Origin of the sequence: Ectobacillus sp. JY-23 (assembly GCF_023022965.1) — a bacterium.
Taxonomy (GTDB): domain Bacteria; phylum Bacillota; class Bacilli; order Bacillales; family Bacillaceae_G; genus Ectobacillus.
The window spans coordinates 1,323,272-1,437,063 of record NZ_CP095462.1 but is presented as its reverse complement, the minus strand read 5'-3'; the positions used below and the strand labels follow the sequence as shown (position 1 = coordinate 1,437,063).

Genomic DNA, 113,792 nt, shown 5'->3' with positions numbered 1-113,792 from the left:
TTAATTGTTCCAATGGTACATTTAATGCTTTTGCTAGCTTAACTGCAGTTTCAGGTGATAATTGCAATGGTCGCATAGCATGGATCCCTCCTTTTTCTAAGTAAAATGTTTAACGTTTGAAGCGAGCCTGCACTTTGTTTCTTTTGCGGTCGCGGTGAAGAATAAAGCCTCCGAATATGTAAATACCAATCGCGAAGCTTGCGGCGCCCGCAAGAAATTGTAAAGGCAGTGAAGGTATGGGAGATAACAAAATGCCAAATACCGTATCCCGCATTAATTTGATGCCAACAATTGCCATAACAACGGGAATAAGAGCGAGTAGTAGTGCGATATAGCGATGCAAGATAAATCCCCCTTTCATTCGTTCCCTGTGTTGCCTGATATAGTGAATTACACTTCTCTTTAACAGCATCTTATATCTATTGTGAATTTGTCAAGTGTATATCAGTAAGGTAAGATAAGAGTATGAAAAAAATTGCATATGTGAGAGGTGTCATGATGAAACGAAAAGTCATGATTGTAGGAGCTGGCGTTGGTGGTACGGCTATTTTAAGGCTTATACATCGTTCGAACGTCGCTGAGGTGATAGCGGTGGTTGATATTAATGCAAATGCAGAGGGAATCCGGTTGGCGAAAGATATAGGGGTTACTACGCATGTGCATTGGTCTGACGTGCCTCAAGCTGATATTGTGTTTGATGCGACAGGTAATCGCAATGTATATGAAGAGCTTGTACAAAGATACGGAGAAGAAGCGTTTGTGGTATCGGGAGCTATGTCTGATATTATTGTGCGTCTCCTCACTGAAAAGAATGACCTTATCAAGCGTTTAGAAGAACAAACTCATCAGCGAGATCTTATTTTCAATTCTGCGCACGATGGCATGATTGTTGTAGACCCAAAAGGAAAAATTCTTCTCTTTAATCATAGTGCAGAGAAGATGATTGGATACAATAAAGCTGAAGTAATCGGCAAGTATATCTTGGAAATTGTGCCAAAGAGCCAGTTGCCGCGTGTTTTGGAAACAAAACAAATTGAAGTGCATCAAGAAGTAGAACTCGAAAATGGCAGACGCATTATTTCAACAAGAATTCCAATCATTGGTGAGAGAGGAGAGCTGCAAGGTGCTTTTTCAGTGTTTACAGACATTACAGAAATTGTGAACTTAGCGGAAGAAGTTACTGACCTTAAAGAAGTCCATACACTGTTGCAAGCGATTATTCAATCGTCGGAAGAAGCGATTTCAGTAGTGGATGAACAAGGTCGTGGTCTCCTTATTAATCCAGCATATACAAGGATGACTGGATTATCGCAGGAGGAAGTTATTGGAAAACCAGCGACGGCGGATATTGCAGAAGGGGAAAGTATGCATATGCGCGTATTAAAGACACGTCGTCCTGTAAGAGGCATTCAGATGAAGGTAGGTCCTAAAAAAAGAGACGTGGTGGTCAATGTTGCGCCTGTTATTGTAGATGGTGTACTTAAGGGAAGTGTGGGAGTGATTCGTGATGTATCTGAAATTCAGAAATTGACCGATGAATTAAGTCGTGCACGGCAGATTATCCGAACTTTGGAGGCGAAGTATTCTTTTGAAGATATTATTGGTGTATCTGAGGGAATCGCTTCGGCTATAGAGCAAGCAAAAATGGGGGCTGATACACCGGCGACTGTACTTTTGCGCGGGGAGTCTGGAACTGGAAAAGAATTGTTCGCTCATGCGATCCATAATGAAAGCAGCCGTAAATATAACAAGTTTATTCGAGTAAATTGTGCTTCTATCTCTGAATCTTTATTGGAAAGTGAATTGTTTGGATATGAAGAGGGTGCTTTCTCAGGAGCAAAGCGCGGAGGCAAACGAGGTTTTTTTGAAGAAGCAAATAATGGAAGTATTTTTCTGGATGAAATTGGGGAGCTTTCTGCCGGTACGCAGGCAAAATTACTACGTGTGTTGCAAGAAAAAGAGATTGTTCGGGTGGGAGGAACAAAAGCGATTCCAATCAATGTACGTGTCATTGCTGCGACAAATGTCAATTTAGAAAAGGCAATTGCAGAAGGGCGTTTTCGTGAAGATTTGTATTATCGCTTGAATAAGATTCCGATTTATATCCCTCCTTTACGGCAGCGCAAAGAAGATATAGAGAGTATAGCGGCGAGGTTAATTCAAAAAATTAATCAAGATTATGGGCGGAATGTAGAAGGATTAACCGCTGATGCAATACGTATACTGCAGAATCATGAATGGCCAGGAAATGTAAGGGAGCTCGAAAATATTTTAGGGAGAGCCATCATATTTATGGCGTCAGGCGAGCAGTATATTGACGTAGTCCACTTACCAACACTCGGAAAAGCTTTACCTGTACCACGTGTTCATGTTGGTTCGGTTTCGGAAGGGTCTTTAGAAGATATGGTAGTGCAGTTTGAGGGAGAAAGAATTGTCGAATGTTTAAAGCGTTGTGGGGGAAACAAAACGAAAACGGCCAAAATGCTCGGTATTTCTGTACGAAATTTATATTACAAGCTTGAAAAATACGATCGCGCAAAAAATAGCATGCAATAAATTGCGTTATACGCAATTTATTGCATGATCATTTTGTCTGACTTTTAAGATACTGAAAATTGTGCTTGTAAGCGTTATCCCTTGCTGTTATGGGGATAATATGAGGATTTTGTAAAAATAATGCGTGTTTTTAAAAGTTGGCACGATATTTGCTTTGTAAAGAGTGACGGCGATGAGAAAGGATTGAATGCATATGAAGTTAGAAACGCTTATCGACCGCGCCGCATTGCAGCCCAAAGTGATAGCTGTAGCGGCGGCTGAAGATAATGAAGTAATAGAAGCTGTAGCGAAATCTATACAGGCAGGGTTAGCTCGCTTTATATTGTTTGGAGATGAAACAAAGATTAAAGAATTGTTAAACTCTTATACTCTCTCCGATTCCTCTGCAGTTACAGTACGTCATTGTGCACAGCCTGCGGAAATGGCTGTACGCGCTGTCAAAGAAGGGGAAGCAGATATTTTGATGAAGGGCAATATTGCAACAGCAACGCTTTTAAAGGCAGTGCTTAATAAAGAGTATGGTCTTCGTAAAGGTAAAGTGCTATCGCATGTTGCGGTGTTTGAAGTGCCTAGCTATGATCGCTTGATTTTTTTGACAGATGTTGCGATGAATATTGCGCCTGATTTAGAACAAAAGGTGGCTATTATACAAAATGCTGTACAGGTAGCGCATTCTATTGGTGTCAAAATGCCAAAGGTCGCACCTCTTGCAGCGGTAGAGGTAGTAAATCCCGCAATGCAGGCAACTGTAGATGCGGCACTGTTAGCGCAGATGAATCGTCGTGGGCAGATTACAAATTGTATAGTAGATGGGCCGTTGGCACTGGATAACGCGGTTTCAAAGCTAGCAGCTGAACATAAAGGCATCACAGGAGATGTTGCCGGTCAGGCAGATATTTTACTTGTTCCAAATATTGAGAGTGGAAATGTACTTTATAAATCGCTTGTATACTTTGCTAATTCGAAAGTAGGAGCAATAATCGCGGGTGCAAAGGCACCGATTGTATTAACATCAAGAGCGGATTCAGCGGAAGCCAAGTTGTATTCTATTGCACTTGCCGTTGCAACTGCTTCACTATAAACAAGGGGGATTTTACAATGGAAATTTTTAAATATATGGAGAAATATGATTATGAGCAATTGGTATTTTGTCAAGATAAAGAGTCAGGATTAAAAGCGATTATCGCAATTCATGATACAACGTTAGGCCCAGCCTTAGGTGGAACGAGAATGTGGCAATATGCGTCTGAAGAAGCAGCTATCGAAGATGCACTTCGTCTTGCGCGTGGCATGACATACAAAAACGCGGCGGCGGGTTTGAATTTGGGTGGTGGTAAAACAGTTATTATTGGTGATGCAAGAAAAGACAAAAGCGAAGCGATGTTCCGTGCTTTTGGTCGTTTTATCCAAGGATTAAACGGACGTTACATCACAGCTGAAGATGTTGGTACAACTGTGGATGATATGGATATCATTCATGAGGAAACGGATTTTGTCACAGGTATTTCTCCTTCTTTCGGCTCTTCCGGTAATCCATCTCCTGTAACAGCTTTTGGTGTGTACCGCGGTATGAAGGCAGCAGCAAAAGAAGCATTCGGAACGGATAGCTTAGAAGGAAAAATAATTGCCATTCAAGGGGTAGGAAACGTAGCGTACAACTTATGTAAATATCTACATGCTGAAGGTGCGCAGCTAATTGTTACAGACATTCATAAAGAGTCTGTACAGCGTGCTGTAGAAGAATTTGGTGCGAAAGCAGTTAATCCAGAAGAGATTTACAGCGTAGAATGTGATATTTATGCACCTTGCGCATTAGGTGCAACTGTAAACGATGAAACAATTAAGCAATTAAAAGCGAAAGTAATTGCTGGTGCGGCAAATAATCAATTAAAAGAAGCTCGTCATGGTGACATCATTCATGAAATGGGAATTGTATATGCGCCTGATTATGTAATTAATGCAGGTGGTGTAATCAATGTTGCAGATGAACTTTACGGTTATAATAGAGAACGTGCGCTCAAGAAAGTAGAAGGTATCTACGATAATATTGCGAAGGTTATCGAGATTTCGAAACGTGACGGAATCCCAACGTACTTAGCAGCAGATCGTCTTGCAGAAGAGCGCATTGAGCGTATGAAAAATTCTAGAAGTACATTTCTTAAAAACGGCCATCACATTTTAAGCCGCCGTTAATGACCAAGAAGATGAGGAAACTCATCTTCCTGTAAGTTTATGGAGGGAAAAACATTGTCTAGTTTTCGCATTCTTGTAATTAATCCTGGAAGTACATCAACTAAAATAGGTGTGTTTGATGATGAACGTCCGATTTTTGAAGAAACCATTCGTCACGATGAAGAAGAAATCGCAAAATATAAACGAATTATTGATCAATATGAATTCAGAAAAAGAACCATCTTAGAGGTGTTACATGCGCAAGGAATCAATATATCAAAGCTAAGTGCAGTTTGCGGCAGAGGTGGATTACTTCGTCCGATTGAGGGCGGAACGTATGCAGTAAACGAGGCGATGCTTGCTGATTTACGTGCTGGATACAGCGGACATCATGCTTCAAACTTAGGTGGGATTTTAGCGCATGAGATTGCAACGGGATTAAATATTCCTGCGTTTATCGTAGACCCGGTTGTGGTCGATGAAATGGAAAAAGTCGCTAAGGTAAGCGGTGTGGCTGGAATTGAGCGCAAAAGTATTTTTCACGCGTTAAACCAAAAGGCAGTAGCACGTGGTGTTGCCAAAGGGTTGAAGCAAAGATATGAAACGTTGAATTTAATTGTGACGCACATGGGTGGAGGTATTACAATTGGTGCTCATAAGCAAGGCCGTGTCATTGATGTGAATAATGGACTACATGGAGACGGTCCATTTAGCCCTGAGCGTGCAGGTACTGTACCTGCTGGTCAGCTTGTTGAAATGTGCTTTTCCGGTGAATATTACCGTGATGAAATTATGAAGAAGCTTGTTGGTCAAGGGGGGCTTGTTGGTCTTCTTGGCACAAATGATGCAAGGAAAGTAGAAGAGCGGATTGAAGCAGGAGATGAAGAAGCCGCTCTTGTATATAAAGCAATGGCTTATCAAATTGCGAAGGAGATTGGAGCGGCTGGCGCTGTACTTCGCGGTAAGGTGGACGCCATTATCTTAACAGGTGGACTTGCTTACAGCAAAAGGCTGGTCGAAGATATTAAATCCCATATTGATTGGATTGCAGATGTAATTGTACATCCAGGCGAAAATGAATTGCAGGCTTTAACAGAAGGTGCCTTGCGCGTACTTCGCGAAGAAGAAGAGGCAAAAGAATATATGGCAGGGGAAAAGGTGAGGGATTCCTATGGCAACAGAGTATGATTTGGTCATCATCGGAGGCGGAACAGGCGGCTATGTAGCGGCTATCCGTGCTTCGCAATTAGGATTAAAGACGGCCTTGGTGGAAAGTGGTAAGCTTGGTGGAACGTGTTTGCATGCTGGATGTATCCCGAGTAAAGCGTTGCTTCGCAGTGCGGAAGTATTTGCAACGACTAAAAAAAGTGCTGAATTTGGTGTTATGACGAGCGATGTAACATTGGATTTTACGAAGGTACAAGAGAGAAAAAATAAAATAGTCGATCAATTGCATAAAGGTGTGCAACATTTAATGAAGCAAGGAAAAATTGATATCTACGAGGGGTATGGTCGGATTCTAGGACCATCTATTTTTTCACCCATGCCTGGTACAGTTTCCGTAGAAATGAACAATGGTTCTGAAAATGAAATGCTAATCCCTAAAAATGTAATTGTGGCAACAGGGTCTCGTCCGAAATCACTTCCAGGGTTAGAATTGGACGGAGAGTATGTATTATCTTCCGATCATGCCTTGCAGCTGCAAACGTTACCTACCTCTATCATTATCGTAGGAGGCGGCGTAATAGGTATTGAGTGGGCATCTATGCTGTCTGATTTCGGTGTTGATGTAACGGTGATTGAATATGCAGATCGTATTTTACCTTTGGAAGACCAAGATATTTCTAAAGAGATGCAGCGTTTGTTTAAGAAAAAGGGGATAAAGGTTGTAACAAACGCCAAAGTATTGCCTGACACGCTTGTAAGGGGAGAAGGTGTTTCTATTAAAGCAGAGCATAATGGGGTAGAGAAAGAGTTCTCTGCTGAAAAAATGCTTGTATCCGTAGGACGTCAAGCCAATATTGAAAATATTGGCCTTGAGAATACTGACATTGTCATTGAGAAGGGCTACATTAAAACCAATAGTTACTATCAAACGAAGGAATCACATATATACGCAATCGGTGATGTGATTGGTGGCTTACAGCTTGCGCACGTTGCTTCAAATGAAGGTATTGTCGCGGTAGAGCATATCGCGGGTCAAAAGCCGGATGTACTAGATGCATCACTTATTTCAAAATGTGTGTACAGTAGCCCTGAAGTTGCATCAGTTGGTTATACAGAGCAAGAAGCAAAGGAAAAAGGGTTTACGGTAAAAACAGGGAAGTTTTCATTCCGTGCCATTGGCAAAGCACTTGTATACGGAGAAGCTGATGGTTTTGTAAAGCTTGTTGTAGACGAAAAAACGGATGATTTACTTGGTGTGCATATGATTGGTCCTCATGTGACAGATATGATTTCAGAAGCGGGACTTGCACGTGTATTGGACGCAACACCTTGGGAGATTTCTAAAACAATTCACCCACATCCTTCTTTGTCGGAGGCAATTGGTGAGGCGGCGCTTGCAGTGTACGGAAAAGCATTGCATTCTTAATTTCGGGAGGATATGAACATGACTGAAAATGTAAAAGCGAAACGTCATGAAGAGCTGGGCTTGAGTGATGAAACAGTATTAGAAATGTATCGTACGATGCTGATGGCACGTAAGATTGATGAACGCATGTGGCTGTTAAACCGTGCCGGTAAAATTCCATTCGTGATTTCTTGTCAAGGTCAGGAGGCAGCGCAAGTAGGAGCGGCATTTGCACTCGATCGTGATAAAGATTATGTATTGCCTTATTATCGTGATATGGGCGTTGTATTAACATTTGGTATGACAGCAAAAGATTTAATGCTTTCGGCTTTTGCGAAAGCAGAAGATCCAAACTCAGGTGGACGTCAAATGCCTGGACACTTTGGTCAAAAGAAAAATCGTATTGTAACAGGGTCTTCGCCGGTTACGACACAAGTACCTCATGCGGTAGGTGTAGCACTTGCAGGACGTATGGAAGGCAAGGATTTAGTAACGTTCGTTACGTTTGGTGAAGGTTCTTCTAACCAAGGAGATTTCCATGAAGGGGCTAACTTTGCGGGTGTGCATAAATTGCCTGTTATTTTCATGTGTGAAAACAATAAATATGCGATTTCAGTGCCGATTGAGAAGCAGCTTGCTTGCGAAAAGGTTTCTGATCGTGCCATCGGTTATGGTATGCCAGGATTCACAGTAGACGGCAATGATCCTTTAGAAGTATATAAAGCAGTAAAAGAAGCGGCAGACCGCGGTCGACGCGGCGAAGGTCCAACGCTGATTGAAACAGTTTCCTACCGTTTAACGGCACACTCTAGTGATGATGATGATCGTGCATATCGCTCTAGAGAAGAAGTAGAAGAAGCGAAACAAAAAGATCCGATTCACACATTTGGATTGTATTTAAAAGAAATCGGTTTGTTAACAGATGAGTTGGAAAAACAAATCACAAATGAAATTATGCAAGTTGTAAACGAAGCAACAGATTATGCGGAAAAAGCGCCATACGCGGATCCGGAATCTGCATTAAAGCACGTATACGCGGAATAAGGGGGAAGTATCAATGGCTGTAATGTCTTATATTGACGCGATTACTTTGGCAATGCGCGAAGAAATGGAACGTGACAAGCGCGTATTTGTATTAGGAGAAGATGTTGGTTTAAAGGGCGGTGTATTCAAAGCAACGCAAGGACTGTATGATCAATTTGGTGAAGACCGTGTGATGGATACGCCACTTGCTGAATCTGCCATTGCTGGTGTAGCAATTGGTGCTGCAATGTATGGTATGCGTCCTATTGCCGAAATGCAATTTGCGGATTTTATTATGCCAGCTGTCAATCAAATTATTTCTGAAGCGGCACGTATTCGTTACCGCTCAAATAATGATTGGACTTGTCCTATTACGGTTCGCGCTCCATTCGGTGGCGGTGTGCATGGTGCGTTATATCACTCTCAATCTGTCGAAGCGGTATTTGCGAATCAACCTGGTTTGAAAATTGTTATTCCTTCCACGCCTTATGATGCGAAAGGATTGTTAAAAGCAGCAATTCGTGACGAAGATCCGGTATTGTTCTTCGAGCACAAGCGTGCATACCGCTTGATTAAAGGTGAAGTGCCGGAAGAAGATTATGTATTACCGATTGGCAAGGCTGATGTGAAACGTGAAGGTGATGATATTACGGTTATCACATATGGCCTTTGCGTACACTTTGCTCTGCAAGCAGCAGAGCGCCTGGCGCAAGATGGTATTTCTGCGCATGTATTAGATTTGCGCACGATTTACCCACTTGATAAAGAAGCGATTATTGAAGCAGCATCTAAAACAGGTAAAGTACTTCTTGTTACGGAAGACAACAAAGAAGGTAGCGTCATGAGTGAAGTAGCTGCTATTATTGCCGAAAATTGCTTGTTTGATTTAGACGCACCGATTGCTCGTTTGGCTGGTCCGGATGTACCAGCTATGCCATATGCACCAACAATGGAAAAATTCTTCATGGTTAATCCGGATAAAGTAGAAAAAGCAATGCGCGATTTGGCTGAATTCTGATCAAGGAGGAAATTGGAATGGCTGTAGAGAAAATTACGATGCCTCAGCTCGGTGAGAGTGTAACGGAAGGCACAATTAGTAAATGGCTTGTAGCTGTAGGCGATCGCGTGAATAAGTACGACCCGCTTGCAGAAGTAATGACTGATAAAGTGAATGCGGAGATTCCATCTTCTTTTGCCGGTATTATTAAAGAATTAATTGCTGGTGAAGGGGATACATTAGCAGTGGGAGAAGTTATCTGTCTGATAGAATTAGAAGGTACTGAGGGTTCAGCCCCTGCAGCTGCAGTAGAGGCAGAAACTGAAACGAAAGCTGAAGCAGCGCCGGTAAAAAGTGATGTACCGAAAGCGCGTTACTCTCCGGCTGTCTTAAAACTTGCGGGTGAGCATAATATTGATTTGAATCAAGTACAAGGAACAGGTATGAATGGTCGTATTACCAGAAAAGACTTGTTGAAAGTGATTGAGACTGGAAACATTCCAGCACCTGTTGCAGTGGCACAACCAGTGGCTCAAGCACCAGTTATAGAAGGTACTAGAACAGAGCAACCGAAAGTAGCAGCTCCAGCAGTTGAAGCTGCAAAACCGGTTTCTGTACCTACGATGCCAGGGGATATTGAGATTCCTGTTTCCGGTGTACGCAAAGCAATTGCGGCAAATATGTTACGCAGTAAGCATGAAGCACCTCATGCATGGATGATGGTGGAAGTAGATGTAACCAATTTAGTAACGTATCGCAATAGTTTAAAAGATGAGTTTAAAAAGCGTGAAGGTTTCAATTTGACGTTCTTTGCTTTCTTTGTAAAAGCGGTGGCACAAGCGCTTAAAGAATACCCGCAAATCAACTCCATGTGGGCAGGCGACAAGATTATTCAAAAGAAAGATATTAACCTGTCCATTGCTGTAGCAACTGAAACAGAATTGTTTGTACCAGTGATTAAACAGGCGGATGAAAAATCCATTAAAGGTATTGCACGGGAAATCACGGAATTGGCTCATAAAGTAAGAACAAAAACATTAAAGAGTGAAGATATGCAGGGTGGAACGTTTACTGTTAACAATACTGGCTCTTTTGGATCGGTACAATCTATGGGTATCATCAACTATCCACAAGCTGCTATTTTACAAATTGAATCCATCGTAAAACGCCCGGTCATTATGGAAGGTGGTATGTTTGCAGCACGCGACATGGTAAACCTTTGTTTATCTCTTGATCACCGCGTTCTTGATGGTCTCATTTGCGGCAAGTTTTTAGCCCGTGTAAAAGAAATTTTGGAGAATGTATCAAAAGAAAATACATCTGTTTATTAAATGAAAGCTCACCTACTCGGTGAGCTTTTTCTTGTTTTCTACATGGGTACGATACAAATTTGCTAAAACATGAGTACGATACAACTCTAATTTCCGTTGTTCATGCTTGGAGATACCAACTGATTTTAACTGCTGGATATACCAGCCTTTTGAATAAATGTGTGCCATATACGCCCTCCTCATAAATGACTATTATTGTATATATGCAAAAATAGTCTAAGAAGAACAAAATACATATATCGCTGAGGAATTGGTTCAAACTATGACAAAGGAGGGAAGCTATGCATTTGTTTTCACATGCCGAGCATTTGACAGCTATAGAATGGATTCTTCGTGCCGGTATTGCTTACGTGTTTTTATTGCTGGCTGCCAAGTTAATGGGGCAGAGATCCATTGCGCAGCTGCGATTTGCGGATGTGGTGCTAGCTTTGTTGTTAGGAGGAAATCTATCTAATCCGTTGACCGATGAAAGGTTAGATTTGGGGGAGCTATGATTACAACCTTTGTTTTAATCGTATTACATGCATCAAGCTCTGCCTTAAGTTTGAAGTGGGAACGATGGAGAAATTTTTTAGAACCGTCTCCCCTTTTATTGATTCGGAACGGAGAGCTGCAATTAAAGAATTTACAGCGTGCGCGAATTAGTATTGATTATCTTTTTTCAGAATTACGACTGCAAAATATTAATACGTTTGATAAGGTTGGAATTGCATTTTGGGAACCTGGGGGAAATATTTCTGCTTTTCTAAAACCTGAATATGAGCCTCTTGCTCGAAAAGACGTAAATATAAAAGGGGAAGTAATGGAATTGCCTCTTATCGTAATTAAACAAGGGAAAATTCGTAAAGAAGCATTGGCATCTCTCGGAAACAGTGAAGCTTGGGTGCATGAACAGTTACAGGACATAGTCATTAATAATGTTTTATTAGCAACAGCTAATAGCAAAGGAATTGTCCATCTCATTTTAGAAAAATAGTTGCTGCTTTAGATGCAATATATCAGAATAAGGTATATAGAGTATGAGATGGAGGTTTTTATGGGATACGTGGAGAACCTAAGAGCTCTTGTTGGGCATAGGGCTCTTATTCTGGTAGGAGCAGTAGTATTAATTTTACGTAACGAACAAGTTTTGTTACAGCAACGCAATGAACCGCAGCAAAGGTGGGGGCTGCCGGGTGGGTTGATGGAGCTTGGTGAATCGCCCGAAGAAACAGCAAAAAGAGAAGTAGAAGAAGAAACTGGTTTACTTGTGGATGAATTGCAGCTCATTGAAGTATTCTCAGGTAAGAATTACTTAGTGAAGCTCGCAAACGGTGATGAATTTCAAACTGTGACCGTTGCTTACCATACAAAAATGTTCAAGGGAGATCTGAAGCAAAACGAAGAAACGTTGGAGTTGCAGTTCTTCTCGCTGAATGCCTTACCTGATTGCATGGTAGGTTCACATCGAATCATTATAGAAACATATAAATCGTTGATTTAAAAGCGCGCTTGAACAGCGCGCTTTTGTCATGTTGTTTCAAATTTGCCCTTTGCGCCATATGAAAAATTATAATAAGATTTACATGAGTGATAATTTAGAAAATTTTATATTTTCATCACTTTAATTGCGGTAAAGGGGGACTCGGATATGAACAAATATACCTTTCGTGAATTTGAAGATGTATCGTATGACGAGTGGAAGCGGTTGGCTGAAAAAGCACTAAAGGGGAAACAAGTAGAGAGTCTAGAACGAAAAACATATGAAGATATTGTAATAAAGCCTTTGTATACGAAGCACAATCAGGTCTTTGTAAGACCTAAACTATTGCATGAAAATAAGGACGGTATTGCGCAAGAGTTGTTCGCGCTAACTCCTGAAGAAGCCAATGCGGCTGTAAAACGTGCGATTGCGCATGGACAATCTATTCTTCACCTAGTGGTAGATGAAGCAACGAAGCGAGGAGAAGATTCAAGTGAAGATGTGGGGAAACAGGGAATTCCACTAAGTTGTAAACAAGATGTTGAAAGCGTTTTACATGGTGTGGATATAGAAAACCATTCTATCTTTGTATATGCTGGGTATCATGCAATTCCTTTAATAGGAATGATTGGTTCCGTCTATCGTAACACCAATGAGATGAAAGGTATAATAGGTGCCGATCCACTCGGATATATCGCAGAAACAGGTTATATGCCGTTATCATTGCGGTCTTGCTACGATGCAATGAAGGAGACAGTATCTTGGAGCAGGGAGAAGGCTCCGGGTTTACGTACCATATTTATCAGAACAGATGCATATCATCATGCTGGTGCAAATAGTGTGCAGGAGCTGTCCGTAGCTTTAGCAACGGGAGCAGAGTATATGCGTGAAGGAATCAAACGTGGTTTAAATCCAGCGCATATAGCGCAGCAAATGATGTTCAGCTTGTGCGTAGACACGCAATTGTTCACTGAAATCGCCAAGCTTCGTGCTGGACGTATCCTGTGGAAGAAAATTGCGGAAATGTTTGGAGCTCAAGGGAATATGCACATTCATGTCCGTACATCTGGGCGTACGAAAACAAAGTACGATCCACATGTAAACTTATTACGAACGACAACAGAAGCTTTTTCAGCCATTACAGGGGGAGCGGATACGCTTCATGTAAGTGTATATAATGAAGCGCTTGGCAACAATGATGAAAATGGTGAACGCTGGGCTCGAAACATTCAGCATATCCTACGCGGCGAGTCGCATTTGACAAAAGTATTAGATCCGGCCGGAGGTTCCTATTATATAGAAGCTTTAACAAAGGAAATTGCGAAGCGAGCATGGCGGCTGTTTTGCCGGATTGAAAAAGCCGGTGGGATGAGTATAGTTTTAAAAGATGGCTGGCTACATGAAGAGATTGCAAAAGTAGCTGAACAACGAAAGACAGATGTTTTACTTTCATACAAAAAAGTAATAGGTACAAACGTGTATATAAACCATAATGAAACTTCTAAACTCTTACAAGAAAACGTGCGGGTAAACCGGTTGACGGCATTAAAAGCGTATAAAGAAGGGCGGCATGCTGCTTTGTTTTTGCCAACGTGTGATGTAGAAGCTTGTATTACTGCTTTTAAGAACGGTACAACAATTGGTGAAGCAACAGCATCATGGGCAACACAGGGTGAGAAGATTAAAGCTTTACCTGTTATGCGAGATGCGGAGGAGATTGAGAGATTGCGAGAAGCAACGGAACGATATAAAGTAGTACACGGTTCTTTGCCCATTGCAGCTCTTGTAAGGATGGGAGAGGGAGAACTTCCTTTCTATATTGTCCCGTTATTAACTGCATGTGGTTTCTCTGTGGAAAATCAAGAAGTACAAGCAGATATCATGCTAGTATATGGAAGTGAAGCAGCACATAAAGAAACAGTAATTGCATATACAGCACTTGTGGGTGTAAAAGCGAACGAATATGAACGCTCCATTCAACACCCAGCAGACTTACTGACATTTTTGGAGGACTTTCATCAAATGCAGGAGGTGGCGCTATGAAATTACCTGATTTTACAAAGATAGAATTTGACTCACTATTTGAACAAGAAAGCAGTCTACAGCAAGAGGCATCTTTGGCATATAAAGCGAACGAAAAGATCGATATTAAAACGATATACACAGAACAAGATATTGCGACCTTGGATTATTTAGACGGTAAACCAGGGGTAGCACCCTATCACCGGGGGCCGTATGCGCTTATGTATACGAACAGACCTTGGACAGTTCGTCAGTATGCTGGTTTTTCGACTGCGGAAGAGAGCAATGCCTTTTATAAGCGCAATTTGGCAGCCGGACAAAAAGGACTGTCTGTAGCGTTTGATTTGGCCACGCATCGCGGTTATGATTCCAATCATCCGCGCGTTGTTGGTGACGTTGGGAAAGCGGGGGTAGCGATTGACTCTGTTTTGGATATGAAGATATTGTTTGAAGGTATCCCTCTTGATCAAATGTCCGTTTCTATGACGATGAATGGTGCTGTTTTACCTATTATGGCTTTTTATATTGTTGCGGCAGAGGAACAAGGCGTACAGCCTTTGCAATTATCTGGTACTATTCAAAATGATATTTTAAAAGAATATATGGTAAGAAATACTTACATTTATCCACCAGAAATGTCCATGCGAATTATCTCTGACATATTCGCTTATACCTCAAAACACATGCCAAAATTTAATAGTATCAGTATTTCAGGCTATCATTTGCAGGAAGCGGGCGCACCAGCTGATCTTGAGCTGGCTTACACGTTATTAAATGGTGTAGAGTATGTGCGCACCGGTATACAAGCTGGTCTAGATGTGGATGTATTTGCTCCTCGCCTTTCATTTTTCTGGGCGATTGGCATGAATTATTTTATGGAAGTTGCTAAAATGCGGGCTGGTCGCTTGCTATGGGCAAAGCTAATGAAGCAATTCCATCCTAAGAATGAGAAGTCGCTTGCTTTGCGGACGCATTCTCAAACATCGGGCTGGAGCTTGACTGAGCAAGATCCATTCAACAATGTAGCGCGTACATGCGTAGAAGCATTGGCTGCTGCACTCGGTCATACGCAGTCCCTACATACGAATGCTCTTGATGAAGCAATCGCACTTCCAACAGATTTTTCTGCGCGTATCGCGCGAAATACGCAATTATATTTACAGGAAGAAACGGGAATCTGCTCGGTTATTGATCCGTGGGGAGGGTCTTATTATGTAGAGTCATTGACAAATGCTCTTGTAGAAAGAGCTTGGACGCATATCGAAGAAATAGAAGCATTAGGTGGTATGACAAAAGCGATTGAAAAGGGTATCCCCAAACTGCGTATTGAAGAAGCTGCAGCCCGAAGACAAGCACATATTGATTCTGGAAAAGAACCAATTATCGGTGTAAATCAATATCGGTTAGAGCAAGAGGAACCGCTTGATATTTTAAATATAGACAATACCGCTGTGCTTAAAAACCAGCTAGCACGTCTTGAAGCTTTGAAGCAAGCAAGAGATGAGGAACAAGTACAAATAGCGCTTAGAGCTTTAACGGAGGCTGCAAAAGGAAACAATAATCTTTTGGAGCTGGCAGTGCAGGCAGCGCGTGTCCGTGCAACGCTTGGAGAGATTTCAGATGCAATTGAACAGGTGGCAGGTCGGCACAAGGCGGTTATTCAATCTGTAAGTGGTGTATATGGTTCGGAATATGACAACCGGCAGGAAATTGAACGAGTGCGTGATAAAATCGATGCATTTGCGGCAGAAGAAGGTCGTCGTCCGCGCATCTTAATTGTTAAGCTTGGACAAGATGGGCATGATCGCGGCGCAAAAGTTGTGGCAACCGCTTATGCGGATCTTGGTTTTGACGTTGATATCGGGCCGCTATTTCAAACACCAGAAGAAGCGGCACGGCAAGCGGTAGAGAACGATGTACACTGCATTGGGATGAGTTCGTTAGCAGGAGGACATAAAACCTTGCTTCCACAATTAGTAGAAGAACTTAAAAAATTCGGGAGAGAAGACATTGTTGTCATTGTAGGGGGTGTAATCCCTGTGCAAGATTACGAGTTTTTATATAAAGAAGGGGCAGCTGCGATTTTTGGACCTGGTACTGTGATCCCGCAGGCGGCAGAAAAGATTCTTGAAGAAATTCAAAGTCGTCTTGTCGGAGAAACGGAGTAAATTATGAAAGAAGAGAAGCGACCGGAATGGGTTCCTATAGAACAATCAGAAGCCTTTGCATCCACGATTATGGACGGGACAAAGCCCCCGTTTCCTGAAAATCCCCCCATTAAGAAAAGAAATATTTCTGTGGAGGAGCTAGCACAAGGTGTGAAGTGTAACGATCGGGCATTTTTAGCACAAGCGATTACATTGATTGAAAGCAATGCGCAAAAACATAAAGACAAAGCGCAGCAACTTCTCAAGTTGCTACTTCCTTACGCGGGAAGGTCCATTCGAATAGGAATTACAGGTGTACCTGGTGCTGGTAAGAGTACATTTATTGAAGCGTTTGGTACGATGCTGTGCGAACAGGGATATAAAGTTGCGGTGCTTGCTGTTGATCCCAGTAGCACGTTGACCCGAGGCAGTATTTTAGGAGATAAGACGAGAATGGAACGTCTTATTCAGCAGAAAAATGCGTTTGTACGTCCCTCCCCTTCAGGGGGAGCACTTGGCGGCGTGAATCGTCGTACACGAGAAACAATGCTTCTATGCGAAGCTGCGGGTTACAACGTTATTATTGTAGAAACAGTTGGTGTCGGCCAAAGTGAAGGTATGGTTCGAGACATGGTTGACTTTTTCCTTCTTCTTACATTGACTGGGGCAGGAGATGAATTACAGGGCATAAAGCGTGGTATTTTGGAGTTAGCCGATGCTATATTAATTAATAAAGCAGACGGAGAGAATAAAGCCCAAGCAGTGCAGACAGCTTCCTTATATACACGTATGGCCCATGTGTTTCATCCTATCACAGACGGATGGACTGTTAAAATTTCTACATGCTCAGCTCTTTTAGGTGAAGGGATAACGAGCTTTTGGCAGACAGTACGCACGTTTGAAACAGAAACGAAGTCATCTGGAGTATTTGAGCAGCGGCGCTTACAGCAACAAAAGAAATGGCTGTACACTTCAATCCGGGAGGAATTAGAGCAACGCTTTTTTTCACATCCTGAAATGAAGGCGCATATTTTTGCTTGTGAGCGTGATATTTTGCAAGGCAAAAAAACAGTAACCACAGCTGTAGCGGAACTATTAGCATATTATGAAGCGTTGTAAATGGCAATCCTTCTAGGGAATTGATAAAATGATGATAGCTACAGCAAAGGAGGATTTATGATGGTTAACTTTAACTTTTTTATGAATGATGTTGTACAACAAGCGCGTCAAGAAATTGCGGCAGCCGGTTATACGCAGTTAACAACGCCTGAGGAAGTAGACGATGCATTCAAACGCCCGGGTGTTACGCTTGTAATGATTAACTCCGTGTGCGGGTGTGCAGGCGGTGTGGCCCGTCCTGCAGCAGCGCATTCTGTACATTACGATAAGCGTCCTGACCATTTTGTAACGGTATTTGCAGGGCAAGACAAAGAAGCAACGCAGCATGCACGCGAGTATTTTGAAGGATATCCCCCTTCTTCCCCTTCATTTGCGCTATTGAAGGATGGGAAAATTTTAACGATGGTTGAGCGTCACGAAATTGAAGGGCACTCTCCAATGCAGGTTGTTGAAAAATTGCAAGGATATTTCGATCAATATTGTGAAGAGGTGTAAAAATAAAAGCTGACAACTGTCAGCTTTTTTATTTCCTCATTAAAGCAAGGGGTTTATGATTAGCTCTAAGTTTTAGGCTGTGCTAAAGCCCACTATTGATGGTGGGCACTTGTTGATTGGAGTGGAGGAGACTCTTGCAGAAAGCGAATCCCTGTAGCTGAAATTAATAATGAACTGTACCAGAGCTAAACTTTAAAAAATTAAAAAAGTTTTTATACGACCCCCCTAAAAATGAACAAGCCTCCGAATATATATAATGACCAAAGCAAATGGGGGAAGGTAATATGAAAAACGTATTCGTAAAAGGCACTATGACAACAATGTTGCTGTGCAGTCCGTTTTTGGCGGGAACGGCCTATGCAGACACAGACACGGAGAAAACAACAGAAGAAGCACCAACACTTGTGCAAGGCGATTTCTTTTACTTCATTAAAACGATGATGGAAGATATTCGTTTGGCACTAGCGACAAATGATTTAGACAAAGCGAAGTTGTTGTCTGAACAAGCTGCAGAGCGCATTGCGGAAGCGCGCGTATTAATCCAAGAGGGGAAAGACAATTACACACAAGATACATTAAAAGAAGCTGCTGATAAACTAGAAAAAGCAGATGAACTTGCGGGAGAAGATACAGAGAAATCTCCTTCTGAAACAGATAAATTGATAGTAGTAGAAGATGACGCTTCTGATAAAACGGAGGAAGAAGCGACAGAGACAGAAAAACCTGCTACAGAAAAAGAAAAAGTAAAAATCCATATCGGACACAATATTGAGGCTTTAGCAAAAGTGCTCGATAAAGTAAAGAATCCGAAGGCAAAAGCCGCCATTGCTAAAAATATAGAGAAAAGCTTTGTGAAACTTGCTGATAAAATAGAAAAAAAGCAAGCAAAGCAAGAACTTGTTATTATAGGGGAAAGCAAGCAGGAACAAATAGAGACAAAGCCTGAGGAGTCTGTGGATGTACAGGTGATGCAGTCGGAGCAAGAACAAGAAACGGTTACAACACCAGCACAACCAGCACCGGCAGTACCTGCAACACCAGCACAACCAGCACAACGTCCGGTAAAACAGGTGGTGCAAAAGCCTGAGCATGCACAAGGCTCAAAAGAAAAGAAAGAGCACCATGATAACGGTCAAAAACATGGTCATGAAAAGAAAGAGCAAGGAAAACAAGGTCACGAAAAGCATCAAGACAAGCAGTAAGACCCTGTGGTATAATGGTCACTTCTTAAAGAAGTGACCATTCTGCTATTGACAGAAGAGGGGAGAATTACTTGTGTTAAGTTTGTTGTTTAAAGTGAAAAGACCAGGAGCTGAAGAAATTGTTATGCAGCTCCAAGCCGGCAAAGGGGATTTAGATGAATTTCTTACAAAGTACCGCCCTTTTGTAAGAAAAACAGTTTCAACAGTTTGTCGTCGCTATATTACGGAGCAGGATGACGAATACAGCATCGGATTGTTTGCTTTTCATCAAGCAATTCAGCAGTATTCATATAAGAAGGGAAAGTCATTTTTTGCATTTGCTGAGCTTCTTATAAAAAGAGATATTATTGATCATATGCGTAAAGAATGTAAACATAATCTTGTCTTTTTACAAGAAGACCAGCAAGAAGAAGTCATTGAAACGAAAATGGCTTTGTCTGAATATATGAAAGAACTTGAAATATCAAATCGAAAAGACGAAATATTGCACTTTCAGACAGTATTAGGAGAATTCAAAATCTCTTTTTCCGATTTGGTAAAAGATTCTCCAAAGCATCGAGACACACGGCAAAAGCTCATGTATATCGCACAGCAATTGTCCCATGAAGAAGAATTGTTACGAGAATTATTTCAAAAGAAAAAGCTACCTTTAAGAAGAATAGAGAGTTCATTTCAGGTAAGTAGAAAGGTCTTAGAAAGTCATCGTCGCTATATTATCGCCATTTGCATTGTGTTTGTGAACCAATATACTCATATTTTGGAGTATATACAAGGAGGAAAGAGCGATGAATAAAGGGATTATTATGGAAATGAAGCGAAGTACTGTGGTCGTTCTGACCCCAAGCGGAGAATTTGTCACATGCAAGCGGGAGCGAACCTATGCGATTGGACAAGAAGTTTCAATCAGACCTATCCAGTATTGGAACTTTTCTGTTATAAAGCCAGCAGTTGCTATTTTGTGTTGTGTATTTCTGATGATGCTATATAGTAACCGGCCAGATCGGGTGTTAGCGTATGTTGCTGTTGATATTAACCCAAGCTTAGAGGTTGGAGTAACAGATCAGCTGCGTGTGGTTGAGTTGTATGCGTATAATAAAGATGGAGAGCGTGTGATTCAGCATTTATCTGATTGGAAACATCGATCACTACAAGATGTTATTAAGAATATCGTAGCAGAAAGTAGAGAAGAAGGTTACTTAAAGGGGCAGAACATTACATTTACGGCTGTTACAAAGGAAAAGGAAATGTCTAAGAGATTGAATGAAAATTTAAAAGACTTGAAGGCTACTTATGAAGAGCAAAACGTTCACGTTGTGTATCAGCAAAGTACACTAGAACAACGAGCTACGGCTAAGAAGCAAGGAATTAGTACAGGAAAGTACCTGCAAAAGCAAAACGAACAATTCAACCACCCAAAGCAAGAAGACACAAACCAACAAGGTGTAGTTCATCCAGATAAGCCAGAGACACAGGTAACAGTGCCCCAGCAGGACATTCCTCCTGTTGCACCTGTTGAACCAAAACAGAAGCAGAGACAAGGACAGGAACATCCAGTGAATCAGTCTCACTCGAAAGAAAAGAAGGATAAGCTTGAACCCAAAAATGAACGTGTGCATCCGCAACAATCGCAGCAGAAATCGGGGCAAGGCAATCATTCAAATGATAAAAATCAGCCAGAACACAAAGAAAAGCCTGAGAAAAAACAGGAAAAAGACCCGAGATAGAATGTATATATTTGTTAAAAAAGCAGAGCCTAAGGCTCTGCTTTTTGCTTTAAAAATAAATAATATTACTATATTAACTGTATGAAATCGCATAAAAATTCATTTGTAAAACTTAGAGATATTTATTTTCTTAAGATAATTCATGATTTTTTTGTAATGGAAGCTTATTTTATAAGTGTTAACTTGAAATCTATTGATAATGTAAGAAAAATACAGATGGAAAATTTAAAAAAGAATATTGTATAAATATAAAAGTGTGTTAAAATACATTTTGTAGAATAAAAATAACAAAAAATCTTCTTGCATATGTGGCTTGTTTATCACATAATAAGTAAGTAAATTCAGAAAATTTAAAACAGGGGGAGTTATAATGAAAAAGCTATTATCCATCTTATTGACCAGCTTACTTGTTGTAGGTGTGCTGGGTGCTTGTTCTAAACAAGAAGCTTCAGACAAAAAGAAAGTGCTTGTGATGGGAACATCGGCAGATTATAAGCCGTATGAATACATCGATTCAGCGAAAAGCGATGAAATTATTGGTTTTGACGTAGATGTGGCAAAATATATTGCTAAAGAGCTAGGATACGAGATTAAAATTAAGGATATGGACTTCACAGGTCTATTGGCTGCAATGGAAGCCAAAAAAGTTGATTTTGTTATGGCTGGTATGACACCAACAGAAGAGCGCAAGAAAAATGCTGACTTTACAGATGTTTACTTTACAGCTAAAAACCTTGTAATTTCCAAGGATGGCGTAGTGCAAAAAGTAGAAGATTTAAAAGGTAAAACAGTGGGTGTACAAACAGGATCTATTCAAGAAGGAAAAGCAAAGGACATTCAAAAAACAACAGAAATTAAAATTACAGACCGCAACCGTATTCCTGAGTTGTTTGAAGAACTAAAAGCAGGTCGTGTTGATGCAATTATCATTGAAGATACAGTTGCTAAAGGTTACCTGAAAAAAATGTCTGAACTAAAAAGCATTGAAATTCCGGAAGCTTCCGATGAAGCTGGTTCTGCAATTGCATTTCCAAAAGGAAGCAAGCAAACAGAGGAATTTAATAAAGTAATTGAAAAGATGCAAAAGAACGGAGAAATGGAAAAGTTAGTTAAAAAATGGTTCGGCGGTGAGTAATAATGCATAAATAAAAGGAATCTCCTGAAAGAATACAGGAGATTCCTTATTGCCTTTATAAAGGAGTAGTAATAATATCCTAAAAAGGTTTATTTAGGAAATATATGAAGGTATAGGATTGAGATAGTTGATTTGAAAGGAAAGGACGGCATACAGATGAATCTTGATTTTGCACAAATTGCGCCATCGTTACCGTATATACTAAAAGGTTTACAAGTAACACTCCAAATCGTAGCTGTTTCCGCACTATTCGGCTTTACTCTCGGTACTCTTTTGGCATTATGCAAGATTGCCAGAATTAAAGCTTTAGGCTGGTTCGCAGATGCATATACGTCCGTGTTTCGCGGGACACCACTTGTATTGCAACTCATGATTATTTATTACGGCTTACCGCAGCTTACCGGTTACGATATCACGGCATTTTTAGCAGCGGTTCTTGCATTCGGATTAAACTCCGGCGCATATATGTCAGAGGTTATCCGAGCTGGTATTCAAGCAGTTGATAAGGGGCAGACAGAAGCGGCAATGGCTCTTGGCATTCCGTATCGCAAAATGATGTCAAACATTATCTTACCCCAGGCACTTAAAAATATTTTACCGGCACTGATGAACGAATTTATCACTCTTACAAAAGAATCAGCTGTTGTAACAGTTATTGGTGCAGCGGACTTGATGCGCCGTGCTTACATTGTAGGCGGCGAGACATATTCTTACTTTGAACCGCTTCTGTTCGTAGGCGCTATTTACTATTTACTTATTATGCTGCTGACGCTTCTCGGAAAAGCGATTGAAAGGAGAATGAAAAAAGGTGATTAAGATTGAAGGACTTCATAAATCATTCGGCAAACTAGAAGTTTTAAAAAATATCAGCACAGTGATTGAGCAAGGACAAGTTGTCGCTATTATAGGTCCTTCTGGATCCGGGAAATCTACATTTTTACGCTGTATGAACCTGTTAGAGCAGCCTACTTCTGGCCGTGTTTGGATTAATGATAAAGAGGTTACAGATGCAAAAACAGATATTATGAAAGTACGTCAAAATGTGGGGATGGTGTTTCAGCACTTTCATTTGTTCCCGCATATGACTGTCTTAGAAAACTTAACGTATGCACCAGTTACAGTAAAGGGAGTATCTAAAGCTGTTGCAGAGCAAAAAGCAAAAGAGTTACTTGGGAAAGTGGGATTGCTGGAGAAAGCCAACGAATTTCCAGGACGTTTGTCAGGTGGTCAAAAGCAACGTGTAGCAATTGCACGTGCTCTCGCAATGGAGCCTGAGGTCATGTTGTTTGATGAACCAACATCAGCCCTTGATCCTGAGATGGTAAAAGAAGTGCTTGAAGTTATGAAATCACTAGCGCATACAGGTATGACAATGGCGATTGTGACACATGAAATGGGCTTTGCGAAAGAAGTAGCAGATCGGGTGTTGTTTTTAGATGGCGGTCATCTTGTTGAAGATGCGCCTCCGTACGAATTTTTCACCGCACCAAAGAGTGCACGTGCACAGGAATTTTTACAAAAAATGCTGTAGAGGCCAAAGTGCCTCTTTTTTTGTTTTTTAGTACATCACAAAAGGAAGAAACATATGTAGGTAAACCCAGATCCATACAATATCAGACGTCCAAATAACAGAGGTAATCAGAAAAGCGAATGTATAGCGCCAATGTTTAAGATAGGCAGGGGAAACAGAGAATGAAAACAGCATGTACAAAATAAAACCCGCCCCTTGCAACAATGCTTCATATGGAAGGGTAATGCGCAGTTCTAAATGTAAAAATAAAAATAATCCTTTATAAAGACCGTATAATAAGGAAATACCGAGATAAAAGCGAATTGCGCGCATATATCCTCCTTTAAAGTTAGATTGGTGCGTCCAATATATTCGCAAAAGTATACTTTTATGCAATATGTAGTACATTTTCACCTGCTTTCCTTTAAAATAAACATGAGAGGTGAAATAATGTTTAGAATTGGATATCGAACCTTAAAAACAGCTGTTGGCGCGGCATTTGCTATTTTTATTGCACAATTATTTGAATTGCAGTTTTACAGTTCGGCAGGTATTTTAGTTATCCTATGTGTGCAAAACACAAAGAAAAAATCACTTGAGGCATCATTGCAAAGGTTTGGTGCTTGTTTATTGGCGATGCTATTTTCGTTTGTGATATTTGAAATTCTTGGCTACAATCCATTAGCTGTTGGCATTTTATTACTTTTATACATACCTACTGCAGTCATGCTTCGGGTGCCAGAAGGAATTGTAACGAGTTCGGTTATTGTAATGCATTTATACTCATTGGAAAGTATTACATGGCATGCTATCGAAAACGAAATTTCTATTTTGACAATTGGCATTGGTATTGCACTGTTAATTAATTTATATATGCCGAGTGCGGAACGAGAGTTGGAACGGATGCGGGATGAGGTAGAAGCACATTTTAAGGTGATTTTAACTGAGATGGCAGCGTATTTACGAGATCGGGAACGTCAATGGAATGGCCAAGAGTTGATTACAACGGCATCTGTTTTAAAGGAGGCGCGAGATCTGGCTTTTAAAAAGCTGGAAAATCATTTTGTCAGAGAAGACAGCTATTATTATCGTTACTTTAATATGCGTTTCCGGCAATTTGAGATTTTAGAGCGTGTTATGCCGCTTGTTGCCTCTTTATCATGGACATACGAACAAGCTGAAATGATAGCGGATTTTATTGAAAATGTTGCACATGCTATCAGACCTGAAAGCACAGGTTTGATATCGCTACATTTGCTTCATGAAATGCGAGAGCAATTTCGAGAAATGCCTTTGCCGCAAACGAGAGAAGAGTTTGAAACGCGCGCAATGCTGCATCAGCTCGTCAATGAAATGGAACAATATTTGCTCATTAAAAGTGAGTTCCAAGGGAAGAATATGCAGTATCAAACTGCCCAAACAAGTGCATAGTTCTTAATTTTTACTACCAGGAGGCGTTCAATGCTGCAGCTGCTTTCTTTACTATTATTTGTTTCATTGTCCCCTATATGGCCAATTGGCGATAACCCACGTGTGGGAGACCCTTATATTATTGTGAATAAGCAAAATAATAAGCTGGCTTTCATTGATGACGGTATGATTCAAAAGGTGTATCCAGTGGCGACCGGGAAAACGAATGATTTAACACCTGAAGGCGAGTTTGATGTGGTTATGAAAGTGAAAAATCCATATTATATAAAAGGCAACATCCCCGGTGGATCTCCTAAAAATCCGTTAGGGTCTCGCTGGATAGGGTTTAATGCAAAAGGTACAGAAGGAAACAAGTACGGCATTCATGGTACAAATCAGCCCAGTTCAATCGGCAAGTATATTTCACAAGGATGTATTCGGATGTATCCGAAAGATGTGGAAGCTTTATATGAAAAAGTTCCCGTTGGTACGAAGGTATTAATTGTTCGAACAAAAAAATCATTTGAGCAGCTTGCGAAAGAAAAAGGGGCAATGAGTAGAGGAGAATAAAAGAGGCTGATATGAAAACCGGATTAAAACGGTTTTCATATCAGTCTTTTCTGATTGTCAGTCTCCGTAGTTTAAGAACCTCAGCCCTAGGGAGCTAAACAAGCCGCTTCTGCTTTTCTTCTGTCCAGCTACAGCGGCTAGCTCCTCCGGTCTGAGAACCTCGTCCCATTAAGGCAAAAAGCGCCTTTATGCGCCGAGAACCTCAGCCCTAGGGAGCTAAACAAGCCGCTTCTGCTTTTTTATCTACCAAAACATGCTTAAGCCTGTAAGTAAGGTTGTAATCAGCATCGAAAACAGCATAACGTAAACGACAACTTTTTGAGATTTTTTGCCCATAATATAACCTCCTTGTCTGTTACTTGTATTGTAGCTGGAACGCTTTTAAGGGGCAATAAAGATTTTGTTGTTCGAAATTCTCTGAAAACAAGGAGAAGTGACATGAAACAGCGAATTAAGAAAATATATGTCTAATTTTGCAATTCATGTACAACAAGGGGTGGAAGTCATGATTCAAAGAATTGATCATATTGGAATTGCAGTTCAATCTTTAGAGGAAGCGCTACCATTTTATACGAATGTGTTGAAGCTTCGATTGCTGGGAGTTGAAGAGGTAGTCTCGCAGCAAGTTAAGGTAGCTTTTCTAGAGTTGGGAGAAAGCAAATTAGAGCTGCTCGAACCTTTAAGCAAAGAAAGTCCGATTGCGACGTTTATTCATAAGCGTGGAGAGGGCATTCATCATGTGGCGCTAGGTGTGAACACAATTGCAGATAGAATTCAAGAGATGGAGCAAAATGGCATTCAAATGATTGATTCTTCTCCACGCATCGGTGCGGCGGGAGCGAGTATCGCCTTTATGCATCCAAAGTCTGCACATGGCGTTTTATATGAACTTTGCGAGAAAAAGGGGGGCGAAACACATGGTTGATATTTATGAAAAAATTAATGATTTATATGATAGAAAGCGAGAGATTGAGTTAGGCGGAGGAGACGCAAAGATTGAAAAGCAGCACGAAAAGGGCAAGCTGACAGCTCGTGAGCGCATTGATCTACTTGTAGATCCTGGTACGTTTATGGAATTAAATCCATTTATGGAGCATCGCTGCAGTGATTTTGGTCTGGGAGATAAGGCTGGTCCAGGAGATGGAGTAGTAACCGGATACGGTAAGATTAATGGGCGTCCTATATATGTGTTTTCACAGGATTTTACCGTGTTTGGAGGAGCACTTGGTGAAATGCATGCCAAAAAAATAGCGAATGTTATGGATTTGGCGGCGCAAAACGGGGCACCAATTATCGGGCTAAATGATTCTGGTGGTGCAAGAATTCAAGAAGGTGTATTATCCTTGGATGGTTATGGTCATATCTTTTACCGAAATGCTATCTATTCAGGTGTGGTCCCACAAATTTCAGTGATATTAGGACCTTGTGCTGGCGGTGCAGTGTATTCACCAGCTATCACTGATTTTGTAATTATGGTAGAAAAAACTAGCCAAATGTTTATTACTGGACCAAAAGTAATTGAGACAGTGACAGGAGAAAGTATTTCAGCCGAGGACCTTGGTGGTGCGAAGGTACATAACACAATTAGTGGAAATGCACATTTTGCAGCTACGGATGAGGAAAATGCTTTAGAGATTGTGCGAATGCTACTGAGTTACTTGCCGCAAAATTGCGAAGAACGTCCATTTATGTATGGTACACCTGATGAAGATGATTATCGCCCTGATTTAACGGATGTAATTCCATTTGATGCGGTTCGACCATATGATGTACGTCATGTCATTGATGGGGTTGTTGATGAAGGTTCTTTTTTTGAAATTCAAAAAAACTTTGCGAAAAATATTGTGACTGGCTTTGCAAGAGTAAAAGGAGAAGTGGTCGGTCTTGTTTGTAATCAGCCAAAGGTTATGGCTGGCAGCCTTGACATTGATTCGTCTGATAAGGCGGCGCGTTTTATTCGTTTATGCGACTCCTTTAACATCCCGCTAATTACGTTTGAGGATGTAACAGGATTTTTTCCAGGAGTCAAGCAAGAGCATGGTGGCATTATTCGTCACGGTGCAAAAATTCTATATGCCTATTCCGAGGCAACAGTTCCAAAAATTACCGTCATTTTACGTAAAGCGTATGGCGGGGCTTATGTGGCGTTAAACAGCAAGGCAATTGGTGCTGATGTGGTGTTTTCATGGCCGAATGCGGAAATTGCCGTAATGGGGCCACAAGGAGCAGTAAATGTCATTTTCGCCAAAGAGATTGAGAGCAGCGATAATCCGGAAGAAACAAGGGCGCGGCTCATTGAGGAATATCGTGAGAAATTTGCTAATCCGTATGTCGCAGCAAAGCATGGCATTGTTGATGATGTAATTGACCCTCGTGATACAAGAATCAAATTGATACAAGCACTCGACATGCTGCGCAATAAGAAGGAAGAGCGTCCGAAAAAAAAGCACGGCAATATCCCATTGTAATAAGGCGAGCGTCTATGCGCTCGCCTTTCGTAACTTTGATATAGTTCTGTTATAATGAAACTTGTACATAACAAGAAATAGAGGAGGCACATACATGATAAATCAAGAACGTTTAGTAAACGAATTTTTAGAGCTTGTTCAAGTTGATTCAGAAACAAAGCATGAAGCAGAAATTTGTAAAGTATTGAAGGAGAAATTTTCTGCGCTTGGCGTAGAGGTGTTTGAAGACGATACAACGGCACAAACTGGACATGGCGCAGGTAACTTAATTTGTACACTACCAGCCAAAGTAGAGGCGGATACCATCTACTTTACAGCTCACATGGATACGGTTGTGCCAGGGAAAGGAATTAAGCCGTCTATGCAAGAGGGCTATATTGTAACGGATGGTACAACGATTTTAGGAGCGGATGATAAAGCTGGCTTGGCAGCAATGCTAGAGGCAATTCGTGTACTAAAGGAAACCGATGCACCACATGGTAAAGTCGAGTTCATTATTACGGTTGGAGAAGAATCCGGTCTTGTTGGTGCAAAAGCACTCGATCGTTCTTTAATCACAGCCAAATATGGTTATGCGCTTGATAGCGATGGTAAAGTAGGGGACATTATCGTTGCGGCTCCAACACAAGCAAAACTAAAAACGATTATTCGGGGGAAGACTGCCCACGCTGGTGTAGCGCCCGAAAAAGGTGTCTCCGCAATCACAATTGCAGCAAAGGCGATTGCTAAAATGCCGCTTGGCCGTATTGATGAAGAAACAACTGCCAATATCGGGCGCTTTGAAGGCGGCACACAAACAAATATTGTATGCGATCATGTATTTATTTTGGCAGAAGCTCGTTCTTTAGTGGAAGAAAAAATGCTCGCACAGGTTGAAAAAATGAAAGCAGCATTTATCTCCACGGCAGAAGAGATGGGCGGGCAAGCTGAAGTCGATGTGGATGTTATGTATCCTGGTTTTAAATTTGCAGATGGAGATCATGTTGTAGAATTGGCGAAGCGTGCAATTACAGCTATCGGACGCACACCATCACTGCATCAAAGCGGGGGCGGAAGCGATGCGAATGTAATCGCAGGTCACGGTATTCCGACTGTTAACCTTGCAGTAGGGTATGAAGAAATTCATACAACAAACGAAAAAATGCCAGTTGAAGAGCTTGTAAAAACGGCAGAGCTTGTGGTGGCAATTATTCGTGAAACAGTGAAGTAATAGATAAAAAGGGGGTTCTAAAAGGTGGCGAAAACGGCTAATCTTTTAGGGCGCCCTTTTTAGTTACCTAATGACTAAAGCTGTAAAATGTTATTGCTTTTCGCGTATATATTGTAGCAAAACGGACCATACTGTATAATGGGAATGTATGTTCGTTTTGGAGGGATGGTATGGAAGCAAAAGAAATGTATCCGAAAAAAGGTCGCGTGATTTTGCATGTGGATATGAACTGCTTTTATGCGTCTGTTGAGGCAGTTAATGATTCTTCATTAAAAGGAAAGCCTCTTGCGATAGCTGGAAATGAAAAAGAGCGTAAGGGAATTATTGTGACATGTAGTTATGAAGCGCGTGCGCAAGGCGTTCGCGCTACTATGCCGCTTTGGGAAGCACGTCGGCTTTGTCCGGAGTTAATTGTAAAAAGACCAAATTTTGAATTGTACCGGTCTGCTTCTGCTGCATTTTTTACGCTCCTTTTACAGTTTACAGACAAAGTACAGCCCATTTCCATAGACGAAGGGTACTTAGACATTACAGAGTGCCATGAGCTTGGTACACCTCTTCAAATTGCGAAGACGATTCAGCAGGAAGTCATGCAACAATTGGGACTGCCGTGCAGTATTGGAGTTGCGCCTAATAAATTTCTTGCTAAAATGGCATCTGATATGAAAAAGCCACTTGGTATTACGGTGTTACGAAAGCGGGATATATCAGACATATTGTGGCCCAAACATGTGCTTCATATGCATGGCGTTGGGGAGAAAACGGCCGAAAAACTAAAGAGTGTTGGCATTGAATCGATCGGTGATCTTGCTCATGCACAAGATTATCTCCTTCGTCATATTTTGGGGGTCAATGGTCCTATATTAAAGCAAAAGGCAAATGGAATAGATAAACGACCTGTTGAAACACGCATACAAGCGAAAACAATTGGAAGTTCCAGGACATTGCCTATTGATACCGGCGAAGAAGCTGTGGTGTATAGCCTGCTAGAGGAGCTCGCAAGTATGGTGAATATCCGTTTACGAAAAAGAAACTTGATTACATATAATCTGCAGCTGACGATTAAATATCATAATCGGCGCATCACACATAAAAGTAGACAATTGTTAGAGCCTATTGAAACAACCTCTGATTTGTTTGCAGCCGCCTGTCGTTTATGGAGAGCGCATTGGAATGGTGAAGCTGTACGCCTTTTAGGAATAACCGCAACAGAGCTAGCTGATAAGGATAAAGAAGGAAAGCAATTGGATTTGTTTTCCTTTGAAGCAGATGCCAAAGAGGAGCCGCTTATGAATATAATCGCGACATTGCGTAATAAATATGGAGAAGGTGCAGTGCAACGAGGAATTCATACGTATAAAACGGGTGTAAAATAAATATAAATGCTTTTTCTATGAATACAACATTATAGATAATGAGGAAGTCTATACCAAACGTTATAAGACTAATGCAAGTCAGTTTGATACTTTACAACTTATAATATAAAGAAAATGGTTCTGGCGTTTTGTATTGCTAATAGGGCCCGCTTTCCGTAAGATAGTGGATAGATGTCGGAAAAGAGGTAAGAATTATGGATTTGGTTTTTTTAGGAACAGGAGCCGGTGTGCCGGCTAAGGGACGAAATGTTTCTGCAATCGCACTTCAGTTATTGGAAGAGCGCGGTGTGACGTGGTTGTTTGATTGTGGTGAGGCAACACAGCACCAAATTTTGTATACATCAGTAAAGCCGCGCCGCATTGAAAAAATATTTATTACACATTTACACGGTGATCATATTTTTGGGTTACCGGGTTTACTAGGAAGCCGTTCTTTTCAAGGTGGCGAAACACCGCTTACTGTATACGGTCCAAAAGGAATTCAGGAATTTATTGAAGTAGCGATGCGAGTGAGCACAACGCATGTAAAATATCCGATTCATGTGGTAGAGATTGAAGAAGAGGGTATTATATTTGAAGATGAACAATTCATTATTGAAGCAGGTAGATTGTCACATGGTATCGAATGCTTTGGGTATCGCATTATAGAAAAAGATATTGCGGGTCCGCTTCTTGTTGACAAATTGTTGGCTCTTGGCATCAAGCCTGGCCCAGCATTTAAATTATTGAAAGCTGGTCATAGTATTACACTAGAAGATGGTACACAATTACATGGAAAAGATTATGTCGGTGCACCGCAAAAAGGGCGCATTGTTACAATATTAGGAGATACGCGTTATTGCGAGACAAGTATCAGACTTGCGAAGAATGCGGATGTATTAGTTCATGAAGCAACCTTTGCGGCAGCGGAAGGGGAACAAGCATATAACTATTTTCATTCCACAACAGCACAGGCTGCTGAGGTAGCTAAAAAAGCGAGTGCGAGATGTTTAATTCTGACGCATATTAGTTCGCGTTATCAAGGAGAAGATAGTGAGAAGCTGCTGCAAGAAGCTCGTGATATTTTTCCATATACAGAGTTAGCAGAGGACCTCAAGCAATTTCTGATGACCAGATAAAAGACGATGCCATTGCATCGTCTTTTATTTTTTATTTAATAATTGTGTTAAGCCTTCACCAAGTTCCTGAGATCTCATGGTAGCACGAGTAATACAGCGAACGAGGATATTTTGAAAATCATGGTGTTCGAGCACACCAATACCAGCTTCTGTTGTCCCGCCTGGAGAAGTAATCTCTTTTCGTAGCACCGATGGATGCTTGGGTGTTTCCATTAACATCTCAGCTGCACCAATCATGGTTTGTAAAATCAAAGGCTTGGCAACGTTCTCACATAATCCAATTTGGGAAGCCGCTTTTTCCATAGCTTCTACTACATAATAAATATAGGCAGGACCACTACCTGATAATGCGGTGACAGCATGCATTTGCTCTTCTGTTACAACAGAAACTAGACCAATTTTTTCAAATATCGAAGTTGCAATTTCTATATGTACCCCGGTTGCATGAATGGACGGTGAGAGGACTGTTGCCGATTTTAAAATGGCTGCCGACGTATTTGGCATTGCTCGTATAATGGGATTGTTTTGTTCTAGCAGGTTTGTAAGAGACTCGGTAGATACGCCTGCCATTAAAGATATAATCAATTGCTCTTGATGAACATAATCTTTTATAGATTTTATCGCTTCTGCAGCATCCTTCGGTTTGACAGCTAAAATAACGATGTCTGCATCATTCATTAGCTCCTCTGTATCTTGTGTAAATGTGACACCATACATGGTTTGTAAATCTGCTAGTCTCCTACTATTATTTCGGTTGCTTACCATAATACTGCCGCCGTTCATGCTTTGAGTCAATCCGGCGATAATAGCCTCTGTAATAGAACCAGCCCCCACAAACGAAATTTTCTTCATAACATACGCCTCCTTTTTTACATAACAATTCGACCCCTACGGATATATACCTGTTATTTGTTTGAAAATAATGACAAAGCAAGGTGTGAGGTGTAAAATGAATGTACATTCATTTTTTGATGTGTATTGTGGATGATGAAGATGTATATGGAGGATTATTATGCAAATTCACTGCTTACCCCTACCGGTGCCGTTTGCAACGGAGACAGTTAATACCTACTTAATCAAAGGAGACACGCTCACGTTAATTGATACAGGTACAAAAACAGAAGCAACGCGACAAGCTCTCGTTCATCAACTAGCGCAATTCGGTTATGAGATCAAGGATATTGAAACAGTGGTGTTAACCCATCATCATGCCGACCATAGCGGATTACTCGGCGATTTCGGCGATCGAACAAATGTAGTGGGACATCCGCTGAATGAGCCGTGGATTACGCAGAATGCCGCATTTATTCAAAAATATGAACGTTTTTCGGCTTCACTTGCACGTGAGCTTGGTGTTCCGAAAGCATTTATTGAAAAAGGCCTTTCATTAACCAACACATTGAAGCTTGCATGCAAGCGTTCTTTAACTAGATCTGTATGCGAAGGAGATGAAATAGCAGAGTTACCTGGCTTTCGAGTCATTGAGACACCAGGGCATGCTTCTACTCATATCGCCCTATACAGAGAGCGAGACGGCATTATGATTGGGGGAGATGTTTTGCTGGCGCGCATTTCATCAAATCCTTTATTAGAACCTCCCTATGAGGACGGAGAACGAGAAAAGCCGTTACTGGCATATAATCAATCATTGCGTCGCTTAGCGGAGATGCCAATTTCACGCATTATGACAGGGCATGGTGAAGATGTAATTGAGGTGGGAAAGCTTGTGAGAGAGCGTTTGCAAAAACAACAAAAGCGTGCTGAGCAGGTGTTACAAATGTTAAAGGAAAGACCGATGACAGCTTTTGAAGTATGTCAGGCATTATTCCCTGGGATTTATCAAAAGCAATTGGCACTTACTATCTCTGAAACAGTTGGTCAATTGGATTTTTTAGAATATAATCAAAAAGTGAAAGTTGATTCAGTGTCCGGTGTATTGATTTATCAAAGTAGGTGATGTGAATGGAATTGAAAGGGAAAATAGCTGCTATTACCGGTGCATCCGGCGGTATTGGCGAACAATTGGCACGTTTGCTGGTGACAGAGGGCGCTACTGTTGTACTGTTAGCAAGACGTGAAGAAGAGTTGATGCGGGTTCGTCAGGAAATTGGTTCAGCATGCTATGTTTACAGATTGGATGTTAGTGACGAGAAGATGGTAGCAGATGTATTCACACGCATCTCACAAGAAGTCGGAGACGTTGATATTCTTGTGAATAATGCAGGCTTTGGTATATTTAAAACATTTGAAGAAGCCTCCTTGCAAGAAGTAAAAGCGATGTTTGATGTGAATGTATTTGGTTTGGTGGCTTGTACAAAAGCAGTGCTACCAGCGATGAAAAAAAGAAGTAGTGGACATATTGTAAATATTGCCTCGCTTGCAGGTAAAATTGCCACCCCTAAATCAAGTGCTTATTCGGCTACAAAGCATGCTGTTCTTGCTTTCTCCAACAGCCTGCGTATGGAACTGGCTACATCGGGCGTTTCGGTGACATCTGTTAATCCAGGACCAATTCGTACAGACTTCTTTAATATAGCTGATGAATCCGGTACCTATGTGAAAAGTGTAGAACGATATATGTTACGACCGGAATACGTAGCTGCTTGTATTGTAAAGGCAATCAAAATGAATAAACGGGAAATCAATTTACCCCGCTGGATGAGTGCGGGACCCCTTATGTTTGCGTTATTGCCGCGCGTGTTTGAAAAGTGGGCAGGAACGGCTTTAAACAAGAAATAATTATACAAAAGACTGAGACACTTTTTGTCGCAGTCTTTTTATTTTGTTAAAAATTCATATACAGCATCTTCAATCAGCTCGTGTAGATCATCACCAGTCCGCTGATATTCCTTCCAAATCTGATTTGCCAAGGTAGTACATTCTTCCTCCGATAAAGGCAAAGCATCTTTCTCACAATCATACTGATAAAAGCGAGCTTTTATCATCTTATGTAGCAGCAATCTATTCATACGTAAGCTCCTTGTATACTCCATAAAGCTAAGTGTCTGGTTATATCAATTAGGTATAGGCATACATATAGATTATGTACAACCTGTATAAATCCAGATATGACTAACTATCGTAGGTGATTGTAACATACATGTAAAGAGATAACAATGCATGAATCATGTGAAATTTTTTAGATTAAAAATTTATAAATATTTAATTGACTTAATAAATATACAATAATATAATCAGAATTAAATTTCGTTTGAAGCGGAGGTATATGATGAAAACAGCTATTATTGGAGCAACCGGATACGGGGGATTAGAGCTTATACGCCTGCTACAAAATCATCCTTACTTGGAGGGAGTATCATTACATGCATCTTCTGCAAACAGTGAACCACTGTTTCGTCAATATCCGCATTTGCAGCACATTATAGATAAAAACATAGAAGATATTCATATAGACCGCATTGCTTCCAAAGCAGAGCTTGTCTTTTTAGCGACGCCTCCAGGAGTAGCCAGATCTATTGTACCGCGCCTGCTCGCACATGGAATGAGAGTAATAGATTTATCAGGTGACTTTCGTCTTCGCGATCGACATACGTATGAAACGTGGTACAAACGCGAAGGAGGAGATGAATTGCACGGCGCGGTGTATGGATTATCAGAATGGCAACGAGATGCGATTACTAAGGCACAATTCATCTCAAATCCCGGTTGCTATGCAACAGCAGCTTTGTTACCAGCAGCTCCATTGATGAAGCAAGGGTTGGTTGATTCGTTAATTATAGATGCCAAATCAGGTGTTTCCGGTGCCGGTAAATCACCGACCACCATGACACATTTTCCAGAGATACAGGACAATATGAAAATATATAAAGTCAATGAGCATCAGCATATTCCAGAAATTGAACAGATGCTTGTGGAGTGGAACGAGGAAGCAAAGCCAATTACATTTAGTACACATCTTATCCCTATTACCAGGGGGATTATGGTGACGATGTATGCGCAAGCTAAGCGAGAAGTGACAACGCACTTTTTACAAGATTTATATAAGCAAAGTTATGAAGAGTCGCCTTTTGTTAGAATTCGAGAAATAGGAATGTATCCATCTCCTAAAGAAGTGTGTGGTTCTAATTATTGTGATATTGGTGTGGCATACGATGAACGAACCGGACGTATTACAGTGGTATCTGTTATTGATAATTTAATGAAGGGTGCTGCCGGGCAGGCGGTACAAAATGCAAATTTATCACTGGGGCTAGATGAGCAAACAGGTATTGGATTTGTTCCAATGTATCCATAAAGGAGGAAAAGAGATGATTGGTTTAACGGTAAACCCAGTAACAGGGGGGTCGGTTATAACACCGAAGGGATTTCAAGCAACCGGTGTACATGCAGGTATTCGAAAGGTACGTAAAGATTTGGGGATGATTTATTGTGAGGTGCCGGCTAGTTGTGCAGCCGTTTATACACAAAGTCGTTTTCAAGCAGCTCCTCTTAGGGTGACTCAGCAAAGCATTGCGGTTGCACATAAGCTACAGGCTATTGTTATAAATAGTGGTAACGCCAATGCTTGTACAGGTGTGCAAGGGGAAGAGGATGCTTATGAGATGCGATCATTGACTGCTAAACATTGTGGTATTGAGGACCATTTAGTAGCAGTAGCGTCAACTGGTGTAATCGGTGAAGTACTACCTATGGAAAAAATTAGAATGGGGATTACACAGTTAATGCCAGCGAGGTCTGTAGAGAAAGTTGATTCCTTTTATGAAGCAATTTTGACGACTGATCTTGTCACAAAGCGCGCGTGTTATCAAACAGTGATAGATGGTAAGACAGTTACAGTAGGAGGAGCGGCAAAAGGATCGGGTATGATTCATCCCAACATGGCTACGATGCTAGCGTTTGTTACAACAGATGCGGTCATTGAAAGCGATGTATTACAAAAAGCATTGTCAAGCATCACAAATCATACCTTTAATCAAATTACGGTAGATGGAGAAACATCTACAAATGACATGGTAATTGTTATGGCAAGCGGCTTAGCCGGTAATGAGTCCTTACACGAAGCGCATGCGGATTGGCCGCATTTTTATGAAGCGTTAAGAGAAGTATGCGAATCGCTTGCAAAGCAAATTGCAAAAGATGGTGAAGGAGCTACGAAACTAATTGAAGTGAATGTAGAGGGAGCGGTGTCTCCAAAAGATGCTCAAATTGCCGCAAAAAAGGTTGTTGGTTCAGCCTTAGTAAAAACAGCTGTGTACGGCGAAGATGCGAATTGGGGACGAATTATTGGTGCGCTCGGTCATAGTGATATTGTATTAAATCCCGCTACTATTGACATATATATAGGAGAATTTTGCGTGTTAAAGCAAAGTGAACCGCAAGTATTTTCTGAAGAAGCGGCAGCAAGGTATTTAGCAGGAGATACTATCGTTATTTATGTTGATTTGCATACGGGGACAGCCAAAGGTACGGCTTGGGGCTGTGACTTAAGTTACGATTATGTAAAGATCAATGCCAGCTATCGTACATAAGGAGGAGAGAGTTTGAAGGATATTATCGTAGTAAAGTGCGGCGGCAGTATACTTTCCCGTTTATCAGAAACGTTTTTTAGGAGTATAAAAGAATTACAGAAAACATGTGATGTTGTTATTGTACACGGAGGAGGACCAGAAATAGATGTGATGCTGAAAAGGCTGGGCATTGCTGTACATAAAAAATCCGGTTTACGCGTAACAACTGCCGAAGTTTTAGAAGTTGTACAAATGCAGCTTTGCGGTACTGTAAATAAAAACCTAGTAGCAACTTGCTCTGCATACGGTTTGCAAGCAGTGGGGTTATCCGGATGTGATGGAAATCTTCTGATTGCTGAGCCAATCGAAGAACTTGGTTTTGTTGGAGAAGTAGAGAGTGTGAATCGAGAGCTGATTCATCAGCTCTTGCAACAAGGATTTGTGCCAATCATTGCGCCAATCGGCATGAAAGATGGGCAGTTATACAACATTAACGGGGATACCGCTGCAGCTGCAGTAGCAGCTTCTTTACAGGCACGGCAGTTAGTATTCGTGACTGATGTGCCTGGAATTTTGTATCAAAACAATCTTGTGCAAGAAGCGGGAGAAACGTATGTACTGGAATTGATTGAAGCGGGTATTATTACAGGCGGCATGATTCCGAAAGTGCAGGCTGCACTTGCAGCTTTGGGGCGTGTGGATGAAGCGATGATTATTAATGGTTTACAAGATTTTATAAATGAAGCCGGTTATATAACTGGGACAAAAATTACGAAAAAAGTAGGTATAAAGTAATGACTCTATTTCCAACATATACACGGCGAAATCTTGAGATTATAGAAGCAAACGGTACGATTGTTCGTGATGCTACAGGTAAGACATATTTAGATTTTGTATCTGGAATTGCAGTATGCAATTTAGGTCATTGCCACCCAGTTGTGAAAGGTGCAATACAAGAGCAACTTCAGAAGGTGTGGCATGTGTCCAATCTGTTTCAAAATACGCTGCAAGAAGAAGTGGCTGAGCTTCTTGTTTCTAAAAGCGTTGGTGCATATGCTTTTTTTTGCAATAGCGGTGCGGAAGCAAATGAAGCTGCAATTAAACTGGCACGTAAATATACAGGGCGAACAAAAATTGTGACATTTCGCCAATCATTTCATGGCCGTACGTTTGCAACTATGAGTGCAACGGGTCAAGAGAAGATTCAAGAAGGATACGGTCCTATGTTAGAAACATTCGTATATGCACCTTTTAATGATATAGATGCTCTCCGGAATGTTGTAGATAATGATACCGCAGCTGTACTTGTCGAAGCTGTGCAGGGTGAGGGAGGGGTAATGGCTGCTGATATCGATTTTTTACGAGCGATAGAAACACTTTGCGAAAAGCACAATGCGCTGTTTATTGTAGATGAAGTGCAGACTGGAATAGGACGTACAGGCAAAGCCTTTGCTTATGAGCATGCCGCTGTTTCGCCGGATATCATTACGGTTGCTAAAGCATTGGGTAATGGAATACCTGTAGGTGCGATGATTGGAAAAGAAAAGCTCGCGACAGCATTTGGACCTGGCTCTCATGGTTCTACGTTTGGAGGGAATATGATTGCAATGGCAGCGGCAAAGGCTGTAATGCAAGTGGTGTTTCAAGAGGAATTTTTAGAAGGGGTAGCAAACAAAGGACTGTATTTTTCGTCCTTGTTACAGCAGAAATTAGAAAATATCCCTGGCGTTGTGGAAGTGCGCGGACAGGGGTTAATGATTGGTATTGTATGCGGAAAAGCAGTCAATAACATTATTGAGCAAGTACAGGAGAAAGGTTTATTGGTGTTGCAGGCAGGACCGAATGTACTGCGTTTACTACCGCCTCTAACCGTTACCATAGAAGAATTAGAAAAAGCCGCTGTCATTCTAGAGCATGTGCTACAAGCAGCACTATGTACAAAATAAGGAGGGTATAATATGTTGCAATCTCTTTCAAATATACAGAAAAAAGATGTACTGTCGTTAGAAGAAATGAGTTCTTCAGAAGTAAAGGAGTTAATTCAATATGCAATAACCTTAAAAACGCAACATCAACGAGGGCAGAATATTCCTCTTTTAGCAGGTAAAATCCTTGGTATGATTTTTGATAAACATTCAACGCGTACGCGTGTATCGTTTGAAGCTGGTATGGTTCAGCTTGGTGGCCATGGTATGTTTTTAAATGGAAAAGAGTTGCAACTTGGCCGCGGTGAAAGTATTGAAGACACTGCCAAAGTATTATCACAGTATGTAGATGCCATCATGATTCGTACATTTAGTCATGATACAGTGGTGACATTAGCTAAGCATGCGACTGTGCCTGTTATTAACGGTTTGACAGATTACCATCACCCATGCCAGGCTTTGGCTGATTTAATGACAATCTATGAAGTGAAAGGGACATTTGAAGATGTGAAACTAGCATATGTGGGCGATGGCAATAATGTGTGTCATTCATTGATGCTTGCTTGTGCAAAGGTTGGAATGCATATTGCGATAGCTTGTCCGGCGGGGCATTTACCGAAGCACGAAATTCTCCAATCTGCTCAAAGTATTGCAGCTTCGGTAGGGGGGAGAATAGAAGTATATCATGATCCTTGTTTGGCTGTTCAAGATGCCGATTTTATTTATACAGATGTCTGGACCAGTATGGGGCAAGAGGAAGAAATATCTGAGCGTTTGGCTACGTTTCAACCGTATCAAGTCAATGAAGAATTGATACAATATGCAAGTGAGACGTATCATTTTTTACACTGCTTGCCTGCACATCGCGGAGAAGAAGTAACCGCCTCTATCATTGACGGAACGCACTCACTGGTATTCGAACAAGCTGGAAATCGTCTACATGCACAAAAGGCGTTGCTTGTTAGTTTACTACAATAATAAGAAGTAAAGATTCTACTCAAATAGCATAAAAGGATAGCTAGAATGTTTATCTTAAATAAACATAAGAAGTACAATCCAACATTTTCTTGCGATAGACATAAGATAGCAGAAGAATATGTTGAGGAGGATGTTTATGATAAGGTATTGGCAACCGTGCTATCCAATCTTACTTCCAGGGGCTTTGTATAATACGCAAAGCTACTACAGGATGCGACAAGTCATTGGACCAAGAGAACCATATTTACGAACGTGGCCGTATTCTAATGTATATTATGGTAATTATTTTGAGGCGTAGATAGAGCAAAACCTTATTGTCAACAATAAGGTTTTTTGTTGTGTAAGGAAACACCATGCATTTCATTAAGTATGTTTGTTAAAGTAGTTACTAAAGAAAATACATATATTTTACAGAAAATTTATATAATTACAGAAAATTAAATTGACCCTAATAGACAAAATTCGATAAAATGTATGTCGTAGTACCAGTTTATTTGTAAAATCGGTTTAATACAAAATTGCGATAATAATGTATACATACATTATTAAGGGGGAGCACATGTTGAAGAAAGTAATGAGCAAAAAGATGGCAAGCGCAGCACTGGCTATGGGCGTTATCATTCCGCAAATGATGCCGACTATTTCTTATGCTGTGGAAGATACAAATGTGGTAAAGCTTCGCATTCTTGAAACGTCCGATATTCACGTTCACCTTGCTGACTATGATTATTATCAGACAAAGCAAGATCCTAAAGTAGGGCTTGCAAGAACAGCAAGTTTAATTAAGCAAGCACGCACAGAAGTAGATAACACGCTTTTATTTGACAACGGTGATGCAATACAGGGAAATCCGCTTGGTGATTATATTTATAAAGAAAAGAAAGTCGACAATCCAAATTATGTACATCCCGTGTACCGTGTGATGAATCTTTTGAAATATGATGCGGCAACTGTAGGTAACCATGAATTTAACTATGGTTTGGACTTTTTTGATAAAGCCCGTGATAACGCAGAGTTCCCAATACTGAACGCAAATGTATATATCAATGATAAAGACAATAACCCTGAAAACGATAAGAATTATTTTACTCCATACAAAATCATGGAAAAGAAAGTGAAAGACAGCAACGGGCAAGAACAAACAATTAAGGTCGGTGTAATCGGATTTGTTCCTCCGCAAGTTATGCAATGGGACAAGGCGAATTTACAAGATAAAGTAATTGCAAAAGATATTGTAGAATCTGCAAAGAAATTTGTACCGCAAATGAAGCAGGAAGGTGCGGATGTAATCGTCGTACTTTCACACTCCGGCATGGGAGATCCAAAGACTTATAAAGTAGGCGAAGAAAATGTATCTGCTTACTTAGCACAAAATGTACCTGGAATCGATGCTGTTTTAACGGGACATTCGCATGATAGAAAAGCAGAAATTATCAACGGAGTAGCCGTGACAATGCCAAGTAGTTTTGGATCTGCTTTAGGTGTAATTGATCTGGAGTTAAAGCAAGTAGAAGGTAAATGGACAGTCGACAAAACTGCTTCTAAAGCAGCACTTCGCGATATCACAGCGCCTACAGCACCACAAACAGCAGATCAGGACGTATTAAATACTATTAAAGAGGAGCATGAAGGCACAATTGCTTATGTAAATGAAAAAGTCGGCGAAACAACTACGCCAATCAATAGTTATTTTGCCCTTGTACAAGATGACCCATCTGTACAGCTCGTTACCAATGCGCAAAAAGAATATGTGGAAAAATGGTTGAAGCAGCCGGAGAATGCCAAGTATCAAAACATTCCAGTATTATCAGCAGGAGCACCATTTAAAGCGGGCGGGCGGAATGGCGCAGCTTACTACACAGATATCGCTGCCGGAACGCTTGCTATTAAAAATATGGCTGATTTATATGTATATCCGAATACAGTGAATGCTGTATTGTTGACGGGTGCAGATGTTAAGGAATGGCTGGAAATGTCTGCAGGGCAATTTAATCAGTTGGATGTAACAAAGGCAGAGGCACAAAACCTGATTAATAATGAATTCCGTACGTATAACTTTGATATATTAGACGGTGTACAATATGAAATTGATGTAACGCAACCGGCTAAGTATGATACAAAAGGTAAGACAGTTAATCCGAATGCAAGTCGTATTAAGAATCTTACATTTAACGGCAAGCCTGTTACGGCTGATCAAAAGTTTATTGTTGCGACCAATAACTATCGCGGGGCAAATGCCGGAAACTCTGGAAACGAAGATAAGTTCCCTGGTGTAAGAAATGCAGAGCTGATTTTACAAGCGCCAGATGAAAATAGACAAATTATTGTTGATTATATTAAGAAAAAAGGTAAAATTGATCCGGCAGCGGATGGAAACTGGTCTTTTGCTCCAATTGATACGGATTTGAAAGTCACCTTCCAATCGTCTCCGAACGCACAAAAGTATTTGGGTGCTGCAAAAGGTGTTACGTATATTGGTGAAGATGTGGACGGATTTGCAAAGTATGCCCTGACTTTAACAAAAGACACATCTAAACCAAGTGAGCCACCAACTACACCTCCGACAACAGAAACCCCGGCAGACGGGAATGGAGCAGCGCCGGTAGTAACAAACCCTGCAAACCCAGTCTCAGCACCTGTTACAGGACCAAAATCGACAGGTACTTTGCCTGATACAGCTACAAATATGTTTGGTATGCTTGCTGCGGGTGTAGCTGCAGTTGGAGCAGGAGCGTTTGGCTTGCTCAGAAGACGTAAAAAGTAATATAAAAGGTGCAGAGAGAGTTCTGCACCTTTTCCGGATTGTTAGGGGGAGTGTGAAGGAAAAATGAGAACTATCATTGCAGGTTTGTTATTGTTAGTGGGTCTTGTATTGGTAGGGTTTAGTGTATGGGAGATTACAGATGTTGCAAAAGAACAAGACAGGGCAATGGAAGAAGCTACAAAAACAATAACGGAAACAAAAGAAAAGGTATCAAGAGATACATTTCAGCCGCTGGAAAATCAAACAATCGGTATTTTACGTATTCCTAAAATTGATGCCCAGTTACCAATTGTAGAAGGTACCAGCCCTGAAGACTTAAAAAAAGGCGTGGGGCATTACAAAACGACAGCGTTTCCAGGTGATGGTAAACAGATTTTGTTATCAGGTCATCGAGACACCGTATTTCGAAAATTTGGTGAGCTGAAGAAGGGTGATGAGTTTATTGTGGAGCTTCCATATGGAACATTTCATTACAAGATGGATACTGCACGCATTGTACCTGCTGATGACACAAGTGTGATTGGCAGTGTACAGGACGAGGTACTCAATCTATCGACTTGTTATCCATTCGGATTTATTGGATCAGCCCCTGACCGATACATTATATATGCTTATCCTTTTGAAAAGCAGTCCTGAAAAGGACTGCTTTTATACATAGTTATCCCTTAAAATGTACAAAATGGTAAATAAACAAAGGTAAAGAAGGGGCATGTGATGAAACAATCAGGAGCGATTCCAGCAGCTAAAACATTTGAAGCGTACTTGGTGATTTTTGCTGTTATTGGTGCCCAAACAGGAATTGGTCTTGCCGTGTTCCAAAGGTTTGTTTATTTACACGCTAAGCAAGATGCGATTTTTGCGGTGGTATTAGCAGGCTTATACGCACATTTTACTATGTTTGTCATCATTCGTACCCTTCAGCGCTTTAAGGATAAAGATATATACGATATTCATCGGCTGGTATTCGGTAAATGGTTGGGTAGCTTTTTGAATCTCGCAGCTATGTTATATTGTTGTTATTCAGTGCTTATGGTGACAGTCACATACTTTGAAATTTTAACGACATATATGTTTCCCGAGATTCCAAACTGGTTTGTTAGCGGTATACTTATGATTTTGTCTATATATACAATTCTAGGAGGAATACGTGTTGTTATGGGATTATGCTTTTATAGTGTAATCCTCTCTTCCACAGTGTTATTTGTTCTGTATCAGCTTTTTCCGTATTGTGAGCTGGAAAACTTTTTGCCGTTATTTGAAGTACCGCTGTCTAAAATGCTCCGAGCGGTGTATGAGATGTCTCTTTCTTTAGCTGGGTTTGAAGGAATTTACTTTTACTATCCCTATATTCAAAATAGGGAAAAAGTTCAAAAATACGGTCAAATTGGTGTGTTTTTAACAAATATGGCATTTCTCTTTTTGATTATTTTAGCAATTGGCTTTTTCGGAGGACAAGAAATTATTAAATCTGCTTGGCCTACGCTCAGTATGTATAAAGTAGTCAAGTTTCCTTTTTTTGAGCAATATCAAGTTATAGTGCTGTGCGTGTTTATGTTAGCAATTCTACCCATTATTGCAATATACTTGTGGGGGTTAACAAAGGGCATAAAGAAACATATGCCTATCTCACAAAAAACAGCTCTATATGTCGTTGCGGTTATATTATTTCTGTGCGCGCTATGGTTTCAAACTAGAAGTCAAGTTTATACTGCGGGACTATACTTTAATAAAACAGCTTTCTATATTGTGTTTGTCTATCCTTATATTTTATTTGTATCTACATGGATTGCTGCAAAAAGAAAGCAAAAAAAAGAGCGCGCTACATCGTAGCATGCTCTCTTTTTGTAATCCGTGTAATACCAATGTTAGCAAAACCAGTTATGATTGTAATGACTGGACATAGTAAGCAGAAGAACGCAAAAGGTGCATATTGCACAGTTGGTACTTGGAGAATCCCAGATAAAAACACGCCGCTGACTCCCCACGGCACAAGCGGATTAACTACAGTACCGGCATCTTCTAAAACGCGTGATAGATTCTTACGCTCTAAACCAAGTTTATCAAAGTGACCTGCAAATGTTTGACCAGGTAATATAATAGATAAGTATTGCTCACCGATTAAGAAGTTTACACCAATTGCGGTAAGAGCGGTTGATGCAATCAGTTTACCTGTCGTTTGAACAAATTGAGCCAATGCTCCCATAAGCTGTTCAATTATTCCAAGTGCTTGAAGTAATCCTCCCATACCAAGCGCAAGAAAGATAAGTGCAGCAGATGAAAGCATGCTTTCCAAACCACCTCTTGTTAATAAGCGGTCAATGTTTTCTACACCGGTTTCAGATTTAAAGCCTGACTGCATGATTTGGATGAGATCAGCAGGTGATGTATGGGGTGCTGAAGCAAAAAGGATAATAATACCTGCTACAATACCTGCTAGCAACGATGGAATTGCCGGAACCTTTTTAAAACCCACTAAGAATAAAACTAAGACTGGAAGTAAAGTCAACCATGAGATATGAGCATGTGCATGTAATGTACTTATAAAAGAAGTAGTGTTAGCTGCTTTTGTTGGTTCCGTTTCTAAAGCTAGAAATAATATCACAGTAACCACAAAGGCTGGTATCGTCGTCCACATCATATTGCGAATATGTGCAAACATATCGACCGCAGATATGGCGGGTGCCAAGTTTGTTGTATCAGATAAAGGTGACATTTTATCACCGAAGAATGCGCCTGAAACGATTGCGCCTGCAACTAAAGCTGGATTATATCCCAGTGCTTCCCCAATCCCTAAAAATGCAAGGCCGACAGTCGCTGCTGTTGTAAAGGCGCTACCGATACTTGTGCCCACAATCGCACAAACAACAAAAACGGTTACTAAGAAGAAGCGTGTACTGAATAATTCAAAACCAAACACCATCAAGGTTGGTATTGTGCCTGACGCAATCCATACCGCAATTAAAATACCGACAAGTAAAAAGATAAAAATAGACGGAATGCCAGCCGATATACCTTGGCGCATTCCTTGCTCCATTGTACTCCAAGAGATGCGCTTGAAAAAACCAAAAGCAAGTAAAATCATAATTCCTGCTAAAATCGGGATATGAGGAGCAGCTTTAAGAGCAATCACACCTACCCCAATCAATATAAATAATCCAAATGTAAGCCAAATGGCTTGTAGTCTTGTTATCATCATCATTCTCCTCTTTTTGTATGGTTAACGTATCATAAGTATGTCGATAGGGAGAGAGCGTCGATATCGGACAATCCCTCCTGTATGACCGTGTAGCATATAAACCTCTCTCCTTTCATAAAAAAACGCCCCTGCTCTAAAAGCAGGGGCGAAAGTATCGCGGTACCACCCTAACGTTATGATTTCAAATGAAAATCATCTTAACATGATAACGGAAAAAAATCCGTTCTTCGCTACTCACGAAGAAAGCTCAAGGAGTGTAATTCGTCTCTCATCTTGCACTGATTCGCACCAACCATCAGCTCTCTGTCGTCATAAATGAAAAACTACTGAATTCCTGTCATAGCCGTGTTATAAAAATGGTTCTGTTAAAGTTCGTTGTTGATTTCCGTTATGGGGGTTCGCTTTCTGCGGGTGGCCAGGGAGCCTCTTCGGCGCTATGCGCCTACGGGTTCTCCCTTTGACTCGCTTTTTCTGCAGGAGTCTCACCCCCTGCACTCCCATCAACAAGTACAAATGCTTAACATTAGGCTTTAGCACAGCCACAAAATAAAAAACGCCCCTGCTCTAAAAGCAGGGGCGAAAGTAATCGCGGTACCACCCTAACGTTATGATTTCAAATAAAAATCACCTTAATGGGATAACGGAAAGAATCCGTTCTTCGCTACTCACGAAGAAAGCTCAAGGAGTGTAATTCATGTTTCATCTTGCACTGATTTGCACCAACCATCAGCTCTCTGTTGTCATAGATGAGTCACTACTGAATTCCTGTCTACGCTCGTTCATTCATTTGTTATTTAAAGTTTTATCACAAAAGCTTTTAAGCTGTCAATCTTTTATTTTGTATTGAAAATTTTGTTAAAAACCAATATGATATGAAAATATTGAGAAAAGGGGATGTAAAATGTGGTGTTGCTCGGAACATTAGTAAACGGAGTTGCAATTATTATCGGCAGTTTGTTCGGATTGGTATTACGTAATATTTCAGAGCGGATGAAGGCAACTGTTATGCAAGGAATTGGATTGGCTGTTCTCATTTTAGGTGTCGGAATGGGCTTGAAAAGTGAGCAATTTCTTATCGTTATTAGCAGTATTGCTATTGGCTCTGCCATTGGAGAATGGTGGAATTTAGAAGAGAAATTGAATAGTTTAGGTCTATGGATTGAGAAGCGTGTGGGTGCGAAAGAAAAAGGAAATATTGCCCGGGGATTCGTTACAGCAACGCTTGTATATGTAGTGGGAGCCATGGCAATTGTCGGCGCATTGGATAGCGGTTTACGTCATGATCATACTGTATTATTTACAAAAGCCATGCTTGATGGCATTTCGGCCATTATCTTTACATCTGCGCTCGGGATTGGTGTCATGCTATCAGCAGTTCCTGTTATCTTGTATCAAGGCTTTATTGCCTTGTTTGCCACGCAAATTCAAGCATTTGTACCAGAGGTGTTAATGGATGCAATCATTTTGGAGATTACAGCTGTTGGAGGAATTATGATTGTGGCAATCGGCTTGAATATTTTGGAGGTTGTTAAGATTCGTGTGGCAAATATGCTACCAAGTTTGCTGATTGCAATTTTATTAGTAACAATCGTTAGCTTATTTTAGAAAGAGGGTGTCCCGTAGTACGGGGCACCTTTTTTGCTAACGCGTCAACAAAAATAAAACGTAATATTCTTGTGATAGGAGAGAAAAAGAAAGAATGTACAGCTATGTTTACGGCTCAAAAGACACTTGTTTTGAGTCTGAACACATACATCTTACGAGTCGTTCTAATCTTTTTGTTCGTTCTGCTACTTATGTGGAAAACGACATGGAATTAACCATTACCTTATGTAAATTATAGTCTGAAAGTTAACATTATATGGATTGACATAGTTTCAGTAATAATGTTAACCTTTTTTTATAAACAGTTAACAAAGGGGCTGAAATTTTGTCAGTTTTAACATCTTTATCCTATGAACAATTGGTGCAAAAAAACAAAGAGTACGTATGGCATCCGTTTACTCAAATGAAAGGTTATATGGAAGATGAACCGCTCATTATTGCACGGGGAGAAGGGCGAAAATTATATGATGTTCAAGGAAATGGCTATTGGGACGGTGTATCCTCTATTTGGCTGAATGTCCACGGTCACCGTGTTAAGGAGCTTGATGATGCAATTCGGGCCCAATTAGATCAAGTAGCGCATTCTACATTGCTGGGTATGGCAAACGTACCTGCTATTTTACTAGCTGAAAAATTGATAGAGATGATGCCACCAGGCTTAAAAAAAGTATTTTATTCTGATTCAGGGGCCACGGCTGTTGAGATTGCGCTTAAAATGGCGGTTCAGTACTGGCAACATAAAGGTAAGCCGCAAAAATATAAATTTATTACGATGAAGGACGCTTATCACGGCGATACAATTGGTGCTGTATCCGTTGGTGCAATTGATTTATATCATGAAACCTTTAGGTCGCTTTTGTTTCCATCCATCAAAACACCTTATCCATATTCGTACCGCTCGCCCTACAAGCAAGAAGAAATTGTAGAAAAGCACTTGAACGAGATGGAAACTGTATTACAGAACCATGGTGATGAGATTGCAGGTGTAATTGTAGAGCCGATTGTACAGGGGGCAAGCGGTATCATTGTGATGCCACCAGGGTATTTAAGTGGTTTACGAAAGCTGTGCACACACTATGGTGTATTGCTGATTGCAGATGAAGTGGCCACTGGGTTCGGTCGAACAGGAAAGATGTTTGCTTGTGAGCATGAAAGGGTGACGCCTGATTTATTGACGGCAGGGAAAGGACTAACAGGGGGCTATTTGCCTGTTGCAGTAACAGTTGCAACTGATGAAATTTATGATGCGTTTTTGGGAGAGTATGAAGAGCAAAAAACATTCTTTCATGGCCACAGCTACACAGGAAATCCACTAGGCTGCGCGGTTGCTTTGGCCAATCTAGAGCTATTTGAAAAAGAAAGGCTTCTTAACGCTGTAGAGCAAAAATCTATACATATTGCACAAAAGCTACAAGTTTTTTCGGAGCTAAAACATGTGGGAAATATACGTCAAAAAGGTTTTATGATAGGGATTGAACTGGTTAAGGATAAAGTAACAGCAGAGCCTTACAGCTGGCAGGAACGAGTTGGTGTAAAAACATGCCGCCGCGCCAAGGAATTAGGAATGCTGCTTCGTCCCCTTGGGAATGTAATTGTATTTATGCCGCCGTTAGCATCAACGGTAAGTGAACTCGACGAAATGTTAGAGATTCTATGGGAATCTATTATTGATGTGACGGAGCGAGGCTTATGAGTGGCATGTTTGTAACGGCAACAGATACAGAGGTAGGAAAAACGGTAGTGGCAGGTGCACTAGCGGGTGTACTTAGAAAAAAAGGAAAAAACATCGGTGTTTCCAAGCCGCTTCAAAGCGGCCATCTTGCCTCTGACCCAGAGGGAGACGCAAAGCGATTGCAATGCCTCTCAGGTGTAACAACAGAGGCTGAAGAAATTTGTCCCTTTTCTTTTACTACGCCTGTAGCGCCGCGTTTAGCAATGAAGTATGAGGGGGAAGAGATTACACTAAAGCAAGTGCAGGCTGCTTACGAGCATATAAGAGCATCTTTTGAGGGTGTTATTGTAGAAGGAGCGGGCGGGCTGTTGGTTCCGTACACCAAAGACGCGCTGGTAGTGGATTTTGCGAAAGCACTCGCGCTGCCGGTTCTTATTGTGGCTCGTCCTACTCTTGGAACTGTTAATCATACCGCTCTTACTATTCAATGTGCCAAAGCACATGGTCTTAGGATAGCGGGCGTTATTTTTTCAGGTCATCATAAAGAAGAGAGAAATAGTGCTGAAGAAAATCGAAGCATGATTGAAGAATTAAGTGGTGTACCGGTATTGGGGATGTTGCCATGGTTGTCTTCGCCGGAAAGAGAAATTATATTGCAAGAATTTGAAGGCGCTGTGGATGTTGATCAGCTAGGAGTGTGGTTTTCATGAGCTGGTCGCAGTACTTGCAGGATAAGCTCATTAAACTTGATAAGCAAACACAGCTCCGAGCATTGCAGACAACTGAAAACGGCTGTGACACTTGGATCAACAAGCATGGAAAAAGGCTATTGAATCTAGCGTCCAACAATTATCTTGGACTTGCCGGTGATTACAGGTTAATAGAAGCGGCGCAGGAGTCTGCCATATATGGAGCTGGCGCAACGGCCTCCAGGCTCATTGTTGGCAATCACCCTCTATATGAGGAAGCCGAACATGCAATTGCGACTTGGAAAGAAACTGAAGGCGCTTTACTGGTGGGCAGTGGATATATGGCAAATGTAGGAGCATTAGCAGCGCTTTTAAGTAAAGACGACGTAGTGTATAGTGACCGCTTGAATCACGCGAGTATTACAGACGGAATTATGTTAAGTCGAGCCCGGCATCGACGTTATCGTCATAATGACATGAATCATTTAGAACAGTTGCTGCAGCAAGACACTGAAAATAAACGCAAGCTGATTGTAACGGATACAGTATTCAGCATGGATGGAGATACGGCTTATTTACATGATTTAGTTTATCTGAAGGAGAAATACGGTGCTTTTTTAATGGTTGATGAAGCGCATGCGAGTGGTATATACGGAACTGAAGGGGCTGGTCTTGGGCATGCGTTTCGAGATGGCATAGATTTGCACATGGGAACGTGCAGTAAGGCGCTTGGTTGTAGCGGTGCATATTTAGCTGGCAGTAAAGGGGTTATCGACTATTTATTGAATACAATGCGACCGTTTATTTTTACTACCGGGATGATGCCAAGTGCAGTTGGAACGGTTATACGAGCAATTGAGATTGTAAGAACCGACACAGTTCGTAGAGAAGCACTTCTTGCTAATAGCGAATTGCTTCGAAAAGAATTAAACGAAGCTGGTGTTTGTATTGGGACTAGTACAACACAGATTGTGCCTATTATTGCAGGAAGCAATGAAGCGGCTGTGCGATGGGCATGCATGTTGCAAGAAGCTGGTATTGCCGCAGTTGCTATTCGCCCACCAACAGTGCCGGAGCATACATCCCGAGTACGCCTAACAGTAACAGCTGAACATACTGTTACAGAAATAAAGTGGGCTGTTCAACAAATAAAAGCTGTGCTTTGGCAAGATGGTGTGCTTATATGAGACCGACCTTTCTGATGCTGTCTGGCTGGGGAATGGATACGCCTGTTTGGGGGGAACTATGTTCCTATCTAACATCTTATCGAATTCGCTTCATCAATTGGCATCATATGGATGAGGTACATGAGTTTGAGCAAAGAGTGATAAAAGCAATCGCAGAGGAAGAGAATGTTATTTTAATTGGATGGTCTCTAGGAGCATTGGTTGCACTTCAAGTGGCGCAGCAAGAACAAGTGCTAGGTATTGTTCTCCTAAGTGGTACAGCACGGTTTACCAAAGCAGTCGATTATCCAGGTTGGCCAGTGTCGTTTGTCACTCGTATGAAGCGCGGTATATTGACTGACAAAATGAAGACACTGGCAAGGTTTGATACAAGCATGTTTACCGAGCAAGAGAGTATCTATTACCAAACGTTTTCGACCCTGCGTGCTAGATTTCAAGACTATGATGTCCATTCTTTATTGGTGGGTCTTTCTTACCTATTGGAAAGAGACATGAGGAACACCTTAGAAGCAATACAAACGCCGTTACTTTTATTGCATGGTGAAGCAGACAATGTATGTCCAGTTGCAGGGGCGTATTATATACAGCAAAAAACAGGTGCACGGCTGTATGTGTGGCCTGAAGTAGGGCATGCACCTCATATAACACAAGCGAGGGAGTGTGCTGATCTAATTAAACAATTTGCAGCGGAGGTTACATAATGATTGATAAAAGCCTTCTCAAAAAGCGCTTCAATAAAGCTGCCGCAACGTATGATGAATATGCGAATGTACAGAAGAAAATGGGAGATGCACTTATTAATCTGCTTCAGGTCAACAGTAAGCCGATTTCAATTTTAGAAATCGGTTGTGGAACAGGTTATGTTACAGAAAAATTGCTGAGGTTGTTTCCGCAATCTACCATAACTGCCGTAGACCTAGCCCCTGAAATGATTGCTATGGCACGTGCACGTTTAAACAGCAACCGCGTTACATTTATATGTGAGGATGTGGAGCAGCTTCGCTTGAATACTACATATAACCTCATTATTTCCAATGCTACCTTTCAATGGCTAAATGATGTATCTCAAACACTGCTACGTCTTCATGAAGTACTCCGTCCAGGTGGGAACTTACTGTTTACAATATTCGGTGAAAAAACGTTTTATGAGTTACACACGGTGTATGAGCAAGCTTGTCAAGGCATTACAAATAAAAGGATGGGACAGCGTTTTTTTACCAAAAGTGCACTCAAAGAATTATGTGATGCATACGACCATTTATGTATATCTGAAGCGTACTATGTAGAACACTTTCCAACTGTATATGAATTTTTTCACTCCGTTCGAAAAGTAGGTGCGACAAACAGTAATACGGGCTCGTATATGCAAAGTCCAAGTCTGTTCCGTCAAGTAATAGCGCTGTATGAAAAACAATTTGGGGATTATGGATACATTCCAGCTACATACCATACATTTATTTGTTCTATGAAAAAGGGGGAGAAAAAGAATGGAAACAGAAACAAAAACAAATTGGAAGCAACTCGCGCATGATGTAATTGAAGGAAAAGGAATTACGAAAGCAGACGCGCTGCACATTCTACAAACGCCGGATGAAGAAGTGTTGGAAATTATGAATGCCGCTTACATTATTCGTCATCATTACTACGGAAAAAAAGTAAAGCTGAACATGATTATTAATACAAAGTCTGGTTTATGTCCGGAGGATTGCGGTTATTGTTCTCAATCGATTGTATCCGAGGCCCCCATTGATAAATACGCATGGCTGACGAAAGAAAAAATCGTGGAGGGCGCGCAGGAAGCTATTCGCCGTAAAGCTGGTACATACTGCATCGTTGCCTCTGGACGTCGTCCAACGAATAAAGAAGTAGAGCATGTAATCAGTGCTGTACAAGAAATTAGAGACACCACAGATCTCAAGATTTGTTGTTGCCTAGGGTTTTTAAACGAAGATCATGCAAAACGGCTAGCTGAGGCGGGCGTACATCGCTACAATCATAATCTGAATACGCATGTCAACAATTATGAAAGTATTTGTTCTACACATACGTATGATGATCGTGTAGATACGGTAGAGAAAGCGAAAGGAGCAGGTATTTCTCCTTGTTCCGGCGCAATTTTTGGCATGGGAGAAACAGAGGAACAGCGTGTTGATATTGCATTTGAGTTGCAACGACTCGATGCCGACTCAATTCCTTGCAACTTTTTAGTGGCGGTCAATGGTACGCCTCTAGAAGGAAAAAAAGAATTGACGCCAATGATGTGCTTGAAAATATTAGCAATGATGCGCTTTGTTAACCCATCTAAGGAAATTCGTATTTCAGGTGGGCGTGAAGTGAATCTTCGCTTTGTGCAGCCACTAGGCTTATTTGCGGCCAATTCTATCTTTGTAGGAGACTACTTAACAACCGCAGGACAAGAACCTACAGATGATTGGAATATGATTGCTGACCTAGGATTTGAAATTGAAGAATGTGCCTTATAAATAAAAAAACTTGCGCTTTTAGAAGCGCAAATTTTTTTATTTATATTGTTACAGCAATTGCTTTAAGTTCTCTGTTTAAGTTAGCCATTTCAATAGCGGCAACAGCTGATTCCCACCCTTTGTTGCCGGCTTTTGTGCCTGCGCGTTCAATCGCTTGTTCAATTGTCTCCGTTGTGACTACCCCGAAAATAATTGGTATATCCGTTTGCATAGACACGGCGGCAACGCCTTTTGCAACTTCATTACATACGTAATCATAATGCGTCGTAGCGCCGCGAATAACAGTTCCGAGTGTAATAACCGCATCATATTTGCCGCTCGTCGCTAATTTTTTCGCGATAAGCGGAATTTCAAATGCCCCAGGTACCCAAGCAATATCAATATCCGTTTCTTCAACGCCGTGACGCTTTAAAGCGTCTGTGGCGCCGCCAAGTAGCTTGCTAGTAATAAATTCATTAAAGCGAGATACAACAATCGCAACTTTTAAACCTGTTCCAACTAAATGACCTTCAAATATCATCATATTCTCTCCTTTTATAATTGTAGTAGATGACCAAGCTTTTCGTATTTGGTATGTAAATACGCCTCATTTTCCTTTTTGGCAGGAAATTGAAGTGGAACGCGTTCTACAACTTCCAAATCATATCCTTGCAAGCCTGCAATTTTGCGTGGATTGTTGGTGAGCAGGCGAATTTTACGAACACCTAAATCTTTTAAAATTTGAGCACCAATGCCGTAGTCACGTAAATCAGCAGGGAAGCCAAGTTTATGATTGGCCTCTACCGTGTCATAGCCTTCCTCCTGTAACTTATAGGCACGCATTTTATTTAAAAGACCAATGCCACGCCCTTCTTGCCTCATGTACAGAAGTACGCCGCCTTCTTGCTGAACTCGCTCCAACGCAGCATGTAGCTGCGGTCCGCAATCGCAGCGGAACGAATGAAATACATCGCCGGTTAAGCATTCTGAATGAACCCGAACCAGGACAGGGGTTTCAGAGGTAATCTCGCCTTTAATAATAGCAATATGCTCTTTATCATCGAGTGAATTAGAATAACCAATGGCACGAAAGTCACCAAATTGTGTTGGTAGATGAATTTCTACTTCACGTGATACGAATGTTTCGTGTCGTCTACGATAGGCAATTAAATCTTGTATGGTAATCATTTTCAAGTTAAACGTCTTAGCGATGACTTGCAAGTCAGGAACACGAGCCATCGAGCCATCTTCGTTTATAATTTCGCATATGACCCCAGCTGGCGATGTACCTGCTAGCACAGCGAGGTCAACGGCAGCTTCGGTATGACCGGCCCGACGCAGAACGCCACCTGCTTTTGCGATGAGCGGAAAAATATGCCCCGGACGTTTAAAATCTGCTGGTTTGCTGTCTTGTAGCATGGCGCGAATTGTCACGGCACGCTCAAAAGCGCTGATGCCCGTTGTTGTAGAGATATGATCAATACTAACAGTAAAGGCTGTACCGTGTGAATCTGTATTATGAGCGACCATGGGTTCAAGCTGCAGTGCTGCCGCATGCTCCTCAGTAATTGGCACACATACGAGACCGCGTCCATGCGTAATCATGAAGTTAACGGTTTCCGGTGTAATATGTTCTGCCAAGGCAATAAAATCCCCTTCATTTTCACGATCTTCATCATCGCAAACAATTACCGCTTTACCGGCGCGTAAATCCTCCAACGCTTCTTCAATGCTGTGAAACATACGCTATCCCTCCTAGTAAAATCCGTTTTCCCGCAAAAAGCTTTCCGTAAGAGAAGATTGAGCGGGAGATATTATAAACTTTTCAATATATTTGCCGACAAGATCACACTCTATATTGACGATATCACCAATTCCTTTACTCCCAAGAACGGATTTATCCAAGGTGTGTGGAATTAAAGAAACGGTAATAGATGATTCATCAACCTTAAACAGCGTTAAACTAGTCCCATCTAGCGCGATAGATCCTTTTGTAATACAATACCGCAATAAATGAACAGGCAGAGAAATGCGATAGTATACAGCGTTTGCCAAAGTGCGTTTTTCAAGAATTGTTCCGATGCCGTCTACATGTCCTGATACAAAATGTCCACCAAAGCGTCCGTTCGCTACCATTGCACGTTCTAAATTTACGGAAGAACCTACTTGCAAGGTGCGTAGAGAAGTTGCCTTAACTGTTTCAGGCATCATATCTGCAGTGAAATATTGATCCGTAAATGAAGTAACGGTTAAACAAACGCCGTTTACAGCGATACTGTCCCCAAGTTGTACATCGTTAAGGACACGCTCGGCTTGTATGGTGACTTGAACGGCTAACGCATCTTTTTGAATACGTACTACCGTTCCGATTTCTTCAATAATTCCTGTGAACATAAGTTTCCTCCTTTCGACGTGCAATAAGCTTTATATCATCTCCCATTTGCTCAACAGAGGCAATATACAATTTAGGTGCATCCTGCAAGGAAAACCCGGTTCCGCCAAAAAATGTCGGTGCTTGCTGCCCACCTATTAAATGTCCGCTCATATAAATGACTAACTGATTATACATATGAGATTCTATAAAACTAGTGTGTATTTGTGATCCACCTTCAACAAATAGAGAAGAAATGCCCTGTTCATACAGCACTTGTAATAAGTTTGGAACAGAAATTCTCTCTGTGGGCATTGATAGAATTGAAGCGTAGCTTTCATATTGTCTTATTTGTTCTTCAGAGACGCGAGCCCCGGTTACAAGCCAAGTAGGTGCCGCGTTGTCATGCAGAACTTTAGCCGAAAGGGGCGTCCGTAAATGGGTATCCAGGATAATCCGAATTGGATTTTTACCACCATTTGGAAGGCGAGTAGTCAAACTAGGATTGTCTGCAATAATCGTATTTACTCCAACTAATATGGCATCATGTTGGTGACGGTATTGATGAACATCCATACGTGCTTGTGAACCTGTAATCCATTTACTTTCCCCGGTAGTAGAAGCAATTTTTCCATCTAGGCTCATTGCTGTTTTTAAAGTAACGTAAGGTTTTTTATGTTGTATGGTATGAAAAAAAATGTTATTTAGCTGTTTGGCCTCTTCGGCTAATAGTCCGGTTTCTACCATAATGCTGGCTTCCTGTAGCTTCTTTATACCAGAGCCTGCAACAAGAGGGTTATTATCTTGCGTAGCTATAACAACACGTGCAATGCCACTTTGTATAATTTGTTCTGTGCATGGCGGTGTTTTACCAAAGTGATTGCATGGTTCAAGTGTCACATATAATGTGGCTCCCTGCGCTTTTTCACCTGCCATTTGTAGTGCATGAACCTCGGCGTGCGCCTCACCTGCCCGTAAATGGGCTCCCACTCCAACAATTTCACCATTTTTGACTACGACTGCCCCCACCATAGGATTGGGATTCGTTTGTCCATTTGTCGCGGATGCGAGCTGTAGTGCCAATTTCATGTAAGTTGTATCTGTCATAAGACCACCTTCCCGTTAAAATAAAAAGCCCCTAAGGAATGTCCTTAGGGGCTTGAGAAGTGTGTTTTCAGAAATAGGAGAAAAGCGTACGACAAATAAGCCGATTATATCTGCGTTTTTTGCAGACAATCAGTGCTGTGTCTCTCTATAAATACAAGTACGATGTTCATATAGCAGTCATGACCACGCAAAAAGAAACACTGTACAAACATACCCTACTAAAGATAGAAATGTTTAGCTTGTATTTATGTAAAAAGGCAGACTTCTCCTATAAAATTGAAAACAGAATCCTTCTCCCATCCAGACTATACTGTCGGTCCCGGATTTGCACCAGGTCCACCGCCGAAGCGGGTCACGGACTAAGAAGCAAAAGCTTCATCACCGCCGGTTGGGAATTTCACCCGACCCCGAAGGATATTGTTTGCTTGTTATTATATCACAAAAAAATAGAATGAACAGAAAAAAGGTATAATAATCTGAAAGTTTTATATGAGATAAAAAGTATATGCATATAAATTGAACAACTAACTTTTTTGGGGGATAGGAGAGAAAAATTGGTGATATGTAGTTGCTGTTATGTAAACAACTTATAGTACGAATTGACAAATAATAGATACTTAGGTCATAGTGAATAGCAGAAAAGTGTGAGAGAAGAGGTTGATTTGTGAAATATATTGTAGTTGGTATAGCTGGTGCCGTTGGAGCACTGCTGCGATATGCACTAAGTTTGTATGTACATATACCTTGGCTGTTCGGTTTTCCTGTCGCAACATGGGTTGCGAATATGAGCGGCAGCTTTCTGTTGGCGTGGCTTACAGCACGAATATTTGAGCGACCTGGTATGCACCCATATGTTGCACCTGCTGTTGGAACAGGTTTAGTAGGATCGTTTACAACGTTTTCGACGTTTAGTATGGAAGTGGTCACTTTATGGCAACATCAAGCGTATTTACTAATGGTGGTATATATGACAATGAGCGCATGGGGCGGATTTTATATGGCTTGGCTTGGTTTGTATGTCGCAAAAAAAGCGATGGTTGTGTCATGAATATACTGTTAGTGGCACTTGGGGGGAGTCTTGGAGCTGTTTTGCGATTTCTCATTGGTAACATAATCCGCACGAGGTCTCGTTCTCATTTTCCATACGGAACTTTAATTGTGAATTTCGTTGGTTCATTTCTATTGGGGGTATTATTGTCTTATGGGATACAAGAAAAGGAGCGCTTGTTATTGGCTGTAGGGTTTATGGGAGCATTTACAACGTTTTCAACGTTTCAAGTTGAATGTGTGAGGCTATATCAAAAGAAACAATATAGAATTGTGTCATGGTATATTTTCAGTAGTTATATACTATGCATCGGTGCAGCATATTTCGGTTTTTATGTCGCTCATTAAAAAAAGATCTTGCAAGCAAGACCTTTTTTTCAATGAAATGCAGCTTAGTCAGCTGGCTGCTCTGGTGCGCGAACTGCAGATTGGAATTTGCCTTTATGAGCTCCGTCACAAAATGGCATGTTACCGGAAAGACCACAGCGACACAAAGAAAAAGCAGGCTTTGCAGGAAATGGATTACCTGCGCCGTCTAATAATTCTACATCACCGGTAATGCGAATAGAGCCGTTGTCGTTTACTTTTATTTGTACCTTTGTCATGTTTTCGCTCCTTATCCATTATACGTTATTATTTCATTGCTACGATGTACGTGTTTGCAAGCTTATTTCTATAGTATCATAATCCTGCTTATAGATGTGTTGTAATTTGATATATGTTTGGAATATAAGCTTATCATGTTACAATGTATACTATAACGATTTATACTATTATTGCTGTTGCACATGAGCATGCAATTTTATTGAACAAGGTGATAAATCATGAATGAAACGATGCATACACTCAAAAACGTTGCCACTGAGCGAACATGGGTGTCTTTTTTACACAATGATCATCCGTACAGTTTGCTGCACTGGTCAATTGCCGGTACGCAAACCGAGCAAAAGGACATATGGTTATTACAAGATGAAGTATCGTTCGAAGCAAAAGAATTTCAGAACTTGGATGAAGCAATTTTTTGGATTGGCGAACATATGAATGTAATGAGGGACGAGCTCGCATAAGCTGTCCCTCATTTTTCTATATATGTGGCTAAAAATCTGTCAATGGCTTCTTCATATGCTTCTGTGTTTTCTTCATATGATAATGCATGCGCACCATTTTCAGCTAAAAAAAGTTGCTTAGGACCTTGTTTGTGGTGATACAATTCTTCTGTCATAGCCGCTAAAATGTAGTCGTCAGGCTTGCTGTGAATAAAAAGCACCGGATTTTTAATACGGTCTACACAGCGAATAGGGGAAACCTCATCAATATGATAGCCATCTCTTATTTTTAACAGTGAACCAGCTAAAGGTAGCAAAGGCCAAGATGGAAGCTTAAATTCTACGTGTAAACGATAAGACAGCTGTGCCCGAAAATCAGAGAAAGGACAGTCAGCAATATAAAAATCAGCCCCATCTTCGATATCACCAGCGTATTGAAGCAGTGTGGCAGCTCCCATGGACTCACCATGAATGCCGATAAGTTTATCGGCCCCGAACTTCATTTTTACCCAATCCACTACGGCTTTTAAATCATGTTTTTCATAGTAGCCGTAACTGGTAGTCTTACCACCGGAACTCCCGTGTCTGCGATGATCATAGATAATTACATTGAACCCGCGCTTTAAAAACAAATTGCTGTATTTAATTGAATTTATCTTATTTACTGTCACCCCATGGCAAAAAATCATATATTTATCAGCTTGCTTGGCTGGTATATAGTAGGCGTGTATGCCGTATCCGAATGGGGAGCTAATTAAAACTTCTTCTTTGGGCAGGCTTTCAAAATCCTCTAATGTAAAATGTTTATTTGTTTCGCGTATTAAAATTTCTTTGTTAGTTTTTTTCTTGATATACATAATCTTATTAGTGAAAAAATAGATTAATCCAAGCATTCCTCCAGTTAGAACTGCTAAAATGCGTGCGATATTTCTCATGTATCATCCCTCCGCCCTTATTTTACCAAAAAATACGTATAGAAGCGAATCAGAGCATATTAATATTGTTTAATATGTTGCATATATTTTATATGAAGCAGATATATGTTTTGGAATATATAAAATGTTCTAAAAGGGAAAACTTGCTGTAGGAAACGGGTAACTCATATGAAAAGAGGGACCTTAATAGATGGGGTGTGTTAAAACCGGATATGAATTCAACAGGAACCTAATAGTATTATGTGAACGCAGGTAAAGAGGTGAGGCTGTGCGGATAGGAGAGATTATTGAAAGGCTAAATAGAAAAGAATCGTTGGCCGTTATTGCTAAACAAGTGGGACTCACACCTTACACATTGTCTAGAAGATTAAGGTTGCTTGGCTACGAATATGATCGTACGAAGAAGAAGAGAGTGTTTGTGGGAGAGGGAAAAGAGCCTCTGGAACAACACTTGTCCAATCTGCTTTCTTACCCGCATACACAAGTCGATTACCAACGCCTTATGTATGAAGAACTACAACAGATTCGCCTATTACTTACAAAGCCGTTGTCTCCGCCTCCTATATATCAAGATGTTATAAAGCGAAGAAGAACCTTTTCTATTAGCGAAGAGGTACTTGCTCATTTAGATGAAAGAGCCAAAATGACTGGCAAAACGAAATCTCAGATTGTGGAAGAAGCGCTTAAAGAATGGTTGTAAGTATAACTATATAAAAACAAATTGCTTGTTCAACACGGCAGAAAAACAAAGTGTAAGAACTGCTCATCTATGCATATGATTTTACGCGGCAGTCCTTAACCGCAACTACACATCGCTCGTTCGTCTCTGCCATTTGAAAAGAATGTCTGTTTTTCTAGTTGTACTTATATAAAAAACCGCGATATATACTCGCGGTTTTTTCCTTAGTTTTTCAATTGAATACGTCCTTCAATTTGAGCGGAGATAGGTTCTTTGGATACTTTTACATAGTTTACAAGTGCGTCTAAATCCACTGGACCTGGTACGATGTTTGTTGCCCTTGTGAATGGTGTAAATCCATCACCACCAGCAGCGATAAACGCGTTTGCCACAACCGTATATGTTTTCTCGTCAGTTACCAATTCGCCGTTTGATAGTTTAATATCCAGAATGCGAGAACCCATTGGTGCGGTAGCATCCCAAGTATAGGTCATTCCTGAAATTTGAAGCATACGTGTTTTACCTACTTGCCATTGCATATTTAAAATGTCACGAATATCTTTACCTGTTAACGTGAGCTTACGCAGCTCGTTACCAAACGGTTGAATGTTGTATAATTCACCCCACGTAATGTCGCCTGCATCTAAGTCATTACGGATACCACCTGGATTCATCAATGCGATATCACCATTCATCGCAAGGCGCTGTGCATCAGCAATTAGATTACCTAGAGCGGATTCTCCTGCCGCGCTTTGCGTACGATTCATAGCAACCGCCGATTTACCTACAACTTCGTTTACAAGTGGAGCAACCTGCTGTGCGTATTGTTCTACCATAGCTTTAATTTGCGGATCAGGTTGAATTGCATCGCGATATGTGGTAACAACTTCGCCTTTTTTCGCTACAACATCTTTTGTTTTGCGGTCAATCGTTAAATCAACATCTACAAAAGCAGAGCCGTAAGAATTACCTTGCACCAAAAGCTTTCCGTTAACTGTACCGTTTACGTAGGCGTGATTATGACCACCGAAGATTACGTCAATTTCCTCATCTGTTTTATACGCAAGATCAACCATCTCGCCAGTCGTATTGCCTGATGCATCTGTTACGCCCGGATTGTGAGCAAGCACCACAATGGTTTCAACTCCCATTCGCTTTAATACTTTGGCATATTTGTTAATTGCTTCCGCTTCATCTGTAAATTTCACGCTTTCAATCATTGTGGGCATAACGATATTTTGTGTATCTTTTGTTACAACACCTATAAAGCCGATTTTTACACCTTTTACATTCTTTACAGCGAACGGAGGCAGTAGAGGTTGACCTGTTTTCTTATCCACTGCGTTTGCTGCAATATATGGGAAGCTTGCACCTTCAAAATTCCCAGTTTTCTCGTGATATCCGCCGTAAAGAAGTCGTTTTAATTCTGTTACACCTTCATCAAATTCATGATTACCTAATGTTCCGATGTCAAAGCCTAATGTGTTTAAAATATTAATCGTTGGTTCATCTTGTAATAAAGCTGAAATAGGAGGGCTCCCCCCAACCATATCGCCGGCATGTACTAATAGAGTATTAGGATTTTGTTTTTCGCGTTCACGTAGGTAAGCTGCTAGGTAGTCTACACCGCCTGCTTCTCTCCCATTTACTTTCGTAATTGTGGTCAACTGACCGTGAAAATCATTAATTCCCAATAACTGAACGTCAATGTTTCGGTGATCTGATTCATTATTTTGATTGGCTGGCGCGGCCATTGCTGTAGAGACAGCTAATGCGCTCGTTAATGCGGCAACCGGAATGACCTTTTTCCACATGTAGTTTATTCCCCCTACTTATTAGTTTGACATCATACGACATTTATTTTAATAGATTTATAGGGATTAAACCACATAATTTTCGTTCTTTTATAAATATTTACAAAATTTTTTCTAATAGTTAATAAAGTTTATGGAATAAAGTTTCAAAAGTAGTGTATATGGAGAAAAGGTATGTAAAACATGTTGTACTTATATCGTTTGATATTCGAGTAAGTATATGGGAAAATGAACATTGATTTTGATAGGGAGGGTGATTGAAATGAAAAAGAAAAAACAACAGAAGTTAACAACAGCTCACAATGAATCGCAAGCGATACATGTAAAGGACAGATTAAATGATGATTTGATTCAAAAGTTAAAGGGAAAACAAAAAAGATTAACGGAAAAATTGGAACAAGAACGCATTGCTGAAATAGAGCGCAAACAGCGTGAAGCGAAAGAAAAAGAAAAGAATAAAACATTTGAAGAGTTATTTTCAGAAAGTAACTTGTCTTGGAAAGATTTTAAGTAAAGGTAAAGTTCACTTTCGTTGACTTTGTGTTCTAAATATTGATTAAATGGCAAAGAAGGATTTTATTTTTAGGAGGGATATCATGATTCCAACAGTAACATTACATAATGGTGTAAGCATGCCGGTTTTGGGCTTAGGTGTTTGGAAGGTTACCGAAAAAGAACAATTAAAGAACGCTGTTAAAGCGGCATTAGACGCCGGATACCGAGCTATTGATACAGCTGCAGTATATGGGAACGAAACTGAGGTTGGGGAAGCTATTCGTGAATCTGGCGTACCGCGTGAGGAGTTGTTTATTACAACAAAAGTCTGGAATAGCGATCAAGGCTACGAAACCACAATAGCAGCATTTGAAGCTAGCTTACAAAAACTTGGTTTGGATTATGTAGATTTATATTTGGTACACTGGCCTGTAAAAGGGAAGTATGTGGATACATATCGTGCTCTAGAAAAGTTATATGAAGATGGAAGAGTGCGGTCAATCGGGGTGTCGAACTTTCATATTCACCATTTAGAAGATGTAATGAATAATGCGAAAGTGAAACCGATGGTGAATCAAATTGAGTTACATCCAAAACTTGCACAAACAGAAATTCGTGCGTTTTGTCGTGAGCATGGTATTGCTGTAGAAGCATGGAGTCCGCTTATGCAGGGCGGTGAAATTTTTGAAAATGAAGTGATTGCACAGCTTGCCGAAAAATACGGTAAAACCCCTGCACAAATTGTACTGCGCTGGGATGTGCAAAGCGGTATTATTACCATTCCAAAATCCGTAACACCATCTCGTATCCAAGAGAACTGTGATATTTTTGATTTTGAATTATCTGCAGAAGATATGGAAAAAATCGACGCATTGAATGAAAATCGCCGAGTAGGTCCTGATCCTGACAACTTCGATTTCTAAAAAAGAAAAAACCAAAGTATAAGCGCTTTGGTTTTTCTTCATTTCATATATGTATAAGGATAGTTTTTGATATAAAAGCAGTAATATGAGAAAATGGAACAACAATCTGTACGTATATTGTGATGAAAGAGGGACTATTATGCATGCTATCGAATCTACAACTAAGTTAAGCAATGGTGTTGATATGCCCTGGCTTGGTCTTGGTGTATATAAAGCACAAGAAGGTAATGAAGTCAAAACAGCTGTGCGCACTGCTTTAGAAGTGGGGTATCGTGCAATTGATACAGCGGCTATTTATGAGAATGAGAGCGGTGTAGGAGAAGCATTGCGCGAATCTGGTGTGGCACGAAACGATGTGTTTCTAACCACAAAGCTCTGGAATGCTGACCAAGGTTATGAATCTACATTGCGAGCGTTTGATGAGAGTTTACGTAAACTTGGTACAGACTATATAGATCTATATTTGGTGCATTGGCCTGTAAAAGGGAAATATGTAGATACATATCGTGCTATGGAGAGATTGTATCGAGATGGAAGAGTACGAGCAATTGGTGTATCCAATTTTCATATCCATCATTTAGAAGAGTTGTTGGCCAATTGTGAAATCAAACCTATGGTCAATCAAGTAGAATTGCACCCCATGCTTTCACAGTTGGAATTGCGTCAATTCTGTTCGCAGCGTGATATTCAAATGGAAGCGTGGAGTCCTTTAATGAAAGGTGGAGCAATTTTTTTGCATCCGCTTATACGTGAGTTAGCTGAGAAGTATGGTAAAACACCCGCCCAAATTATATTGCGCTGGGATATACAAAGTGATATTGTGACTATTCCAAAATCTGTAACACCAGAGCGGATACGAGAAAATAGTCAAATTTTTGATTTTATGATCTCTCATGAAGATATGAAACGAATTGATGCATTAAATGAAAATAAACGTGTAGGAACAAATCCTGAGAAATATGACATAATGGAATAAAGCTTGCCAAGTGGCAAGCTTTATCATTTGAGATAATCCTCTTTCTTAGAGAGTTCAATCTCTATGTAAAGTATATATATCTTGCTTTGTCAGCTGTTGTAATTGTTTATATTCTATAGCTGTCAACGGTGCACCGAGATGCGTGTTTTCTTGTACCTGCATCACTGAGCTTGCACCTGGAATTACGGAAGCTACAACAGGTTGATGAAGACAATAGCGTAAAGCTACTTCTCCAACTGATCGATTTCCAGTTAGGTTGTGGATGTGGGGCAGTATTTCTTGTAATTCTTCAGTGCTATATGATAAATAGCCGGATTCCTTGATTCTTTGCGCACCGCTATTTGTTAATAAGCCTTTCGCCAGAGGACCTCGTGCAATTACACTGATGTTATGTTCGGTCAATAGAGGAAACAGTTCTTCAGGACGGCGGTTGAGCAGGCTGTATTCCATTAACACGCTGACAATATTCGAACGTGATACATATTCTTTTATCACATTGGGGCGAATGGAAGAAATACCGTAATACCGAATCCAGCCTTCTTGTTGTAATTCTTCAAACGCTTCGATCGTTTCATCTATGTAATCTTCAATTGTGCCACCATGTAGCTGATATAAATCAATATAATCTGTACCTAATCGTTGCAAGCTGCTTTTAACTTGCTCTTTTATATATGCTTTAGATGGGTCCCAGAACCAACCATTTTTGTCTTCCTTCCACCGATTTCCCACTTTTGTGGCCAATATAATTTGATCTCGTTTACCTTTCAAAGCCGTGCCTATAATCTCTTCATTCATGCCGTAATCATATAAATCCGCTGTATCTAAAAAGTTAATGCCTTGTTCAATTGCTGTATCAATAATACGGAGCGCTTTCTGCTTCTCTGTGCCAAGCGACATACAGCCTAATCCGACTTCACTAACCCATAATTCTGATGTACCGAGCTGTCGTTTTTGCATTCTAAATCCTCCTTACTACTATGGCTATGTTGATGATGTGTATATAGAGTGTTATCTAACCACTCTGTCATCAGTGTATGCTCTCCCTGATATTTTCGCAAGAAACTGCAAATCTCTATTGCTGTTCCAATCAATACTACTCGTCTTTTATACGAATATATGTCCATAAACTTCCTCCTAGGTTAAATGTGGTAAAATGTATGTAGGCTTTTGTTGACATAGAACAAGGAGGAAGCAAATATGAGTGGATTTGAAGAAAAAACAATACATACCACCCCTATTTACACAGGGCGGGTAATTTCTGTGCAAGTAGATGATGTAACACTACCGAACGGTGCAGTTAGTAAACGAGAATTGGTCAAACATCCTGGAGCAGTAGCCGTAATTGCTGTGAACGAAGAAGGGAAAATCATTTTTGTAGAGCAGTATCGAAAAGCGATGGAAAAGCATCTGATAGAGATTCCAGCGGGAAAGCTAGAAGCAGGAGAGGCTCCTGTCGATACAGCAGTAAGAGAGTTAGAAGAAGAAACTGGATACGCTTGTGATCAGATGGAGCTGTTGATTTCCTTTTACACATCACCAGGATTTGCTGATGAAATAGTATATTTATATGAAGCAAAAGGTCTAAAGAAACTTGAGGAAAAAGCGGCACTAGACGAAGATGAGTTCGTTACATTAATGGAGCTTACGATAGATGAGGCGCTGGCGCTTATTCGTGAAGAACGCATTCATGATGCTAAAACCATTCTCGCCATTCAATATTTGCAGCTAAAAGAATTGACAAAGATGTAAGCGCAAAAAGAATGATGTGCAAGTTTATCTATTCTTTTAAATAGAAGTTTGTAACATATTTTGCAAGGTCTGTCTCATATACTCTATAAGAATCTCTTAGAAATCAAAAAGTGATAGGGATAAAAGAGAGAGAGAGGGATCGATGTTGCATAAAACTTGGCAAGACAAGGTAGCTGTACATGTACAGGAGCATTCGTCTTTATACGTGTTTGTCTCTGTTTTGTTGCTAATGGGAGTAATATTTGGCGCTGTACTGGTGAATAGTCTGCAGGAAGGTCAAAAGCAAGATCTTTATTTTTATTTAAGTCGTTTCTTTGGACAAGTCTCAGAAGGTAAATTTGTAAGTGCAGTGGAAGTGTTTAAAGAGAGTTATTTTTCACATTTAAAATACATTGGCTTTATATGGCTACTTGGTGTATCGGTCATTGGGCTTCCTCTTATCTTTATTTTGTTGTTTTTAAAAGGTGTGGTAGTTGGATTTACGGTTGGCTTTTTGGTCAGTCAGTTGGGCTGGAATGGCTTTTTATTAGCATTTGTAGCGGTACTACCTCAAAACTTAGTTATTATGCCTGTATTTTTATTTATGACCGTCGCGGCTGCCGGTTTTTCTCTTCGTATGATTAGACATCAATTTATTAGACGAATGCATGAGCCTCTTTTGCCGGTGTTAGTGAAATATACAGGTATTTTCTTAGTTATAGGTTGCATCTTAGTGGGGGCATCTGCTGTCGAAGCTTATGTTTCTCCTGTGTTTATGAAGGGAATTATAGAAGGTATTCAAAAGAAATAACGAATAAAAATGAAGAAGAAACAACAAACGCTTGCTACTTGTATATTTTGTTTTGACACCCCCTCTTCTTTTGATATAATGGTGTAAGAGTGGCGAGGAGGGAAGTACGGAATGGAAGAAAGAATAGAACGAATTAAGAAGCAGCTGCATGCGGCGAGCTATAAATTAACACCTCAGCGTGAAGCAACTGTACGTGTGCTTCTTGAAAATGAAGAAGATCATTTAAGCGCGGAAGATGTGTACCTCCTTGTAAAAGAAAAATCGCCTGAAATTGGACTTGCGACTGTATATCGTACACTGGAGTTATTAACCGAATTAAAGATCGTTGACAAAATCAATTTTGGTGACGGTGTCTCACGCTACGATCTTCGTCAAGAAGGAGCATCTAGATTCCATCACCATCTTATTTGTACCGAATGCGGTTCGGTCGAAGAAATACAAGAAGACCTTCTTGGAGAAGTTGAAAAAAAAGTTGAAGCAAATTGGAAATTTAAAGTCAAAGATCATCGATTGACATTTCATGGCATTTGTCGTTCTTGTCAAAATATTTATGAATAAAACCTCTTTCTGATCAGAAAGAGGTTTTTTGCATACCTACCATGTATAAAGCCAACTAGGCTTGGCATATGTTGTAATAAAACAAAGTGTTTGCATCAGCAGTGTTGCTGATGGAAGTTGAATCGATTAGGTATTTGCAGACGTTACTCGCCCACTTGTACATCTCCGTGCGGCTCGTCAGGAAGTGGGATTTGGTCTGATACTAGTTGATATACTAAACATATGGAGGCATGGGTATGCGTAAGGTAATGAGTGTATTATTTGATGTAATCAAAGTATTCATCTTATTTATGGGTTGTACGATTATGTTTTATTTCGCTATACTATGGATAAATGAGGAATATCAAAACTATCACCGTTACAAACAGCCACAGAACGAATCCGTAGAACAAGTTTCCGGGACACCTTCTGACGGTTGGGTGAGTCGGGTGATTTTCTTTTATGAAAACGGGGAGTAGAGACCATTGAAAGATGCTTTACAAGATTTTATTCATTATATGATTGTGGAAAAAGGTTTGGCACAAAATACAATTGTCGCTTACGAGCGTGATTTAAAGGGATATATACAATATGTTCAAAAAGTAGAGCAGATTGTATCCTGGCAAGAAGTGCAACGATCTCATATTGTCGCATTTTTGCATCACTTAAAGATGCAGAGTAAATCTTCAAAAACATTGGCGCGTCATATTGCTTCTATTCGTTCGTTTCATCAATTTATGCTACGCGAGCATATTGCAGAACATGATCCGTCTGTTCATATTGAAACGCCGCAAGCGGAGCGAAAACTGCCCAAAGTATTATCTGTTGTAGAAGTCGAAGGCCTCTTGCAGGCGCCTGACCATACACCATTTGGAATTCGAGACAAGGCTATGCTTGAGTTGTTATATGCCACAGGACTTCGTGTGTCCGAGCTTATTAATTTGGATTTGGCTGATGTACATATTACAATGGGATTTGTGCGTTGTGTTGGCAAAGGAAATAAAGAGCGTATTATCCCGCTTGGTCGCTTAGCTACGGAGGCTATATCTACATACATAGAACGAGGGAGAACTAGCTTGTTGGGAAGACATACTACAAATGCTTTGTTTTTAAATCATCAAGGTAATCGCTTGACGAGACAAGGATTTTGGAAGATTTTAAAGAAACTTGCTCAAAAGGCTAACATTCAAAAAGATTTAACACCTCATACCCTTCGTCATTCCTTTGCAACCCATTTGCTTGAGAATGGCGCTGATTTACGAGCAGTACAGGAAATGTTAGGACATGCTGATATTTCTACTACGCAAATTTATACACATGTGTCTAAGGTTCGTTTAAAAGATGTATATAAGCAGTTTCATCCAAGAGCGTAGGGAAACCTACGCTCTTCACAATTTCCTCACAAATTGTTCGCATTTAATTTCCAATTCTAAGCTACTTGGGCAGTAGACAGATTTTCATAACGGGCTATACTTGTTGATAGAGGAGGACGATGACGTGAAAAAACTAATTATAGCAATAAGTTTGATGCTAGTTTTGACCGCTTGTGGCAAAGATGAGAGCAAAAATAACGTGACAAATGAGATACCAAAAGAGGTAAAGGTAGAGGTGAAAACGAAACCTGAACAAGTTTTGCCGAATACTTCTACTGAAATTCAGGCCATTGTTACGCAAGATGGGAAAACTATTGATGATGCTGAAGTTAAATTTGAGATATGGAAAGAGGGCTCTGAAAAGCACGACATGATTGCTGCTACATACAAACAAGGTATGTACACAATAGACAAAACCTTTTTGGAAGCTGGTATGTACAATATAGTAGCGCATACGAATGCAAAGGATATGCATGTAATGCCGAAGGTACAGGTACAAGTAGGAACTACAGAAGAAACTCAGCAAGGGCATGTGCATGAGCACGGTAATAGCGATGTGTCTATCCACTTTATGGCCGATAAATTGGTAACGGGTCAATCAGCTGATATAAAGGCCCATATTACGCAAAAAAACGCTGCATTAACAGCTGCCAATGTCCAATTTGAAATTTGGCAAGAAGGTAATGAAAAACACGAATACGTGCGTGCCACAGAAAGTGTTAAAGGGGAATATGTGGCAGCACCTATTTTCAAAGCAGCTGGCACTTATATTGTAAAAGTGCACGTGGAAAAAGGAGATATCCACGAACACACAGAACAAAAAGTGCAAGTACAGTAAACCTTCACAATTGTGAAGGTTTTTTGTGTAGGAGAGCGAATGTATTCCGTATTGGACATCGCAGCAAGAATGTTAAGCAGAAAGGTGGGGAGCAATGCGGAAATACAAACACATAGGTGTTGGTTTAATTTTCGTACTTATATTGATAATAGTGTGGCGTTGGTATGAAGAAAAGAAAGTTGTTATCGTATTAGATCCCGGACACGGTGGAATTTATCCAGGATTTGAAAAAGATGGTGTGCTTGAAAAGGATATTGTCTTAGGGGTTTCACAATATGTACGCACTGAACTGCAAAATAAAGGTTATACAGTTTATATGACACGGGAAGGGGATAAACTTTGTGATGAAGGGGGATACGTACAAGACTTAGCATGTCGACCTAAACTGAGTAGAAAAAAGCATGCAGATGTATTTATTAGCATACATGCTAACGGCTTTAATGATAGTAATGTCAGAGGAGCCGAGGTGTATTATTTTATCCCGTTTCGTGATAAGCAGCTAGCTGAAAAAATTGGATATCATCACACAAAAGAAACTGATATGCCGCTTCGTTATATAAAGTTTGGGAATTACAAAGTACTTCGTGAAACACTTGTACCCTCAGTGTTAGTAGAAATAGGATATTTGACTAATAAAGAAGATATGAAATTACTGATTCAAGATGATTTTAAAAGAAAAGCAGCAATAGGAATTGCTTCAGGTATTGAGGAATTTTTACGAAATCAGCGCAAATAAGAGACGGTTTTCCTTTTATACGTCTCTCTTATTTGTCTGACAGTAAGCAATGCGTTATAATAAGCAAGTCAAAATTGTTGTGAATATACTTAAAAAGCGGTGTAAAAGAAAGCGTAAACATGATATGATATAAGTAGATGATGTCTGACATCTGACTTAAAAAATTGAGTAACTATTTGGCAGTTTCGTACATACTAACTAAAAACAGGAGGGACGCATAAATGAATACATACAAACGTATCTTTTTAATCGTAATGGACTCCGTTGGCATAGGAGAGGCACCTGATGCTGAAAAATACGGAGATAAGGGTGCCAACACACTGGGACATATTGCTGAACACATGAATGGATTACATATGCCAAATATGGCTAAATTAGGGCTTGGTAATATTGGCACTGTTAAAGGTGTTGAGCGTACCGCGCAACCATTAGCATGCTATACAAAGATGGAAGAAAAGTCAGCAGGTAAAGATACGATGACGGGTCATTGGGAGATTATGGGCCTTTACATTGATACGCCATTTCGTGTATTTCCCGATGGTTTTCCAAAAGAGTTACTAGATGAATTAGAGAAGCAATCTGGAAGAAAAATTATTGGGAATAAACCCGCATCCGGTACGGAGATTTTAGATGAGCTTGGCAAGGAGCATATGGAAACAGGCGACTTAATCGTGTACACATCTGCCGATAGTGTGTTACAAATTGCTGCACATGAAGAAATTGTACCACTTGAAGAATTATATAAGATTTGTAAGATTGCTCGGGAGCTTACCTTAGATGAGAAATATATGGTTGGTCGTATTATTGCTCGTCCGTTTGTTGGAGAGCCGGGTGCATTTAAACGTACAGCAAACCGACATGATTATGCACTGAAGCCGTTTGGTAGAACTGTTATGAATGAGTTACAGGACGGTGGTTATGATGTAATCGCAATTGGAAAGATTTCCGATATTTATGATAATGAGGGCGTTACCAAAGCACTCCGCACAAAATCTAATATGGATGGTATGGACAAATTAATAGATACCCTTCATATGGATTTTAAAGGCTTAAGCTTTGTAAATCTTGTAGACTTTGATGCGTTGTTCGGACATCGCCGCGATCCACAGGGCTACGGTGAAGCGTTAGAAGAATATGATACACGTTTGGCTGAGGTACTAAACAAGCTAAATGATGATGATTTGCTGTTAATTACAGCTGATCATGGTAACGATCCTGTTCATCCTGGAACCGATCATACACGTGAGTATGTTCCTTTATTAGCATATAGTCCATCTATGAAGGGTGGCAAGGAAATTTCGGTTCGTCGTACTTTTGCTGATGTGGGTGCCACAGTAGCAGAAAACTTTGGTGTCAAAATGCCACAGTACGGAGAAAGCTTCTTAAAAGATTTACAATAGGGGGAGATAAAATGAGAGAGCATATTGAAACAGCGGCAGCATATTTAAAGAAAAAGTATGGAACTGTACCTGTTGTAGGTTTAATTTTGGGTTCAGGATTAGGGGTATTGGCTGATGAGATTGAATCTGCAGTCAAAGTACCATATGAGGAAATTCCTGAGTTTCCTGTGTCTACAGTAGAAGGTCATGCAGGACAACTTGTATTTGGAACCTTGCGCGGTGTTCCAGTTGTGGCTATGCAAGGACGCTTTCATTATTATGAGGGATATGATATGCAAAAAGTCACATTCCCTGTTCGGGTTATGAAAGCGATGGGAGTAGAAAAGTTAATTGTCACAAATGCAGCTGGTGGTGTAAATACATCATTTGCTCCAGGAGATTTAATGATTTTATCTGATCATATCAATTTCATGGGTACAAATCCGTTAATTGGTCCTAATGAAGCGGCATTCGGTGTACGTTTCCCTGATATGTCAGAAGCGTATTGCAAAGAGCTTCGCCATTTAGCGAAGAATGCAGCAGCGCGTTTACATATGTCGGTACAAGAAGGTGTGTACTTAGCTGTTACGGGTCCTACATATGAGACACCTGCTGAGATTCGTATGTTCCGTACACTTGGTGCAGATGCAGTGGGCATGTCTACTGTACCAGAAGTAATTGTAGCTCGTCATGCAGGAATGAAGGTTCTTGGTATTTCTTGTATTTCCAATATGGCAGCAGGTATTTTAGAACAGCCGCTCCATCATGGTGAAGTAATTGAAACCACGGAGCGCGTGAAAGCGAATTTCTTGGCTCTTGTTAAAGAATTAGTAAGCGAAATGAAATAAGAGGTGAATGACGATGAGAATGGTAGATCTAATTGCAAAAAAACGTGATGGTCAAGCATTAACAACAGAAGAAATTAATTTCATTATTACAGGTTATACAAAAGGTGATATTCCTGATTATCAAATGAGTGCCTTCGCAATGGCTGTATTCTTTAAAGACATGACAGATCAAGAGCGTGCGGATTTAACAATGGCAATGGTAAACAGTGGAGATACTATTGATTTATCAGCAATTGAGGGTATCAAAGTAGATAAGCACTCTACAGGGGGGGTAGGCGATACAACAACACTTGTACTTGGCCCGCTTGTTGCAGCACTTGACGTACCTGTGGCAAAAATGTCAGGACGCGGCTTGGGTCACACAGGAGGAACAATTGATAAATTAGAAGCTGTACCCGGCTTCCATGTTGAAATTGAGAATCAAGAATTTATTGATCTTGTAAACAAAAATAAAATTGCTGTTATCGGTCAAAGTGGAAACTTAACACCTGCTGATAAAAAGCTTTATGCGCTTCGTGATGTGACAGCTACGGTGGATTCTATTCCACTCATCGCTAGCTCTATCATGAGTAAGAAAATTGCGGCAGGTGCGGATGCAATTGTACTTGATGTAAAAACAGGCGCGGGTGCGTTTATGAAAACTACAGAGGATGCAAAGGCATTAGCGCAAGCAATGGTTCGCATTGGCAACAACGTAGGTCGCAACACGATGGCTGTTATATCTGATATGAGTCAGCCACTCGGTTTTGCTATCGGAAACGCATTAGAAGTAAAAGAAGCGATTGATACACTACAAGGTAAAGGTCCAAAAGATTTAGAGGAATTATGTTTAACATTGGGCAGCCAAATGGTTTTCTTAGCAGGAAAAGCTTCTTCATTAGAAGATGCTCGTGAAAAGCTGCTAGAAGTGATGGAAAATGGAAAAGCACTTGAAGCGTTTAAAACATTCCTATCAGCACAGGGTGGAGATGCATCTGTGGTAGACAACCCTAATCAATTGCCACAAGCGAAGTATATCATTGAGGTAGAAGCCAAGGAAGATGGTTACGTATCAGAAATTATTGCGGATGAGATTGGTACAGCAGCGATGCTGCTAGGTGCAGGTCGTGCAACGAAGGAATCGGAAATTGATTTGGCTGTCGGATTGATGCTTCGTAAAAAAGTCGGTGAAGTTGTTAAAAAGGGTGAATCCTTAGTAACAATTCACGCTAATACAGAAGATGTTGAAAAAGTAAAGCAAATGATTTATGACAACATTAAAATTTCAAAAGAACATGTTGCAGAGCCGAAATTGGTACATGACATCGTTACAAAATAATCAAAGAAGACCGTCAGGATATCCTGACGGTCTTCTTTATGGAGAATTTATAAACTTTATGAACAACCTATATGCACTTTTCTTACGTCAGCGCATGCAATACAAATGTAAGTAAAAATAGAGAGGCAATCACATACAGCGGTCTATTTACTTCGCTTTTTTTACCAAGAGCCAATTTTAAAATTGGGTATGCGATAAATCCAAAGGCAATTCCATCAGCAATACTGTAAGTCAGCGGAATCATTACAATAATCAGGAATGCAGGAAAGCCTTCAGAAAAGTCCTGCAAATTAATCTGTTGCATGTTTGTCATCATTAATCCCCCAATAATAATCAAAATTGGAGCAATTGCATTATCGGGAATAATTTGAACAAAAGGTAATACAAGCAAAGAAAGCAAGAACAGCACGCCTGTCGTTAATGCGGTTAAACCAGTTTTGCCACCAGCTGTAATACCAGCCGCACTTTCCACGGTAGAAACAGTAGGACTTGTACCAAGTAGACCACATGTTAAAACTGATAGTGCGTTTGCTTGATAGGCCTTTGTAAACTTTTCTTTCTTTTCTAGCATACCATGCAGCAATCCCATATTCTCAAAAATAAGTACCATACTTAAAGAGAATGTTGCCATCCAAAAGGTTAAGTCTGCAATACGGGCAAAAGACATAGCTCCAAATACGGAAGCATAGTCACTTATCGAAAAAGTAGAACGTTCACTTTCCAAAATACCAAATACCCACGCAATTATTGTGCCAATTGCAATCGTCAATAAAAAGTTGCCTTTGATATTCCGAATAAATAAGATAACCGCAATCACTAAAGTTAAAGTAGTTGCGATGACGTGGGGATCGTGTAAGTCTCCCATGGCAACAGCTGTATTTGTATTTGCTACGACTAAACCGCCCTTTTGTAAACCGATAAACGCTAAAAATACCCCAATACCTACCGTAATGGCTTCTTTAAGTGATTTGGGAATTGTATCGGACAAAATTTTTGCAAGTGGTGTAAAAGCTGTTATAGCAAATAAAACTCCCGACATAAAAACAGCGCCTAGTGCTTCCTGCCAACTTAGTCCCATACCGTGAACAATAGTAAATGTAAAAAATGCATTTACTCCCATGCCAGGTACAAGAATGATTGGAGCGTTCGCTCGAAAAGCCATAATCAGACATCCGACAAATGAAGTGAAAACAGTTGCCAGAATGCCCGCCTCAAGCGGAATGCCGGCATCTGCTAAAATGGCAGCATTTACGACCATAATATACACAATTGTAAAAAATGAAGTTGTGCCTGCTAGTAGCTCCTGTTTAGACGATGTTTCGTGAGAGCGTAAATGAAATATACGTTCCAACAGTCCTTTCATATTTGACCTTCTTTATAAACAAAATCCCTCTCCCACCCGTGACACCCAAAAAGGGCTCACCGTTTATTATTATACCAAAAAACGCACAAGTTATATATAGGCAAATACTGTTGTAACAGTAGCTCTAATGCTCAACATACCTGGCTCGATTGAAGGAGTTGCTTTAGCAGAAAAGGTCAGCTCTTGGGAAGGACTATTCGATTCTTCTGTTACAGTGAAGGGAACGGGATTTACATTTACACCTAGTGCACCTGCAACTGTTTTTGCTTTTTCTTGTGCTTGTTGAATAGCAAGTGTAAGAGCTTGCTTATAGTACGGTTCTGGATTAGAAATGCGAAAAGAAAGTCCCCTTGCAATGTTAGCGCCTGCTTCCACAGCCTCAGCATATACTTCACCGGCTTTTTGTACATTCAAGACTGTGATTTCATACAGATGTTCAATCCGATATCCACGGAGAAGGGCTTTTCCATCTATGTAGTTATATTCTGGTGTAATTGTATAGGAAATGGTTTGAATTTCTTCAGATTGAATCCCTAGCTGTTGTAATGCTTGTAAAAGAGCAGCTGATTTTTGGGCATTTTCAGCCTGCGCTGCAGTAACATTCTCGTTTTCTGTAGAGATGCCGAGTGTTATTACAACAACATCAGGTTTTACAGTAACAGTGCCTTCTCCTTGTAATGTTAACTGTGAATCTTTCATGTGTCGATAATCCGGATATAAGCCGGGACCGTAATGCATTGTACCCACCATCCTTTTATAGTTTGTATAAAACGAATAAAGATGCTTATATATTATATATGGATAACAACTTGGACAATTTCTCAGTATTTAGTAAATAATGTTTATGATAGGCCTATATACAAAAATCAAACAAGTAGTGAAAGAAAGGATACAATTCGTACAGGAAATCCATTATAATAAGTCTAAAATACATATAAAAGGAACGAGAACCGTGAGAGAAGATCGAGAAGCACTCATTTTACATCTGTCGGCGTCTTTTCGCCAAATGTTTCGTATGTTGCAACAGGATATTAATGAATTGTTTGATGAGTACATGCCATGGAATGAATTTTCGGTTCTGCGTGCTTTGTATACAAAAAGTCCGCAAATGGCATCTCAAATTGCAAGTGAAGTAAATGTAACCTCTAGCCACATTACAGCAGTAACAGATCGTCTCGTTCGTAAAGAACTTGTCATTCGTAAGCGCTCTGATTCAGATCGTCGAATTGTGTATTTGGAGATTACGGAAAAAGGTAAAGGAGTGGCACGTGAGCTAGAAGAGCGGCGAAAGCAGTACTATAAAGAACGGTTTGCACAGTGGAGCGATGAAGAAATGCGAATGGTTGTAGAATTATTCGAACGTGTATTATAACAGACTCTTTAGAAGACAAAAGAAATACCGTCTTCTAAAGAGTCTGTTTTTGTATATAGAGGTCAGTATAATTACTCCGATTTTCTTCCATACTTTGGATAGTATGTGAAGAAAGGACGAAGAAATGATGATTCGATTGGTACTTACAGTAGCTATTTGTACATGGTTTACTATTCCTGTTGCCGCAAAGGAGTTAACACCCCCTCTTATTATTGAGAAGGAAATGAGATATTTGAATACACATGATTATTTGCAATATGCAAGCTTATGGACAAAAGCGATGCAAAATGAGGTGCTATTCATTCATAGCCCTAAAGACAAAAATACAATCTTTAATATAACAGAAGCATCCTTAGTTACGGAGCAAGAGCTGTCTTTTCCGCAAGCCATGCAGTATATACCTCGTTTATCTAAATACATTTCACACTTTGGGGCCCATAACGTGCAAGTACGCTATGTAGAAGCTTTATATAAAGTAAAGCAAGAAACGAGTCTTCAGCGCAACGGTGAAAATTGTTTTATACAAGTGTTTGCTAAAGAGCATGGCATATGGCGCATTGCAGAAAGTGTTTCTGTTAAAAAGTCTATTTTAGATACGAATGCTTCTTCTCGTTAAAAGCATATATAGTGAAATAATTTATATGAGTGCTACTATATTCATAAAATAAGGCCGGTATTTGCATCGGTCTTATTTATATTTAAAGGAAAAAACAGGTATATAAATGTGTCTTTTGGAAAGAATAGGATTGATATTGATTGGAGGTATATTGATGAAAAGACTCTTCGGTATTTTCGTATGTTTTGCCCTATTGTTCCCAACTCAGTCGGGGTTTGCGCAATCTGAAAACACTTCTCAAAAACCAACTTCTCCAAACCTTGTAGACAATGTATCCTCCGCTGTATTACTGGAGCAAGATACAGGGCAGGTATTATTTGAAAAGCAGGGAAACGAAAAATTACCGCCTGCCAGTATGACAAAAATTATGACCATGTTGCTCATTATGGAACAAATTGAAGGCGGCAAGCTGAAACTTACTGATAAAATACGTACCAGTGAATTTGCTGCATCTATGGGAGGCTCGCAAATCTTTCTTGAGCCAGGTGAAGAGATGACCGTGGACGAAATGCTAAAAGGTATTGCAATTGCCTCAGGCAATGATGCATCTGTAGCTATGGCGGAACATATTGCCGGTTCTATGGAAGACTTTGTGAATATGATGAACAAGAAAGCGAAGGGTTTAGGGCTTAAGAATACCCAGTTTCAAAATCCAACTGGTTTGCCTGCAAAAGATCACTACTCTACTGCATACGATATGGCTGTGATGGCGAGAGAATTGATGAAATATCCACTTATTCGTCAATATACAGGAAAGTATGAAGATTATTTACGAGAAAGCACAGAAAAGAAATTTTGGCTTGTCAATACAAATAAACTAGTTCGTTTTTATCCAGGTGTAGATGGTGTCAAAACAGGTTTTACAACAGAAGCAAGATACTGTTTAACAGCATCAGCAGAAAAAAATGGTATGCGCGCAATTGCTGTTGTTATGGGAGCGCCTACATCAAAAGAGAGAAATGCACAAGTAACAAAGCTACTTGATTATGCATTTAGTCAATATACAACAAAGAAATTGTATAAAAAAGATGAAATAATTGCGAAACTTGAAGTAAGTCGAGGCAAGAAGCAAACAGTCAACTTGGTTGCCTCCGATAACGTTTCACTACTGCTTAAGCGCGGAGAGAATGCCGCAAAGGTAACAGAAGACATCGTGATGGAAGAAAAGGTAAAGGCTCCTATTAAAAAGGGAAGTGTACTAGGTACCTTGGTTGTTAAAACAGGAAATAAAGTCATTGCTAAAGAACCGCTTGTGGCAAGCGAGGATATCACAGAGGCAGGTTTGTGGGAATTGTTTAAAAGAACCATTAGCTTGTTTTCCAAGTCTCAATAACATCTAAGCGACTTGATGTCGCTTAGATGTTCCCTGTTTATTGTTTAAGAAAATTGGATGTTTCCTACGAAAAAGCACTTCTTTTGTCGTTAAGAAGGAATAAAGAATCTGTTAAGCGAAAGATGTTCCTATACTTTCCGCGCTGTGCGCCTATAAAGGAGGAAGTAAGAGTGAGCCTTTCAATTAGCATGGAAGTGAAAAGCGATGTTCTATGTATCCGGCTAGAAGGAGAGCTAGATCATCATACTGCTGAAGAGCTACGTACGCAAGTAACAAACATGGTAGAAAAAAACGGTATTCATCATATTGTTTTAAACATGGAACAATTAAGCTTCATGGACAGCTCAGGTCTTGGTGTTATATTAGGTCGATACAAGCATATCAAAAGCTTGGGCGGAGAAATGGTTGTTTGTGCCATTTCGCCTGCTGTAAAACGGTTATTTGAAATGTCGGGTTTGTTTAAAATCGTTCGTTTGGAAGCCGATGAAGAACGAGCTCTTGCAACATTGGGGGTGGCATAAATGAAGAATGAGATGCATTTGCAGTTTTCGGCATTAAGTCAAAACGAGTCTTTTGCACGTGTCACAGTTGCTTCGTTTATTGCACAGCTCGATCCCACAATGGAAGAATTGACTGAGATTAAAACTGTTGTTTCAGAGGCTGTTACAAATGCTATCATCCACGGTTATGAAAGCGATCCGGAAGGAATGGTTTATATTTCAGTGGTACTAGAAGATGGTACAGTAAGACTTACCATTCGAGATAAAGGAATTGGAATAACAGATTTAGAGGAAGCTAGACAGCCTCTATTTACAACAAAACCTGAATTAGAGCGTTCAGGTATGGGGTTCACAATTATGGAAAACTTCATGGATGAAGTTGAAGTCATCTCTGGTGAAGGCTACGGCACCACAATACATTTGACGAAGTATTTGTCAAAAAGCAACGCTCTATGCAATTAAGGAGATGCGCCTATGGACATAGAGGTGAAAAAGGACACTGGTAAAGTGCATTTAAAGGATCAAGAATTAAAAGAATTGATTTACAGAAGTCAACATGGAGATCAAGGGGCCAGAGATACATTGGTACAGACCAATATGAGGCTGGTTTGGTCTGTAGTACAACGATTTATCAACCGGGGATACGAACCAGAAGATTTATTTCAAATTGGATGTATTGGTTTGTTAAAATCCGTTGATAAATTTGACTTATCATTTGATGTTAAGTTTTCTACGTATGCTGTACCAATGATTATTGGAGAGATACAGCGATTTTTACGAGATGACGGAACTGTCAAAGTGAGTCGTTCATTAAAGGAAATTGGTAATAAAGTTAGAAAGAAAAAGGACGAATTAGCCAAATCTCTTGGACGTGTACCTACCATTACCGAGGTTGCCGAGGCATTAGAGCTTACACCAGAAGAGGTTATTATGGCACAAGAAGCAAGTAGACCTCCTTCGTCTATACATGAAACGGTGTACGAAAATGATGGCGATCCTATCACAATCTTGGATCAGATTGCCGACCAATCTGAAGCCAAATGGTTTGATAAATTAGCACTAAAAGAAGCTATTCAGCAATTGGACGAACGAGAGCGTTTAATTGTATATTTACGCTATTATAAGGATCAAACCCAGTCAGAAGTTGCAGAACGGTTAGGGATTTCTCAGGTACAAGTATCAAGGCTGGAAAAGCGTGTATTGCAACAAATGAAGGACCGAATAGGCGATTAGCCTGTTCGGTTTTTTTGTTGGCTGTGTTTGTATCTGTTGATTAGAGGGAGAGTACTAAAAAACGAACCCCTGCAACGTAAATTAACAATGATTTTTAACAAAGTCCTTTTTAAAAGATATTTGTTTCCCTAGTTTTCCCTGTCCAAGTAGATTTCATTCTTATGATTTTTAAGAAGAGACTTCTTTCATATTGGTGTTAAAAAAGTGGTATTAGAAGATTTTGTAACATCCATACTACAAGTACAAAGAAATGCTGAGGGGGGATTGTGTTGAGACAGCCTGTATATGTTAAGATGCGCCAGCGCCTACAAGTATCGCCAGCATATCAGATTAAACTGCGGGATGTAGCGCAATTATCCGGCGATGAAGAAATGGTTAGTATATTGAAGGAGTTAGTTGTATACAAGGTTACGCCTAAAGATAAGACACATGTTGTGATTGACGTAATGAAGGTGATTGAAGTAATTCGGTCTTATGAAGAGGATGTAGAGATAAATACAGTTGGTCCTGCTCAAGTCGTTATTGAGATTGTATATGAAAAAAAGAGGGTAAATCCCCTGTTTTTTGTAGGGGTATGGCTGTTGCTGTTTTTCGGATCAGGTCTTGCTATTATTTATTTCCACGAGGATGTTAGCATGCAACAAGTGCATCAGCGTATCTATAGTATGGTAACAGGGGAGTGGGTGGATAAGCCTTTAGTACTGCAAATCCCTTATTCCATTGGACTAGGACTTGGTATGGTATTGTTCTTTAATCATGTATTTCAAAAGCGAATCAACGAAGAACCAAGTCCGCTTGAAGTGGAGATGTTTCAGTATCAACAATCATTGGATCAATACGTGATGATGAATGAAAACAGAGAAAGTATGAAGAAGATTGAAGATCATTGAATATGTGTTTCTAATTTTTATCGGGTTTGCCGGGGGGCTTGCAGTCGGCGGAGGATTTGTTGCATTTTTGACAGTGCTTGGTGTTATTCCGCGGTTAACACAATTAACGAAAAGCATACAATTCATTCACGTATACGAATGGGCAGTCATTTTTGGTACCTTGTTTGGTGGCTGGGTCAGCTTGCGAGATACGATTTTTTTTATATCTGCTTATTGGTTAATCCCCATTGGTTTGTTTTGCGGTGTATTTGTAGGGATGCTTGCTGCCGCGCTGACAGAGGTATTAAATGTTTTACCAATTTTAGCAAAACGTGTAGGAGTAGAAGGGAAAATTATCATCTTGCTGATGGCGATTGTATTAGGAAAGGTGTTAGGTTCGTTGTTTCACTGGATTTATTTTATTAAATAGGAGGATTATTATGGCGATTAAAGATGATTATAAAAATAATATTAAACCTTATCAACCAAAACCACCATATGTGAAGAACTGCCTTAAGGCCTTTTTAGTAGGAGGGGTCATTTGTGCAATTGGCGAAGGATTAATGAAATTCTACATTCATTATTTTGATTTTACAGAAAAAAATGCTGGTAATCCTACAGTTGCAACATTGATTCTGTTTTCTGCCATTTTAACGGGTTTAGGCATATATGATCGCCTGGGACAATTTGCCGGTGCAGGCTCTGCTGTACCGGTAACAGGCTTTGCAAATTCTATGACAAGTGCTGCAATGGAGCATCGCAGTGAAGGAATTGTGCTTGGTGTAGCTACCAATATGTTTAAACTTGCTGGTAGTGTAATTGTATTCGGTGTAGTTGCTGCATACGTAGTTGGTTTGATTCGCTATACCTTTAAGGTATTCATGTAAGGAGGGAAAGATAGTGAGATTAACTGGCAAACAAACATGGGTCTTTGAAAATGAAATTTATGTACAGGAGACCGGAACTGCAGTAGGTCCAAAAGAGGCAGAAGGACCGCTGGGATCTGATTTTGATATAACCTATGATAACTTGCATTGCAATGAAGATAATTGGGAGCTAGCAGAAAGAAAACTAATGAGCGATTCTGTAAGCAAAACGCTCCAAAAAGTAGCGTTGCAAAATAAAGATATCGATTTCTTTTTAGCAGGTGATTTGTTAAATCAAACTGTTACCGCCAACTATGCAGCAAGACAACTAGGAATACCGTTTCTTGGTATGTTTGGTGCCTGTTCTACATCAATGGAAACACTGGCAATAGGCAGTGCTCTAGTTGATGGCGGTTTTGCCAATCGTGTATTGGCAAGTGTGAGCAGTCATAACGCTACTGCCGAGCGGCAGTTTCGTTATCCAACCGAATACGGTGGACAAAAACCAGATACTGCCACCTTCACAGTTACCGGAGCAGGAACTGCACTCATTAGTTCAATAAAAAGTCCCATACGTATTATGGCAGCAACACTTGGAAAAGTGCAAGATTTAGGAATTACCGACCCATTTGATATGGGTTCGGCAATGGCACCGGCAGCAGTACATACAATAGCGCAACACTTTCAGGATTTGGGTCGAACGGCTGCTGATTATGATTTGATTGTAACAGGCGATTTATCAGCTGTAGGTACGCCTATTGCAAAGCAAATGTTATTAGAAGAAGGATACGATATGGGAGATGTATACAATGACTGCGGTTTAATGATCTATAACAAAGATCAGGAGGTATTTGCGGGGGGAAGCGGCTGCGCTTGTTCAGCCGTTGTAACGTATGGGCATTTACTTAAGGAAATGAAAAAAGGAACGTATAATCGTATTTTGGTTGTAGCAACAGGTGCATTGTTGAACCCTACTATGATTCAACAAAAGGAATCGATTCCTACAATTGCCCATGGTGTTGTATTCGAACGGGTGAAAGGAGTATAATCATGAAATTTTTTATGGACTTTGTATATGCATTTGTAGTAGGCGGTTTGATTTGTGTAGTGGGACAACTTTTATTGGATTTAGCTAAACTGACGCCTGCGCATGTAATGGCTATATTTGTAGTCATTGGTGCTATTTTAGATGGATTTGGTATTTATGATAATTTTATTCGCTTTGCAGGGGCAGGAGCAACGGTACCCATTACAAGCTTTGGTCATTCATTGATGCATGGTGCGATGGTGGCTGCAAAGGAACACGGTTATATAGGAATTGGCATGGGGATATTTAAATTAACATCCGCAGGAATATCAGCGGCTATTCTATTTGCTTTTTTTGCGGCACTTATTTTTAAGCCGAAAGGATAAACATGATGAAAAGAAAGGTAATTTTAGTAACCGATGGAGATGAATATGCCCAACGAACGATTGAACATATGGCAAAAGTATTTGGGGGAAGATGTATTTCTGCCTCCCAGAGCAATCCAACGAGGCTCACCGGAAAAGAAATCGTTCATTTAATTTTAAAAGCGCCACATGATCCGGTGTTTGTTATGTTTGATGATAGTGGGTATATCGGAGAAGGACCTGGTGAGAGGGCACTTCAATATGTGGCGAAGCATCACTCTATCGAAGTACTGGGCATCTTAGCTGTCGCATCAAATACACACCATTCTGAGTGGACACGTGTAGATGTAAGTGTAGATCGACATGGGAATTTAACAGAATACGGTGTTGATAAATCTGGTTTGGCTGACTTGGAAATGGGTCGTATAAATGGGGATACGGTGTACTGCTTAGATAAGTTAAATGTCCCTGTCGTTGTTGGAATTGGTGATATTGGAAAGATGTATATGAACGATGATATAAAAAAAGGTTCTCCCATCACGAGAAAAGCAATTGAGCTCATCTTAGAAAGGAGTGGCTTCTATGTCGACCAAGAAAAAAGAAACCATTGATATTCCCATTTCTTCATTTTTAAGTGATAATGAAAACTATTTAAAGCAAACGGTAGGACTTGGAGTTACGTTTGATGTAGGTATACGTAAATTTAAAATTCTAGGGCGGAACATAGGTGTTTTATTTGTAAATGGGTTGGCAGACACAAGTTTTATTATTCATATTTTTGAAGAACTTGTTAATTTAAATGAGTTAGAACCACATGGACATGATATAGCCATGTCTGTAATTGAAAATAGGTTAATTCATCAGCAAGTTAGTCGCATTAAAACGATGAATGAAGTAACATTGCAAGCATTAAGTGGACTTATTGTGGTATTTATTGAGGGAGAGACAGAGGCCCTTGTAGTTGATGTACGGAGTTATCCAGGTCGTACACCAACAGAACCGGATACTGAGAAGGTAGTACGTGGTGCGCGGGATGGATTCGTAGAAAATATTATCGTAAATACAGGGCTAATTCGTCGACGCATTCGTGACCCGCGTCTACGTAATGAAATCATTCGTGTGGGAGAACGTTCGCAAACGGATATTTGTATCTCGTATGTACAAGATATTGCCAATCCTGATTTAGTTAAAATTGTCAAGCAAGAACTCAGTAACATTCAAATTGACGGTATTACGATGGCTGATAAAACAGTGGAAGAATTCTTAGTTAAGCAAGGATTTAATCCATTTCCGCTTGTTCGATATACCGAAAGGCCGGATGTAGCTGCTAATCATATCCTAGAAGGCCATGTTTTAGTTATTGTTGATACTTCACCTAGCGTGATGATTACACCTACTACATATTTTCATCATGTACAGCATGCCGAAGAATTTAGACAAAACCCTGCAGTAGGAACATTCTTGCGCTGGGTTCGCTTTCTAGGTATTATGTTTTCCTTATTCTTATTGCCATTTTGGCTTGTGTTTGTGTTTGATCCTGCACTATTGCCACCGAATTTAGCTTTTATTGGACCGAGTAAAGTTACAAATTTACCAACCTTTTTACAAATTATTCTTGCTGAGGTTGGTTTAGAGTTTCTGCGAATGGCTTCTATTCATACACCGACCTCATTGTCCAACTCACTCGGCTTAATCTCCGCAATTGTAATTGGACAAATCGCTATTGATGTTGGTTTGTTCGTGCCAGAAGTCATTTTATATGCTGCAATTTCTGTTATTGGTGCTTATGCTACACCAAGTTATGAACTGAGCTTAGCAAATAAAGTGGCAAAAATTTTCATTGTGCTGTTAACAGCATGGTTACATGAGAGTGGCTTTATGATTGGCTTAACAATTCTTATTCTTTGGTTGGCATCAATACGTAGCTTACAAACACCATATTTATGGCCGTTTTTACCATTTGATGGTGGGGCGCTCATGAAGATTTTTATTCGGCCAACGATGTCTAGTATGAAGGTCAGACCTAGTATTGTTCATCCTCAGAATGTCGATCGTACAAAATAGCAGAGAATATCTCTGCTATTTTTTATATATTCTTAACGAAGTTATCACATATCTTTTGTATACTTTATATATGGTATAGAGTGTGAGTGAAAAGCAGGATAAAGTATCACTATACATACGTCTTTGTTGGGGTAGCGATATGATGTGGCATCTAGTTATGCTACATCATGCGGCTATACTTGCAGTAATATTAATGAAGAGGTGATAAGATGGTACGACTTTTCGTCAGTGATTTAGATGACACTCTTGTGTATCAAATCAATCAAGTTTGTAATCGAGATAAAAGGGCTTTACAATGGCTTTCGGAACAAGGGACAGATATTTGCTTTGCATCAGGCCGGTTTGCCCATCGTATTCATCATGCTGTTAGAGATTTAGAAGTAGAGTATCACACTGCTAGTCTCAATGGAGCCGTATTAACAACAAAAGATGGTGTATTGTTACATGAAGAAATATTCAATCGAACTCTATCGCAAAAAATATACAAATATATTAGTGAAAAACAAATGGTTCACATTGCATGTGCAGGAGAAAGTCGATATACAGTTAGCAAAAACCAGGATTATATCTTCTTTGAGCAAAACAACGGCTTGGAAGTGATTGAAATGGAAGATTTACATGATAGATTGGGAGAAAGTATCTTTCCGTCTAAATTCTTTTTGCACGGAACGCAAGATGAAATCGCCCGAGTTGATCATGAATTAAAAGATGTGTTCGGTCATGAAGCGGAGGTTGTAATTTCAGGTCCAGGTTTTGTAGATATAATGCCTGCTGGAGTTAGTAAGGGGCAAGCTTTGCAAAAATTGATGAAGCATTTGCAAGTGTTGCCGCATCAAGTTGCATGCATAGGAGATTCTTTTAATGATATTTCCATGTTTGAAGTAACACCTCATTCTTTTTCATTACATCATGCTCCTGCGTGTGTAAAACAGCGTGCTGCTCATGTTGTCAGATCAGTAGAAGAAGCTATTATGAAATTAGCTTTTCTATAAGTTTAAGAGAAGGCTACTGCTTCCCGAGGAAAGCGAGGCCCTATAATGGAACTTAACAACAAATCTCATATAAAAAGAGAAGGAGCCTACACAGGAGGCTCCTTCTCTTTTTTACTACATAGCAGTAACTTTCAAATAAGAGTTATTTTCTAATTACATGTCTTTATTTAAACAAAGATTTAATAAAGTCTATGAAACTCGCAAAAATATCTTTGACTTGATCAAGAAATGTTTGTCCTTCTTCCGAGCTTAAAAAGGCAGATACTTGCTCTTTCGCTTTATTTAATTGATTCGTAACCTGATCCCAATCAATATTTAGGTTTTTCATTTTGTCAAATAATGTAACTAGATTATTTAGTTGCTCCTCTGTAAGAGTGATTCCAAGTTCTTTTGCTAACTTTTCAATCAGAATTCGTAAATCTTCTGTTGTTTTTGGCGGATTTTCAGCAATTGCTTCTTTTACACGTGTAACAAGCTCTACTGCTTTATCAGAACCAATTTGATCACCAAGCTTTGCAGTTGTAACCATTTCTTGGTTTGCAACTTGTTTTACTTCCTCAGGAATAGGGTTGTTTGCGGTTGTTTCATATGCTTTCATTAGGCCTGTTAAAGCAGCAGTTCCGCTTACCTGAAACGGTGCTGTAATATATATGTCGGCATCCTTGACACCTGCTGTAATCAATGCATTGGTGTACATGGCATCTGTAACCCAAGAAATATTGTGGGTTTGCACCACGAGGCCAGATCCTTTTTTTGTATACGTAATTTTAGAGGAAGAAATAGCCTTTGTCCCAATTTGAGCTTTGGGAACGTATTGACTCAAATATTTATGCTCTTCCGCATTAGAAACGAGAATGGTTTGGGCGTCGGCAGGCGCCTTCATATCGTCGAGTACTTTTTGTTTTTGTTCTGCGGTTAAGTTTTCTCCCAGTGTAATAATTGTCTCTCCTTCAGCTACATCAGCAAGTGCATAAGTTGGCACAAGCAATGTAAATATAAGGAGAAGCGCTAACCATTTTGTTTTCAATACTATCGCTCCTTTGTAAAGTTTTGAGGGCAACATGCTAATTATAATATAACTGTATGCCTTGTCATCGGACTTTAGATGGATTTTATCAAAAATAAAGACGAACGTCTATTCTGCTATTTTTATTTTATAAGCCAAATGTGGTATGATTGAGCAGTATGAACGATAAGGAGGTTGTCAGTTATGAAAAAAGGTTATATTTTAATGGACAATGGTAAAAAAGTAGAATTTGAATTATTTTCAAATGAAGCGCCAGGAACAGTAGCAAACTTTGAAAAGTTGGCGAATGAAGGCTTTTATAATGGTCTCACGTTCCACCGTGTAATTCCAGGCTTTGTAAGTCAGGGTGGCGATCCAAATGGGAACGGAACAGGTGGCCCTGGCTATACAATTAAGTGTGAAACAGCAGGAAATCCGCATCGCCATAAAGCAGGTGCTTTATCAATGGCGCATGCTGGTAGAGATACGGGCGGTAGTCAGTTTTTTATTGTTCATGAGCCACAGCCGCATTTAGATGGTGTACATACAGTGTTTGGACAAGTAACAAGCGGCCTGGAAACAGTACTAGCTATGAGAAATGGCGATATCATGCAAGAAGTGAAAGTTTGGGAAGAATAAGACCTGTTTTTCAGGTCTTTTCTTGTAGGTTGGGGAAAAGTGTGATGTTACTTAGTCTTCTCGAATTGATGGAGCTGGGTAGATTCCGTAGCTGCACAGAAAACTTTTGCAGTGGACATCAACCGATTTAATAAAGCGTTTTCTATAGTAAAACTAGTACTCTTCATAACGTTCTATTGTACTTATCATGTTTCGTAAACAGGACGTAATCTCTTCCTATGTATACTTTGTTTCCCTGGTATAAATAGTCAAGATATAATCCTTCTCACGGCTTATAAAATGATGTAAAATAAGAAATACTTACGACATTCTTAGGTGGTTCACGCATATTCTAAAAGACAATGGTGAAATTAGCTTTGTATATTATATGTAGTGGTATGGGTCAGAAAGTTTTTTTATAAGAAGGGATAAATTTTATGCTGATTCGTTTCAAAAAAAGTTACGAAAAAATTGCAATGGGTCTTCTTTCATTTATGCCTACCGAAAAGGATTTAAAAAAGCTGCAAGTAACGGTTAAGGAATATGAAGAAAACCAAAATTGGCAGCTGTATTTATGGAAAGAAAATGAAGATGTATTAGGAATTATCGGTACTGTAAAAAAAGAAGATGGGATTGTGCATATCCAGCATATTTGTGTCACACCTTCGCACCGTCATGCAGGAATTGGAACAAAAATGGTACAGGAGCTTCGTTCTATGATGCCGGGTGTTACCGTATGCGGAAATGAGCATACAGCTTCTTTTTGTGAGAAATGTGAGGCGGATCCGATACAGTTGTAAAAGGCAGAGAATTATCTCTGCCTTTTTTGTATTTGCTTATTTCTTTCGGCAATGACATCTGTACGATCTCGTAATGTATGTTTGTTGATAAGGTAAATATTGGCGGTGTTGCTTGATTGTCCCCATATAAAACCGAGTTTTTTACATTCCGTATCGCATAATTGTTTTAAATCCTCCGCGATAAGAGGCAAGTTAATATCGGTATAAGGTTCGTTTGTTTGCATACGATGCAGTGTCTCAGTAAGCAATTCAATAAGCTGTGTTGCATCAAGCCCCAGTGTGGGCATGATGTGTAATTCCCCGCTTAAAATACGAAGAGCGCTTTGCATCATGCGTTTTGCACCTTCCATGTTAGCTCTTCTGTAGTGATATAGTGATACTGCAATTTGTATGAAACCAACCAGGTAAGCATCGCGTTGTCCTTTCGGTTTTTCCTTCCAGTACGCCTCCAGTATTTCGTGACATTCAAAATAATCCCGATCTCCATGAAAGTGAATTAAGTATTGTATATACGCCTGAGGGTACAAAACTCTTCCTCCTTCTATTCGTTGTATTGTCATTGTACTATATACGTCATCCGTTTTTCCCGCAATACCTATGATTTTATCAGGATGTGCTTTTTGTAAGCGTTGAACTTAGCTAAATAACAACTGTCTCTTTATCACATTTAAGACAGAGAGGGTTTTGCTACTTGTACATATAACTTAAAGCGCAATATATATTTTTTTGTTGGATAGTGTTGCAACATGCTCTATACTTATACTGTTATAGAAAATAGTTGGTGGGATGCTCGTGCAGTACAATATTAAAATAGATGCATTTGAAGGTCCGTTAGACTTGCTGCTGCATTTAATACATCGATATGAAATTGATATATATGATATACCAGTTGCTGTTATTACAGAGCAGTATGTAAATTATATTCATACCATGAAAGAACTGCAATTAGACGTAGCAAGTGAATATTTAGTAATGGCTGCTACTTTACTGGCAATAAAAAGTAAAATGCTACTGCCTAAGCATGAAGAAGAGTGGGTTGAGGAAGAGCTCTTAGAAGACCCTAGGCAAGAACTGATGGAGCGGCTATTGGCTTACCAAAGCTACAAACAAGCAGCTTTACAGCTGAGAGAAAAGGAACAAGAGCGTGCACAGTTGTTTACAAGAGAACCTGTTGATTTCACTGACTATCAAAAACAGGAACAAGGAGAGTATATCCCTGTAGATGTTACTTTGTATGATATGTTAGCTGCCTTTCAGAAACTCTTGAGGCGAAAAAAGGTACAAAAACCACTTATAACCAAAATAGTTAGGCAGGAAATCTCTATTGAAAAAAGAATGGCAGAAATTATGCAACAATTAGAAAACGGTACAAGTAAAAAGCGATTTGATGAATTATTCGAAACAGATGAACGTGAAATACTGGTAACAAGTTTTCTAGCTATTTTGGAGCTGATGAAGAAGAAGCTGATTACTATTGAGCAGGAGCATAATTTCGAGAATATTTATGTTATGAAGTCGCAACATGCTTCAATGTTATAAAAGAGTGTGATTGAGTTCAGAATGCCAGCAAAAAGATACGGCAGGGGCCATTTACGGATAAGCGAGAATGGAAGGAGCTATGATTTTGAGTTATATCGAGCAAAAAGCGGTTGCAGAGGGATTATTATTTGCGGCCGGTGAAGAAGGAATTGAAATGTCGCGTTTTATGTATGTGCTTGGCCTTTCAATGGAAGAAGCTTCTTCTATTATAGAAGAGCTACGAGAAACATATGAACAGCCAGACCGTGGTTTTAGGCTGGTTGAGCATGGAGGAGCATATCGTTTAATTACGAAAAAAGAGCATGCTCTTTATTATAAAAAGTTAATTGAATCACCAACGTCTTCCAGTTTATCGCAGGCTGCATTAGAAACACTTGCGATTATTGCATATCGGCAACCCATCACGAGAACGGAAATTGAGGATATTCGTGGTGTCAAAACAGATAAAGCATTGCAAACATTGATGGCGAGATTACTTATTAAAGAAATGGGGCGTGCAGAAGGAACAGGTAGGCCCATTTTATATGGCACAACAAAAGAATTTTTAGATGCATTTGGTTTACAATCTTTAAAAGAGTTGCCTCCGTTACCAAAGGAAACAGAGGAATTAGAAGAAGCTGATTTGTTTTTTGATTCATTGAACCAGGTTTCCCTTGACTAGGACCTGGTTTTTTTAGAGAGAAAATGCTGGAGGGAGTGGCCGAGTATATCAATAGAAAAATGTAAAATGACGTCCTTTTGTATTGTTCATCTTCATGTGATGAAGCCCCATAATACACTGTATATTGTCTATGAATTGTATAGTGATTTTTGATTGGGAAACAATATGAAAAAGGAGGTGGCCGATTAAAGTTGATACGGATCTCCCATTGCATAATATTTATTATTTGCTTTTGCTTATCCGGTGTATCTTATGCCGGTTATTCTCCCTCTATGCCGGTAATGGGAATTGCTCGTGAATTGCAACGTACGCCTCTTACGGTTACCTTTTTAAAGGTTGGACAAGGAGACTCGGCGCTACTCTCTCTTCCAAACGGCAAGCATATATTAATTGATGGAGGTCCCCATGAAGCTGGGGAAGCTGTTATTCATAAGTTAATTGAGAAAAAAATTAAAAAATTAGACTTAGTAATCAGCACACATCCGGATATGGATCATATTGGTGGGTTAATACAAGTGATTCAGCAGATACCTGTCACAATGATACTAGATAGCGGTAAGCATTATTACTCGTTAACATACCGGATGTATATAAGAAGTGTCAAGGAGCGTAAAATTCCATTTCTTGCAGCGAAAGAAGGGCAGTTCCTGCCATTAGATCCTAATGTATCCATTCGTATATTAAATGACGGCAAGAAAAAAGATGCTAATAATGAATCTTCCATTGTTCTTCAACTTCGTTATAATAAAGCAGATTTTCTTTTAATGGGAGATGCAGATGTTGCGACTGAGAAAAGAATTATGGACCGATATAGTGTGCATGCAGATGTGTTAAAAATTGGTCATCACGGCTCTTATACGTCATCGAGTGCGCGTTTGCTTACAAATGCTAATCCTCAATTTGTTGTGTTGTCTTACGGAAAGGGAAATCCATATGGTCATCCCCATCAAAGTGTGATGAAGAGGCTACGTAAATATGGTATGCAAGTTTATTCGACTGCGTCAGGAGATATAGAATTCCAAACGGATGGAAGTAGCATCATTATTAATGAAAAAACTCCTTTGCCACTTTTAAAATGAAGAGAATGAGAAGATAGACTTGTTTTCTTCATTTTTTCTTTTCAAATTTAAAGATATCAGGTATACTTCTAAATGTATAGACAACTAAATGTCTAGTATGAGAATAAAAGTCCAATCCAATAAGAGGAGGATTTTGTATGAAACGAAAAGTTATTATCCGAGCTAAAATTTATACCGGTTATGAAGTAATTGAAGAAGGATATATTCGATATAACAACGTGATAGAAGAAGTAGGTAGTATGAAGAATTACAAAGCTTCTGGCGATGAAATAGTGTATGATGCAGCAGGTCGTATCATCATTCCAGGAATGATTGATATTCATATTCATGGCGGGTATGGCATTGATGTGATGGATGGGGAAGCGGAAATGTTACTGGCACTTGAAGATCAGTTGCTACAAGAAGGTGTTACATCTTTTTTTCCCACTACTATGACACAATCTGACCAAGCTATTACTAACGCGTTGCAAAGCGTGAGAGAAGCAAAAGAAAGAGGGGCTCACTTTCCTTATATCCACTTAGAAGGACCTTATGTATCAAAAAAGAGAGCAGGTGCGCAACCAATGGAACACATCGTTCCAGCTAATATTGAACAATTCAAGAAGTGGCAGGAAGACAGCAATGATTTAATTAAGCTGGTCACATATGCTCCTGAAGAAACAAATGGGGAAGCTTTTGGGAGGTATTTGCAAGAAAAAGGAATCATTGGCACTGTCGGACATTCTGATGCCACATTTGCGCAACTGCAAGAGCAAAATATCTTTCACGCTACACATTTATTCAACCAGATGAAACCAATGCATCATCGCGAGCCAGGCGTAGTGGGCTATGTGTTATTACAAGAAGATACCATGGTAGAAATTATCCCTGATGGTATTCATGTTCATCCAGAAATGATTAAACTTGCTTATCGTTTAAAAGGTGCAAAGAGAATAAGTGTTATTACAGACGCAATGCGAGCAAAAGGATTAAAGGATGGGGCATACGAACTTGGTGGACAAACGGTGTTTGTAAAAGAAGGAAAAGCTACATTAGCAGATGGGACGTTGGCAGGAAGTGTTCTTAAAATGGATGAAGCATTTCGAAATATTATTGCCTTTACTGGTTGTACGATTGAAGAAGCAGTGCTCATGACGTCAATTAATCAAGCAGAAGAGTTTCAGCTCCATAACAAAGGAGCACTACAGCGAGGAAAAGATGCGGACTTTGTCATGTTAAATGAAAAGTTGTTTATTGAAGATACAGTAAGATGTGGCATTCATTTAAATTATAGTAATGGGGGAGAAGTATGATGAAGATACTTACAGTAAATTCAAATGAAGAGTTAGCAAAAGCGGGTTATGATTGGATAGTAGAAGTACTACGTACACAATCTACTCCAGTTTTAGGAATGGCTACAGGTAGTTCTCCAATGGGGATATATAAACTGATGAGAGAAAATCATCTTGATGTAAGCCATACAGTCACGGTAAACTTAGATGAGTATATAAATGTGCCTGCCAATCATGAAAATAGCTACCATTATTTTATGAAGAAACAACTATTTGAGCATATCTCGTTCAAAAAAAGTTTTCTGCCAAATGGAATGGCGTCGAACTTACAGGAAGAGTGCCTACGCTATGAACAGATATTAGATGAGTATCCAGTTGATTTGCAAATACTAGGCATTGGAGAAAATGGACATATTGGTTTTAATGAACCAGGTACGTCATTTTCTTCACGAACACATGTTATCCAATTGACAGAATCAACAAGACGCGCAAATCGTCGTTTTTTTGAACATGAACGCGATGTGCCGACGCATGCTATTACAATGGGAATTGCATCAATTATGAAAGCAAAGCGAATTATGTTGCTAGCTATGGGTACTGCTAAAGCATCAGCAATCCGAGAACTGTTGGAAGGCCCTATAACGGAGGACTGCCCTGCAACTATACTTCGCGAACATCCCGATGTGCTTATCATCACTGATCAGCAGGCTTTATCTTTATGTAGTGAGGAGAGTTTGTATGAGCATCAACAAGTATTCTCCATTTCCGATTTATTATCAAATTCAAGAATGGGTTAAAAACCAAATTGAGTCCGGAGAGTGGAAACCGGGAGATAAGATTCCGTCTGAAAATGAGTTATGTGAAAAATTTAGTGTAAGTCGAATGACAATTCGACAAGCTGTCAACAATCTAGTCGAGCAAGGATATCTATCACGAAAAAGAGGAATTGGAACATTTGTACAATTACCAAAAGTGGAACAACGTCTGCAAAGTATGACAGGCTTTACTGAGGATATGAAAATGAGGGGCATGCATCCAAGTAGTACATTGCTTAGCTTCGGCATTGTCGATGCATCTGCTAAAATAGCTGGGAAATTAAAGATAGCTGAAGGAGCTTCCGTATACGAAATTCGTCGTATTCGTTTAGCCAATCAAGAGGCTATTGCTTATGAGACAACATATCTTTCGGCAGATGTTGTTAAAGACATGAATGAAACCATTCTACAGCATTCTTTGTATGAACATTTAGAAGAAAGGCTGGGGTATAAGTTACTTCGTGCTACACAGACAATTGAAGCCTCTGTGGCTGGAGAGGAAGAGGCTACCCATCTGCAAATTGCGCATCGTGCACCAGTTCTCGTTGTTGAGCAAACGTCCTATGATGAAAAAGATTTACCAATCGAATATGTAAAATGCATATATCGGGGTGATCGTTATAAATTTATTACAACCGTCTCTCGACAGAAATAGAGAAAACTTCACGCTTGTGGCGTGAAGTTTTCTTTGTTATAGGCTCTGTTAAAGTTAGTTGTTGATTTCCGTTACAGGTGTTCGTTTTCCGAGGGCAGTCAGGGAGCCTCCTCAGCGCTATGCCCCTACGTGGTCTCCCTTTGACTCGCTTTCTCACTCCCTTCACTCCAATTATCAAGTGTCAATTAGCCACATCTGAATTTAACACAGCCTTGTTATATTTACGAACGTAGCAAACAGCTTCTTTAACAGACGTTACAATATGCTGCGCATGTTGTTTAACCTCAGCATCTGCAATCTGCATGGCAAAGCTGTGTGGTGTAAGTTTAAACATGGAAATGTCATTATAAGAATCCCCAACACAAGCCATTTCATGGGGAGTAAGGCCATGTTGAGCCAGTAACAACGAGATAGAGGACCCCTTATCAACATTGACTGGAACGATATCTAAACAATTTTTGGCCGAAATAAAAGTGTTAACATATGTTGAAAAGTGCTGCTCTATTTGTTTTTGTAAATCAATTAAATCTTCTTCTTCGCCGCCTACTGAAATTTTATTAGGATGCAATGACACACCAATTTCATCTATGAGATTAGGCATTTCAATGGATGTCATTGTTGCTTTTTCTTCTAATTCCAGCACAAATGGGGTTTTCTCTTCTATATAGTAATTATGTTCATCACTTACATACCGTATAAACTTACTTCCTTGTGTGATTTGTACCAAATCTTTTAGAATGGACGGCTCAAAAGCCGCTGAAAACAAAAGTTCATTGGTTGGTGTATAGACAAATACACCGTTGACGCTAATCCGATGAAAGTCTGTCGCAACATCTTTCATTAAGGAAGCAATCTCATTGTCGAGTCGACCAGAAGCAAAACACAGCACAACACCTTCTGATGCCAATTGCTTTAATGCCAATACATCTTGCTCGTCAATGACTCCTCCGTGACCCATCATTGTACCATCAATATCACTTACAAACATTTTAATCACATGAAGCACCTCTTTCATACAGTATACGTTGTACTATTATAGAGTGGTGACAAGACTTTGTCTAAGAAACCTACTTTATAAAAGTGGCAATGTTTTTGCATTGACGAAAAACAAGCATATTTTGTAACATGAAAATAAACTGTGTTTTTACGTAAGGGGGGTGGATTTTATGAAGGAATGTCTCAAAATCAAGAAAGTTTTAAACAATAATGTTATTATTGCTTCCCATAATCAGCACAATGAGGTAGTGGTAATCGGTAAGGGGATTGGATTTGGCAGAAAAACAGATGATATACTCGATGGAGAGCGTGCTGAAAAAATATTTGTATTAAAAAATGAACGAGAACGAGAGCAATACAAAATGCTTGTACCTCATGTAAGCGAACGATTAATTGAAATTATGAACGATGTATTGCTTTATATTCAGCAACGAGTAGAGACACCTTTAAATGAGCACATTCACGTAGCGCTTACCGATCATATTGCGTTTGCGATTCGCCGCTTAAAACAAGGATTTGCAATGGACAATCCCTTTTTAATGGAAACAAAGGCATTATATCCACAAGAGTACAAGATAGCAACAGATGTGGTTGCTCTTATTAATGAACGATTACAGATAGAGCTACCAGAAGGTGAAATTGGTTTTGTGGCGCTGCACATTTATAGTGCTATAACAAATTCAGAAGTATCATCTGTAAATCAAAACTCGCGTCTCATTGCTCATCTTGTCACCTTGATCGAGGAGCAATTAGATTTGTTAATAGACAGAGAAAGCATCCATTATCTCCGTCTAGTAAGACATCTTCATTATGCGATTGAGCGTGTAAAAAAAGGAGAGAAAGTAGAAGAGCCTAAGCGATTTGCCGAAATTTTAAAGGATGAGTACCCGGTTTGTTATAATTTGGCGTGGAAGCTTGTAAAAGTAATGCAAAACCAACTGCAACAACCTGTGTATGAAGCGGAAATTGTTTACCTCACAATGCACTTACAACGATTGGTGCAAAGCAAAGTAGATGTAGTGAGGTAGTAGAGGATAAGATAAGACAAAGTGTAGCAGTGTAAATAAATCAAATGTATGATTTTGTAAGTATAATACTGTCAAAAAAAGTGTTGAATCGCTTACATGAGTTATGTATAATAGCATTACGACAAAAAGTCCATTTTTCGACAAATATTGCAACTGTTATAAAAACAGTTGCGAGTTAGTCATGGTAGTTGAATACTGCATTTATTTTTATACTCGTTCGACACGTGTTACTGATTCGATCAGGCATGAGTGAAGAAGGGAAGGAATGTTAGCTCATCAAAGGGGCATAATACCGTTGAAAGCTATATCCTACCTTTTTTCCTCATGCCTTTTTATGTTTGTCGGAAAAAATATTAATTAAGAAAAGGGAGGAAGAGTCCAAATGTTTAAAAAACTGTTTGGTGTTCTTCAAAAAGTCGGTAAAGCCCTTATGCTACCGGTTGCAATTCTACCGGCAGCGGGTATTTTACTTGGTTTTGGTAATGCATTCCAAAACGAGACTTTAACAAGCCGTATTCCTGCACTAAAAGCAGATTGGTTTGTAATGGTCGCAAAAGTTATGGAGCAATCCGGTGACATTATTTTCGCAAACCTTGCATTGTTATTTGCAGTTGGTGTTGCGGTAGGTCTAGCGGGTGGAGAAGGTGTAGCAGGTTTGGCTGCTATTGTCGGCTTCCTAATCATGAACAAAACAATGAGCGTGGCGCTGGACGTTGCAAGTAAGGTATCAGTAATTAATGCAGATACGCCAGTTAAAGTTGGGTTTACGGATCCTGCTTATGGTTATGTTCTAGGTATCCCTACACTGCAAACCGGTGTATTCGGCGGTATTATTGTCGGTATTCTTGCTGCTTATTGCTATAACAAATACTTTAATATTGAGTTGCCATCATACCTAGGCTTCTTTGCTGGCAAACGTTTCGTTCCAATTGCAACAGCAACATTTGCTTTAATTCTAGGTTTAATCATGATTGTGGTTTGGCCGCCAATTCAAAGCGGTTTAAACGCATTTTCTCACAGCATGATTGATACAAATAAAACATTAGCGGCGTTTGTGTTTGGTCTAATCGAACGTTCCCTTATTCCATTTGGTCTACATCACATTTTCTACGCACCGTTTTGGTTTGAATTTGGTTCTTACACAGACTCTGCAGGCGAAATTATTCGTGGTGACCAAAAAATCTTCTTTGCACAGCTTAAAGATGGTGTTGATTTGACTGCCGGTACATTTATGACTGGTAAATTCCCGTTCATGATGTTCGGTTTACCAGCAGCAGCTTTAGCAATGTATCATGAAGCACGTCCTGAAAATAAAAAATTAGCTGCTGGTATTTTAGGTTCTGCAGCATTGACTTCTTTCTTAACAGGTATCACAGAGCCAATCGAGTTTTCATTCTTGTTTGTTGCTCCTGTATTGTTTGCGATTCACGCAGTGTTCGCAGGTCTTTCATTTATGGTAATGCACATTTTAGGTGTTAAAATTGGTATGACGTTCTCTGGTGGTCTAATCGACTTCTTACTGTTCGGTGTACTTCAAAACCGTACAGCTTGGTGGTGGGTACCGGTAGTTGGTCTCGTATTTGCTGTAATTTATTACTTCGGATTCCGTTTTGTCATCCGCAAATGGAACTTAAAAACACCTGGTCGTGAAATCGTTGCTGATAATGACGATGAAGTGGCTGTTGAAGCAGGAGAGCTTCCTCGTGAAGTTCTTGTAGCACTTGGTGGTAAAGAAAACATTGCTTCATTAGATGCTTGTATTACACGTCTACGTGTACAAGTAAAAGACCAAAAAGAAGTGAATAAAAATCGTCTAAAAGAGTTAGGGGCAGCGGGTGTACTAGAGGTTGGTAATAACATTCAAGCAATTTTCGGTCCTAAATCGGATACGCTAAAATCTCAAATTCATGATATTATGAAAGGTCGCACGCCGCAAGTTACAGCAGCGCCTGAAGTAAAGACGACTCCTGTTGTAACAGCAGCAGCTGAAGAAATTGCAATTCCGATCGATGGTAAAATCTTACCGATTACAGCAGTTCCTGACCAAGTATTCTCAGGAAAAATGATGGGCGATGGATTTGCCATTGAACCAAGCGAGGGTACTGTTGTATCACCTGTAAACGGTGAGATTGTAAATATCTTCCCAACAAAACATGCTATCGGTATTCAATCTGAAGGTGGAAAAGAAATTCTAATTCATTTTGGTATTGATACTGTAAAACTTGGGGGAGAAGGTTTTGAAAGCTTGGTTGCACAAGGCGATAAAGTAACCCAAGGTCAACCTCTTCTGAAGGTAGATTTAGACTTTGTAAAAAATAACGCGCCATCTATTATTACACCAATTGTCTTTACAAATTTAAAAGATGGGCAAGAAGTTGTGGTTACAGAAGGTACTGCAACAAAAGGTCAAAAAGGCGTTATTACGATTAAGTAATTTGACGAAAAAAGTTCATACTTTATAATAGGTGATATGGTTGACCCTGTATCACCTATTATATAAAATGTAAATAAGACATATTGTCTATACAACCGAAACACAAAGGAGATTATTAATCATGGAAAAAATCTTTAAAGTAACTAGCGAATCCGGTATTCACGCGCGTCCTGCGACACTTCTTGTTAATACTGCAAGCAAATTCAACTCAGATATCAACTTGGAGTATGTTGGAAAAACAGTAAACCTAAAGTCTATCATGGGTGTAATGTCTCTTGGTATTCAACAAGGCGCTGAAATTAAAATTACTGCAAATGGTGACGATGCGGCTCAAGCACTAGCAGCGATTGAAGAAACAATGAAGAATGAAGGTTTGGGAGCGTAATGTCTCGTAATATCAAGGGAATTGCCGCGTCAAGTGGGATTGCAATTGCGAAAGCATTCCGCCTCGAAAATCCTGAATTAATTATTGAAAAGAAAATTGTTGAGGATACAGCTGCAGAAACGGGCCGCTTAGACGAGGCACTTGCTGTATCTAAAAACGAGTTGGCTGCGATTAAAGATCTTGCTTTTGCTGAACTAGGAGCAGACAAAGCAGCTATTTTTGAAGCGCATCTGCTGGTATTAAACGATCCAGAGCTTGTAAACCCTGTAAAAGATAAAATTACGGGTGAGAAAGTAAACGCTGAATATGCTATGAATGAAGTTGCTACCATGTTTGTGAACTTGTTTGAAAACATGGACAGTGAATATATGAAAGAGCGTGCAGCTGATATTCGTGACGTAACGAAACGTGTTCTTGCACATTTGTTGGGAGTAAATTTCTCTAATCCAAGCACAATTACTGAAGAAGTTGTTATCATTGCTGAAGATTTAACGCCGTCGGATACTGCACAGTTAAATCGTAAATACGCAAAAGGATTTACAACGGATATTGGTGGTCGTACGTCTCACTCCGCAATTATGGCGCGTTCTATGGAGATTCCAGCAGTTGTGGGTACAAAGGTTGTTATGGAACAAATTCAAAACGGTGATATTGTCATTGTCGATGGCTTAGACGGCGATGTTATTGTGAATCCTTCTGCTGATGTTCTTCGAGCTTACGAAGAAAAGAAAGCAAAATTTGAAGAACAAAAAGCGGAATGGGCGAAATTGAAAAATGAACCAACAGTAACAAGTGATGGTACGCATGTTGAGCTTGTAGCCAATATTGGTACACCTAAAGATGTAAAAGGTGTTATCGATAACGGCGGAGAAGGTGTTGGCTTGTACCGTACAGAGTTCTTGTATATGGGAAGAGACAACCTGCCAACAGAAGAAGAACAATTTGATGCTTATAAAACTGTGCTTGAAAGCATGAATGGTAAGCCGGTCGTTGTACGTACGCTTGATATTGGCGGAGATAAAGAGTTGCCATACTTACATTTACCAAAGGAAATGAACCCATTCCTTGGTTATCGAGCAATTCGTTTATGCCTTGAGGAACAAGAAATTTTCCGCACACAGCTTCGTGCATTGCTTCGTGCAAGTGTATATGGAAATTTAAAGATTATGTTTCCAATGATTGCAACACTTGATGAATTTCGTCAAGCAAAGGCTATCCTAGTTGAGGAGAAAGACAAGCTTGTTGCAGGTGGTACAAGTGTATCTGATAGCATTGAGGTAGGTATGATGGTAGAAATTCCATCTTCTGCAGTGCTTGCAGATCAATTTGCGAAGGAAGTTGATTTCTTCTCTATTGGAACAAATGACTTAATCCAGTACACAATGGCAGCAGATCGTATGAACGAGCGCGTGTCTTATCTGTATCAACCATATAATCCGGCAATTCTACGCCTTGTTAAAATGGTAATTGATGCAGCACATAAAGAAGGAAAATGGGCTGGAATGTGCGGGGAAATGGCAGGAGATGCATTAGCTATTCCGCTTCTAATCGGATTGGGATTAGATGAATTCAGCATGAGCGCAACGTCTATTTTGCCTGCAAGAACACAAATTCGTAAGTTGTCTAAAGCAGAAATGCAAGAGCTTGCGAACAAAGCTTTAAATATGTCTACTGCAGAAGAAGTGGTAGAACTGGTTAAATCCATCTAATATAAAAAAAGAGCCGCTATGCTGGCTCTTTTTTTATTGTCTGTGCTAAAGCCTAATACTGTTAATTGACACTTGTTGATTGGAGTGAGACTCCTTGACTGCCCGCGGAAAGCGAATCCCCGTAACGGAGATCAACAACAAACTTTAACAGAGCCTTTTCATCAGAAAAGCAATTTTTCAGTTGCGACAGTTGACATAGCTTATAAATTTTTATATGATTCGTTCATAGGTTTAAGCGAATGAAAGGATGGTTGCTATGGGACAAAAAGCTATTGATACATTTCGAGCCTGTATACCATTGTTCCAAGCATTGAGTGACCCAGCAAGGCAAGATATTATTTTGTTGTTGGCTGAAAATGAGGCACTCACAGTTAATGAGATTACAGAGTTCTCTTCTTTATCAAGACCTGCAATTTCACATCATTTAAAGATATTACGGACAAATGAGTTGGTAACAATTCAGCAAAAAGGAACACAACGATACTATTCACTTTCAATTGAAACGTCTGTTGCCATGCTAAAAGAACTGATTCAAACGGTGGAAGAAACTTGCATGTAGTTTATATGACGATGGCAATAATATCGTCTGGATGGACACGCAATATACCGGATGCCGGGATATTGCCCCCGGAGAACAAAGCAATGTGATTTGCGTATCCTTCAAATACAATATTTTTGTAAACAGCATGTGTATTTCGGATTAGTAATTGTGCAATATATGTTCCTGATGCTACATTTTGTAGTAGTGCACTTTCCGTGTTATTTCTCATTTCTTCTCGATATGACCAAAACACTGGAATTCCCTCCTTTGCAATAGCATATGGAGGAATGGTTTTTAGTTGAAGATTTTAAGTATAAAAAATAACGAGGTTTATACAAACCTCGTTATTTTTTATACTTGTTTTGTTTTATGACGAACGAGTATATATACTGGAAGTGCTAACAGAAAGGGAAACGAAGATTGAGAGATATATTCAAGCCATCCTTTTTGCGGATTGGACTCTTTGGCAAATTGTAGAACGGTAATGTTGAAGGCATCGCCGAAAAGAAAGAACAACAAAACGGTTACAAGATAACTAAGGACCGCCATGAAGCTTCCGTGAATCTTCAAAGTAATTCCCCCACAAATGATGTTTGTTATCATTGTAGCACATTTGTAATGAAAAATACATCAATATGTATCAGTAGTAACATAGATTACATAACAACTTCGGTCTTCGTCAATCTCTGCACTATCCCGCTTTCGGAGCCCAATGGTTGGAATAAATACATAGTCTTTTAGTAGATAGCGCAAAGCTTCCCAATGCGTACGCCCGTAAGGATTCAATTCCAATGTATACAATAGAGGCATATTACCTTCGGTGATATACTCACGAAATTCAATGTGGACACCTTTGTTAGTATAGGAGTGTTCATCAGGAAGGGGTACGACCGGTCCGAGCTTTTCAAGAATAAGCATATCCTTACCTGGTTCCATCTCGTTTGAGAGAAGGCGATATTGTTCGCCATTTAGTACTAAGTAATCACATAATTGTCTTGCATATATTTCATTTGGATCAATATTTCCCTCTTTATACGTATAGAAAGCTTGATATGTTTCCTTTTCAAAAATATAGTAAGTAAGCTCCATTTTTAAAATTCTCCTTTCTTCTTTTTTTCTTTCATCATATCATAGAGAATAGAAGAGATGTAAAAAAGAGGTGTTTTAATGCAAAAAACAAACAAGGTATTACTTAGTGTAATGACCATTGCTGGAGTAACGGGGTGTAGTAATAATACAACACTTCCTCCCAAGCCCAATGACTCGCAATGCCGTGACTATGAATTTGATTATGATGAGGGAGTATGGGAGTGTGATGATAGTAGTTCGGTTTATTATAGACATTACTATTATAGTGGCAATCGTTATGCAACTCGTTCAGACCTAAGAAAGGATGCTAATTACAAAAAATATGTGCAAAGTGATACCTTTAAAAAAGGATTTGGAAGTGCATCCAAGGTGAGTGGTTCATGAAAACGAAGCGAATAGAGTTTTATAAACGAATAGATGAATTTTGGCCAGATTTATATGGAGAGGCATATGCCTTATTCGATGTGTTATTAATGAGTGATAAAGAGAAGCAAAAGATTGCAGAGGCATCTTGGCGAGTGGGAAAACTCTTTTTTAAAACAGCAACCATACTGCGTAATTTAGATGATGCCACACTTATTACTATGTCATATCCAAAGGAAGCATTAGCTTTTATTAAAATGGCAGTTTCCCTACCTGAATCTGTTATCGCACGTATTGATTTCGTAGAGCATGAGGGAACATATAAGGTAATGGAGTTAAATGCAGACACGCCCACCTTCATTAAGGAATTATTTCATGTTAACAGACTTGTATGCAAGTATTTTAATTATGAAGATGTGAACCATGGGGAAGAAGCTCGTTTAAAAGAAGCGGTACATACGGCGATTACGACCTGCATACAAACTGCAGGAACCGCAGATCCCTACGTAGTATTTACAGCACATCAAGAAAATGTTGAAGATAGATTTACGGCTTTATATTTGCAAAAATTATATCAAGGAAAATCTTCTTTTGTGCCGCTAGAGGAGTTGCAAATTATTGAGGGAGAAGGTTTGTTTGATGAGTCGGGGAGAAAAATTGACATTTTATACAGACAAACCTTTCCGATAGAAAGTCTTTTGTTAGATCGAGATACAGAAGGAAATCCAATTGGACATATGCTTTTACAATTGGTATTAGCTGAAAAATTGCAGCTGATTAATCCTCCATCAGCTTTTTTATTGCAAAATAAAGCTGTGCAAGCTGTAATCTGGGGGCTATACGAGGAAAGACATCCATTCTTTACTGAGGAAGAGCACAGGTGGATTGCTGAATATATGCTACCTACCTATCTAGAAGCAGACTTCTTCTTAGAGAAGGGGATGCCTTATGTTAAAAAGCCGACGTTTGGTCGGGAAGGTGATACAGTTGAAATATATAACAAAAAGGGAAAAATAGAGCTGGCTGACGCACAGCAATCTTACGCAGACTATGGTTTCATATATCAACAGTATATAGAATTACCTAAAGTAGAGGTAGATGTAAACGGAGAAAGAAGACAGCTACACAAAATGTTTGGAAGCTTTTTGCTGCAAGGGGCACCAAGTGCAATTGGATGCCGCGTTGGAGGAAAGATTACAAATAATTTATCTTACTATCTTCCAATTGGCATTCCAAAATAAAAACGTGCGATTTCGCACGTTTTTTTATCATTCTTGCGCCTCCAGAATCCTAGTTCTATGAAGCTAAGCATCTAATTTTGTTTTTCTTACATCCATTCTGCAATTTGGTCGAGCTTCATACGCGAAGATGGATGACCTGGTACACTTGCTTCACCAATTGTAATAAGCATCACAGGTACATAGCGAGAAGGCACTTGGAATGTTTCAATAAATTGGGCTGCATTATAACCGCCAATTGGACAAGTGTCCCAACCTTTTGCTTTGGCAGCTAGCATAAATTGCATAGCAGCTAGAGAAGCATTACAAACAGCAGCTTCACGAGCGTATTGAGAATTGCTATAAGCGCCCGCCACGTTAGCTGCTAACTTATCTTTTGCTTCCGCCGTCATAAATCCTTGTACGACTAATGGTCCAAATACTTCATCTACGTTTTGTTCAGCCTCTAGGTCCCCTAAAACTGCTATAACAGCAGCTGCATCACGGATTTGTTGTTGATTGTATGCAATTGGATACAATTTCTCTTGAATGTCTTTGCCTTGAAATACAAGAAATCTCCAATGTTGCAAATTCCATGCGGATGGAGCTTTGCCTGCAGCAAGCAGTAATTCGCTTAGTTCTTCTTTTGAAATTGCTTTTTCAGGATTGTACGCGCGGGTTGATGTGCGCTCATTCATTACAGTAAAAAAATCTTTTGTTGTCATTTTTTGGCCTCCGTAAACTTCTATTACCAATACTTACATTTAGTAAGTAAGGATTATAAGATACAACATTATTCTGTAGGGTGTCAAGCTTTTTGCTCTTGCTAGTTAGTATGTCCGAAATATCAGGAGAGTAGGAGATGTGAGCCCTTTTTACAAAATAAGGGGTATTTGCACAAACTTATCTGTATAAAGGCTCATACAATACATAGGTAAAACAATAGGAAGTTCCGAACGCGTAAAGTGAGGGACAGACGCGAAATGAAAATTCTACATTTTTTATTAAACAATACAATTTTTCAAAATCTACTACACGATCTTAAAGCAAATGTTTTATTTGTTGGGCAGGACACAGAAGCTTCACTGTTGACAAAGAATTTGCAACCAAATTGTTTATTCATTGTTGATAATATATATGATGGTCAAATGTTATATGAAGCAGTACAGCCGGACCTTATTATTTTGGATGTTTCAAATGACCAAGTACACGCATTTATCGAGAAAATAAGTAATCCCTCGAAGGTTATTACTATTTTGCGAGAGCGTACAGCAGCTTCATTTTCTTTGTTTGACAGTGGTATTCGCCATTTTATTATGCCGCCTGTTACACCTGAAAAATTATTAGCCGCAATCCAAAAAAACTTGTATGAGCTAACACTACAAAGAGAATTGGAGGCACAAAAAGACATCGTACGTGCCTTACTAGAATTTCAACAAGATATGTTACTTTTTGTAGAAGATGATGAGCTAATTGACTGTAACCAAAATTTTCTACAATTTTTTGGTTATGACAACATTAGTGACTTTCGAGACAGCAATGAGGTTGTTGCGGATCATTTTTTAGACGAAAGAGGGTACTATTGTCCTGTTAGTAAATGGGATTGGATAGAAGATTGTCTAGAAGAACCCAGAAAAGTAAAAATGAAAAGTGCCTCGGGAACAGAGTATATTTTTCTGCTTCGTGCTTCTGGTTTACCAGAGGATGGTACGCGTTTCATTCTTATTTTTAACGATATCACTGTTATTGAAAAACAAGGGATTGAAGCAGAGAAAATGGTAACGATGGATGTACTGACTACAGCTTGTAACGCTTATAAATTTCAGGTTTTGTTTGCGGAAGAATGGGAAAAAGGCTTTTTAAACGGTACTGCTTTTTCGCTTGTATTGTTCGACTTAGATGGATTAAAAGATATCAATGATAAGTATGGTAAAGACAGTGGAGATCTTGTCCTCGCACAATTGGGTGAACTTATTACTGCACAGTTACATTCAAAAGATATCTTTGCAAGACTAGAAGAAGATACGTTTGCTTTACTTTTTCCTGCAACGACAGAACGTGAAGCTTTTCAAAGAGCAGAACAGTTACGTTTTTTTATTGAGACGAAAAAGTTTACAGGTATATCTCGTTTAACGGCGAGTTTTGGTGTTGCAATGTATAAAAATGGAATATCGCGAGAAATATTAATGGGGCGTGCAAAAGCAGCTTTGCAGGAAGCGAAACATAAAGGGAAGAATCAGGTGTCTTTATATAAAAACAGAAGAGATTAAATATTTCGCAACTTATGTTGCGTTTTTTTTTGTTTATTTGGATAATAGAAAAGGGGAACTGTGTTGGGTCAAGCCAACTAGGGGGTTCAAAATGAATAAAAAAATAAAAATTGGGATGGCTGCTATATTATTTGCCATGGCTGGTTGCTTTGGAATAAAGCTGGACAGTAATGAGCAAGAGAAGAGGCAATCGTCTCTCATTCCTATTACACAGGCAGCCAGTGTAGATGATTTAACCAATAAACTTGATACATATTTACAACAAGCCAACTTTAATGGAACGGTCTTAGTAATAAAGGATGGTATTACAGTACTAGAGAAAGCTTACGGATTTGCAGATTTTGAGAAGAAAGTACCGAATACTGTTCAGACAAAGTATCAAATAGGATCTATTACAAAAACAACTGTAGCTATAGCGATACTGCAGCTTTATGAACAGGGAAAAGTAAATCTCAATGAAAATGTTCACACGTATATACCGATATTCCCAGTAGAAAAAAATATTACTTTATACCAGCTGTTAACGCACACATCAGGTATACCTGAGATGGGAGTAGGTAAGACGCACGCCGGTGTTAAAGTACGAGAACACCAGAAAGTTGCTGAATGGATTGGAAAACAACCGCTGAATTTTGCAGCAGGCACGGGGTGGACTTATTCGGATCGTAATTATATGGTTTTAACACATATAATAGAAAGCATCACAGGCATGGCATTTCCTGAATATGCAGCAAAGTATATTTTTACCCCTGTAGAAATGACGAGTTCTGGCTTTGGAACATGGAAGGATGATGTGAACATTTCAAAGGGATATAGAAAAACTGACAACGGTATTGTACCTGCCCCCATTTCGTCCATGGATTGGTTATTCGGATGTGGAGATATGTACACAACAGTACAAGATATGAAAAAGTTAGATGAAGGAATTATAAAGGGAGTACTTCTAAAGCCGGAGAGTGTGCAGCTTATGTTTACTCCATCGGCTTATAAACAATATGGATTTGGTTTTCATATTTCTCCTGCATTTTACCATAATCATGGTGTAATATCTGGTTGGACAACATTTAATAATATTAGTACACAAAAGAACAGTTACGTTATTTTATTTTCCAATGTGCAGAGCAGTATCGGAGACCCGTTCAACGAACAGTTTCGAGATATGGTATCTCATAAAAACTAGAAAGGAAGTTGCAAAAATGAGTACAATTGGTTTTATTGGAACAGGTGTAATGGGAGCTAGCATGGTTCAACATCTGTTGCGCGGAGGATATAACGTAATAGTGCATAATCGCACGAAAGAAAAGACAAGTGTATTGGTGGAGAAAGGTGCCGTTTGGGCTAATACTCCACAAGAATTGGCAGAACAAGCAAATGTTATCATGACAATGGTTGGTTATCCTCATGATGTCGAACAATTATATACAGGGAACAATGGAATATTGGCATATGCTCAACGGGGCAGTATTTGTATTGACTTTACAACATCTACTCCAACTCTAGCTGAAAACTTGTATAAGCAAGCGAAAGAAAAGGGCATACATATGTTGGATGCACCTGTTTCTGGGGGCGATATTGGTGCAAGAGAGGCGAAGCTCGCCATTATGGTGGGAGGAGATGCTGAGGTATTTGAGAGGGTGTTACCGTTACTACAGCTGTTAGGAACAAACATTGTGTTACAAGGTGAAGCGGGAAGTGGGCAGCATACAAAAATGTGTAATCAAATTGCCATTGCTTCTAATATGATTGGTGTATGCGAGGCGATTGCATATGCAAAGCAAGCAGGTTTGTCCCCTGAACAGGTGCTAAAAAGTATTTCTACAGGAGCTGCAGGAAGTTGGTCATTAAGCAACCTCGCACCGCGTATGATGAAAGGAGATTTTGCGCCAGGCTTTTATATTAAGCACTTTATTAAAGATATGAAGATTGCATTAGAAGAAGCAGAGCGTATGAATTTATCCTTACCGGGTTTAGCGATGGCAAAAGCAATGTATGAGGAATTAGCTGCTCATGGAAAAGAAAATGATGGTACGCAAGCGCTTTATACAACGTATATACAGAGATAACGCATTATATTTCCAAGAATTGTTTAGTGTTTTAGACGAACATAAGTAAAAAGAAACGGGTCAAAGCCCGTTTCTTTTTATATTGATTTTGTTAGAAGTATTGCATTACAGATGCAAATTGTCTCCTAAGATCTCACTAAACTTCACCGTAATTTTTATCTTATGAGCGTTCGGATTCAGGTTGAACTGGAAGAGAAACCAATTCTCCGATGATACGTTTGTTGGTAGCTGTGGTTCTCTTAACGAGATACAACAAAAACAAAAAAGAAATGGGGATGGATATATATATACCGAACAGAAGAGCGCTTACAATACAGGAAACGAAACCATATATGCCAATTTCCAATTGCTCACGAAGTAATCCGAAAATAGCTGGGAATATACCGCATATCATACCAATTATGAGGGATATAATCATACTCATCTTAAATCCTCCTCTTTAAATAACAGCTCTTATATCTAGTATAGTCGTGAAGTTCAAAAAATTTACACAAAACGTTCACAAAATAGACAAAAGTAGTGGATGAGAGGAGGTGATATGCATAAAAAAACCTGCGCTAGATGCGCAAGCTTTTATGCATAAATGGGAACCCAGCCTTCGGTCGTAACGAAAATCCGTACCGCAACAACTTGACGATCTTCCATTAATGTAAAGTAGTGACGAACATTTTCAGGCACAGAAATTAAGTCTCCTGGTTGTAGTTCTACATCAAAGAATCGGCCGTCTGTACCTTGGATGACGAAGATGCCGTGTCCGCTAACGATGAAGCGAACTTCATCATCTGTATGGTGATGTTCACGTTGGAAGTTTTGTAAAAGCTGCTCTAAGTTTGGTGTGCTCTGTGATAAGGAAATTACATCGCTTGCTTGATAGCCGCGTCGAGCAGATATATCGGCAATTTCAGTAGCAAAAGTATCCAAAATTTCTTGTTTGTTCTCATCTGTCAAAGCAAAGTTTTCTTGCAAATGTGTTGGCAATTTGTCGATATCCCATTTTTCATAGATAACGCCTTGTGATTTCAAGAATGAAACAACCTCAGCATCTGTTTCGATACGTGTATTTATTTCATGAATGCGAATTTGTGCCATGATAAGCTCCTCCTTGTAATGAACATAATTTTAAGTGAAAACGAAATAAAAATTCGTATGCTTCTAAACGTCTCTTGGCATCAAAACCATTTTTCCCCCATACTGTAATGCCATGGTTTCGAATGAGCACAGCACCTGTATCTCCTGTGATATGAGGAAGAAAAGTTTCACCAAGAAGAGGAATGTCAGCATAGTTTTCAATAATAGGAATTGTAATTTTTGCTCCTTCTTCCCATATATCAAGTGCTTTAATAATCTCTTGATTGCCAATTGTTACTTCATGCTCGTATAGAGAAGAGATAACATTGTTTTCTATCGTATGAACATGTAGGACACAGCCAGCTTTAGTTTGATTATAGATATGAACATGTAAAAGCGTTTCTGCTGAGGGACGCAAATGGGTCTCTTCTATCGCACGACCGGTCTGATCTACTAAAAGAAAATCTTCCGGAGTTATTTTGGTCTTATCTTTCCCACTAGCTGTAATGAGAAATTGAAGCGGCTCATCACTTACTTTTATAGAAATATTGCCGCTTGTTGCGGGGAACCAGTCTTTAGCGGCTAAATCTTTTTTTATTTCACTCAACTCGTTCCAATATTGTTTCATGTTGCACCCCTAATCTCTGAAGCAAGTAATCTTGAATATCGTAAAATGTTTCGAATGGTATGCAAGGTATCTCAAGTTCATTACATTTTGTTAGTAGAAAGTCACGTGCGAAGACGAGGTCGGCCTGTTTAGCGGCCTGTAAATCTGTAATGGAGTCACCGATGACAATTTTAAGTGCATTCTTTTTACCAAGTCTTCTAAGAAGAGAAGGCTTGCAAAGACCGCAATCGTTTTCGCAAGCTTTGTCACAAGCATGAACCCAATCTATACGTATGTGAGAGCCTGAGAAATCAGTTGCGTTACAATAAATTTGTTCCTGTGAAACTGACGTTTCCAATAGTGGGTGTACAAAAAAGTCCATCCCTCCTGAAATAACATAAAACTCCAGGTTATGCTTTTGTGTAAAAGCTATAAACTCTGTAAAGCCTGCTCTAATTCGCGCTTTTTGCTGCAAGAAATGAATAATATCATGTTTTAACTCTGTTGAAAGAAGCTGAAACATTTGACTTACACCATCTCGGATAGAAAGATCTTGGGATAATACTTTATTTTTGATCTCTTCTGTTTGAGGTGGCCCAAATTCCTTCATAATCGCGACAATATTGTCTGTTTCAGTAATTGTTCCATCAAAGTCGCAAAAGATTTGAATCGTCATATTTTCACCTCTTCGGAAGGGTTTCCCCATAAATACAAGGCTTTTTGCAGAGCATCATCTTTGTACTGACTCAGTGGTATGTCTTGAAGCGTTGCATCGATTGCTGCTCGGAAGGAGCGCCCACCCGCCGCTGCGCCGTCTGGGTGACCATGTACCCCGCCGCCTGCGTTGATAATGGAGTCTAGGCCAAAATCACTAATTAGAAGCGGAACGAGTCCCGGATGAATACCTGCAGATGGCACAGGGAATGTTTGTTTATAAGTGGCAGGTTCTTTCAGAAATTGGGCGATTTGCAGAGCGTCTTTTCTATTTAGGGCGACACTGCCATATGGCGACGGAAACAAGGAGAAATCTGCACCGCATAGGCGAAGCAGTTTTCCAAGTAAAAGCGGTGTTGAAATACCATAAAACTCCGACGAGGTTAGGGCACCGCTAACAGCAGGATGGGCCATAATTGGAATAGTAATATCCTTGTCTTCTGCCAGTGACTGCAAAACGTCAAGACCGTAAGCAAAGACATTAAATAACAGTACATCAGCACCGGCTTCTACCGCGCGCTTTGCTTTCTCTTTTAAATCGAATGTGCGCCCTGATAAGTTAACAGCATACAGCGTCTTTGTTCCTTGCGTTTCATATATCTCTTGTAAAACTTCTTTGCCTGCTGTAATGCGTTTTGTGAAAGGAGTTAAGGGATTATCAAATAAGATTTCATCATCTTTGACTAAATCGACACCTCCTAAGGCTTGCTCTGTTAGTTGTTCTTTTAAAAATGACAAGTCGCGTCCGAGTACGCCTTTAAAAATGCTCATAAGAAGTGGTCGATCGTGTACATTCACAAGAGCCCGAATGGCTTCTATTCCGAACTTAGGTCCGGGAAAAGCTGCTAAGATGTCGTCAGAAAATGTTAAGTCGACAAGTTTGATTTCACCATCCAGTGAAAGCTTTCCAAATACTGTTGTTAAAATTGCTGGCAGGTCAGGAGAAAAGTTTAGGCTTGGATAATGAATTTTAACTAGTCCGCGTGTAGCCGGCTTACCGAGATAAGCATCTGCTTGTTCATTCGGTTCTAATTCTTCGATACTGATAATAGTTCCTTTATATTTTTTTAATTGCTGCTGCTCTAATAAGGGTAAATCGGTCCAAGATCCTACTGTGAGACCAAGTGCGATTCCCTCCGCTTTTTTTATTAAATTATGTTGTTTGTCATGTATCAAGTATGTAGCAGTTACGCCCATTATGATTCCTCCTCAATAAAAAAACCTCTCGACAAGGAGAGGTTTTTATCTGCATCCTTATCTTTCAGCATTATGCTGCGAGAATTAGCACCGTGCTTACTAGGTAAGTCGGTTGCCGGGCTTCATCGGGCTCGTCCCTCCGCCTGCTCTTGATAAAATGGCTTTATATTTTTTGAATAATTGGATTTTCGCAAAAAAATGTTAAGTTGTCAACGCTTTTTTGAAAATTTCCAATTGTGAAATGCGATTGATTGCCTCTCGTAGACGTTCTTCTGTATGCAAAAGACCTACTCGTACATAGCCTTCACCATGGGAGCCGAAACCAGATCCGGGTGCTACCGCGACATGAGCTTGCTCAAGCAGAATGTCTGCAAATTGTTGCGAGGTATAACCCTCAGGTACTTTAAGCCATGCAAAGAATGAGCCCTCTGGTGCAGTTACTTCCCAACCAATTTGATGACAAGCAGAAATGAGAGCATTTCTACGAGATTCGTAGCAAGCAACTAATTCCGTTACACAATCTTGCGGTTGTAATAAGGCT

General features: G+C 39.9%; 125 protein-coding genes, 1 pseudogene, 2 riboswitches and 2 other annotated features (2 of these 130 running past the window's edge). Of the genes and pseudogenes, 94 read left to right on the top strand and 32 right to left on the bottom strand.

The genetic code is table 11. The annotated features are described in order from the left end of the window. Positions 1-76 carry the 5' portion of a YycC family protein gene (locus tag MUG87_RS07460; protein WP_247086866.1) on the bottom strand. It extends 65 nt beyond the left edge of the window, so 76 of the gene's 141 nt are visible here — the first part of the coding sequence; the start codon lies at positions 74-76; the stop codon falls past the left edge of the window. Between the two features lie 33 nt (positions 77-109). After that, a complete protein-coding gene (locus MUG87_RS07455; RefSeq protein WP_247086865.1) occupies positions 110-343 on the bottom strand; it encodes a DUF2627 domain-containing protein in 234 nt (77 codons plus the stop codon). Positions 344-498: 155 nt separating this feature from the next. On the opposite strand from MUG87_RS07455, the gene MUG87_RS07450 reads away from it, so the two are divergent. From MUG87_RS07450 to MUG87_RS07415, 8 genes are all read left to right on the top strand, one after another. Further along, on the top strand, positions 499-2,556 hold the full coding sequence (locus MUG87_RS07450) for a sigma-54 interaction domain-containing protein (RefSeq protein ID WP_247087576.1): 2,058 nt from the start codon (positions 499-501) through the stop codon (positions 2,554-2,556). A 193-nt stretch (positions 2,557-2,749) separates the two neighbouring features. Continuing rightward, entirely contained in the window at positions 2,750-3,637 is an 888-nt protein-coding gene (gene yqiS, locus MUG87_RS07445; RefSeq protein WP_247086864.1) for a phosphate butyryltransferase, read from the top strand. A gap of 17 nt (positions 3,638-3,654) precedes the next feature. Further along, positions 3,655-4,749: a Leu/Phe/Val dehydrogenase gene (bcd, locus tag MUG87_RS07440; RefSeq protein WP_247086863.1), complete on the top strand. Its 1,095-nt coding sequence runs from the start codon at positions 3,655-3,657 to the stop codon at positions 4,747-4,749. A 54-nt stretch (positions 4,750-4,803) separates the two neighbouring features. Further along, a complete protein-coding gene (gene buk / locus MUG87_RS07435; protein WP_247086862.1) occupies positions 4,804-5,916 on the top strand; it encodes a butyrate kinase in 1,113 nt (370 codons plus the stop codon). Next, entirely contained in the window at positions 5,900-7,321 is a 1,422-nt protein-coding gene (gene lpdA, locus MUG87_RS07430; protein ID WP_247086861.1) for a dihydrolipoyl dehydrogenase, read from the top strand. The genes buk and lpdA overlap by 17 nt, the downstream gene beginning before the upstream one ends. An 18-nt stretch (positions 7,322-7,339) precedes the next feature. Continuing rightward, complete coding sequence (locus MUG87_RS07425) at positions 7,340-8,344, top strand: thiamine pyrophosphate-dependent dehydrogenase E1 component subunit alpha (RefSeq protein ID WP_247086860.1); 1,005 nt, start codon at positions 7,340-7,342, stop codon at positions 8,342-8,344. Positions 8,345-8,357: 13 nt separating this feature from the next. After that, a complete protein-coding gene (gene bfmBAB, locus MUG87_RS07420) occupies positions 8,358-9,341 on the top strand; it encodes a 3-methyl-2-oxobutanoate dehydrogenase subunit beta (protein WP_247086859.1) in 984 nt (327 codons plus the stop codon). A gap of 17 nt (positions 9,342-9,358) precedes the next feature. Further along, entirely contained in the window at positions 9,359-10,651 is a 1,293-nt protein-coding gene (locus tag MUG87_RS07415; RefSeq protein WP_247086858.1) for a dihydrolipoamide acetyltransferase family protein, read from the top strand. Between the two features lie 12 nt (positions 10,652-10,663). Here MUG87_RS07415 and MUG87_RS07410 read toward each other — a convergent pair whose 3' ends face one another. Then, positions 10,664-10,819, bottom strand: coding sequence for a YflJ family protein (locus tag MUG87_RS07410; RefSeq protein ID WP_124563464.1), 156 nt, complete (start codon positions 10,817-10,819; stop codon positions 10,664-10,666). A gap of 113 nt (positions 10,820-10,932) precedes the next feature. Between MUG87_RS07410 and MUG87_RS07405 the strand changes: the two are divergent. The 12 genes and pseudogenes from MUG87_RS07405 (at position 10,933) to MUG87_RS07350 (ending at position 23,488) form a co-directional block, all read left to right on the top strand. Next, positions 10,933-11,627: pseudogene (locus MUG87_RS07405) on the top strand (DUF421 domain-containing protein). Between the two features lie 60 nt (positions 11,628-11,687). Then, a complete protein-coding gene (locus MUG87_RS07400; protein WP_247086857.1) occupies positions 11,688-12,134 on the top strand; it encodes an NUDIX hydrolase in 447 nt (148 codons plus the stop codon). 147 nt (positions 12,135-12,281) lie between these two features. Then, on the top strand, positions 12,282-14,156 hold the full coding sequence (locus tag MUG87_RS07395; protein ID WP_247086856.1) for a methylmalonyl-CoA mutase family protein: 1,875 nt from the start codon (positions 12,282-12,284) through the stop codon (positions 14,154-14,156). Beyond that, the gene (gene scpA / locus MUG87_RS07390; protein WP_247086855.1) at positions 14,153-16,303 is read left to right on the top strand and encodes a methylmalonyl-CoA mutase; all 2,151 of its coding nucleotides are present in this window, start codon (positions 14,153-14,155) and stop codon (positions 16,301-16,303) included. Before MUG87_RS07395 ends, scpA begins: the two co-directional genes overlap by 4 nt. Positions 16,304-16,306: 3 nt before the next feature. Next, positions 16,307-17,401 (top strand): methylmalonyl Co-A mutase-associated GTPase MeaB, encoded by a 1,095-nt coding sequence (meaB, locus tag MUG87_RS07385; RefSeq protein WP_247086854.1) that lies wholly within the window; start codon positions 16,307-16,309, stop codon positions 17,399-17,401. A gap of 60 nt (positions 17,402-17,461) precedes the next feature. Then, entirely contained in the window at positions 17,462-17,896 is a 435-nt protein-coding gene (locus MUG87_RS07380; RefSeq protein WP_124563470.1) for a BrxA/BrxB family bacilliredoxin, read from the top strand. 284 nt (positions 17,897-18,180) lie between these two features. Beyond that, the gene (locus tag MUG87_RS07375) at positions 18,181-19,098 is read left to right on the top strand and encodes a DUF5667 domain-containing protein (protein ID WP_247086853.1); all 918 of its coding nucleotides are present in this window, start codon (positions 18,181-18,183) and stop codon (positions 19,096-19,098) included. 73 nt (positions 19,099-19,171) lie between these two features. Continuing rightward, a complete protein-coding gene (gene sigI, locus MUG87_RS07370; RefSeq protein ID WP_247086852.1) occupies positions 19,172-19,891 on the top strand; it encodes an RNA polymerase sigma-I factor in 720 nt (239 codons plus the stop codon). Then, on the top strand, positions 19,884-20,822 hold the full coding sequence (locus tag MUG87_RS07365; RefSeq protein ID WP_247086851.1) for an anti-sigma factor domain-containing protein: 939 nt from the start codon (positions 19,884-19,886) through the stop codon (positions 20,820-20,822). Before sigI ends, MUG87_RS07365 begins: the two co-directional genes overlap by 8 nt. Positions 20,823-21,192: 370 nt before the next feature. Next, positions 21,193-21,957 (top strand): transporter substrate-binding domain-containing protein, encoded by a 765-nt coding sequence (locus tag MUG87_RS07360; RefSeq protein WP_247086850.1) that lies wholly within the window; start codon positions 21,193-21,195, stop codon positions 21,955-21,957. A 156-nt stretch (positions 21,958-22,113) separates the two neighbouring features. Continuing rightward, positions 22,114-22,773, top strand: coding sequence for an amino acid ABC transporter permease (locus MUG87_RS07355; protein WP_247086849.1), 660 nt, complete (start codon positions 22,114-22,116; stop codon positions 22,771-22,773). After that, positions 22,766-23,488 (top strand): amino acid ABC transporter ATP-binding protein, encoded by a 723-nt coding sequence (locus tag MUG87_RS07350; protein ID WP_247086848.1) that lies wholly within the window; start codon positions 22,766-22,768, stop codon positions 23,486-23,488. Before MUG87_RS07355 ends, MUG87_RS07350 begins: the two co-directional genes overlap by 8 nt. A 27-nt stretch (positions 23,489-23,515) precedes the next feature. Here the strand turns inward: MUG87_RS07350 and MUG87_RS07345 are convergent, their stop codons facing one another. Beyond that, positions 23,516-23,800 carry a hypothetical protein gene (locus MUG87_RS07345; protein WP_247086847.1) on the bottom strand — a complete coding sequence of 95 codons (285 nt, stop codon included), beginning with the start codon at positions 23,798-23,800 and terminating at the stop codon, positions 23,516-23,518. Between the two features lie 117 nt (positions 23,801-23,917). On the opposite strand from MUG87_RS07345, the gene MUG87_RS07340 reads away from it, so the two are divergent. Both MUG87_RS07340 and MUG87_RS07335 read left to right on the top strand, forming a co-directional pair. Next, the gene (locus tag MUG87_RS07340) at positions 23,918-24,898 is read left to right on the top strand and encodes an aromatic acid exporter family protein (RefSeq protein ID WP_247086846.1); all 981 of its coding nucleotides are present in this window, start codon (positions 23,918-23,920) and stop codon (positions 24,896-24,898) included. 30 nt (positions 24,899-24,928) lie between these two features. Then, on the top strand, positions 24,929-25,447 hold the full coding sequence (locus tag MUG87_RS07335; RefSeq protein ID WP_247086845.1) for a L,D-transpeptidase: 519 nt from the start codon (positions 24,929-24,931) through the stop codon (positions 25,445-25,447). Between the two features lie 243 nt (positions 25,448-25,690). Here MUG87_RS07335 and prli42 read toward each other — a convergent pair whose 3' ends face one another. Next, a complete protein-coding gene (gene prli42, locus MUG87_RS07330) occupies positions 25,691-25,783 on the bottom strand; it encodes a stressosome-associated protein Prli42 (RefSeq protein WP_247086844.1) in 93 nt (30 codons plus the stop codon). A gap of 169 nt (positions 25,784-25,952) precedes the next feature. On the opposite strand from prli42, the gene mce reads away from it, so the two are divergent. From mce to rnz, 5 genes are all read left to right on the top strand, one after another. Next, positions 25,953-26,372, top strand: coding sequence for a methylmalonyl-CoA epimerase (gene mce, locus MUG87_RS07325; RefSeq protein WP_247086843.1), 420 nt, complete (start codon positions 25,953-25,955; stop codon positions 26,370-26,372). Next, the gene (locus MUG87_RS07320) at positions 26,365-27,915 is read left to right on the top strand and encodes an acyl-CoA carboxylase subunit beta (protein WP_247086842.1); all 1,551 of its coding nucleotides are present in this window, start codon (positions 26,365-26,367) and stop codon (positions 27,913-27,915) included. The genes mce and MUG87_RS07320 overlap by 8 nt, the downstream gene beginning before the upstream one ends. Positions 27,916-28,009: 94 nt before the next feature. Then, a complete protein-coding gene (locus MUG87_RS07315) occupies positions 28,010-29,125 on the top strand; it encodes a M20/M25/M40 family metallo-hydrolase (protein ID WP_247086841.1) in 1,116 nt (371 codons plus the stop codon). Between the two features lie 170 nt (positions 29,126-29,295). Then, positions 29,296-30,501, top strand: coding sequence for a DNA polymerase IV (locus tag MUG87_RS07310; protein WP_247086840.1), 1,206 nt, complete (start codon positions 29,296-29,298; stop codon positions 30,499-30,501). 194 nt (positions 30,502-30,695) lie between these two features. Further along, complete coding sequence (rnz, locus tag MUG87_RS07305; RefSeq protein ID WP_247086839.1) at positions 30,696-31,619, top strand: ribonuclease Z; 924 nt, start codon at positions 30,696-30,698, stop codon at positions 31,617-31,619. A 24-nt stretch (positions 31,620-31,643) separates the two neighbouring features. On the opposite strand, the gene proI is transcribed toward rnz, so the two are convergent. After that, a complete protein-coding gene (gene proI / locus MUG87_RS07300) occupies positions 31,644-32,471 on the bottom strand; it encodes a pyrroline-5-carboxylate reductase ProI (RefSeq protein ID WP_247086838.1) in 828 nt (275 codons plus the stop codon). Positions 32,472-32,628: 157 nt separating this feature from the next. On the opposite strand from proI, the gene MUG87_RS07295 reads away from it, so the two are divergent. Next, positions 32,629-33,576: an MBL fold metallo-hydrolase gene (locus MUG87_RS07295; protein ID WP_247087574.1), complete on the top strand. Its 948-nt coding sequence runs from the start codon at positions 32,629-32,631 to the stop codon at positions 33,574-33,576. Between the two features lie 5 nt (positions 33,577-33,581). Then, complete coding sequence (locus MUG87_RS07290) at positions 33,582-34,358, top strand: SDR family NAD(P)-dependent oxidoreductase (protein WP_247086837.1); 777 nt, start codon at positions 33,582-33,584, stop codon at positions 34,356-34,358. 38 nt (positions 34,359-34,396) lie between these two features. On the opposite strand, the gene MUG87_RS07285 is transcribed toward MUG87_RS07290, so the two are convergent. Continuing rightward, positions 34,397-34,588: a YqzH family protein gene (locus MUG87_RS07285; protein WP_247086836.1), complete on the bottom strand. Its 192-nt coding sequence runs from the start codon at positions 34,586-34,588 to the stop codon at positions 34,397-34,399. Between the two features lie 260 nt (positions 34,589-34,848). Here MUG87_RS07285 and argC point away from each other — a divergent pair, with 260 nt between their 5' ends. The 9 genes from argC to MUG87_RS07240 all read left to right on the top strand — a co-directional run bounded on the left by argC (position 34,849) and on the right by MUG87_RS07240 (position 44,584). Continuing rightward, positions 34,849-35,874 carry an N-acetyl-gamma-glutamyl-phosphate reductase gene (gene argC, locus MUG87_RS07280; RefSeq protein WP_247087572.1) on the top strand — a complete coding sequence of 342 codons (1,026 nt, stop codon included), beginning with the start codon at positions 34,849-34,851 and terminating at the stop codon, positions 35,872-35,874. A 13-nt stretch (positions 35,875-35,887) separates the two neighbouring features. Then, complete coding sequence (gene argJ, locus MUG87_RS07275; RefSeq protein ID WP_247086835.1) at positions 35,888-37,108, top strand: bifunctional ornithine acetyltransferase/N-acetylglutamate synthase; 1,221 nt, start codon at positions 35,888-35,890, stop codon at positions 37,106-37,108. Between the two features lie 12 nt (positions 37,109-37,120). Further along, a complete protein-coding gene (argB, locus tag MUG87_RS07270; RefSeq protein WP_247086834.1) occupies positions 37,121-37,882 on the top strand; it encodes an acetylglutamate kinase in 762 nt (253 codons plus the stop codon). Then, positions 37,882-39,033: an acetylornithine transaminase gene (locus MUG87_RS07265; protein WP_247086833.1), complete on the top strand. Its 1,152-nt coding sequence runs from the start codon at positions 37,882-37,884 to the stop codon at positions 39,031-39,033. Before argB ends, MUG87_RS07265 begins: the two co-directional genes overlap by 1 nt. A gap of 12 nt (positions 39,034-39,045) precedes the next feature. Next, a complete protein-coding gene (gene argF / locus MUG87_RS07260; protein ID WP_247086832.1) occupies positions 39,046-39,990 on the top strand; it encodes an ornithine carbamoyltransferase in 945 nt (314 codons plus the stop codon). Positions 39,991-40,126: 136 nt separating this feature from the next. After that, on the top strand, positions 40,127-40,288 hold the full coding sequence (locus tag MUG87_RS07255) for a hypothetical protein (RefSeq protein WP_247086831.1): 162 nt from the start codon (positions 40,127-40,129) through the stop codon (positions 40,286-40,288). 264 nt (positions 40,289-40,552) lie between these two features. Then, a complete protein-coding gene (locus MUG87_RS07250) occupies positions 40,553-42,754 on the top strand; it encodes a bifunctional 2',3'-cyclic-nucleotide 2'-phosphodiesterase/3'-nucleotidase (protein WP_247087570.1) in 2,202 nt (733 codons plus the stop codon). 63 nt (positions 42,755-42,817) lie between these two features. Continuing rightward, entirely contained in the window at positions 42,818-43,390 is a 573-nt protein-coding gene (locus MUG87_RS07245) for a class D sortase (protein WP_247086830.1), read from the top strand. 78 nt (positions 43,391-43,468) lie between these two features. Next, positions 43,469-44,584, top strand: coding sequence for a GerAB/ArcD/ProY family transporter (locus tag MUG87_RS07240; RefSeq protein ID WP_247086829.1), 1,116 nt, complete (start codon positions 43,469-43,471; stop codon positions 44,582-44,584). On the opposite strand, the gene nhaC is transcribed toward MUG87_RS07240, so the two are convergent. Next, a complete protein-coding gene (gene nhaC, locus MUG87_RS07235; RefSeq protein WP_247087568.1) occupies positions 44,574-45,947 on the bottom strand; it encodes a Na+/H+ antiporter NhaC in 1,374 nt (457 codons plus the stop codon). The two genes, MUG87_RS07240 and nhaC, sit on opposite strands and share 11 nt — an antisense overlap. A 141-nt stretch (positions 45,948-46,088) precedes the next feature. Next, positions 46,089-46,300, bottom strand: a binding site (T-box leader). Positions 46,301-46,519: 219 nt separating this feature from the next. Further along, positions 46,520-46,731 (bottom strand) — a binding site (T-box leader). 122 nt (positions 46,732-46,853) lie between these two features. Here nhaC and MUG87_RS07230 point away from each other — a divergent pair. The 7 genes from MUG87_RS07230 to bioB all read left to right on the top strand — a co-directional run bounded on the left by MUG87_RS07230 (position 46,854) and on the right by bioB (position 53,586). Beyond that, the gene (locus MUG87_RS07230) at positions 46,854-47,555 is read left to right on the top strand and encodes a DUF554 domain-containing protein (RefSeq protein WP_247086828.1); all 702 of its coding nucleotides are present in this window, start codon (positions 46,854-46,856) and stop codon (positions 47,553-47,555) included. A gap of 325 nt (positions 47,556-47,880) precedes the next feature. After that, positions 47,881-49,248: an adenosylmethionine--8-amino-7-oxononanoate transaminase gene (gene bioA, locus MUG87_RS07225; protein ID WP_247086827.1), complete on the top strand. Its 1,368-nt coding sequence runs from the start codon at positions 47,881-47,883 to the stop codon at positions 49,246-49,248. Further along, entirely contained in the window at positions 49,245-49,937 is a 693-nt protein-coding gene (bioD, locus tag MUG87_RS07220) for a dethiobiotin synthase (RefSeq protein WP_247086826.1), read from the top strand. The genes bioA and bioD overlap by 4 nt, the downstream gene beginning before the upstream one ends. After that, the gene (gene bioF, locus MUG87_RS07215; RefSeq protein ID WP_247086825.1) at positions 49,934-51,103 is read left to right on the top strand and encodes an 8-amino-7-oxononanoate synthase; all 1,170 of its coding nucleotides are present in this window, start codon (positions 49,934-49,936) and stop codon (positions 51,101-51,103) included. The genes bioD and bioF overlap by 4 nt, the downstream gene beginning before the upstream one ends. After that, entirely contained in the window at positions 51,100-51,804 is a 705-nt protein-coding gene (locus MUG87_RS07210; protein WP_247086824.1) for an alpha/beta fold hydrolase, read from the top strand. The genes bioF and MUG87_RS07210 overlap by 4 nt, the downstream gene beginning before the upstream one ends. Next, a complete protein-coding gene (bioC, locus tag MUG87_RS07205; RefSeq protein ID WP_247086823.1) occupies positions 51,804-52,634 on the top strand; it encodes a malonyl-ACP O-methyltransferase BioC in 831 nt (276 codons plus the stop codon). The genes MUG87_RS07210 and bioC overlap by 1 nt, the downstream gene beginning before the upstream one ends. Then, complete coding sequence (gene bioB, locus MUG87_RS07200) at positions 52,591-53,586, top strand: biotin synthase BioB (RefSeq protein WP_124563501.1); 996 nt, start codon at positions 52,591-52,593, stop codon at positions 53,584-53,586. The genes bioC and bioB overlap by 44 nt, the downstream gene beginning before the upstream one ends. A gap of 40 nt (positions 53,587-53,626) precedes the next feature. Here the strand turns inward: bioB and ribE (MUG87_RS07195) are convergent, their stop codons facing one another. From ribE (MUG87_RS07195) to ribD, 4 genes are read right to left on the bottom strand one after another with little or no spacing between them, the layout of a single operon-like run. Beyond that, positions 53,627-54,106 (bottom strand): 6,7-dimethyl-8-ribityllumazine synthase, encoded by a 480-nt coding sequence (gene ribE, locus MUG87_RS07195; RefSeq protein WP_124563559.1) that lies wholly within the window; start codon positions 54,104-54,106, stop codon positions 53,627-53,629. Positions 54,107-54,120: 14 nt separating this feature from the next. Further along, on the bottom strand, positions 54,121-55,308 hold the full coding sequence (locus tag MUG87_RS07190; RefSeq protein ID WP_247086822.1) for a bifunctional 3,4-dihydroxy-2-butanone-4-phosphate synthase/GTP cyclohydrolase II: 1,188 nt from the start codon (positions 55,306-55,308) through the stop codon (positions 54,121-54,123). 12 nt (positions 55,309-55,320) lie between these two features. Continuing rightward, a complete protein-coding gene (gene ribE, locus MUG87_RS07185; RefSeq protein WP_247086821.1) occupies positions 55,321-55,959 on the bottom strand; it encodes a riboflavin synthase in 639 nt (212 codons plus the stop codon). Beyond that, positions 55,940-57,043 (bottom strand): bifunctional diaminohydroxyphosphoribosylaminopyrimidine deaminase/5-amino-6-(5-phosphoribosylamino)uracil reductase RibD, encoded by a 1,104-nt coding sequence (gene ribD, locus MUG87_RS07180; RefSeq protein WP_247086820.1) that lies wholly within the window; start codon positions 57,041-57,043, stop codon positions 55,940-55,942. The genes ribE (MUG87_RS07185) and ribD overlap by 20 nt, the downstream gene beginning before the upstream one ends. Positions 57,044-57,327: 284 nt before the next feature. Then, positions 57,328-57,462, bottom strand: a riboswitch (FMN riboswitch). Between the two features lie 245 nt (positions 57,463-57,707). On the opposite strand from ribD, the gene MUG87_RS07175 reads away from it, so the two are divergent. Beyond that, positions 57,708-58,091, top strand: a complete 384-nt coding sequence (locus MUG87_RS07175; RefSeq protein WP_247086819.1) for a fluoride efflux transporter FluC — start codon at positions 57,708-57,710, stop codon at positions 58,089-58,091. Continuing rightward, positions 58,088-58,438 (top strand): fluoride efflux transporter CrcB, encoded by a 351-nt coding sequence (gene crcB, locus MUG87_RS07170; RefSeq protein ID WP_247086818.1) that lies wholly within the window; start codon positions 58,088-58,090, stop codon positions 58,436-58,438. Before MUG87_RS07175 ends, crcB begins: the two co-directional genes overlap by 4 nt. A gap of 44 nt (positions 58,439-58,482) precedes the next feature. Here crcB and MUG87_RS07165 read toward each other — a convergent pair whose 3' ends face one another. Next, a complete protein-coding gene (locus MUG87_RS07165) occupies positions 58,483-58,695 on the bottom strand; it encodes a CDGSH iron-sulfur domain-containing protein (RefSeq protein ID WP_247086817.1) in 213 nt (70 codons plus the stop codon). A gap of 219 nt (positions 58,696-58,914) precedes the next feature. On the opposite strand from MUG87_RS07165, the gene MUG87_RS07160 reads away from it, so the two are divergent. Continuing rightward, on the top strand, positions 58,915-59,157 hold the full coding sequence (locus MUG87_RS07160; protein WP_247086816.1) for a DUF2552 family protein: 243 nt from the start codon (positions 58,915-58,917) through the stop codon (positions 59,155-59,157). Between the two features lie 8 nt (positions 59,158-59,165). On the opposite strand, the gene MUG87_RS07155 is transcribed toward MUG87_RS07160, so the two are convergent. Continuing rightward, positions 59,166-60,071 carry an alpha/beta hydrolase gene (locus tag MUG87_RS07155; RefSeq protein ID WP_247086815.1) on the bottom strand — a complete coding sequence of 302 codons (906 nt, stop codon included), beginning with the start codon at positions 60,069-60,071 and terminating at the stop codon, positions 59,166-59,168. Between the two features lie 268 nt (positions 60,072-60,339). On the opposite strand from MUG87_RS07155, the gene MUG87_RS07150 reads away from it, so the two are divergent. Next, complete coding sequence (locus tag MUG87_RS07150; protein ID WP_247086814.1) at positions 60,340-60,771, top strand: ribbon-helix-helix domain-containing protein; 432 nt, start codon at positions 60,340-60,342, stop codon at positions 60,769-60,771. Between the two features lie 203 nt (positions 60,772-60,974). Here the strand turns inward: MUG87_RS07150 and MUG87_RS07145 are convergent, their stop codons facing one another. Next, the gene (locus tag MUG87_RS07145) at positions 60,975-62,564 is read right to left on the bottom strand and encodes a bifunctional metallophosphatase/5'-nucleotidase (RefSeq protein WP_247086813.1); all 1,590 of its coding nucleotides are present in this window, start codon (positions 62,562-62,564) and stop codon (positions 60,975-60,977) included. A gap of 262 nt (positions 62,565-62,826) precedes the next feature. Between MUG87_RS07145 and MUG87_RS07140 the strand changes: the two genes are divergently transcribed. The 3 genes from MUG87_RS07140 (at position 62,827) to MUG87_RS07130 (ending at position 64,958) form a co-directional block, all read left to right on the top strand. Then, positions 62,827-63,078, top strand: coding sequence for a YqkE family protein (locus MUG87_RS07140; protein WP_247086812.1), 252 nt, complete (start codon positions 62,827-62,829; stop codon positions 63,076-63,078). 79 nt (positions 63,079-63,157) lie between these two features. Further along, a complete protein-coding gene (locus MUG87_RS07135) occupies positions 63,158-63,982 on the top strand; it encodes an aldo/keto reductase (protein ID WP_281503697.1) in 825 nt (274 codons plus the stop codon). Positions 63,983-64,121: 139 nt separating this feature from the next. Further along, complete coding sequence (locus MUG87_RS07130) at positions 64,122-64,958, top strand: aldo/keto reductase (protein ID WP_281503682.1); 837 nt, start codon at positions 64,122-64,124, stop codon at positions 64,956-64,958. 54 nt (positions 64,959-65,012) lie between these two features. On the opposite strand, the gene MUG87_RS07125 is transcribed toward MUG87_RS07130, so the two are convergent. Together MUG87_RS07125 and mciZ are read right to left on the bottom strand one after the other, a co-directional pair. After that, positions 65,013-65,915, bottom strand: coding sequence for an aldo/keto reductase (locus MUG87_RS07125; protein WP_247086810.1), 903 nt, complete (start codon positions 65,913-65,915; stop codon positions 65,013-65,015). Continuing rightward, positions 65,861-66,082, bottom strand: a complete 222-nt coding sequence (gene mciZ / locus MUG87_RS19685; protein WP_368042562.1) for a Z-ring formation inhibitor MciZ — start codon at positions 66,080-66,082, stop codon at positions 65,861-65,863. Before mciZ ends, MUG87_RS07125 begins: the two co-directional genes overlap by 55 nt. A gap of 73 nt (positions 66,083-66,155) precedes the next feature. Between mciZ and MUG87_RS07120 the strand changes: the two genes are divergently transcribed. The 10 genes from MUG87_RS07120 (at position 66,156) to MUG87_RS07075 (ending at position 74,526) form a co-directional block, all read left to right on the top strand. After that, complete coding sequence (locus MUG87_RS07120) at positions 66,156-66,707, top strand: NUDIX hydrolase (RefSeq protein WP_247086809.1); 552 nt, start codon at positions 66,156-66,158, stop codon at positions 66,705-66,707. A 142-nt stretch (positions 66,708-66,849) separates the two neighbouring features. Continuing rightward, positions 66,850-67,497: a stage II sporulation protein M gene (spoIIM, locus tag MUG87_RS07115; protein ID WP_247086808.1), complete on the top strand. Its 648-nt coding sequence runs from the start codon at positions 66,850-66,852 to the stop codon at positions 67,495-67,497. Between the two features lie 111 nt (positions 67,498-67,608). Further along, positions 67,609-68,055 carry a ferric iron uptake transcriptional regulator gene (locus tag MUG87_RS07110; RefSeq protein WP_247086807.1) on the top strand — a complete coding sequence of 149 codons (447 nt, stop codon included), beginning with the start codon at positions 67,609-67,611 and terminating at the stop codon, positions 68,053-68,055. A 236-nt stretch (positions 68,056-68,291) separates the two neighbouring features. After that, on the top strand, positions 68,292-68,513 hold the full coding sequence (locus tag MUG87_RS07105) for a YqzK family protein (protein WP_247086806.1): 222 nt from the start codon (positions 68,292-68,294) through the stop codon (positions 68,511-68,513). 6 nt (positions 68,514-68,519) lie between these two features. Continuing rightward, the gene (gene xerD / locus MUG87_RS07100) at positions 68,520-69,407 is read left to right on the top strand and encodes a site-specific tyrosine recombinase XerD (RefSeq protein ID WP_247086805.1); all 888 of its coding nucleotides are present in this window, start codon (positions 68,520-68,522) and stop codon (positions 69,405-69,407) included. Between the two features lie 124 nt (positions 69,408-69,531). After that, complete coding sequence (locus MUG87_RS07095; RefSeq protein WP_247086804.1) at positions 69,532-70,245, top strand: FixH family protein; 714 nt, start codon at positions 69,532-69,534, stop codon at positions 70,243-70,245. A 94-nt stretch (positions 70,246-70,339) separates the two neighbouring features. After that, entirely contained in the window at positions 70,340-70,981 is a 642-nt protein-coding gene (locus MUG87_RS07090) for an N-acetylmuramoyl-L-alanine amidase family protein (RefSeq protein ID WP_247086803.1), read from the top strand. A 221-nt stretch (positions 70,982-71,202) separates the two neighbouring features. Then, positions 71,203-72,381 (top strand): phosphopentomutase, encoded by a 1,179-nt coding sequence (deoB, locus tag MUG87_RS07085; RefSeq protein WP_247086802.1) that lies wholly within the window; start codon positions 71,203-71,205, stop codon positions 72,379-72,381. A gap of 11 nt (positions 72,382-72,392) precedes the next feature. After that, positions 72,393-73,208, top strand: coding sequence for a purine-nucleoside phosphorylase (locus tag MUG87_RS07080; protein WP_247086801.1), 816 nt, complete (start codon positions 72,393-72,395; stop codon positions 73,206-73,208). Between the two features lie 13 nt (positions 73,209-73,221). Beyond that, a complete protein-coding gene (locus tag MUG87_RS07075) occupies positions 73,222-74,526 on the top strand; it encodes a pyrimidine-nucleoside phosphorylase (protein WP_247086800.1) in 1,305 nt (434 codons plus the stop codon). Positions 74,527-74,608: 82 nt separating this feature from the next. On the opposite strand, the gene MUG87_RS07070 is transcribed toward MUG87_RS07075, so the two are convergent. Together MUG87_RS07070 and MUG87_RS07065 are read right to left on the bottom strand one after the other, a co-directional pair. Then, entirely contained in the window at positions 74,609-75,889 is a 1,281-nt protein-coding gene (locus MUG87_RS07070) for an NCS2 family permease (protein WP_247086799.1), read from the bottom strand. Between the two features lie 90 nt (positions 75,890-75,979). Continuing rightward, positions 75,980-76,627 carry an SIMPL domain-containing protein gene (locus tag MUG87_RS07065; protein WP_247086798.1) on the bottom strand — a complete coding sequence of 216 codons (648 nt, stop codon included), beginning with the start codon at positions 76,625-76,627 and terminating at the stop codon, positions 75,980-75,982. A 214-nt stretch (positions 76,628-76,841) separates the two neighbouring features. On the opposite strand from MUG87_RS07065, the gene MUG87_RS07060 reads away from it, so the two are divergent. The 14 genes from MUG87_RS07060 (at position 76,842) to MUG87_RS06995 (ending at position 87,126) form a co-directional block, all read left to right on the top strand. Then, the gene (locus MUG87_RS07060; RefSeq protein ID WP_247086797.1) at positions 76,842-77,261 is read left to right on the top strand and encodes a MarR family winged helix-turn-helix transcriptional regulator; all 420 of its coding nucleotides are present in this window, start codon (positions 76,842-76,844) and stop codon (positions 77,259-77,261) included. 124 nt (positions 77,262-77,385) lie between these two features. Next, on the top strand, positions 77,386-77,877 hold the full coding sequence (locus MUG87_RS07055; RefSeq protein ID WP_247086796.1) for a hypothetical protein: 492 nt from the start codon (positions 77,386-77,388) through the stop codon (positions 77,875-77,877). Positions 77,878-78,031: 154 nt separating this feature from the next. After that, entirely contained in the window at positions 78,032-79,210 is a 1,179-nt protein-coding gene (locus tag MUG87_RS07050) for a D-alanyl-D-alanine carboxypeptidase family protein (RefSeq protein ID WP_247086795.1), read from the top strand. A 170-nt stretch (positions 79,211-79,380) separates the two neighbouring features. Continuing rightward, positions 79,381-79,731: an anti-sigma F factor antagonist gene (gene spoIIAA, locus MUG87_RS07045; RefSeq protein WP_124563529.1), complete on the top strand. Its 351-nt coding sequence runs from the start codon at positions 79,381-79,383 to the stop codon at positions 79,729-79,731. After that, a complete protein-coding gene (spoIIAB, locus tag MUG87_RS07040; RefSeq protein ID WP_247086794.1) occupies positions 79,732-80,172 on the top strand; it encodes an anti-sigma F factor in 441 nt (146 codons plus the stop codon). Positions 80,173-80,184: 12 nt separating this feature from the next. After that, complete coding sequence (sigF, locus tag MUG87_RS07035) at positions 80,185-80,943, top strand: RNA polymerase sporulation sigma factor SigF (RefSeq protein WP_247086793.1); 759 nt, start codon at positions 80,185-80,187, stop codon at positions 80,941-80,943. Between the two features lie 269 nt (positions 80,944-81,212). Next, positions 81,213-81,833, top strand: a complete 621-nt coding sequence (locus MUG87_RS07030; RefSeq protein WP_247086792.1) for a stage V sporulation protein AA — start codon at positions 81,213-81,215, stop codon at positions 81,831-81,833. Beyond that, a complete protein-coding gene (locus MUG87_RS07025; protein WP_281503681.1) occupies positions 81,820-82,242 on the top strand; it encodes a stage V sporulation protein AB in 423 nt (140 codons plus the stop codon). The genes MUG87_RS07030 and MUG87_RS07025 overlap by 14 nt, the downstream gene beginning before the upstream one ends. A gap of 10 nt (positions 82,243-82,252) precedes the next feature. Beyond that, the gene (spoVAC, locus tag MUG87_RS07020) at positions 82,253-82,699 is read left to right on the top strand and encodes a stage V sporulation protein AC (protein ID WP_290429020.1); all 447 of its coding nucleotides are present in this window, start codon (positions 82,253-82,255) and stop codon (positions 82,697-82,699) included. A gap of 13 nt (positions 82,700-82,712) precedes the next feature. Next, positions 82,713-83,726, top strand: coding sequence for a stage V sporulation protein AD (gene spoVAD / locus MUG87_RS07015; protein ID WP_247086791.1), 1,014 nt, complete (start codon positions 82,713-82,715; stop codon positions 83,724-83,726). 14 nt (positions 83,727-83,740) lie between these two features. Continuing rightward, the gene (spoVAE, locus tag MUG87_RS07010; RefSeq protein ID WP_247087560.1) at positions 83,741-84,091 is read left to right on the top strand and encodes a stage V sporulation protein AE; all 351 of its coding nucleotides are present in this window, start codon (positions 83,741-83,743) and stop codon (positions 84,089-84,091) included. A 5-nt stretch (positions 84,092-84,096) separates the two neighbouring features. Next, positions 84,097-84,681: a stage V sporulation protein SpoVABEA gene (locus MUG87_RS07005; RefSeq protein WP_247087558.1), complete on the top strand. Its 585-nt coding sequence runs from the start codon at positions 84,097-84,099 to the stop codon at positions 84,679-84,681. After that, a complete protein-coding gene (locus tag MUG87_RS07000; RefSeq protein ID WP_247086790.1) occupies positions 84,653-86,134 on the top strand; it encodes a spore germination protein in 1,482 nt (493 codons plus the stop codon). The genes MUG87_RS07005 and MUG87_RS07000 overlap by 29 nt, the downstream gene beginning before the upstream one ends. A 209-nt stretch (positions 86,135-86,343) precedes the next feature. Beyond that, the gene (locus MUG87_RS06995; RefSeq protein WP_247086789.1) at positions 86,344-87,126 is read left to right on the top strand and encodes a Cof-type HAD-IIB family hydrolase; all 783 of its coding nucleotides are present in this window, start codon (positions 86,344-86,346) and stop codon (positions 87,124-87,126) included. Between the two features lie 163 nt (positions 87,127-87,289). Here the strand turns inward: MUG87_RS06995 and MUG87_RS06990 are convergent, their stop codons facing one another. Continuing rightward, entirely contained in the window at positions 87,290-88,153 is an 864-nt protein-coding gene (locus MUG87_RS06990) for a DUF1002 domain-containing protein (protein ID WP_247086788.1), read from the bottom strand. 183 nt (positions 88,154-88,336) lie between these two features. Here MUG87_RS06990 and MUG87_RS06985 point away from each other — a divergent pair, with 183 nt between their 5' ends. Together MUG87_RS06985 and MUG87_RS06980 are read left to right on the top strand one after the other, a co-directional pair. Beyond that, the gene (locus tag MUG87_RS06985; RefSeq protein WP_247086787.1) at positions 88,337-88,771 is read left to right on the top strand and encodes a peptidylprolyl isomerase; all 435 of its coding nucleotides are present in this window, start codon (positions 88,337-88,339) and stop codon (positions 88,769-88,771) included. A 416-nt stretch (positions 88,772-89,187) separates the two neighbouring features. Then, complete coding sequence (locus MUG87_RS06980) at positions 89,188-89,550, top strand: GNAT family N-acetyltransferase (protein ID WP_247086786.1); 363 nt, start codon at positions 89,188-89,190, stop codon at positions 89,548-89,550. Positions 89,551-89,561: 11 nt separating this feature from the next. On the opposite strand, the gene MUG87_RS06975 is transcribed toward MUG87_RS06980, so the two are convergent. Then, the gene (locus MUG87_RS06975) at positions 89,562-90,077 is read right to left on the bottom strand and encodes a DUF309 domain-containing protein (RefSeq protein ID WP_247086785.1); all 516 of its coding nucleotides are present in this window, start codon (positions 90,075-90,077) and stop codon (positions 89,562-89,564) included. A gap of 265 nt (positions 90,078-90,342) precedes the next feature. Here MUG87_RS06975 and MUG87_RS06970 point away from each other — a divergent pair, with 265 nt between their 5' ends. The 6 genes from MUG87_RS06970 to phnF all read left to right on the top strand — a co-directional run bounded on the left by MUG87_RS06970 (position 90,343) and on the right by phnF (position 95,570). Further along, positions 90,343-91,089 carry a segregation/condensation protein A gene (locus MUG87_RS06970; RefSeq protein ID WP_247086784.1) on the top strand — a complete coding sequence of 249 codons (747 nt, stop codon included), beginning with the start codon at positions 90,343-90,345 and terminating at the stop codon, positions 91,087-91,089. A gap of 85 nt (positions 91,090-91,174) precedes the next feature. Further along, positions 91,175-91,750, top strand: a complete 576-nt coding sequence (gene scpB / locus MUG87_RS06965) for an SMC-Scp complex subunit ScpB (protein ID WP_247086783.1) — start codon at positions 91,175-91,177, stop codon at positions 91,748-91,750. Positions 91,751-92,022: 272 nt separating this feature from the next. Then, a complete protein-coding gene (locus MUG87_RS06960; protein WP_247087556.1) occupies positions 92,023-92,829 on the top strand; it encodes a ComEC/Rec2 family competence protein in 807 nt (268 codons plus the stop codon). Between the two features lie 137 nt (positions 92,830-92,966). Then, positions 92,967-94,121 carry an N-acetylglucosamine-6-phosphate deacetylase gene (gene nagA / locus MUG87_RS06955; RefSeq protein ID WP_247086782.1) on the top strand — a complete coding sequence of 385 codons (1,155 nt, stop codon included), beginning with the start codon at positions 92,967-92,969 and terminating at the stop codon, positions 94,119-94,121. Next, positions 94,121-94,897, top strand: coding sequence for a glucosamine-6-phosphate deaminase (gene nagB / locus MUG87_RS06950; protein WP_247087554.1), 777 nt, complete (start codon positions 94,121-94,123; stop codon positions 94,895-94,897). Before nagA ends, nagB begins: the two co-directional genes overlap by 1 nt. Beyond that, positions 94,839-95,570 carry a phosphonate metabolism transcriptional regulator PhnF gene (phnF, locus tag MUG87_RS06945; RefSeq protein ID WP_247086781.1) on the top strand — a complete coding sequence of 244 codons (732 nt, stop codon included), beginning with the start codon at positions 94,839-94,841 and terminating at the stop codon, positions 95,568-95,570. The genes nagB and phnF overlap by 59 nt, the downstream gene beginning before the upstream one ends. A gap of 181 nt (positions 95,571-95,751) precedes the next feature. On the opposite strand, the gene MUG87_RS06940 is transcribed toward phnF, so the two are convergent. Beyond that, positions 95,752-96,567, bottom strand: coding sequence for a Cof-type HAD-IIB family hydrolase (locus tag MUG87_RS06940; protein WP_247086780.1), 816 nt, complete (start codon positions 96,565-96,567; stop codon positions 95,752-95,754). A gap of 169 nt (positions 96,568-96,736) precedes the next feature. Here MUG87_RS06940 and MUG87_RS06935 point away from each other — a divergent pair, with 169 nt between their 5' ends. The 5 genes from MUG87_RS06935 to MUG87_RS06915 all read left to right on the top strand — a co-directional run bounded on the left by MUG87_RS06935 (position 96,737) and on the right by MUG87_RS06915 (position 102,681). Beyond that, positions 96,737-97,594, top strand: a complete 858-nt coding sequence (locus MUG87_RS06935) for a glucose PTS transporter transcription antiterminator GlcT (protein WP_247086779.1) — start codon at positions 96,737-96,739, stop codon at positions 97,592-97,594. 382 nt (positions 97,595-97,976) lie between these two features. Beyond that, entirely contained in the window at positions 97,977-100,028 is a 2,052-nt protein-coding gene (ptsG, locus tag MUG87_RS06930; protein ID WP_247086778.1) for a glucose-specific PTS transporter subunit IIBC, read from the top strand. 121 nt (positions 100,029-100,149) lie between these two features. After that, the gene (gene ptsH / locus MUG87_RS06925; protein ID WP_124564835.1) at positions 100,150-100,413 is read left to right on the top strand and encodes a phosphocarrier protein HPr; all 264 of its coding nucleotides are present in this window, start codon (positions 100,150-100,152) and stop codon (positions 100,411-100,413) included. Further along, positions 100,413-102,122, top strand: coding sequence for a phosphoenolpyruvate--protein phosphotransferase (ptsP, locus tag MUG87_RS06920; RefSeq protein ID WP_247086777.1), 1,710 nt, complete (start codon positions 100,413-100,415; stop codon positions 102,120-102,122). The genes ptsH and ptsP overlap by 1 nt, the downstream gene beginning before the upstream one ends. A gap of 256 nt (positions 102,123-102,378) precedes the next feature. Next, the gene (locus MUG87_RS06915) at positions 102,379-102,681 is read left to right on the top strand and encodes an ArsR/SmtB family transcription factor (protein ID WP_247086776.1); all 303 of its coding nucleotides are present in this window, start codon (positions 102,379-102,381) and stop codon (positions 102,679-102,681) included. Between the two features lies 1 nt (position 102,682). Here MUG87_RS06915 and MUG87_RS06910 read toward each other — a convergent pair whose 3' ends face one another. From MUG87_RS06910 to MUG87_RS06900, 3 genes are all read right to left on the bottom strand, one after another. Continuing rightward, complete coding sequence (locus MUG87_RS06910; protein ID WP_247086775.1) at positions 102,683-102,916, bottom strand: DUF3915 family protein; 234 nt, start codon at positions 102,914-102,916, stop codon at positions 102,683-102,685. Between the two features lie 98 nt (positions 102,917-103,014). Next, entirely contained in the window at positions 103,015-103,233 is a 219-nt protein-coding gene (locus MUG87_RS06905; RefSeq protein ID WP_247086774.1) for a hypothetical protein, read from the bottom strand. Between the two features lie 60 nt (positions 103,234-103,293). After that, positions 103,294-103,752 (bottom strand): RNA helicase, encoded by a 459-nt coding sequence (locus tag MUG87_RS06900; RefSeq protein ID WP_247086773.1) that lies wholly within the window; start codon positions 103,750-103,752, stop codon positions 103,294-103,296. 78 nt (positions 103,753-103,830) lie between these two features. On the opposite strand from MUG87_RS06900, the gene MUG87_RS06895 reads away from it, so the two are divergent. Then, positions 103,831-104,136, top strand: a complete 306-nt coding sequence (locus MUG87_RS06895; protein ID WP_247086772.1) for an aminotransferase yhxA — start codon at positions 103,831-103,833, stop codon at positions 104,134-104,136. Beyond that, a complete protein-coding gene (locus MUG87_RS06890; RefSeq protein ID WP_247086770.1) occupies positions 104,133-105,356 on the top strand; it encodes a glutathionylspermidine synthase family protein in 1,224 nt (407 codons plus the stop codon). Before MUG87_RS06895 ends, MUG87_RS06890 begins: the two co-directional genes overlap by 4 nt. An 86-nt stretch (positions 105,357-105,442) precedes the next feature. Here the strand turns inward: MUG87_RS06890 and MUG87_RS06885 are convergent, their stop codons facing one another. Continuing rightward, positions 105,443-106,057: a nitroreductase family protein gene (locus tag MUG87_RS06885; protein WP_247086768.1), complete on the bottom strand. Its 615-nt coding sequence runs from the start codon at positions 106,055-106,057 to the stop codon at positions 105,443-105,445. 258 nt (positions 106,058-106,315) lie between these two features. Here MUG87_RS06885 and MUG87_RS06880 point away from each other — a divergent pair, with 258 nt between their 5' ends. The 3 genes from MUG87_RS06880 to MUG87_RS06870 all read left to right on the top strand — a co-directional run bounded on the left by MUG87_RS06880 (position 106,316) and on the right by MUG87_RS06870 (position 109,665). Next, positions 106,316-107,602 carry a sensor domain-containing diguanylate cyclase gene (locus MUG87_RS06880; protein ID WP_247086766.1) on the top strand — a complete coding sequence of 429 codons (1,287 nt, stop codon included), beginning with the start codon at positions 106,316-106,318 and terminating at the stop codon, positions 107,600-107,602. Between the two features lie 91 nt (positions 107,603-107,693). Further along, positions 107,694-108,782, top strand: a complete 1,089-nt coding sequence (locus MUG87_RS06875; protein WP_247086764.1) for a serine hydrolase domain-containing protein — start codon at positions 107,694-107,696, stop codon at positions 108,780-108,782. Further along, on the top strand, positions 108,772-109,665 hold the full coding sequence (locus MUG87_RS06870; RefSeq protein WP_281503696.1) for an NAD(P)-dependent oxidoreductase: 894 nt from the start codon (positions 108,772-108,774) through the stop codon (positions 109,663-109,665). The genes MUG87_RS06875 and MUG87_RS06870 overlap by 11 nt, the downstream gene beginning before the upstream one ends. 160 nt (positions 109,666-109,825) lie before the next feature. Here the strand turns inward: MUG87_RS06870 and MUG87_RS06865 are convergent, their stop codons facing one another. The 6 genes from MUG87_RS06865 to MUG87_RS06840 all read right to left on the bottom strand — a co-directional run. Beyond that, a complete protein-coding gene (locus MUG87_RS06865; RefSeq protein WP_247086760.1) occupies positions 109,826-110,089 on the bottom strand; it encodes a hypothetical protein in 264 nt (87 codons plus the stop codon). A gap of 149 nt (positions 110,090-110,238) precedes the next feature. Next, positions 110,239-110,754 (bottom strand): 1,2-dihydroxy-3-keto-5-methylthiopentene dioxygenase, encoded by a 516-nt coding sequence (locus tag MUG87_RS06860; RefSeq protein WP_247086758.1) that lies wholly within the window; start codon positions 110,752-110,754, stop codon positions 110,239-110,241. Then, on the bottom strand, positions 110,732-111,361 hold the full coding sequence (locus MUG87_RS06855) for a methylthioribulose 1-phosphate dehydratase (protein ID WP_247086756.1): 630 nt from the start codon (positions 111,359-111,361) through the stop codon (positions 110,732-110,734). Before MUG87_RS06855 ends, MUG87_RS06860 begins: the two co-directional genes overlap by 23 nt. Next, complete coding sequence (locus tag MUG87_RS06850; protein WP_247086754.1) at positions 111,333-112,016, bottom strand: 2-hydroxy-3-keto-5-methylthiopentenyl-1-phosphate phosphatase; 684 nt, start codon at positions 112,014-112,016, stop codon at positions 111,333-111,335. Before MUG87_RS06850 ends, MUG87_RS06855 begins: the two co-directional genes overlap by 29 nt. Then, positions 112,013-113,254, bottom strand: a complete 1,242-nt coding sequence (mtnW, locus tag MUG87_RS06845) for a 2,3-diketo-5-methylthiopentyl-1-phosphate enolase (RefSeq protein WP_247087552.1) — start codon at positions 113,252-113,254, stop codon at positions 112,013-112,015. The genes MUG87_RS06850 and mtnW overlap by 4 nt, the downstream gene beginning before the upstream one ends. Before the next feature lie 51 nt (positions 113,255-113,305). After that, a riboswitch (SAM riboswitch) is annotated at positions 113,306-113,410 on the bottom strand. A 42-nt stretch (positions 113,411-113,452) separates the two neighbouring features. Further along, positions 113,453-113,792, bottom strand: partial view of a pyridoxal phosphate-dependent aminotransferase gene (locus tag MUG87_RS06840; RefSeq protein WP_247086752.1) — the final stretch only. Its footprint extends 851 nt past the window's final position; only the last 340 of its 1,191 coding nucleotides appear in the window; its start codon lies off the right edge, out of view; the stop codon is at positions 113,453-113,455.

What these genes read in the sequence shown, in the direction of transcription:
- MUG87_RS06890 (WP_247086770.1), top strand. Translation starts at nt 104,133, where the DNA reads ATGAAAACGAAGCGAATAGAGTTTTATAAACGAATAGATGAATTTTGG.
- MUG87_RS07050 (WP_247086795.1), top strand. Translation starts at nt 78,032, where the DNA reads ATGAAAAGACTCTTCGGTATTTTCGTATGTTTTGCCCTATTGTTCCCA.
- MUG87_RS07155 (WP_247086815.1), bottom strand. Translation starts at nt 60,071, where the DNA reads ATGAGAAATATCGCACGCATTTTAGCAGTTCTAACTGGAGGAATGCTT.
- MUG87_RS07410 (WP_124563464.1), bottom strand. Translation starts at nt 10,819, where the DNA reads ATGGCACACATTTATTCAAAAGGCTGGTATATCCAGCAGTTAAAATCA.
- nagB (WP_247087554.1), top strand. Translation starts at nt 94,121, where the DNA reads ATGAAGATACTTACAGTAAATTCAAATGAAGAGTTAGCAAAAGCGGGT.
- MUG87_RS06900 (WP_247086773.1), bottom strand. Translation starts at nt 103,752, where the DNA reads ATGGAGCTTACTTACTATATTTTTGAAAAGGAAACATATCAAGCTTTC.
- ribE (WP_247086821.1), bottom strand. Translation starts at nt 55,959, where the DNA reads ATGTTCACAGGAATTATTGAAGAAATCGGAACGGTAGTACGTATTCAA.
- MUG87_RS07355 (WP_247086849.1), top strand. Translation starts at nt 22,114, where the DNA reads ATGAATCTTGATTTTGCACAAATTGCGCCATCGTTACCGTATATACTA.
- ribD (WP_247086820.1), bottom strand. Translation starts at nt 57,043, where the DNA reads ATGACAGATACAACTTACATGAAATTGGCACTACAGCTCGCATCCGCG.
- MUG87_RS07090 (WP_247086803.1), top strand. Translation starts at nt 70,340, where the DNA reads ATGCGGAAATACAAACACATAGGTGTTGGTTTAATTTTCGTACTTATA.
- MUG87_RS07310 (WP_247086840.1), top strand. Translation starts at nt 29,296, where the DNA reads ATGGAAGCAAAAGAAATGTATCCGAAAAAAGGTCGCGTGATTTTGCAT.
- MUG87_RS07240 (WP_247086829.1), top strand. Translation starts at nt 43,469, where the DNA reads ATGAAACAATCAGGAGCGATTCCAGCAGCTAAAACATTTGAAGCGTAC.
- MUG87_RS06980 (WP_247086786.1), top strand. Translation starts at nt 89,188, where the DNA reads ATGCTGATTCGTTTCAAAAAAAGTTACGAAAAAATTGCAATGGGTCTT.
- MUG87_RS07360 (WP_247086850.1), top strand. Translation starts at nt 21,193, where the DNA reads ATGAAAAAGCTATTATCCATCTTATTGACCAGCTTACTTGTTGTAGGT.
- MUG87_RS07380 (WP_124563470.1), top strand. Translation starts at nt 17,462, where the DNA reads ATGGTTAACTTTAACTTTTTTATGAATGATGTTGTACAACAAGCGCGT.
- crcB (WP_247086818.1), top strand. Translation starts at nt 58,088, where the DNA reads ATGAATATACTGTTAGTGGCACTTGGGGGGAGTCTTGGAGCTGTTTTG.
- MUG87_RS07165 (WP_247086817.1), bottom strand. Translation starts at nt 58,695, where the DNA reads ATGACAAAGGTACAAATAAAAGTAAACGACAACGGCTCTATTCGCATT.
- MUG87_RS07245 (WP_247086830.1), top strand. Translation starts at nt 42,818, where the DNA reads ATGAGAACTATCATTGCAGGTTTGTTATTGTTAGTGGGTCTTGTATTG.
- MUG87_RS06985 (WP_247086787.1), top strand. Translation starts at nt 88,337, where the DNA reads ATGAAAAAAGGTTATATTTTAATGGACAATGGTAAAAAAGTAGAATTT.
- MUG87_RS07065 (WP_247086798.1), bottom strand. Translation starts at nt 76,627, where the DNA reads ATGCATTACGGTCCCGGCTTATATCCGGATTATCGACACATGAAAGAT.
- bioF (WP_247086825.1), top strand. Translation starts at nt 49,934, where the DNA reads ATGAGCTGGTCGCAGTACTTGCAGGATAAGCTCATTAAACTTGATAAG.
- MUG87_RS06960 (WP_247087556.1), top strand. Translation starts at nt 92,023, where the DNA reads ATGCCGGTAATGGGAATTGCTCGTGAATTGCAACGTACGCCTCTTACG.
- MUG87_RS07005 (WP_247087558.1), top strand. Translation starts at nt 84,097, where the DNA reads ATGAAAAGAAAGGTAATTTTAGTAACCGATGGAGATGAATATGCCCAA.
- argC (WP_247087572.1), top strand. Translation starts at nt 34,849, where the DNA reads ATGAAAACAGCTATTATTGGAGCAACCGGATACGGGGGATTAGAGCTT.
- MUG87_RS07395 (WP_247086856.1), top strand. Translation starts at nt 12,282, where the DNA reads ATGAACAAATATACCTTTCGTGAATTTGAAGATGTATCGTATGACGAG.
- MUG87_RS07000 (WP_247086790.1), top strand. Translation starts at nt 84,653, where the DNA reads ATGTCGACCAAGAAAAAAGAAACCATTGATATTCCCATTTCTTCATTT.
- MUG87_RS07075 (WP_247086800.1), top strand. Translation starts at nt 73,222, where the DNA reads ATGAGAATGGTAGATCTAATTGCAAAAAAACGTGATGGTCAAGCATTA.
- bioB (WP_124563501.1), top strand. Translation starts at nt 52,591, where the DNA reads ATGGAAACAGAAACAAAAACAAATTGGAAGCAACTCGCGCATGATGTA.
- mce (WP_247086843.1), top strand. Translation starts at nt 25,953, where the DNA reads ATGATTCAAAGAATTGATCATATTGGAATTGCAGTTCAATCTTTAGAG.
- ptsG (WP_247086778.1), top strand. Translation starts at nt 97,977, where the DNA reads ATGTTTAAAAAACTGTTTGGTGTTCTTCAAAAAGTCGGTAAAGCCCTT.
- yqiS (WP_247086864.1), top strand. Translation starts at nt 2,750, where the DNA reads ATGAAGTTAGAAACGCTTATCGACCGCGCCGCATTGCAGCCCAAAGTG.
- proI (WP_247086838.1), bottom strand. Translation starts at nt 32,471, where the DNA reads ATGAAGAAAATTTCGTTTGTGGGGGCTGGTTCTATTACAGAGGCTATT.
- ptsP (WP_247086777.1), top strand. Translation starts at nt 100,413, where the DNA reads ATGTCTCGTAATATCAAGGGAATTGCCGCGTCAAGTGGGATTGCAATT.
- bioC (WP_247086823.1), top strand. Translation starts at nt 51,804, where the DNA reads ATGATTGATAAAAGCCTTCTCAAAAAGCGCTTCAATAAAGCTGCCGCA.
- nhaC (WP_247087568.1), bottom strand. Translation starts at nt 45,947, where the DNA reads ATGATAACAAGACTACAAGCCATTTGGCTTACATTTGGATTATTTATA.
- prli42 (WP_247086844.1), bottom strand. Translation starts at nt 25,783, where the DNA reads ATGGGCAAAAAATCTCAAAAAGTTGTCGTTTACGTTATGCTGTTTTCG.
- MUG87_RS07345 (WP_247086847.1), bottom strand. Translation starts at nt 23,800, where the DNA reads ATGCGCGCAATTCGCTTTTATCTCGGTATTTCCTTATTATACGGTCTT.
- spoVAE (WP_247087560.1), top strand. Translation starts at nt 83,741, where the DNA reads ATGGACTTTGTATATGCATTTGTAGTAGGCGGTTTGATTTGTGTAGTG.
- deoB (WP_247086802.1), top strand. Translation starts at nt 71,203, where the DNA reads ATGAATACATACAAACGTATCTTTTTAATCGTAATGGACTCCGTTGGC.
- MUG87_RS06850 (WP_247086754.1), bottom strand. Translation starts at nt 112,016, where the DNA reads ATGACGATTCAAATCTTTTGCGACTTTGATGGAACAATTACTGAAACA.
- MUG87_RS07320 (WP_247086842.1), top strand. Translation starts at nt 26,365, where the DNA reads ATGGTTGATATTTATGAAAAAATTAATGATTTATATGATAGAAAGCGA.
- MUG87_RS07140 (WP_247086812.1), top strand. Translation starts at nt 62,827, where the DNA reads ATGAAAAAGAAAAAACAACAGAAGTTAACAACAGCTCACAATGAATCG.
- MUG87_RS07315 (WP_247086841.1), top strand. Translation starts at nt 28,010, where the DNA reads ATGATAAATCAAGAACGTTTAGTAAACGAATTTTTAGAGCTTGTTCAA.
- argJ (WP_247086835.1), top strand. Translation starts at nt 35,888, where the DNA reads ATGATTGGTTTAACGGTAAACCCAGTAACAGGGGGGTCGGTTATAACA.
- bfmBAB (WP_247086859.1), top strand. Translation starts at nt 8,358, where the DNA reads ATGGCTGTAATGTCTTATATTGACGCGATTACTTTGGCAATGCGCGAA.
- MUG87_RS06875 (WP_247086764.1), top strand. Translation starts at nt 107,694, where the DNA reads ATGAATAAAAAAATAAAAATTGGGATGGCTGCTATATTATTTGCCATG.
- MUG87_RS07210 (WP_247086824.1), top strand. Translation starts at nt 51,100, where the DNA reads ATGAGACCGACCTTTCTGATGCTGTCTGGCTGGGGAATGGATACGCCT.
- MUG87_RS07255 (WP_247086831.1), top strand. Translation starts at nt 40,127, where the DNA reads ATGATAAGGTATTGGCAACCGTGCTATCCAATCTTACTTCCAGGGGCT.
- sigF (WP_247086793.1), top strand. Translation starts at nt 80,185, where the DNA reads ATGGACATAGAGGTGAAAAAGGACACTGGTAAAGTGCATTTAAAGGAT.
- MUG87_RS07290 (WP_247086837.1), top strand. Translation starts at nt 33,582, where the DNA reads ATGGAATTGAAAGGGAAAATAGCTGCTATTACCGGTGCATCCGGCGGT.
- lpdA (WP_247086861.1), top strand. Translation starts at nt 5,900, where the DNA reads ATGGCAACAGAGTATGATTTGGTCATCATCGGAGGCGGAACAGGCGGC.
- MUG87_RS07120 (WP_247086809.1), top strand. Translation starts at nt 66,156, where the DNA reads ATGAGTGGATTTGAAGAAAAAACAATACATACCACCCCTATTTACACA.
- meaB (WP_247086854.1), top strand. Translation starts at nt 16,307, where the DNA reads ATGAAAGAAGAGAAGCGACCGGAATGGGTTCCTATAGAACAATCAGAA.
- ptsH (WP_124564835.1), top strand. Translation starts at nt 100,150, where the DNA reads ATGGAAAAAATCTTTAAAGTAACTAGCGAATCCGGTATTCACGCGCGT.
- MUG87_RS06935 (WP_247086779.1), top strand. Translation starts at nt 96,737, where the DNA reads ATGAAGGAATGTCTCAAAATCAAGAAAGTTTTAAACAATAATGTTATT.
- spoVAC (WP_290429020.1), top strand. Translation starts at nt 82,253, where the DNA reads ATGGCGATTAAAGATGATTATAAAAATAATATTAAACCTTATCAACCA.
- MUG87_RS07070 (WP_247086799.1), bottom strand. Translation starts at nt 75,889, where the DNA reads ATGAAAGGACTGTTGGAACGTATATTTCATTTACGCTCTCACGAAACA.
- MUG87_RS07145 (WP_247086813.1), bottom strand. Translation starts at nt 62,564, where the DNA reads ATGTGGAAAAAGGTCATTCCGGTTGCCGCATTAACGAGCGCATTAGCT.
- mciZ (WP_368042562.1), bottom strand. Translation starts at nt 66,082, where the DNA reads ATGGACATATATTCGTATAAAAGACGAGTAGTATTGATTGGAACAGCA.
- MUG87_RS07375 (WP_247086853.1), top strand. Translation starts at nt 18,181, where the DNA reads ATGAAAAACGTATTCGTAAAAGGCACTATGACAACAATGTTGCTGTGC.
- MUG87_RS07365 (WP_247086851.1), top strand. Translation starts at nt 19,884, where the DNA reads ATGAATAAAGGGATTATTATGGAAATGAAGCGAAGTACTGTGGTCGTT.
- MUG87_RS06895 (WP_247086772.1), top strand. Translation starts at nt 103,831, where the DNA reads ATGCAAAAAACAAACAAGGTATTACTTAGTGTAATGACCATTGCTGGA.
- MUG87_RS07335 (WP_247086845.1), top strand. Translation starts at nt 24,929, where the DNA reads ATGCTGCAGCTGCTTTCTTTACTATTATTTGTTTCATTGTCCCCTATA.
- ribE (WP_124563559.1), bottom strand. Translation starts at nt 54,106, where the DNA reads ATGATATTTGAAGGTCATTTAGTTGGAACAGGTTTAAAAGTTGCGATT.
- MUG87_RS07340 (WP_247086846.1), top strand. Translation starts at nt 23,918, where the DNA reads ATGTTTAGAATTGGATATCGAACCTTAAAAACAGCTGTTGGCGCGGCA.
- rnz (WP_247086839.1), top strand. Translation starts at nt 30,696, where the DNA reads ATGGATTTGGTTTTTTTAGGAACAGGAGCCGGTGTGCCGGCTAAGGGA.
- MUG87_RS07285 (WP_247086836.1), bottom strand. Translation starts at nt 34,588, where the DNA reads ATGAATAGATTGCTGCTACATAAGATGATAAAAGCTCGCTTTTATCAG.
- phnF (WP_247086781.1), top strand. Translation starts at nt 94,839, where the DNA reads ATGAGCATCAACAAGTATTCTCCATTTCCGATTTATTATCAAATTCAA.
- MUG87_RS07110 (WP_247086807.1), top strand. Translation starts at nt 67,609, where the DNA reads ATGGAAGAAAGAATAGAACGAATTAAGAAGCAGCTGCATGCGGCGAGC.
- argF (WP_247086832.1), top strand. Translation starts at nt 39,046, where the DNA reads ATGTTGCAATCTCTTTCAAATATACAGAAAAAAGATGTACTGTCGTTA.
- MUG87_RS07130 (WP_281503682.1), top strand. Translation starts at nt 64,122, where the DNA reads ATGCATGCTATCGAATCTACAACTAAGTTAAGCAATGGTGTTGATATG.
- MUG87_RS06855 (WP_247086756.1), bottom strand. Translation starts at nt 111,361, where the DNA reads ATGAAACAATATTGGAACGAGTTGAGTGAAATAAAAAAAGATTTAGCC.
- MUG87_RS06880 (WP_247086766.1), top strand. Translation starts at nt 106,316, where the DNA reads ATGAAAATTCTACATTTTTTATTAAACAATACAATTTTTCAAAATCTA.
- MUG87_RS06865 (WP_247086760.1), bottom strand. Translation starts at nt 110,089, where the DNA reads ATGAGTATGATTATATCCCTCATAATTGGTATGATATGCGGTATATTC.
- spoIIAB (WP_247086794.1), top strand. Translation starts at nt 79,732, where the DNA reads ATGAAGAATGAGATGCATTTGCAGTTTTCGGCATTAAGTCAAAACGAG.
- MUG87_RS07425 (WP_247086860.1), top strand. Translation starts at nt 7,340, where the DNA reads ATGACTGAAAATGTAAAAGCGAAACGTCATGAAGAGCTGGGCTTGAGT.
- bcd (WP_247086863.1), top strand. Translation starts at nt 3,655, where the DNA reads ATGGAAATTTTTAAATATATGGAGAAATATGATTATGAGCAATTGGTA.
- MUG87_RS07450 (WP_247087576.1), top strand. Translation starts at nt 499, where the DNA reads ATGAAACGAAAAGTCATGATTGTAGGAGCTGGCGTTGGTGGTACGGCT.
- scpA (WP_247086855.1), top strand. Translation starts at nt 14,153, where the DNA reads ATGAAATTACCTGATTTTACAAAGATAGAATTTGACTCACTATTTGAA.
- MUG87_RS07105 (WP_247086806.1), top strand. Translation starts at nt 68,292, where the DNA reads ATGCGTAAGGTAATGAGTGTATTATTTGATGTAATCAAAGTATTCATC.
- bioD (WP_247086826.1), top strand. Translation starts at nt 49,245, where the DNA reads ATGAGTGGCATGTTTGTAACGGCAACAGATACAGAGGTAGGAAAAACG.
- MUG87_RS06885 (WP_247086768.1), bottom strand. Translation starts at nt 106,057, where the DNA reads ATGACAACAAAAGATTTTTTTACTGTAATGAATGAGCGCACATCAACC.
- MUG87_RS06860 (WP_247086758.1), bottom strand. Translation starts at nt 110,754, where the DNA reads ATGGCACAAATTCGCATTCATGAAATAAATACACGTATCGAAACAGAT.
- nagA (WP_247086782.1), top strand. Translation starts at nt 92,967, where the DNA reads ATGAAACGAAAAGTTATTATCCGAGCTAAAATTTATACCGGTTATGAA.
- MUG87_RS07190 (WP_247086822.1), bottom strand. Translation starts at nt 55,308, where the DNA reads ATGTTTCACAGCATTGAAGAAGCGTTGGAGGATTTACGCGCCGGTAAA.
- MUG87_RS06995 (WP_247086789.1), top strand. Translation starts at nt 86,344, where the DNA reads ATGGTACGACTTTTCGTCAGTGATTTAGATGACACTCTTGTGTATCAA.
- MUG87_RS07160 (WP_247086816.1), top strand. Translation starts at nt 58,915, where the DNA reads ATGAATGAAACGATGCATACACTCAAAAACGTTGCCACTGAGCGAACA.
- MUG87_RS07055 (WP_247086796.1), top strand. Translation starts at nt 77,386, where the DNA reads ATGATGATTCGATTGGTACTTACAGTAGCTATTTGTACATGGTTTACT.
- MUG87_RS07265 (WP_247086833.1), top strand. Translation starts at nt 37,882, where the DNA reads ATGACTCTATTTCCAACATATACACGGCGAAATCTTGAGATTATAGAA.
- MUG87_RS07415 (WP_247086858.1), top strand. Translation starts at nt 9,359, where the DNA reads ATGGCTGTAGAGAAAATTACGATGCCTCAGCTCGGTGAGAGTGTAACG.
- spoIIM (WP_247086808.1), top strand. Translation starts at nt 66,850, where the DNA reads ATGTTGCATAAAACTTGGCAAGACAAGGTAGCTGTACATGTACAGGAG.
- MUG87_RS07400 (WP_247086857.1), top strand. Translation starts at nt 11,688, where the DNA reads ATGGGATACGTGGAGAACCTAAGAGCTCTTGTTGGGCATAGGGCTCTT.
- MUG87_RS07125 (WP_247086810.1), bottom strand. Translation starts at nt 65,915, where the DNA reads ATGCAAAAACGACAGCTCGGTACATCAGAATTATGGGTTAGTGAAGTC.
- MUG87_RS06915 (WP_247086776.1), top strand. Translation starts at nt 102,379, where the DNA reads ATGGGACAAAAAGCTATTGATACATTTCGAGCCTGTATACCATTGTTC.
- MUG87_RS07080 (WP_247086801.1), top strand. Translation starts at nt 72,393, where the DNA reads ATGAGAGAGCATATTGAAACAGCGGCAGCATATTTAAAGAAAAAGTAT.